Annotated in this window: 110 protein-coding genes, 1 tRNA gene and 1 riboswitch (2 of these 112 only partly in view); of the genes, 53 read left to right on the top strand and 58 right to left on the bottom strand. The window is 56.6% G+C overall.

Features of this window, described 5'->3' with window-relative positions; translation table 11 throughout:
* Positions 1 to 853, bottom strand: the 5' portion of a protein-coding gene (locus BM316_RS12115) for an N-acetylneuraminate synthase family protein (protein ID WP_207493693.1). Its footprint begins 194 nt before the window's first position; only the first 853 of its 1,047 coding nucleotides appear in the window; the start codon lies at positions 851 to 853; its stop codon lies beyond the left edge, outside the window.
* A gap of 153 nt (positions 854 to 1,006) precedes the next feature.
* On the opposite strand from BM316_RS12115, the gene BM316_RS12110 reads away from it, so the two are divergent.
* The 3 genes from BM316_RS12110 to BM316_RS12100 are packed head-to-tail and all read left to right on the top strand — an operon-like array spanning position 1,007 to position 3,396.
* On the top strand, positions 1,007 to 1,819 hold the full coding sequence (locus BM316_RS12110) for an ABC transporter substrate-binding protein (protein ID WP_090208843.1): 813 nt from the start codon (positions 1,007 to 1,009) through the stop codon (positions 1,817 to 1,819).
* A gap of 12 nt (positions 1,820 to 1,831) precedes the next feature.
* The gene (locus BM316_RS12105; RefSeq protein ID WP_090208840.1) at positions 1,832 to 2,665 is read left to right on the top strand and encodes an amino acid ABC transporter permease; all 834 of its coding nucleotides are present in this window, start codon (positions 1,832 to 1,834) and stop codon (positions 2,663 to 2,665) included.
* Positions 2,665 to 3,396: an amino acid ABC transporter ATP-binding protein gene (locus BM316_RS12100; protein WP_090208837.1), complete on the top strand. Its 732-nt coding sequence runs from the start codon at positions 2,665 to 2,667 to the stop codon at positions 3,394 to 3,396. Before BM316_RS12105 ends, BM316_RS12100 begins: the two co-directional genes overlap by 1 nt.
* A gap of 5 nt (positions 3,397 to 3,401) precedes the next feature.
* Here the strand turns inward: BM316_RS12100 and BM316_RS12095 are convergent, their stop codons facing one another.
* Together BM316_RS12095 and BM316_RS12090 are read right to left on the bottom strand one after the other, a co-directional pair.
* Positions 3,402 to 6,659: an efflux RND transporter permease subunit gene (locus tag BM316_RS12095; protein WP_090208835.1), complete on the bottom strand. Its 3,258-nt coding sequence runs from the start codon at positions 6,657 to 6,659 to the stop codon at positions 3,402 to 3,404.
* Between the two features lie 10 nt (positions 6,660 to 6,669).
* Complete coding sequence (locus BM316_RS12090; protein WP_165606585.1) at positions 6,670 to 7,875, bottom strand: efflux RND transporter periplasmic adaptor subunit; 1,206 nt, start codon at positions 7,873 to 7,875, stop codon at positions 6,670 to 6,672.
* Positions 7,876 to 8,028: 153 nt separating this feature from the next.
* On the opposite strand from BM316_RS12090, the gene BM316_RS12085 reads away from it, so the two are divergent.
* The 3 genes from BM316_RS12085 (at position 8,029) to BM316_RS12075 (ending at position 10,566) form a co-directional block, all read left to right on the top strand.
* Entirely contained in the window at positions 8,029 to 8,673 is a 645-nt protein-coding gene (locus tag BM316_RS12085) for a TetR/AcrR family transcriptional regulator (RefSeq protein ID WP_090208830.1), read from the top strand.
* A gap of 198 nt (positions 8,674 to 8,871) precedes the next feature.
* On the top strand, positions 8,872 to 9,747 hold the full coding sequence (locus tag BM316_RS12080; protein WP_090208827.1) for a LysR family transcriptional regulator: 876 nt from the start codon (positions 8,872 to 8,874) through the stop codon (positions 9,745 to 9,747).
* Positions 9,748 to 9,828: 81 nt separating this feature from the next.
* Positions 9,829 to 10,566 carry a glutamine amidotransferase gene (locus BM316_RS12075; protein WP_090208824.1) on the top strand — a complete coding sequence of 246 codons (738 nt, stop codon included), beginning with the start codon at positions 9,829 to 9,831 and terminating at the stop codon, positions 10,564 to 10,566.
* Between the two features lie 13 nt (positions 10,567 to 10,579).
* On the opposite strand, the gene BM316_RS16840 is transcribed toward BM316_RS12075, so the two are convergent.
* From BM316_RS16840 to BM316_RS12040, 8 genes are all read right to left on the bottom strand, one after another.
* Positions 10,580 to 10,705, bottom strand: a complete 126-nt coding sequence (locus BM316_RS16840) for a hypothetical protein (protein ID WP_278246877.1) — start codon at positions 10,703 to 10,705, stop codon at positions 10,580 to 10,582.
* Positions 10,706 to 10,728: 23 nt separating this feature from the next.
* On the bottom strand, positions 10,729 to 11,907 hold the full coding sequence (locus tag BM316_RS12070; RefSeq protein WP_375342243.1) for a formate dehydrogenase subunit gamma: 1,179 nt from the start codon (positions 11,905 to 11,907) through the stop codon (positions 10,729 to 10,731).
* A 99-nt stretch (positions 11,908 to 12,006) separates the two neighbouring features.
* The gene (fdh3B, locus tag BM316_RS12065) at positions 12,007 to 12,600 is read right to left on the bottom strand and encodes a formate dehydrogenase FDH3 subunit beta (RefSeq protein WP_090208819.1); all 594 of its coding nucleotides are present in this window, start codon (positions 12,598 to 12,600) and stop codon (positions 12,007 to 12,009) included.
* A gap of 12 nt (positions 12,601 to 12,612) precedes the next feature.
* Entirely contained in the window at positions 12,613 to 15,513 is a 2,901-nt protein-coding gene (locus tag BM316_RS12060; protein WP_090208816.1) for a formate dehydrogenase subunit alpha, read from the bottom strand.
* Positions 15,514 to 15,634: 121 nt separating this feature from the next.
* Complete coding sequence (locus BM316_RS12055; protein WP_090208813.1) at positions 15,635 to 15,832, bottom strand: twin-arginine translocation signal domain-containing protein; 198 nt, start codon at positions 15,830 to 15,832, stop codon at positions 15,635 to 15,637.
* 82 nt (positions 15,833 to 15,914) lie between these two features.
* Entirely contained in the window at positions 15,915 to 16,523 is a 609-nt protein-coding gene (locus tag BM316_RS12050; RefSeq protein ID WP_090208811.1) for a TorD/DmsD family molecular chaperone, read from the bottom strand.
* The gene (locus tag BM316_RS12045; RefSeq protein WP_090208809.1) at positions 16,520 to 17,131 is read right to left on the bottom strand and encodes a DUF3306 domain-containing protein; all 612 of its coding nucleotides are present in this window, start codon (positions 17,129 to 17,131) and stop codon (positions 16,520 to 16,522) included. The genes BM316_RS12050 and BM316_RS12045 overlap by 4 nt, the downstream gene beginning before the upstream one ends.
* Positions 17,128 to 17,694, bottom strand: coding sequence for a DUF3305 domain-containing protein (locus BM316_RS12040; protein ID WP_278246876.1), 567 nt, complete (start codon positions 17,692 to 17,694; stop codon positions 17,128 to 17,130). The genes BM316_RS12045 and BM316_RS12040 overlap by 4 nt, the downstream gene beginning before the upstream one ends.
* A gap of 391 nt (positions 17,695 to 18,085) precedes the next feature.
* Here BM316_RS12040 and BM316_RS12035 point away from each other — a divergent pair, with 391 nt between their 5' ends.
* The 5 genes from BM316_RS12035 to BM316_RS12015 are packed head-to-tail and all read left to right on the top strand — an operon-like array spanning position 18,086 to position 22,391.
* Positions 18,086 to 19,915, top strand: a complete 1,830-nt coding sequence (locus tag BM316_RS12035) for a 4Fe-4S binding protein (RefSeq protein ID WP_242649889.1) — start codon at positions 18,086 to 18,088, stop codon at positions 19,913 to 19,915.
* A gap of 34 nt (positions 19,916 to 19,949) precedes the next feature.
* The gene (locus tag BM316_RS12030) at positions 19,950 to 20,150 is read left to right on the top strand and encodes a DUF6494 family protein (RefSeq protein ID WP_090209465.1); all 201 of its coding nucleotides are present in this window, start codon (positions 19,950 to 19,952) and stop codon (positions 20,148 to 20,150) included.
* Positions 20,147 to 21,205, top strand: coding sequence for an Mrp/NBP35 family ATP-binding protein (locus tag BM316_RS12025; RefSeq protein ID WP_090208803.1), 1,059 nt, complete (start codon positions 20,147 to 20,149; stop codon positions 21,203 to 21,205). The genes BM316_RS12030 and BM316_RS12025 overlap by 4 nt, the downstream gene beginning before the upstream one ends.
* The gene (locus BM316_RS12020; protein ID WP_090208801.1) at positions 21,205 to 21,906 is read left to right on the top strand and encodes a biotin/lipoate--protein ligase family protein; all 702 of its coding nucleotides are present in this window, start codon (positions 21,205 to 21,207) and stop codon (positions 21,904 to 21,906) included. Before BM316_RS12025 ends, BM316_RS12020 begins: the two co-directional genes overlap by 1 nt.
* The gene (locus BM316_RS12015) at positions 21,903 to 22,391 is read left to right on the top strand and encodes a DUF6505 family protein (protein ID WP_090208799.1); all 489 of its coding nucleotides are present in this window, start codon (positions 21,903 to 21,905) and stop codon (positions 22,389 to 22,391) included. The genes BM316_RS12020 and BM316_RS12015 overlap by 4 nt, the downstream gene beginning before the upstream one ends.
* 8 nt (positions 22,392 to 22,399) lie before the next feature.
* Here the strand turns inward: BM316_RS12015 and BM316_RS12010 are convergent, their stop codons facing one another.
* The 7 genes from BM316_RS12010 to BM316_RS11980 all read right to left on the bottom strand — a co-directional run bounded on the left by BM316_RS12010 (position 22,400) and on the right by BM316_RS11980 (position 29,858).
* Entirely contained in the window at positions 22,400 to 23,206 is an 807-nt protein-coding gene (locus tag BM316_RS12010) for an ABC transporter substrate-binding protein (protein ID WP_090208796.1), read from the bottom strand.
* Positions 23,203 to 23,907 carry an ATP-binding cassette domain-containing protein gene (locus BM316_RS12005; protein WP_090208793.1) on the bottom strand — a complete coding sequence of 235 codons (705 nt, stop codon included), beginning with the start codon at positions 23,905 to 23,907 and terminating at the stop codon, positions 23,203 to 23,205. Before BM316_RS12005 ends, BM316_RS12010 begins: the two co-directional genes overlap by 4 nt.
* Positions 23,908 to 23,912: 5 nt before the next feature.
* Entirely contained in the window at positions 23,913 to 24,617 is a 705-nt protein-coding gene (locus tag BM316_RS12000) for an ABC transporter permease (protein ID WP_090208790.1), read from the bottom strand.
* A gap of 147 nt (positions 24,618 to 24,764) precedes the next feature.
* Positions 24,765 to 26,087 (bottom strand): UDP-glucose dehydrogenase family protein, encoded by a 1,323-nt coding sequence (locus BM316_RS11995; protein ID WP_090209462.1) that lies wholly within the window; start codon positions 26,085 to 26,087, stop codon positions 24,765 to 24,767.
* Between the two features lie 66 nt (positions 26,088 to 26,153).
* Positions 26,154 to 27,167 carry an NAD-dependent epimerase/dehydratase family protein gene (locus tag BM316_RS11990; protein WP_090208787.1) on the bottom strand — a complete coding sequence of 338 codons (1,014 nt, stop codon included), beginning with the start codon at positions 27,165 to 27,167 and terminating at the stop codon, positions 26,154 to 26,156.
* A gap of 74 nt (positions 27,168 to 27,241) precedes the next feature.
* Positions 27,242 to 28,123 carry a bile acid:sodium symporter family protein gene (locus BM316_RS11985; RefSeq protein ID WP_090208786.1) on the bottom strand — a complete coding sequence of 294 codons (882 nt, stop codon included), beginning with the start codon at positions 28,121 to 28,123 and terminating at the stop codon, positions 27,242 to 27,244.
* Between the two features lies 1 nt (position 28,124).
* Positions 28,125 to 29,858 carry an AMP-binding protein gene (locus tag BM316_RS11980; RefSeq protein ID WP_090208783.1) on the bottom strand — a complete coding sequence of 578 codons (1,734 nt, stop codon included), beginning with the start codon at positions 29,856 to 29,858 and terminating at the stop codon, positions 28,125 to 28,127.
* Between the two features lie 297 nt (positions 29,859 to 30,155).
* Between BM316_RS11980 and BM316_RS11975 the strand changes: the two genes are divergently transcribed.
* From BM316_RS11975 to BM316_RS11955, 5 genes are all read left to right on the top strand, one after another.
* Complete coding sequence (locus BM316_RS11975; RefSeq protein ID WP_090208780.1) at positions 30,156 to 32,522, top strand: thiamine pyrophosphate-binding protein; 2,367 nt, start codon at positions 30,156 to 30,158, stop codon at positions 32,520 to 32,522.
* A gap of 105 nt (positions 32,523 to 32,627) precedes the next feature.
* A complete protein-coding gene (gene ltnD, locus BM316_RS11970) occupies positions 32,628 to 33,524 on the top strand; it encodes an L-threonate dehydrogenase (protein WP_090208777.1) in 897 nt (298 codons plus the stop codon).
* Between the two features lies 1 nt (position 33,525).
* Positions 33,526 to 34,797 (top strand): 3-oxo-tetronate kinase, encoded by a 1,272-nt coding sequence (gene otnK, locus BM316_RS11965; RefSeq protein ID WP_090208774.1) that lies wholly within the window; start codon positions 33,526 to 33,528, stop codon positions 34,795 to 34,797.
* Positions 34,794 to 35,444, top strand: coding sequence for a 3-oxo-tetronate 4-phosphate decarboxylase (gene otnC / locus BM316_RS11960; RefSeq protein ID WP_090208771.1), 651 nt, complete (start codon positions 34,794 to 34,796; stop codon positions 35,442 to 35,444). The genes otnK and otnC overlap by 4 nt, the downstream gene beginning before the upstream one ends.
* Entirely contained in the window at positions 35,444 to 36,214 is a 771-nt protein-coding gene (locus BM316_RS11955) for a hydroxypyruvate isomerase family protein (RefSeq protein ID WP_090209459.1), read from the top strand. The genes otnC and BM316_RS11955 overlap by 1 nt, the downstream gene beginning before the upstream one ends.
* Before the next feature lie 58 nt (positions 36,215 to 36,272).
* On the opposite strand, the gene BM316_RS11950 is transcribed toward BM316_RS11955, so the two are convergent.
* Positions 36,273 to 36,348: transfer RNA gene (locus tag BM316_RS11950), tRNA-Lys, on the bottom strand.
* Positions 36,349 to 36,444: 96 nt separating this feature from the next.
* Between BM316_RS11950 and dapF the strand changes: the two genes are divergently transcribed.
* From dapF to BM316_RS11930, 4 genes are read left to right on the top strand one after another with little or no spacing between them, the layout of a single operon-like run.
* Complete coding sequence (dapF, locus tag BM316_RS11945; protein WP_375342240.1) at positions 36,445 to 37,260, top strand: diaminopimelate epimerase; 816 nt, start codon at positions 36,445 to 36,447, stop codon at positions 37,258 to 37,260.
* Entirely contained in the window at positions 37,260 to 38,522 is a 1,263-nt protein-coding gene (mtaB, locus tag BM316_RS11940) for a tRNA (N(6)-L-threonylcarbamoyladenosine(37)-C(2))-methylthiotransferase MtaB (protein ID WP_090209456.1), read from the top strand. The genes dapF and mtaB overlap by 1 nt, the downstream gene beginning before the upstream one ends.
* Positions 38,522 to 39,160: a glutathione S-transferase gene (locus BM316_RS11935; protein ID WP_090208765.1), complete on the top strand. Its 639-nt coding sequence runs from the start codon at positions 38,522 to 38,524 to the stop codon at positions 39,158 to 39,160. The genes mtaB and BM316_RS11935 overlap by 1 nt, the downstream gene beginning before the upstream one ends.
* Before the next feature lie 13 nt (positions 39,161 to 39,173).
* Complete coding sequence (locus BM316_RS11930; protein WP_090208763.1) at positions 39,174 to 39,776, top strand: glutathione S-transferase; 603 nt, start codon at positions 39,174 to 39,176, stop codon at positions 39,774 to 39,776.
* Here BM316_RS11930 and BM316_RS11925 read toward each other — a convergent pair.
* A complete protein-coding gene (locus BM316_RS11925; protein WP_090208760.1) occupies positions 39,773 to 40,420 on the bottom strand; it encodes an outer membrane protein in 648 nt (215 codons plus the stop codon). The two genes, BM316_RS11930 and BM316_RS11925, sit on opposite strands and share 4 nt — an antisense overlap.
* Positions 40,421 to 40,835: 415 nt before the next feature.
* Between BM316_RS11925 and petA the strand changes: the two genes are divergently transcribed.
* From petA to BM316_RS11910, 3 genes are read left to right on the top strand one after another with little or no spacing between them, the layout of a single operon-like run.
* Positions 40,836 to 41,393, top strand: coding sequence for a ubiquinol-cytochrome c reductase iron-sulfur subunit (petA, locus tag BM316_RS11920; protein ID WP_090209453.1), 558 nt, complete (start codon positions 40,836 to 40,838; stop codon positions 41,391 to 41,393).
* Between the two features lie 12 nt (positions 41,394 to 41,405).
* A complete protein-coding gene (locus tag BM316_RS11915; protein ID WP_090208758.1) occupies positions 41,406 to 42,755 on the top strand; it encodes a cytochrome b in 1,350 nt (449 codons plus the stop codon).
* A 16-nt stretch (positions 42,756 to 42,771) separates the two neighbouring features.
* Positions 42,772 to 43,629 (top strand): cytochrome c1, encoded by an 858-nt coding sequence (locus BM316_RS11910; RefSeq protein ID WP_090209451.1) that lies wholly within the window; start codon positions 42,772 to 42,774, stop codon positions 43,627 to 43,629.
* A gap of 32 nt (positions 43,630 to 43,661) precedes the next feature.
* On the opposite strand, the gene BM316_RS11905 is transcribed toward BM316_RS11910, so the two are convergent.
* From BM316_RS11905 to thiB, 3 genes are read right to left on the bottom strand one after another with little or no spacing between them, the layout of a single operon-like run.
* Complete coding sequence (locus tag BM316_RS11905) at positions 43,662 to 44,384, bottom strand: thiamine ABC transporter ATP-binding protein (RefSeq protein ID WP_090208755.1); 723 nt, start codon at positions 44,382 to 44,384, stop codon at positions 43,662 to 43,664.
* Complete coding sequence (locus BM316_RS11900) at positions 44,371 to 45,900, bottom strand: ABC transporter permease family protein (protein WP_090208752.1); 1,530 nt, start codon at positions 45,898 to 45,900, stop codon at positions 44,371 to 44,373. Before BM316_RS11900 ends, BM316_RS11905 begins: the two co-directional genes overlap by 14 nt.
* Positions 45,876 to 46,871 (bottom strand): thiamine ABC transporter substrate binding subunit, encoded by a 996-nt coding sequence (thiB, locus tag BM316_RS11895; RefSeq protein WP_090208751.1) that lies wholly within the window; start codon positions 46,869 to 46,871, stop codon positions 45,876 to 45,878. Before thiB ends, BM316_RS11900 begins: the two co-directional genes overlap by 25 nt.
* A 36-nt stretch (positions 46,872 to 46,907) precedes the next feature.
* Positions 46,908 to 47,009: riboswitch (TPP riboswitch) on the bottom strand.
* A 92-nt stretch (positions 47,010 to 47,101) separates the two neighbouring features.
* Between thiB and aroC the strand changes: the two genes are divergently transcribed.
* Entirely contained in the window at positions 47,102 to 48,208 is a 1,107-nt protein-coding gene (gene aroC / locus BM316_RS11890) for a chorismate synthase (RefSeq protein ID WP_090208748.1), read from the top strand.
* On the opposite strand, the gene BM316_RS11885 is transcribed toward aroC, so the two are convergent.
* The 8 genes from BM316_RS11885 to BM316_RS11850 form a co-directional block, all read right to left on the bottom strand.
* Positions 48,205 to 49,068: a DMT family transporter gene (locus tag BM316_RS11885; protein ID WP_090208745.1), complete on the bottom strand. Its 864-nt coding sequence runs from the start codon at positions 49,066 to 49,068 to the stop codon at positions 48,205 to 48,207. The two genes, aroC and BM316_RS11885, sit on opposite strands and share 4 nt — an antisense overlap.
* Positions 49,068 to 50,027, bottom strand: coding sequence for a DUF808 domain-containing protein (locus BM316_RS11880; RefSeq protein ID WP_090208742.1), 960 nt, complete (start codon positions 50,025 to 50,027; stop codon positions 49,068 to 49,070). The genes BM316_RS11885 and BM316_RS11880 overlap by 1 nt, the downstream gene beginning before the upstream one ends.
* A gap of 133 nt (positions 50,028 to 50,160) precedes the next feature.
* On the bottom strand, positions 50,161 to 50,451 hold the full coding sequence (locus tag BM316_RS11875) for an HU family DNA-binding protein (protein WP_090208739.1): 291 nt from the start codon (positions 50,449 to 50,451) through the stop codon (positions 50,161 to 50,163).
* A gap of 132 nt (positions 50,452 to 50,583) precedes the next feature.
* Positions 50,584 to 52,059, bottom strand: a complete 1,476-nt coding sequence (locus BM316_RS11870; protein ID WP_375342242.1) for an AMP nucleosidase — start codon at positions 52,057 to 52,059, stop codon at positions 50,584 to 50,586.
* 2 nt (positions 52,060 to 52,061) lie between these two features.
* Complete coding sequence (ade, locus tag BM316_RS11865) at positions 52,062 to 53,861, bottom strand: adenine deaminase (RefSeq protein ID WP_090208734.1); 1,800 nt, start codon at positions 53,859 to 53,861, stop codon at positions 52,062 to 52,064.
* Positions 53,862 to 53,901: 40 nt separating this feature from the next.
* Entirely contained in the window at positions 53,902 to 54,381 is a 480-nt protein-coding gene (gene tspO / locus BM316_RS11860; protein WP_090208731.1) for a tryptophan-rich sensory protein TspO, read from the bottom strand.
* Between the two features lie 31 nt (positions 54,382 to 54,412).
* Entirely contained in the window at positions 54,413 to 55,435 is a 1,023-nt protein-coding gene (gene crtB / locus BM316_RS11855; RefSeq protein ID WP_090208728.1) for a 15-cis-phytoene synthase, read from the bottom strand.
* Entirely contained in the window at positions 55,432 to 56,970 is a 1,539-nt protein-coding gene (locus tag BM316_RS11850) for a phytoene desaturase (RefSeq protein ID WP_090208725.1), read from the bottom strand. The genes crtB and BM316_RS11850 overlap by 4 nt, the downstream gene beginning before the upstream one ends.
* A 105-nt stretch (positions 56,971 to 57,075) precedes the next feature.
* Here BM316_RS11850 and crtA point away from each other — a divergent pair, with 105 nt between their 5' ends.
* The 4 genes from crtA to bchO are packed head-to-tail and all read left to right on the top strand — an operon-like array spanning position 57,076 to position 61,248.
* Entirely contained in the window at positions 57,076 to 57,777 is a 702-nt protein-coding gene (gene crtA, locus BM316_RS11845) for a spheroidene monooxygenase (protein WP_090208722.1), read from the top strand.
* A complete protein-coding gene (bchI, locus tag BM316_RS11840; protein ID WP_090208721.1) occupies positions 57,774 to 58,778 on the top strand; it encodes a magnesium chelatase ATPase subunit I in 1,005 nt (334 codons plus the stop codon). The genes crtA and bchI overlap by 4 nt, the downstream gene beginning before the upstream one ends.
* The gene (locus BM316_RS11835) at positions 58,771 to 60,402 is read left to right on the top strand and encodes a magnesium chelatase subunit D (RefSeq protein WP_242649888.1); all 1,632 of its coding nucleotides are present in this window, start codon (positions 58,771 to 58,773) and stop codon (positions 60,400 to 60,402) included. Before bchI ends, BM316_RS11835 begins: the two co-directional genes overlap by 8 nt.
* Positions 60,403 to 60,405: 3 nt before the next feature.
* Positions 60,406 to 61,248, top strand: coding sequence for an alpha/beta fold hydrolase BchO (bchO, locus tag BM316_RS11830; RefSeq protein WP_090208716.1), 843 nt, complete (start codon positions 60,406 to 60,408; stop codon positions 61,246 to 61,248).
* Positions 61,249 to 61,297: 49 nt separating this feature from the next.
* Here bchO and BM316_RS11825 read toward each other — a convergent pair whose 3' ends face one another.
* The 15 genes from BM316_RS11825 to bchF all read right to left on the bottom strand — a co-directional run bounded on the left by BM316_RS11825 (position 61,298) and on the right by bchF (position 77,361).
* A complete protein-coding gene (locus BM316_RS11825) occupies positions 61,298 to 61,786 on the bottom strand; it encodes a c-type cytochrome (RefSeq protein ID WP_090208714.1) in 489 nt (162 codons plus the stop codon).
* Between the two features lie 111 nt (positions 61,787 to 61,897).
* On the bottom strand, positions 61,898 to 63,112 hold the full coding sequence (gene hemA, locus BM316_RS11820) for a 5-aminolevulinate synthase (RefSeq protein WP_090208712.1): 1,215 nt from the start codon (positions 63,110 to 63,112) through the stop codon (positions 61,898 to 61,900).
* Positions 63,113 to 63,116: 4 nt separating this feature from the next.
* Positions 63,117 to 63,902, bottom strand: a complete 786-nt coding sequence (puhE, locus tag BM316_RS11815; protein ID WP_090208710.1) for a putative photosynthetic complex assembly protein PuhE — start codon at positions 63,900 to 63,902, stop codon at positions 63,117 to 63,119.
* A 34-nt stretch (positions 63,903 to 63,936) separates the two neighbouring features.
* Positions 63,937 to 65,067, bottom strand: a complete 1,131-nt coding sequence (gene acsF, locus BM316_RS11810; protein WP_090208706.1) for a magnesium-protoporphyrin IX monomethyl ester (oxidative) cyclase — start codon at positions 65,065 to 65,067, stop codon at positions 63,937 to 63,939.
* A complete protein-coding gene (locus BM316_RS11805; protein ID WP_207493691.1) occupies positions 65,064 to 65,360 on the bottom strand; it encodes an O2-dependent cyclase accessory protein in 297 nt (98 codons plus the stop codon). Before BM316_RS11805 ends, acsF begins: the two co-directional genes overlap by 4 nt.
* A gap of 49 nt (positions 65,361 to 65,409) precedes the next feature.
* The gene (gene puhC / locus BM316_RS11800; RefSeq protein ID WP_090208701.1) at positions 65,410 to 65,868 is read right to left on the bottom strand and encodes a photosynthetic complex assembly protein PuhC; all 459 of its coding nucleotides are present in this window, start codon (positions 65,866 to 65,868) and stop codon (positions 65,410 to 65,412) included.
* Positions 65,869 to 65,872: 4 nt separating this feature from the next.
* Entirely contained in the window at positions 65,873 to 66,511 is a 639-nt protein-coding gene (gene puhB / locus BM316_RS11795) for a photosynthetic complex putative assembly protein PuhB (protein ID WP_090208698.1), read from the bottom strand.
* Positions 66,512 to 66,585: 74 nt separating this feature from the next.
* The gene (puhA, locus tag BM316_RS11790) at positions 66,586 to 67,344 is read right to left on the bottom strand and encodes a photosynthetic reaction center subunit H (RefSeq protein ID WP_090208695.1); all 759 of its coding nucleotides are present in this window, start codon (positions 67,342 to 67,344) and stop codon (positions 66,586 to 66,588) included.
* Positions 67,345 to 67,363: 19 nt separating this feature from the next.
* Positions 67,364 to 68,794 carry a PucC family protein gene (locus tag BM316_RS11785; protein WP_090208690.1) on the bottom strand — a complete coding sequence of 477 codons (1,431 nt, stop codon included), beginning with the start codon at positions 68,792 to 68,794 and terminating at the stop codon, positions 67,364 to 67,366.
* Complete coding sequence (bchM, locus tag BM316_RS11780) at positions 68,794 to 69,483, bottom strand: magnesium protoporphyrin IX methyltransferase (protein ID WP_090208687.1); 690 nt, start codon at positions 69,481 to 69,483, stop codon at positions 68,794 to 68,796. Before bchM ends, BM316_RS11785 begins: the two co-directional genes overlap by 1 nt.
* Positions 69,484 to 70,380: a ferredoxin:protochlorophyllide reductase (ATP-dependent) iron-sulfur ATP-binding protein gene (gene bchL / locus BM316_RS11775; RefSeq protein WP_090208684.1), complete on the bottom strand. Its 897-nt coding sequence runs from the start codon at positions 70,378 to 70,380 to the stop codon at positions 69,484 to 69,486.
* Positions 70,381 to 70,486: 106 nt separating this feature from the next.
* Positions 70,487 to 74,032, bottom strand: a complete 3,546-nt coding sequence (locus BM316_RS11770; RefSeq protein ID WP_090208681.1) for a magnesium chelatase subunit H — start codon at positions 74,030 to 74,032, stop codon at positions 70,487 to 70,489.
* Entirely contained in the window at positions 74,022 to 75,584 is a 1,563-nt protein-coding gene (bchB, locus tag BM316_RS11765; RefSeq protein ID WP_090208678.1) for a ferredoxin:protochlorophyllide reductase (ATP-dependent) subunit B, read from the bottom strand. The genes BM316_RS11770 and bchB overlap by 11 nt, the downstream gene beginning before the upstream one ends.
* A complete protein-coding gene (locus tag BM316_RS11760) occupies positions 75,581 to 76,864 on the bottom strand; it encodes a ferredoxin:protochlorophyllide reductase (ATP-dependent) subunit N (RefSeq protein ID WP_090208675.1) in 1,284 nt (427 codons plus the stop codon). The genes bchB and BM316_RS11760 overlap by 4 nt, the downstream gene beginning before the upstream one ends.
* Complete coding sequence (bchF, locus tag BM316_RS11755) at positions 76,861 to 77,361, bottom strand: 2-vinyl bacteriochlorophyllide hydratase (RefSeq protein WP_090208673.1); 501 nt, start codon at positions 77,359 to 77,361, stop codon at positions 76,861 to 76,863. The genes BM316_RS11760 and bchF overlap by 4 nt, the downstream gene beginning before the upstream one ends.
* Before the next feature lie 275 nt (positions 77,362 to 77,636).
* Here bchF and BM316_RS11750 point away from each other — a divergent pair, with 275 nt between their 5' ends.
* Complete coding sequence (locus BM316_RS11750; protein ID WP_090208671.1) at positions 77,637 to 78,434, top strand: cobalamin B12-binding domain-containing protein; 798 nt, start codon at positions 77,637 to 77,639, stop codon at positions 78,432 to 78,434.
* A gap of 35 nt (positions 78,435 to 78,469) precedes the next feature.
* Positions 78,470 to 79,894 (top strand): transcriptional regulator PpsR, encoded by a 1,425-nt coding sequence (ppsR, locus tag BM316_RS11745; protein ID WP_090209446.1) that lies wholly within the window; start codon positions 78,470 to 78,472, stop codon positions 79,892 to 79,894.
* On the opposite strand, the gene BM316_RS11740 is transcribed toward ppsR, so the two are convergent.
* Positions 79,895 to 80,446, bottom strand: coding sequence for an ActR/PrrA/RegA family redox response regulator transcription factor (locus tag BM316_RS11740; protein ID WP_090208668.1), 552 nt, complete (start codon positions 80,444 to 80,446; stop codon positions 79,895 to 79,897). It abuts the gene before it with no gap.
* A 189-nt stretch (positions 80,447 to 80,635) separates the two neighbouring features.
* On the opposite strand from BM316_RS11740, the gene regB reads away from it, so the two are divergent.
* The 8 genes from regB (at position 80,636) to trxA (ending at position 92,375) form a co-directional block, all read left to right on the top strand.
* Entirely contained in the window at positions 80,636 to 82,036 is a 1,401-nt protein-coding gene (regB, locus tag BM316_RS11735) for a sensor histidine kinase RegB (RefSeq protein ID WP_090208664.1), read from the top strand.
* A 138-nt stretch (positions 82,037 to 82,174) separates the two neighbouring features.
* Positions 82,175 to 83,602, top strand: coding sequence for a PAS-domain containing protein (locus tag BM316_RS11730; RefSeq protein ID WP_207493689.1), 1,428 nt, complete (start codon positions 82,175 to 82,177; stop codon positions 83,600 to 83,602).
* A 40-nt stretch (positions 83,603 to 83,642) separates the two neighbouring features.
* A complete protein-coding gene (tsaE, locus tag BM316_RS11725) occupies positions 83,643 to 84,113 on the top strand; it encodes a tRNA (adenosine(37)-N6)-threonylcarbamoyltransferase complex ATPase subunit type 1 TsaE (RefSeq protein WP_090208658.1) in 471 nt (156 codons plus the stop codon).
* Entirely contained in the window at positions 84,100 to 85,074 is a 975-nt protein-coding gene (locus tag BM316_RS11720) for an aminoglycoside phosphotransferase family protein (protein ID WP_090208655.1), read from the top strand. The genes tsaE and BM316_RS11720 overlap by 14 nt, the downstream gene beginning before the upstream one ends.
* Complete coding sequence (locus BM316_RS11715; RefSeq protein ID WP_090208653.1) at positions 85,071 to 85,742, top strand: nucleotidyltransferase family protein; 672 nt, start codon at positions 85,071 to 85,073, stop codon at positions 85,740 to 85,742. Before BM316_RS11720 ends, BM316_RS11715 begins: the two co-directional genes overlap by 4 nt.
* Positions 85,735 to 88,662: a double-strand break repair protein AddB gene (gene addB / locus BM316_RS11710; RefSeq protein ID WP_090208649.1), complete on the top strand. Its 2,928-nt coding sequence runs from the start codon at positions 85,735 to 85,737 to the stop codon at positions 88,660 to 88,662. The genes BM316_RS11715 and addB overlap by 8 nt, the downstream gene beginning before the upstream one ends.
* Positions 88,659 to 91,994 (top strand): double-strand break repair helicase AddA, encoded by a 3,336-nt coding sequence (gene addA / locus BM316_RS11705; RefSeq protein WP_090208646.1) that lies wholly within the window; start codon positions 88,659 to 88,661, stop codon positions 91,992 to 91,994. Before addB ends, addA begins: the two co-directional genes overlap by 4 nt.
* A gap of 60 nt (positions 91,995 to 92,054) precedes the next feature.
* Positions 92,055 to 92,375 carry a thioredoxin gene (gene trxA, locus BM316_RS11700; RefSeq protein ID WP_090208643.1) on the top strand — a complete coding sequence of 107 codons (321 nt, stop codon included), beginning with the start codon at positions 92,055 to 92,057 and terminating at the stop codon, positions 92,373 to 92,375.
* 50 nt (positions 92,376 to 92,425) lie between these two features.
* Here trxA and BM316_RS11695 read toward each other — a convergent pair whose 3' ends face one another.
* Entirely contained in the window at positions 92,426 to 93,343 is a 918-nt protein-coding gene (locus BM316_RS11695) for a capsular polysaccharide export protein, LipB/KpsS family (protein ID WP_090208640.1), read from the bottom strand.
* Between the two features lie 101 nt (positions 93,344 to 93,444).
* Here BM316_RS11695 and hslV point away from each other — a divergent pair, with 101 nt between their 5' ends.
* From hslV to BM316_RS11670, 5 genes are read left to right on the top strand one after another with little or no spacing between them, the layout of a single operon-like run.
* Positions 93,445 to 94,002, top strand: coding sequence for an ATP-dependent protease subunit HslV (hslV, locus tag BM316_RS11690; RefSeq protein WP_090208637.1), 558 nt, complete (start codon positions 93,445 to 93,447; stop codon positions 94,000 to 94,002).
* Positions 93,999 to 95,066 (top strand): hypothetical protein, encoded by a 1,068-nt coding sequence (locus tag BM316_RS11685; RefSeq protein ID WP_090208634.1) that lies wholly within the window; start codon positions 93,999 to 94,001, stop codon positions 95,064 to 95,066. The genes hslV and BM316_RS11685 overlap by 4 nt, the downstream gene beginning before the upstream one ends.
* A gap of 6 nt (positions 95,067 to 95,072) precedes the next feature.
* Positions 95,073 to 96,380: an ATP-dependent protease ATPase subunit HslU gene (gene hslU, locus BM316_RS11680; RefSeq protein ID WP_090208631.1), complete on the top strand. Its 1,308-nt coding sequence runs from the start codon at positions 95,073 to 95,075 to the stop codon at positions 96,378 to 96,380.
* Positions 96,381 to 96,383: 3 nt separating this feature from the next.
* Positions 96,384 to 96,659, top strand: coding sequence for a hypothetical protein (locus BM316_RS11675; protein WP_090208629.1), 276 nt, complete (start codon positions 96,384 to 96,386; stop codon positions 96,657 to 96,659).
* A gap of 44 nt (positions 96,660 to 96,703) precedes the next feature.
* Positions 96,704 to 97,942: an MFS transporter gene (locus BM316_RS11670; RefSeq protein WP_090208626.1), complete on the top strand. Its 1,239-nt coding sequence runs from the start codon at positions 96,704 to 96,706 to the stop codon at positions 97,940 to 97,942.
* 60 nt (positions 97,943 to 98,002) lie between these two features.
* On the opposite strand, the gene BM316_RS11665 is transcribed toward BM316_RS11670, so the two are convergent.
* From BM316_RS11665 to BM316_RS11655, 3 genes are read right to left on the bottom strand one after another with little or no spacing between them, the layout of a single operon-like run.
* Positions 98,003 to 98,599 carry a Smr/MutS family protein gene (locus BM316_RS11665; RefSeq protein WP_090208623.1) on the bottom strand — a complete coding sequence of 199 codons (597 nt, stop codon included), beginning with the start codon at positions 98,597 to 98,599 and terminating at the stop codon, positions 98,003 to 98,005.
* A gap of 1 nt (position 98,600) precedes the next feature.
* Positions 98,601 to 99,551, bottom strand: a complete 951-nt coding sequence (mltA, locus tag BM316_RS11660; RefSeq protein WP_090208620.1) for a murein transglycosylase A — start codon at positions 99,549 to 99,551, stop codon at positions 98,601 to 98,603.
* Between the two features lie 18 nt (positions 99,552 to 99,569).
* The gene (locus BM316_RS11655; RefSeq protein WP_090208617.1) at positions 99,570 to 100,232 is read right to left on the bottom strand and encodes a Tim44/TimA family putative adaptor protein; all 663 of its coding nucleotides are present in this window, start codon (positions 100,230 to 100,232) and stop codon (positions 99,570 to 99,572) included.
* 112 nt (positions 100,233 to 100,344) lie between these two features.
* Between BM316_RS11655 and BM316_RS11650 the strand changes: the two genes are divergently transcribed.
* Both BM316_RS11650 and secB read left to right on the top strand, forming a co-directional pair.
* Complete coding sequence (locus BM316_RS11650) at positions 100,345 to 100,833, top strand: FxsA family protein (RefSeq protein ID WP_090208615.1); 489 nt, start codon at positions 100,345 to 100,347, stop codon at positions 100,831 to 100,833.
* Positions 100,834 to 100,890: 57 nt separating this feature from the next.
* Entirely contained in the window at positions 100,891 to 101,397 is a 507-nt protein-coding gene (secB, locus tag BM316_RS11645; RefSeq protein WP_090208612.1) for a protein-export chaperone SecB, read from the top strand.
* Here the strand turns inward: secB and dnaQ are convergent.
* The 4 genes from dnaQ to BM316_RS11625 are packed head-to-tail and all read right to left on the bottom strand — an operon-like array spanning position 101,394 to position 104,128.
* Positions 101,394 to 102,125, bottom strand: a complete 732-nt coding sequence (gene dnaQ / locus BM316_RS11640; RefSeq protein ID WP_090208608.1) for a DNA polymerase III subunit epsilon — start codon at positions 102,123 to 102,125, stop codon at positions 101,394 to 101,396. The two genes, secB and dnaQ, sit on opposite strands and share 4 nt — an antisense overlap.
* The gene (gene coaE / locus BM316_RS11635) at positions 102,106 to 102,708 is read right to left on the bottom strand and encodes a dephospho-CoA kinase (protein WP_090208605.1); all 603 of its coding nucleotides are present in this window, start codon (positions 102,706 to 102,708) and stop codon (positions 102,106 to 102,108) included. The genes dnaQ and coaE overlap by 20 nt, the downstream gene beginning before the upstream one ends.
* A complete protein-coding gene (locus tag BM316_RS11630; protein ID WP_090208603.1) occupies positions 102,705 to 103,532 on the bottom strand; it encodes a shikimate dehydrogenase in 828 nt (275 codons plus the stop codon). Before BM316_RS11630 ends, coaE begins: the two co-directional genes overlap by 4 nt.
* Positions 103,529 to 104,128 (bottom strand): Maf family nucleotide pyrophosphatase, encoded by a 600-nt coding sequence (locus BM316_RS11625; protein WP_090208600.1) that lies wholly within the window; start codon positions 104,126 to 104,128, stop codon positions 103,529 to 103,531. Before BM316_RS11625 ends, BM316_RS11630 begins: the two co-directional genes overlap by 4 nt.
* Before the next feature lie 404 nt (positions 104,129 to 104,532).
* On the opposite strand from BM316_RS11625, the gene hemJ reads away from it, so the two are divergent.
* The 7 genes from hemJ (at position 104,533) to BM316_RS11590 (ending at position 111,869) form a co-directional block, all read left to right on the top strand.
* Positions 104,533 to 104,982: a protoporphyrinogen oxidase HemJ gene (gene hemJ / locus BM316_RS11620; RefSeq protein WP_090208597.1), complete on the top strand. Its 450-nt coding sequence runs from the start codon at positions 104,533 to 104,535 to the stop codon at positions 104,980 to 104,982.
* A 120-nt stretch (positions 104,983 to 105,102) separates the two neighbouring features.
* Complete coding sequence (rho, locus tag BM316_RS11615; protein ID WP_090209442.1) at positions 105,103 to 106,374, top strand: transcription termination factor Rho; 1,272 nt, start codon at positions 105,103 to 105,105, stop codon at positions 106,372 to 106,374.
* A gap of 28 nt (positions 106,375 to 106,402) precedes the next feature.
* The gene (gene mnmE, locus BM316_RS11610; RefSeq protein WP_090208594.1) at positions 106,403 to 107,683 is read left to right on the top strand and encodes a tRNA uridine-5-carboxymethylaminomethyl(34) synthesis GTPase MnmE; all 1,281 of its coding nucleotides are present in this window, start codon (positions 106,403 to 106,405) and stop codon (positions 107,681 to 107,683) included.
* 12 nt (positions 107,684 to 107,695) lie between these two features.
* On the top strand, positions 107,696 to 109,567 hold the full coding sequence (gene mnmG / locus BM316_RS11605) for a tRNA uridine-5-carboxymethylaminomethyl(34) synthesis enzyme MnmG (protein ID WP_090209439.1): 1,872 nt from the start codon (positions 107,696 to 107,698) through the stop codon (positions 109,565 to 109,567).
* A gap of 2 nt (positions 109,568 to 109,569) precedes the next feature.
* Positions 109,570 to 110,187 carry a 16S rRNA (guanine(527)-N(7))-methyltransferase RsmG gene (rsmG, locus tag BM316_RS11600; RefSeq protein ID WP_090208592.1) on the top strand — a complete coding sequence of 206 codons (618 nt, stop codon included), beginning with the start codon at positions 109,570 to 109,572 and terminating at the stop codon, positions 110,185 to 110,187.
* Entirely contained in the window at positions 110,177 to 110,986 is an 810-nt protein-coding gene (locus tag BM316_RS11595; RefSeq protein WP_090208589.1) for a ParA family protein, read from the top strand. Before rsmG ends, BM316_RS11595 begins: the two co-directional genes overlap by 11 nt.
* 1 nt (position 110,987) lies before the next feature.
* Positions 110,988 to 111,869 carry a ParB/RepB/Spo0J family partition protein gene (locus BM316_RS11590; RefSeq protein ID WP_090208587.1) on the top strand — a complete coding sequence of 294 codons (882 nt, stop codon included), beginning with the start codon at positions 110,988 to 110,990 and terminating at the stop codon, positions 111,867 to 111,869.
* On the opposite strand, the gene hemW is transcribed toward BM316_RS11590, so the two are convergent.
* Genes hemW through rph form a run of 3 tightly spaced genes read right to left on the bottom strand, consistent with a single transcriptional unit; the run spans position 111,866 to position 114,331 of the window.
* The gene (gene hemW / locus BM316_RS11585; RefSeq protein ID WP_090208584.1) at positions 111,866 to 113,023 is read right to left on the bottom strand and encodes a radical SAM family heme chaperone HemW; all 1,158 of its coding nucleotides are present in this window, start codon (positions 113,021 to 113,023) and stop codon (positions 111,866 to 111,868) included. The genes BM316_RS11590 and hemW overlap by 4 nt on opposite strands.
* Complete coding sequence (rdgB, locus tag BM316_RS11580; protein WP_090208581.1) at positions 113,016 to 113,624, bottom strand: RdgB/HAM1 family non-canonical purine NTP pyrophosphatase; 609 nt, start codon at positions 113,622 to 113,624, stop codon at positions 113,016 to 113,018. Before rdgB ends, hemW begins: the two co-directional genes overlap by 8 nt.
* Positions 113,624 to 114,331 carry a ribonuclease PH gene (rph, locus tag BM316_RS11575; RefSeq protein ID WP_090208577.1) on the bottom strand — a complete coding sequence of 236 codons (708 nt, stop codon included), beginning with the start codon at positions 114,329 to 114,331 and terminating at the stop codon, positions 113,624 to 113,626. Before rph ends, rdgB begins: the two co-directional genes overlap by 1 nt.
* Positions 114,332 to 114,448: 117 nt before the next feature.
* On the opposite strand from rph, the gene hrcA reads away from it, so the two are divergent.
* Positions 114,449 to 115,343 carry the 5' portion of a heat-inducible transcriptional repressor HrcA gene (hrcA, locus tag BM316_RS11570; protein WP_090208573.1) on the top strand. Its footprint extends 170 nt past the window's final position, so 895 of the gene's 1,065 nt are visible here — the first part of the coding sequence; its start codon is at positions 114,449 to 114,451; its stop codon lies off the right edge, out of view.

The raw sequence follows: 115,343 nt of genomic DNA, 5'->3' as shown, positions 1-115,343 counted from the left end.
AGCGGTAGACATCTTCCTCTGCCGACGAACGCGCCTTGGGATTACGCGCAGCAATCCAGATTTCTTTTGACCGTTCGATTATGTGGCGCAGCTCGCTAGGGTCCATGGAGCATGATACATCCGGACCCTTGCGGTAGCGCGTATCGGTAAAGTGACGCTCCAGGATCGACGCCCCCAAAGCCACAGATGCAAGCGCCATTTCCGGACCGATGGAGTGATCAGAAAACCCGACAACGGCATTCGGAAAGGCCGATTGCAGTTCCGTCACTCCGCGCAGTGAGACGATTTCGGGTGGTGATGGATAGAGGTTCGTGCACTCTAGCAGAGCGTAAGGCACCCCTGAATCTTCAAGAATTGCCACAGAGGCTGCGAGACTTTCGATAGACTGCATACCCGTCGACATGATCACTGGCTTACCCTGTTTGGAGATGTGCCGGATCAACGGCAGATTGTCGGCTTCGCCTGAGCCGATCTTGAACGCAGGCACATCCCAGCCGACCAACCGATCAGCGGCCGCCCGTGAAAATGGCGTAGAGATCCAGATCAGGCCTAAAGACTCGGCGTAATCCTTCATTGCCTTTTCATCATCGGCAGACAGCGCGCACTGCTCCATCACCTCCCAGATAGATACATCTGCGTTGGGCGGAAAAATCTTCTTCGCTTCATCCGTCATCTCATCTTCGATCACATGCGTCTGGTGTTTGACCATCTCGCATCCTGACAAGGCGGCGGCTTTGACCATCGCTTTGGCAACGTCCAGGTCACCATTATGATTGATCCCTATTTCGGCGATCACCAGTGGCGGATGACTGGGACCAATCCGGCGCCCGGCGATTGTGATTTCGTTTTCCATATTCCCTGCCTCTGAATTGCGCAGTTTCCGCCGTGATCTCACACAGCGGTAAATTCCCGGGTCGAACTTGCAATGTCCCAATTACATCTTGCTGGACTCTTTTTCAGCCCCCGCCATATCCTTCTTTAGTGTTCCAACGGGAAGGTAAAAACAATGTCCAAGATTATTTCACTGACGGCGGTGCTGGCATTCGCCTCGACCGCAGCCATGGCTGGCGGCCACTGTGCGGCAGACAAGACACTTGTTGATGGCAAGCTGACAATCGCGACAGGTAATCCGGCCTACTATCCATGGGTGATGAATGACGCGCCAGAAAGTGGTGAAGGTTTCGAGGCCGCAGTTGCTTATGCACTGGCCGCCGAAATGGGCTTTGCCGCAGAAGACGTCGTCTGGGTGCGGTCTTCCTTCGATGAGGCGATCCAGCCGGGTGCAAAAAACTTTGACTTCAACATGCAGCAATACTCGATCACAGCCGAGCGTGATCAGGTCGTCGACTTCTCTGCCCCCTACTACACTGCGCCGATGGCAGTTCTCGTTAGCCCAGGCGCTGTCGACACCGAGCCAACACTAGAGGCATTGCGTGGCCTGAAGTGGGGTGCTGTAGGTTCGACAACTGCGGTGCCAAAACTGGCATCGGTTATCCAGCCCGAAGATGATCCGCTTCTCTACGGCGACAATGCTGACGTCAATGCCGCGATGACAGCCAACCAGATTGATGCGGCGCTCTTCGACCTGCCGACCGCGCTGTTTCTCTCAGCGGTGATGATCCCCGGTTCAGCAGTGATCGGGCAGTTTGCGCCTGACGCCAGCGATAACCCTGATCAGTTCGGCTTGCTGATGGAAGAAGGCAACCCGATCAAGGCCTGCGTTGACGAGGCACTTGCAGCCATGACCGAGAGCGGCGAACTGGCCGCCATCGAAGCGCAATGGCTTCAGGACACGACCGGCGTTCCCGTGATCGAATAGGCACGACACCTTATGACAACACCGAAAGCGGCGGGTTTGACCCGCCGCCAACAATATGAGGCGGCCCAGCGCAGGCGATCCACGCTGATCGCTGCAACCAGCACGGCCCTCGTCGTCGCGGCAATCATCATTTTGGTTCCGATGACACCCGGCTGGGAAAAGGTACAACGCAGTTTCTTTAACGGGCAGACGTTTGTCGACACGTTTCCCAAGCTGCTGGATGCCTTCAAGATCAACGTGATGATCTTTCTTTGGTCCGCGCCAGCCATTGCCATTCTCGGGCTGTTGATCGCGCTCGCACGTGACACGAAATCGCCGGCTCTGTTCCCGTTGCGCATCTTTGGTGCAGCTTTCACGGATATTTTTCGCGGAATTCCCGTGATCCTGACCGTCTACCTGATCGGCTTCGGCATTCCCGGCCTTGGCCTGCCGCGCCCCTGGAATTCGCCCTACATCTGGGGCTCTTTGGCGCTCATACTGACCTATGCCGCTTACGTGGCCGAGATTTTTCGCTCAGGCATTGATTCCGTCCATCACAGTCAAAGATCGGCCGCCCTGTCGCTGGGCCTTTCGGAGCGGCAGGTCACGCGCTACGTTGTTCTGCCCCAAGCGATCCGGAATGTTGTTCCGGCACAAATGAATATGTTGATTGCCCTGCAAAAAGATGTTTCGCTGCTCAGCTTCATCGGCCCGGTGGAGATCTTCAGGCAAGCAGGCGTGTTCAAATCTTTGCTTGCGAATTTCACGCCTTATGTCGGGGCCGCCATCATCTTTCTGATCGTGACAATTCCAGCAACGCGTTATGCCGATTACCTCATGGCCAAACAACGGAAGGAACGCCGCTGATGGCAAAGCTAGCGCTGCGCGGCGTTGTGAAACGGTTTGGCGATGCGACGGTCTGTGATGGGATCGATCTGGATGTGGAAGAGGGGCAGATGGTTTGCTTGATCGGCGCATCCGGAGGCGGCAAATCAACACTGTTGCGGTGCATCAACTTGCTCGAAGTCATCGAAGACGGTGAGATCCGACTGGATGGTGAAGATATCACCGTTCCCGGACTTGATCCGCAGACAGTCCGGTCCCGCATTGGCATGGTCTTCCAAAGCTACAATCTTTTTCCCCACATGACCGCGCTAGAAAACGCTTTGCTCGCTCCACGATTGGTGAAGGGACAGAACAGCGAAAGTGACAGGCAGGAAATCGAGGGCCTCTTCGTCCGGTTCGGGTTGGCTGACCGGATGGGCAATTATCCAGATCAGCTTTCAGGCGGTCAGCAGCAGCGGGTCGCAATTGTTCGCGCATTGGCGATGCGGCCTGACGTGATGCTGTTTGATGAGATCACCTCGGCGCTTGACCCGCAATTGGTGGGAGAGGTTCTCGACGTGCTCTTGCAGCTCAAAGCCGAAGGGATGACCATGATCCTTGCTACACATGAGATGGAGTTTGCCAGACAAGCCGCGGATAAGGTCTGCTTTCTGAAGGACGGCAAGATCATCGAAGAGGGCCCTCCCTCTACCTTGTTTACCGCTCCGCGCGAGGCTGACACACAGGCTTTCCTCGCGCGGGCGATCAAGTAGCTTCGCTACTCCGCAGCTTTGAGCGGTGTATGGATCGGGCGCATTTGGGGTGCCGCTTCAGGTTCAGGCTCGTCGCTTACCGTTTGCCCGTCGTCTGCCTCCTGCCCACCCAGTGCACGTGCAACAGCTTTCACACCAGCGGTAATGTTGTGTACCAGCATGAAGACAGCCGGGATGGCAAAAACGATCACCACGGTCCCGATCAGAACACCATACCCGATCGACACAGCCAGCGGGATCAGGAACTGCGCCTGTAGCGATGTCTCCATGATCAACGGATACACCCCGAGGAAGGTCGTAACCGATGTCAGCAGGATCGGGCGGAACCGGTCCTTTGTACCTTCGACAACAGCGTCTTTAACCGCATACCCTTTGGCCAGATACTCGTTGTAAAGATCGATCATGACGAGGCTGTTGTTGATCACAACTCCAGCCAGACCGATAATGCCGAAGAAGCTCAAAAGACCAAGCGGAATGCCGAGGATCAAGTGACCGGTCACCGCACCAATCAGGCCGAGCGGAATTGCCAGCATAACAACAAGTGGTTGCACGAAACTGCGGAAGATCAGCGCCAAAAGCGCGAAGATCACGAAAAGAGCGATGCCAAGTGCCTGACCCAGTGCTGCTTGCGCGTCTCCTTGGGTTTCCTGTTCACCGCCGAAGCTTGCATTCAAGCCCGGGTTTGCCGCAATCAATGGCGGCAGCAACTCTTCACGGATGATACGGTTGGCTTCACCGTTAGTGATGATGCTTTCGTCAACATCGGCGGTGACAGTCGTCACCTGACGCCCGTTGCGTCTGAGGATCTCCGAAGGTGCCAAACCCTCAGCCAGTGTTGCAACAGTAGAAAGCGGTATCAGATCACCGCTTGGCGTCGAAATGCGGGTGTCGAGAAGATCGGCCAAACTGTCGCGATCTTCAGACGGATAACGGACCATGACCGCTACATTATCTTGGCCACGCTGAACGGTCGTCGCCTCAATCCCGAAGAAGCCATTTCGCGTCTGAAGCGCCAGATCCTGCAGCGTCACGCCGTAAAGGCGCGCTTCGGGCTTCAGCGCGAGTGTATATTCCAGTTTACCCGACGAGTTGTCGTCGAGGATTTGGAACACCCCTGGAATATTCTCTAGACCAGCGCGCAACTCTTCGACGACGGGTGTGATGTCTGCATCGCCCGGCAATGAAAGCTCAACCGAAATCGCATCGCCCGCATCCACAAGTGATGAGGAAATTGTCAGCGTATTGACCCCTGCAATCTGCCCAACCTCTTCACGCCACAGCCGTTCAAAGGCTGCAGTTTCCCAGTCACGGGCAGAAGCTTCGGTCACCTCGACGACAACTTGTGCAATCGTCGGGGAGACAGGCGGTGCGCCACCAACGGGTCCGCCACCACCCGCGCCGATACCGACAACCGTATATTGGCCAACAACCACAGTTGGTGCATCACTTGGCAAGGTGTCCTGTAACCTGTCGCCGCCGCGCAGCGCGGCTTGTCGCAAACCTTCAGCGACATCTTCGGTCCGCTCAAATGTGGTGCCATCATTCATCTCGACGGCCGCCGTGACAAACTCACCCTGGATTTCGGGGAAGAAGCTAAAGCGGACGTAACCGTACGAGATCAGACCGATTGTCAGCATCATCAGCGCGATGACGCCCGCAATCGGGATAAAAATCCGGTTTACACAAAACCGCAGCATCGCATCGAGGGGGTATTTGATGAACCATTTCAGCCCGCGGTCAATCACAGACCGGATCCCGCCGATGAAGCGGAACACGAGGTTGGGCCGATAATTCGGGCCGATATCGAGGTTTGACAAATTGCGCGGCAAGATCAGCAAGGCCTGCAGCATCGACAGTGTGAGAACGATCATCACAACCGTGGGAATATCACCCAGAAACGATCCCAACGGTGCGGGCATCTGCAGCAACGGCCAGAAAGCGACCAGCGTTGTCAGCGTGGAAAAGATAACAGGAACTGCGATCCGCTGCGTGCCTTTAACCGCGGCCTCCATCGGGGCCAGACCACGTTCGCCGTTCTTGTAGATATTTTCTGACACCACGATGGCATTATCGACGACGATCCCGATGGCGAGGATGAAACCAAAGAGCGAGATCATATTGATCGACATACCCAGGGCGCCCATGACAATGAAGGTGGCCGCAAAGCTGATCCCGATCCCCATCGCAGACCAGAATGCCAGCCGGACGTCGAGGAATAGCGCAAGGCAGAGAATGACCAAAGCCAGACCGACAAAAGCATTCTTTGTAAGCAGGTCAATGCGAGACTGAAGCTGCGTGCCTTCGTTCTGCCAGACGGTTGCTTCGATCCCTTCCTCCAGCGATGGACGGAATTCTGTGCGCAGATGTTCTTGTGCTAATTCGACAATGCGCAGGATCTGCTCATCGCCAACGCGGTAGACATTTACCGAAACCGAAGGGTCCCCGTTGAAACGTGAAGACAGGTCACTGTCCTCAAATCCATCGCTGACCGTTGCAATATCGCGCAGGTAGACCTGTGCCCCATTTTCATTTGCACGGATCACGATGTTTTCGAAATCCGCGCGCGTGTAGTTGCGCCCCAGCGTCCGGATCGGGATCGAAAGGCTTTCTGTCTCAATCGAACCGCCAGGCAACTCAAGCGAGTTTACCCCGATGATCCGCGCGACCTCATCGAGTGACATGCCATAGGCACGCAGTGTGTTGCGGTCGATCTCGATGCTGACTTCGTAGTCGCGGACGTTCGTGACTTCGGCAAATGAGATGCCGTCAAGTGAGGTCAGCTCATCTTTGAGCCGTCTTGCTTCTTCTTTGAGAACACGTTCAGTGGCGCTTCCGTGAAGCGCGATCTCAAGAACCCGTGTCGAATTGTCGGCTCGTACGACGACGGGATCATCAGCATCTTCTGGAAAGACGTTGATGCCATCGATCTCGGTTTTGATCTCATCGAGTTTGGTTTCGATGTCTTCACCGTCAAGAAAGGTTACGGTAACACCGCCCCGCCCTTCGGAGATATTGGCGGTGATATCGTCGATACCGTCAACACCGCTCAATTCGTCCTCGATTGGCTGCACGATGCTGGCTTGAATCTCTGATGGTGACGCCCCGGGATAGCTTACCGAGATCGAAACCGCATCAAGGGCGAATTCAGGAAATGTCTTCTGCGGCAGGTTGGTGGCCGTAATCGCCCCCATGCCTACGAGCAGGATCATCGAAAGCCACGCCGCGACCGGGTGCTCTGTCATCCATCGGATTGCTGCGTTCACGATCAGTCTCCTAGGCGTCGTTTTGCGAGGTGCGCGATTCGTCAGCGATATCACGCAGTGCTTTGCCAGGCTGCGGTGCAGCAAGCGAGGTGAGAATCAAGCGGTCATCAGGATCGAGATTCTCGACGCGAACAAACGATGTTTCGCCATCGACATGGACAAGAGTGGCAGGATGGATCACCAGCGCATCATCTCGCAGCAACCAAATCTGGCCACCATTGCGCAGCGCGGTTGACGGGATGGCATAGGTCTCTTTCGGCTGGATGCCATCAATCACAACTTCTGCAAATGCGTTGATCAGCGCTGGCGGCGCACCTGACGGCAGCGCGTTGGCGCTTTCGTTACGGTCACCCAAGGCAACAGTCGCCGTCAACGTGCGGGTTTGCGGATCAAGCGAAGGATCAATCCGAACGACTTCGGCACTCCAGGCTTCGGTGACACCGGCAAAGCGAATTTCGACGGTCGCGGGTGCAGGCTGGCCCTCGAACAGTCCCGGAATAAGTGCGGCATCGCTTTCACGGATCGCGACACTGACTTCCATCTGATCATCGGTATAGATGCGCGCAATCGGGCTGCCACCAGCGACAACATTGCCGATTTCTGCTTCTTTTGTCTGAACAGTCCCGTCAAATGGTGCGCGAACGATCTTGTTCTCCAAAGCGATTTCAGCGGAGACAAGCTGCGCTCTCTGTCCTTCAAGGTTGGCTCTCACCTCTTCTTGCTGGCCCAGAAGGTCGTCGACAGCGGCTTGGGAAATTGCATTGCGCTCCAGCAGGTTATTGGCGCGGTCCAGCTGCGTCTCTATCAGGTCCAACCGCGCTTCCGTCGCTGCGATTGATGCTTTTGCTTGTTCAATCTGCGCCCGCTCTGTGTTGGCTTCGATTTCAACAAGCACGTCACCTTCAGAAAACTTGCCGCGACTTGTGATCGCGGGGTGCAAAGCGACGATACGGCCCCCCGTCGGCGCTGACAGCGCTACGGTGCGAAATGGTTCTACAAACCCCTCACCACGAATAGGCAGAGGTCCCGAAACGGCCTCGAAGCCAGCAGTTTCGACCAGAGTAATTGGACGCGCCGCTGGTTCAGCCTCAACAATCTCACGGTTGTCACCAAGATACTGGAAGCCAAAATAGCCACCAGCCAGGATTGCGACCGCTGCTGTGATCCAGAACAACTCCCTGATTGCCGTCCCGATGAACTTGAAAACCTTGCGCATCGCACAATCCTTCCTTAATGACTCACGAGTCATTTAATACTGACTTGCCGGTCAGTAAATGGTAAACTTGTAATTTCTACGCGGCGGTGCAGAAATTGGATGAATTTTCACAGCTGATCGACGCAGATCAAAGGGAAGAGCAGGAAAGAGCCGATGCCAAACGCAGGACGACCACGTGCTCAACGTCGTAAAGATGCACGCCCGAGTGAGATCATTGATGCGGGTATCGACGAATTTGCCGAACATGGGTTTGAACGCGCCCGCCTTGACCGCATTGCCAAGGCTGCCGGGATCGCAAAGGGGACGATCTACCTTTATTACGAAAGCAAAGAGGCGTTATTTCTTGCCGCCGCGGAAAAGCACGTCATTGAGGTTTTGGCTGAAAACGAAACCACCCTTGCTGGGTTTCAAGGCACGACCGCAGAACTGCTGACCCATCTTTTGACGGCGATCTACGACCAATTCGTGGACGGGCGCGCACAAACTCTTCTCAAGATCATGGTTGCTGAAGGAGATCGCATTCCCAAGGTCGTGGAACGTTATCATGCAATGGCAATCCAGCGCGGAACGTCGCTCCTCCGCACAATTTTGGAGCGAGGAGTCGCGCGCGGCGAAGTTGATCCGTCACCGATCGTTAATAATCCGCAGGTCGTGATTGCGCCGGCGATTTTCTATGCAATCCACAGCATGGTCTTTCAGATGCACGGTCCAATCGACCGCGACAGTTTCATCGCTGCGCATACTGAGATGATGTTGCATGGGGTGCTCAAACGGCAAAGCCAGCAAAGCCGCCCTTGATCCTGGCGCGGGCGCTTCAGGCAGGTCGTGGCCTTGCTGGCAAGTTGCCGTGAGTGACTTAGGGAGAATTAACGCAACACCAGTGGCACACACACATCCAAAAATCAGCCACCCCCTCTCAAAAATCAAACACTCCGACCTGACCTTTTGGTCAGGGGCCTAGTGGCCACTAAAGCGCAAGAATGAAAAACTTCGCGCATGAGACGCTTTCGATCCTGGGGTCAGTTACAGACATTTCTCTCGGTCGCCGAGGCGGGTTCTTACCGTGCGGCTGCGCGAAAGCAGGGGATCACGAGCAGCACAGTTGCCCGCCACATCGAAGCCATCAACGAAGAAATCGGCCAGCCAGTGCTGATGCCTGTCGGCAACAAGTGGGAACTGACAGACGCCGGGCAGGACCTGTTAAGGATTGCAGAAACCGCTCAGGCAAACCTTGGCTTCATGCTCAAGAACCTCGAAGACGGAAGCGAATTTCGCGGCACCGTGACGATCAACACTTCATCCTTCATCATCAGCGACCACCTCGCGCCGGCAATCGGGCAGTGGTATGCCGACAACCCGCAATCGGCAGTCAATCTTGAGGCAAGCGACAGGACAACTGCCGTTGAACGCGGCGAGGCTGATGTGGCTTTGCGGCTATCGCGACCAGAGACACCCGGCATTGCGCGTGCGAAACTTGCGAACTGTAATGTCGGCATCTATCGCCCACATGGCGGCAGCGACTCTGATTGGATAGGGCTTCCTCCGGCGTATCGGGGACTGGCCGAAGTCACACTTGCCGAAACCCACTTTGGTCGCGATCCACGCTTCCGACTGGATACCTTCCGTGCGATTGCCAAAGCGGCAGAAGCGACGGGTCTGTCATGCATCGTCCCAACCTGCATCGCCAGAGATTTCCCTGCGCTGGAACCAGTCGAGAAAGATAACCAGCATTTGCTGGTGCGACGCGGGCTGTGGTTTGTGTTTTACGAAACGCGGAAGAACGATCCGGTGATCGCGGCGACGAGGGCATGGCTGAAAACTGTTTTTCCGTCGCCAAACCGCTGCCTTTGCGGCAAATGCGAAATAGTCTGACATTCGGGTCGCGCGGCTGGAATCGGCATGGGACTTTGACTAGGTTTCAATCGAACTTGTCAGAAGAGATGCCGACCACCGATGAAGCCGTTCTTGATCCTCCAACTCCGTCCAGAAAAAGATGCATCTGACGACGAATATGCGGCAATTCTGAACAAGTGCGGCCTGACGGCCGATGAGACGGTGCGTGTGTGTCTGGATCGCGAAGAACTTCCCGAAGACATCGACGTTCGCGACTACTCCGGTGTGATCGTCGGCGGTGGGCCCGGATGTATCAGCGATGCGCCTGATGAGAAGTCAGAGATGGACGCAAGGATTGAGCGGCAAATTCTCGGTCTGATGCCTCAGATCACGAAAGAAGATCACCCGTTTATGGGGTGTTGCTACGGGCTTGGCATCCTTGCACATCATCTTGGCGGCAATGTGAGCAAAGAAAATTATGCCGAGGCGGTAGGTCCGACGCTCTGCACAGTGATCGAAGGCGCTGAAGCAGACCCTTTGCTGGACGGGCTGGAAAACAGTTTTTCCGCCTTTGTCGGCCACAAAGAGGCTGTTCAGAGCTTGCCCAACGGAACCGTGCACCTGCTTGGATCAGAGAGTTGTCCGATCCAGATGCTACGCTTCGGTCAGAATGTTTATGCCACGCAGTTCCATCCAGAAGCGGACTCAGACGACTTTGCAAAACGGATCAGGGTCTACCGCAATCATGGCTATTTCCCGCCGGAAGATGCCGACCGGCTGATCGAAGTCTGCAAAGCCGCCGACGTTACCGTTCCGGGCGAAATCCTGCGCCGTTTCACTGAACGCTACAGAACGTGACGTCGATCGCGCGCTAGTCTAGTCGGACGTTCTCGCTCGATTGCCGTTCGGCGCTTGACCAGCCCAATTCGGGCAGGATGAATGCGCTTCCCAAGCCGATCAGGATGATTGCTGCAAATCCGGTAAAAATCGGTTTCATCGTTGATCCCTCAGTCCCGCCGCTTATTCAGCGGGTGCTTCGTTTTGTTGCTTGGCTTTGACTTCATCCAGCCAAATCGAGTGGTGCTGATGTGCCCATGCTTCGTCCACTTCGCCATGGGTCATGGCACCAGACGCACCCTCCATGCCGACAGATCCGATGTAGATATGCGCGATGATGATGGCCATCAGAACAAAGGCAACAATCGCATGCCACGCTTGCGCCAGTTGCATCTCGGTTTGTGGTGCAAGGACTTCAGGCAGCGGTCCGTAGCCGACAAGTTCCGGCAGTCCGGTGGCATTGAGGAGCGCAAAGGTCTTGGCAAAGAGATTCACCTCGAACGGAAACAGCAATGCAACGCCAGATGCCGCGATCGAGCTGCCGAGCAGGATGCAGGACCAGAAGATGATTTTCTGACCTGCGTTGAATTTCTTGGCTGGGGGGTGGTTCTTACCAATGATCCCGCCAGCCTGCACAAACCAGATCAGATCGAGACGGTTCGGTATGTTGTGCCAAACCCAGAGCAGAAAAATCATGACCAATGCCAGAATGAACGCCCACGCGACATTGTTGTGCACATACATTGCCCATTTGAGCAGCATGGCGTTTGCCTCTGGACCGAATGTCGGGGCAATTACCTTGCGACCAAAGAGGATCGCAAGACCGGTCAGTCCAAGCAGAATGAACGATCCAGCCAAAAGCCAATGCGAAAACCGTTCGATGAACTGAAAGCGCACCACAAAGCGGCCCGTCATCCCGCCATCGACGAGGATCCTGCCCCGCGCGACATAGAAAAGAATGAGCGCCCCGATCGTCCCTAGCAGAAGCCAACCGCCATAGGTCGCCAAGGGCCCTTCACGGAAGGCGAACCAGGTCATACCTGTAGACTGGACAAGCGTTTCAGCAACAGGACCACCGGCAGATACCGTGATATCGGCACTATCATAGCGGACACCACGCCAAAGCTCCGGATCAGAGACCCCACCCAATACACCGAATTGCTCGGCAATGCCGGCGGCACTGTCTGGATCACCCACATTGGCTCGCCTCTCGGCATCATTGACCGCAAGCCCCGCTTGGCGTGCCATAATATCTTCGAGGGTCTGCGCCCCGCCGGTTGCGCTGCGGTCAGGGGCAGTGTCCTGCGCCAGTGCAGGGCCCATCAGCAAAAAGGTCATCACCAAAGCCAGAAGCCGGGTCATCATTGCGGTATGCCTCCAGAAAACATGCCGGAAATATAGAAAATCTTTCTCGAAAGGGCGCACACTCGGCGCGCCCTTTCAGTCTTGAGATCACATGGATCAGGTGTCACGACCATCATACGCCGTGCCCCAGCCCCAAGCGCCGGACCCGAAACCACGGGCGACGACGCGCTCGCGGTAAATGGCCGACACCGTGTCGCCGTCACCAGCGAGGAGGGCTTTCGTGGAACACATCTCGGCACAGACAGGCAGCTTGCCTTCCGCGATACGGTTGCGCCCGTATTTGGCGAATTCCGCAGCCGAGTGGTTCTCTTCAGGACCACCGGCACAGAAGGTACATTTGTCCATCTTGCCACGGCTGCCAAAGTTGGCTGCCGCTGGGAACTGAGGTGCACCGAACGGACATGCGTAGAAGCAGTATCCGCAACCGATACACAGATCCTTGGAGTGCAGCACCACACCATCAGCAGTCTGGTAGAAGCAATCTACCGGACAGACGGCCATGCAGGGCGCATCTGAACAATGCATACACGCCACCGAGATCGACTTTTCGCTGGGCGTGCCATCATTGATGGTCACAACACGGCGACGGTTGATCCCCCAAGGCACCTCATGTTCGTTCTTACAAGCGGTGACACAGGCGTTGCATTCGATGCAGCGTTCGGCGTCACACAGGAACTTTGCTCTTGCCATTTGACGGTCTCCTTACGCTGGCATGATCTTGCAGAGGGTGGCTTTCGTCTCCTGCATCTGCGTCACGGAGTCATAGCCATAGGTCTGCGCGGTATTGGTGCTTTCACCGAGCACGTAAGGATCGGAGCCTGCAGGATACATGTCCCTTCTGTCCTCACCCTGGAAGTGCCCGCCGAAGTGGAACGGCATGAAGGCAACGCCTTCGCCGACCCGTTCAGTCACCATCGCCATCACCTTGACGCGACCGCCTTCTGGTCCTTCGACCCAGACTTGCGCGCCGTCACGGACACCAAGATTATTGGCGTCGCGCGGATGGATTTCCACGAACATGTCCTGCTGAAGCTCGGCCAACCATGGGTTGGACCGGGTCTCGTCCCCGCCGCCTTCGTATTCGACAAGGCGACCAGAGGTCAGGATGATCGGGTAATCGCGTGAGAAATCCTGCTTCTGGATCGAGGCATACATGGTCGGCAAGCGATAGAACTTGCGGTCCTCATATGTCGGATAATCCGCAACAAGATCACGACGGTTGGTGTAAAGCGGCTCACGGTGCAGCGGGATCGGATCCGGGAAGGTCCAGACCACGGCCCGCGCCTTGGCGTTGCCGAACGGTGCACATTCGTGCTTGATCGCAACCCGCTGGATACCGCCCGAAAGGTCGGTCTTCCAGTTGGTGTTCGGACCGGCCACAGCGTCAATCGCCGCGCGCTCGTCATCCGTCAGATCACCATCCCAGCCAAGGTCCATCAGCATCTGCATGGTGAACTCAGGGTAGCCGTCCTGGATTTCGGAGTTCTTGGAATAGACCCCCTCAGCCAACAGGTTCTCACCGTCACGTTCCACACCAAAGCGCGCACGGAAGGTCAGACCACCCTCGGAGACAGGCTTGGACATGTCATAGAGATTCGGTGTGCCAGGGTGGCTCATCTCTGCAGTGCCCCAGCAAGGCCATGGCAGACCGTAGTAATCGCCATCGGCTGGTCCACCAATCGCCTGCAACGTCGTGCGGTCGAAGGTGTGCTGGTTTTCCATGTGCAGCTTGATGCGTTCCGGGCTTTGACCGGTGTACCCGATTGTCCACATACCGCGGTTGATTTCGCGGAGTGTGTCCTCCGGGTTTGGTGTCAGCCCGTCTTCTTCCAAGGCAATGTTGCGGAAGAGACGGTCATGGAAGCCGAACTTCTGTGCGAAAAGCGCGATGATCTCGTGATCTGGCTTGCTCTCGAACAGCGGATCAATGACCTGCTCACGCCACTGGAAAGACCGGTTCGAAGCTGTGGCGGAACCACGGCACTCGAACTGAGTCGTCGCAGGGATGAGGTAGGTGTTATCGGTCCGGTCGCTCAAAACAGATGCCACTGTCGGGAATGGATCGATCACGACAAGCATGTCGAGCTTTTCCATCGCGGCTTTCATCTCGACCTGACGGGTCTGAGAGTTCGGCGCGTGGCCCCAAAGCACCATGGCCCGCACGTTGTCGTTCTGGTCCATGTTGTCCTTGTCTTCAAGAACACCGTCAATCCAGCGCGAAACCGGAATACCGGTCAGGTTCTGCAATGACTTCTCTGAACCATCTGCGGCGGTGATTTTAGCAAAGCGGCCATTCAGCCACTCTGGATCCTCACCCCAGACACGCGCCCAATGCGCCCATGCACCTCCTGAAAGGCCATAGTAGCCCGGCAGTGTGTGTGACAGAACGCCAAGGTCCGTGGCACCTTGCACGTTGTCATGGCCACGGAAGATGTTGGTACCGCCACCCGATGTGCCCATGTTGCCAAGGGCCAGCTGCAGAATGCAGTAAGCGCGGGTGTTGTTGTTCCCGTTGGTGTGCTGCGTACCACCCATGCACCAAATGACGGTGCCCGGACGGTTGTTGGCAAGGGTACGGGCCACGCGCTCAAGCTGGCTTCCGGGTGTACCGGTTACGCGCTCGACTTCTTCCGGGTTCCACTTGGCGACTTCTTCGCGGATCTGGTCCATGCCCCATACGCGGGTGCGGATGAATTCATCATCCTGCCAGTCATTCTCAAAGATGTGCCACAGAATACCCCAGACAAGCGCCACGTCCGAACCGGGACGGAAGCGGACATATTCGTCCGCATGGGCCGCTGTGCGCGTAAAGCGCGGGTCGCAAACAATCACAGGCGCGTTGTTACGTTCCTTGGCGCGCAAGATATGCTGCATCGAAACAGGGTGCGCTTCTGCCGCGTTCGAGCCGATCATGAAGATCGCCTGCGAATTGTGGATGTCATTGTAGCTGTTGGTCATGGCGCCGTAGCCCCATGTATTCGCAACACCCGCAACGGTCGTTGAGTGACAGATACGCGCCTGGTGATCCACGTTGTTCGTGCCCCAGTAGGCAGCAAACTTGCGGAATAGATAGGCTTGTTCGTTGCTGTGCTTGGCCGATCCCAGCCAGTAAACGCTGTCGGGGCCGCTTTCTTCGCGAATGTTCAGCATCTTGTCGCCGACTTCGTCGATCATCTGTTCCCATGAGATACGGATCCATTCGCCGTTCTCTTTCTTCATGGGATACTTCAGACGGCGCTCACCATGGGCGTGTTCCCGCACTGCAGCCCCTTTGGCGCAATGCGCACCAAGGTTGAACGGGCTATCGTAGGCCGGCTCTTGTCCGATCCAGACACCGTCAGAGACTTCGGCCACAACCGTGCACCCGACAGAACAGTGTGTGCAGACTGTCTTTTTGAGATCAATGTTGCCCATCGTGGCCGCACCAGCGGCCTGTGCTTTCTGGACAGTGCCGCCAGTGGCAGCAATCGCAGCCAAGCCACCGATGGCAAGGCCGGAACCGCGCAGAAACCCGCGGCGGTCAACTGATGTGTTGGCCACATCAGACAGGATCGAGGTCCGTTGGGAGCGTCGCGCAATCCCGTTGGTCTTTTTCCTAAGCATATTTAGGTCCTCCCATGCTGCTTCGAAGTGCCCTTCGAAGTGCGGAGATCGTCGAAATCCTTTTGGCAGTCGGGCGTCACGCAACCATTCGCTTCAAGGCATGAAGGTGTCACCGTCCGGCTTAGAACCGGGCGCTGTCGTAGTAGGCGCGTGTCTGCGCTGTGTCTTGCAGTGTGTCGCTGGACAGATCAGCTGGCGCTGCCTCTGCCGTGTCTGCGCTGCCTGCCAGCGCAACAGCGGCGGCTGGCGCGGCTGTGACCGAGAGTTTGAGGAAATCGCGACGGTTGCCCGAGCGCTTTTCTTCGGTTTTGGGGGCCATATGTACCCTCCTTTCAATGTGGGGCAGTGCACTACCCCGTCGTGAACCGCTCCCCTGCTCTCAACAGGGAAGGCGGCGTAATTCATGCCTCTCCGGCAAGCCGGAAGGCTTCTGCTTCAATCTCGATGAAAATCCGGCCCACGGTCCCGACAGGGGCGTAAAAGACCGAGGCTTTCGCGGCTTCGAGATCGGAGAAGAAAAGACGTGCCCATGGCGCGATATGACGGTTGAAAAAGGCGCGTTGCGCATCAAGCGGGATCGGTTGATCAAAACGACCAGCAATCATCGCGCCCATCATTTCCATCAGGCTGGCGATATTATCTTCGGGCTCGAACACTTTTTCAGACCGCGCCAGTCCATGCTTTGCCATGTCCTGACGCAATAGCGCGAGCGGCTTTTCATTCAAAAAGCCCGTCATGTAGTAGCTCGCATAGGGAAGCAATTCGCCGCGGCTCATACCGATAAACAGGGCATTGAACTCGCGTGCTGCCATTTTCGGCTTAGTGACCCTCGCGAGTTTCGCCAGTGTAGTGATTGCTTCGCCCAACGGCGTTTGATCGCCGGAAAGGCCCTTGACCTGTTCGAGCAAAAGCTCGTCCGGTGGCGACGCCAAAAGGACACCCAGAAAATTGTAAAGGTCCGCACGCTGGCGGTCTTCGGGTGCAAGCGCGATATCAGCGGTCACGGTCATGCGGCTCCTCGGTCTGTCTCGGGCTCAAAGCTGAACCGCATGAAGCGGCGTGGCGGTGTTTCAAATGCGGTCGCTTCCTCTTGCGCAGCAAAGGCTGGGTCTATCGGGACAGTGTCGGAAACCGTGGGAGGTGAATCGGTGTCCGACGACGAGGAAGCGACCGCGTCGAGTGTTTCTTCATCGGGTGTGTCTGTTGGCTGGACGTCTGTCTCGGGCGTATCTTCGAGAAGATCGCGCAACATACCTTTGCCAACCTGGTAGGCTGTCTGCAGGTTCTCGACCACTGTGGCGCTATCAGTGAAGTCCTCACCGTAGTCCACAAGACCGTCGAGGTTAGCCAAAGCGGGATTGAGACGCCAAAGTTTTCGTAAAGCGCGCACCTTGAGACGTTGGGGGAGGGTGTGGCTCAAGAACGCGCGAACCTGTTCAGCAGTCTCAATCCCTTCCGGTTCCGGCAGACCAAGCTCTGCGAGAATGTCTGCGTCGGACCGGTGTTCGAATTCATTTTCGCAAGCGCGAGCGTCGGCTTCTTTGCGCTGCTGCATTTCGGCTGTCTGTTCAGCTGCAATACCGCGCTTGCGTTGTTCCCAGAAACTCAATTCGGTCATTGCAGACGTCCCTTGAGTCGTTGCGGCGATGCATAGACATCGGCGGTCTGCGCCAACCGCGCATCACCGATGCCGTCTTGCACAAGATCGATCCGCTTCTTGTCACGCTGTCGCTTTTTGAATGTCTCTTCGCGATGATGCGCCGAAATAAAATCCTCAACCCATTCCCTCACCACAGGCGGCATTGGAACCTTTTCGATCATCTCTTCGCCACTGTCTGCGTAGTCCTGAGCTTCGTAGGGCGACACGGTGACAAGGATGACATCAAGAGGCACTCCTGCCTCCACAGGCCTGAGAATCACGTAAACTGAGGGATCACGGGCATGTAGGCCGTGAAGGTAAGCTTCGGTATCAGTGGAAAAGAGCTCGATCGAACGCGTGGCGGCATGATATTCCACGCAATCGCCGTCGCGGCGCATTTCAACCCAATCAGCAGGCGCAGCACCCGGAATCACAGCGCGCGCCGACCATGTCCACTTGGCCCAACGCGTTACTCCTGGCTTCTTCTGCATCACAATTCCGACCGGAAGTGTGCAGGTCTTATGCTCGGCTAAAGCATTCATCCAATCGTTCCCTTCACAATCTACAATAGTATGTGAATGCTCTTGACGCATTTTGATTTTATCCTACGCGACAATTTGCGCACCATTGCATACAACCGGCTGATAACGATGGAAAAAACTGTAAGCTGATCAAAATACTATATTTTTTCTGATCACATTTTCATCGCCCAAGTGGGCGGTTCCGCCGCACCCCAGCCGAATTGTTGCCATTCCAAAGCTGTGCTTATGCTGTCGCCCGAAAGAGATGTTTCATAAGCCGCTGCAACTGTGGCGTGGGAGGGCACCGATGACCGTGGAATTCATGATCTGTCCATGCACAGGTTTGTCCGCTGATCAGGCCAGAACGCTATCAACCATGACACCGCATCAAGTGCGGTTCGCGTCTCATTTTATGTGCGATGCCACCAAGCTTTCGCCAGAAGACGTGGCGCAGGTTATCTGCTGCCATAAAAGCATCGAACATTTCGAAGCCCGCGCCTACGATAGTGATGTCCCTGCACCGGCTGTCGTTGACCTGCGAGCGGTCTCAGGATGGTCGGGCCAGCACCCCGCACCACTGGCAAAGCTCGCCGCCCTGCTCAATGACGCGGCAACGCCCGCAGCGCCGGCCAAAACGCTTGACGTCATTTCTGAAGGCAGATGCCTTGTCGTAGGCGATCAAGCCGTTGCGACAGAGGCTGCCAGACAGTTGGCACCGTATCTCAGCGTGACGCTTTTGCTTAAAGGCAGTGACAACCAGCCTGATATTGATGGCGTTGAAGTCATCGTCGGAAAATTGCGAAGCGCCACAGGTGCGTTGGGCCAGTTCGACGTCACGCTTGATGCGCTGCAATTGCCTCATCCGGGCTCAAGTGAAGTGCCAACCCTATCCGAGCCACGTGACGGCGGACGGTCAACCTGTGACGTGATCCTCGATTTACGCGGTGACACACCGCTATTCCCGGCCCACGAAAAACGAGAAGGCTACCTGCGTGCTGATCCTGCACACCCTGCGGCCGTTTCCGCAGCGGTGCTTGCCGCATCACATCTCACAGGCACCTTTGAAAAACCGCTATATGTGCAGACCGAAGCATTGCTTTGTGCCCATTCAAGGGCCGGACAGACCGGTTGCTCTCGGTGTCTTGATCTGTGCCCGACGGGGGCAATCTCTCCGAATGGGGACCATGTTTCGATTGATCCGATGGTTTGCGCGGGATGTGGCGCTTGTGCTGCCGCATGCCCGTCTGAGGCAATCCGCTATGATGCTCCGCCGACTTCAGTGACGATCAGACGTGTCCAATCCCTTGCACAAACAATCATAGCAAATGGTGTAGAGGCTCCAAAGCTGCTGATCCATGATGGGCATGGCGCTGAAATGATCCGCCTCGTGCGCCGTCACTACGATGGCTTGGATGCTGACGTCATCCCGCTCCACGTGACGGCTGTCGGCACTTTCGGTCACGCAGAGATATTGGCAGCGGCAGCTGCCGGATTCGTCGAGATTGCTATTCTCCCCGGACCGCTGGCAGATCGGGATGCAATCGCATCTCAAGTTGCGCTTGCGACCGCCTTGGCTGGAAAGACACGGATACTCATCGCAGATATCGCCGACCCTGAAACCTTGGCTGATGTATTCGAAGCCGGGACAATGCCTCCTCAACACCAGTCGGTCAGACCGCTTGGCAGCCGTCGCCAAATTGCGCGCACAGCAGCGAAGGCACTCAATCCCGAACAGGATATCGTTGCCCTTCCAACGGGCGCACCTTATGGCGCAATCGCTGTTGATACAGATAGCTGCACGCTGTGCCTCTCATGTGTTTCGCTATGCCCCTCTGGCGCATTGGGTGATAACTCGGACAAACCTCAGTTGCGCTTTCAGGAAGACGCCTGCTTGCAATGCGGAATCTGCGCCACGATCTGTCCCGAGAAGGCAATCAGCCTGACCCCACAATTCGATCTGACAGACGCAGCCCTTGAGCAACGCATTCTCAATGAGGAAGAGCCATTTGCCTGCATTTCGTGCAACACGCTGTTCGGCTCAAAGAAGACGATCGACCGGATCACAGAAAAGCTGGCGGGCCACAGTATGTTTGCAGGCTCTGATAGACTGGCGATGATCCAGATGTGTGATGACTGCCGCGTCGCTCACCAGATGCACAGCGAGGACCAACCGCTCAGCGGCGGCGAACGTCCTCGCCCGCGAACAACCGATGATTATTTGTCGGCACGGCGCGATCACTGATAGAATGACGTAAGCGAACAGGGAGGGCTCGATGATGAGTAATGACGATTTCAACATGTCGATGCGCAAGTTTCTCAAACAGGTTGGTGTGACCTCACAGCAGGCAATTGAAGAAGCAATGCGAAACGGTGGACAATCCGATCAGGTCTATGCCGTAAAAGCCGTCATTACGATTGACGGGTTGGACATGGTCCATGAGGTCAGCGGCAATATTACGGGGCGCGACGCCACTTGAGTATCACACGCGAGGCAGTGCTTGACTGCCTGAAAAACATATCGGACCCCGCTGGCGGCGATATCGTTTCAAGTGGCGTTATGCGGGCCTTGAATGTGGATGCGGGAAAAGTCCGCTTTGTGCTTGAAATCCCCGGCAATCAGGCTGCGGCCTATGAACCTGTTAAATCCCAGGCAGAGACAACGCTGAAGGCACTTGATGGTGTCGATGCCGTCTCCATTGTGATGACGGGCCATACACAAACCGCCGCGCCGCCCGATCTACAGCCACAGCGACCAAAACAAACCGGACCGGAGCGCATTCCCGGCGTTGATCGCATCATAGCGGTCGCGTCAGGCAAGGGTGGTGTCGGCAAATCTACGGTCACCAGCAACCTCGCTTGTGCGCTTGCCCAGATGGGGCTGCGGGTCGGGGTGCTGGATGCCGATGTCTATGGGCCTTCACAACCAAGAATGTTGGGGGTCTCTGGGCGGCCTGCATCACCTGACGGCAAAACGATCCTGCCTTTGCGCAATCATGGCGTGACGCTCATGTCGATTGGCCTGATGACGAACGATGATCAAGCGGTCGTCTGGCGCGGGCCGATGTTGATGGGTGCGTTGCAGCAGATGATGATGCAAGTGCAGTGGGGTGCCCTTGATGTGCTGCTGGTGGATCTACCGCCGGGCACTGGAGACGTGCAAATGACATTGGCACAAAAGGCACGTGTCGACGGCGCGGTCATTGTCTCTACTCCACAGGACGTGGCGTTGCTCGATGCGCGCAAGGGGATCGATATGTTCAAGCAACTGAACGTGCCGATCCTTGGGATGATCGAAAACATGAGCACGCATATCTGCTCTAACTGCGGACATGAAGAACACGTCTTCGGCCACGGTGGTGTCGCCGCTGAGGCCGCCAAACTGGATGTGCCGCTTTTGGCCGAGGTGCCACTTGATCTTGCAGTCAGGTTGGCCGCCGATGGCGGCGCGCCGGTCACTGTGAGCAACCCTGACGGGCCGCAAGCAGCCGCGTTTTACCAGATCGCCCGTACACTCGCCGCAGGATTTAAGTGATGGCGCTGACGTTTCCGCCAATGATGCAAGGTCAGCCGGTTGATGAAGACGCCTTCACCGAAGCCCAGCGCCAGGCAACGCTCGGGTGTGACGCAGGCCTTATAACCTACGGCACACGCGCAGATGTGATCGAAGCGGCATTGATCCTCTCACCGGAAGTTCCTCTGTCAAAGGCTATGGCGATGCTGCCGCTGTGTGCTGTCGGTTTTCAGAATGCACTCGGCGCTCTCGCCCCGCCGGAGGTTTCCGTCCACTTGGAATGGGACGGAAAACTGCGTGTGAATGGCGCATCCTGCGGTGCGTTTGATGTTGCAGCTTCGACAGATGATCCCAATGCGGAACCGGACTGGATCGTGGTGGGGTTCAGGGTGCCTTTCCTGCCGGAAAGCGATGAAATGGGCCACACACCAGACCGGACCGCTTTGGCTGCGGAAGGCTGCGCTGATGTCGCTCCGGACCAACTTATCGAAAGCTGGGCGCGCCACACGTTGCACTGGATCAATCGCTGGGAAACAGATGGCCCGCGTGGTGTGCATACCGAATGGCGCGGACTGTCACACGGAATTGGCGAAGACGTCACCCAGTCGGGCCTCAAGGGAACGTTCATGGGGATTGATGAAGACTTCGGGATGCTTTTGAAAGATGAAAATGGACAGACACATCTTTTGCCACTGACAACACTCTTGAAAGGTCAGGCATGAAACTTGCAGTCGCAACCCATCTTGACGAAAGCGATCAGCGTGTCTTCGCAAATCCTGCACGGACCGGTGAGTACTGCATTTCGGGTGGTTTTGAATTCTCCAACTGGTCAGACAATGATCTGGTTGGCAAAGCACGACAGGCCTTCGCAAACGGTTGGTTCGGGCTTGAGACAGGTGGACGGGCAACATTCGTTTCAGTGACAGATGTCTCACCTGCAAAGGTCGCCAGCCTGACAAGCACGCTCGCACAGCATTTCGTGACCTACTACAACGCCCCTTCCATTGAGGCCGCAATGCCCGTCGCCGAAGCCGAAATCGCGCATATGGCCGATCTATGCGAAGATCATGAGCAAGGCACCATGCTTACTGTGTCGCGCGAACTGACGCCGGCCGGCGTGAAAGAGGCATACCGTGTCATTGAAGCGCAGCCAGCCGATCTGGCTCAATTTGCCGTGCACGGATCACTCGACGACGAAGGCCACTGAGCAATCCGCTAATCTTCTGACGTGGCATTGAAGACGAAGAGTGTTTCACCGTCGATAGTGTAGCTGTTGATCAACTCAGCAGCGCGTGGGCCTGTCAACCAAGCTTCCAATGCGGCAACGGCCTCTGCGTTCACATGCGGATGCAGCTCGGCGTTTACCGGAAGGAAGCTGTATTGATTGAACAGCACCGGATCGCCAGCGAACAGCAGCGCGAGGTCCGCTTTGTTGCCGAAGTTCAACCAACTGGCACGATCTGAAAGAATGTAGGCGTTCATGTCGGCCGCAGTATTGAGTGCCGCCCCCATTCCTGCACCGACGGCGCGATAGTGCGGTCCGAATGCCTCGACATCAAGATCAGCGCTGGACCAGAGGCTGAGTTCCTTGCGGTGAGTGCCGCTATCATCACCGCGGCTGACGAAAATTGCTTCGGCTTCCGCAACGCGTTGCAGCGCCTCTGTGACTGTTTCGACACCCGCCACACTCGCCGGATCGGCAGCAGGGCCGATGATCACAAAGTCATTATACATCACCTCACGGCGATGCGTGCCGTATCCTTCAGCCACGAAAGCCTCTTCTGCTGCACGGGAATGCACAAGAATTGCGTCGACGTCGCCAGCTTGTCCCAGTTTGATTGCCTGTCCGGTTCCGACGATCAAAAGCTGCACCTCTAGCCCCAGATCGTTTTGAATTTCAGGAAGCAGGACGTCCGCCAATCCGGAATTATGGAACGACGTTGTAACTGCCATCCGCATGGTGTTTTCGGCCAAGGACACAGACGGCCAAAGTACAAGAAGGATGGTAGCTAGCAGTCTCATTCAACAATATCTCCGTTCAAAAATGCCTGCGCCTGCAGGGTCGCTGGTTGCGCAAAGAACTCTGCCGCACTTGTTTTCTCTGCCACATGTCCGTTGCAAAGAAAGACTACATCGTCCGCAAGGCGCTTTGCTTGACCCATATCATGCGTCGACATGATTATTCGTGTCCCTGCGGCCTTCTGTTCCAGAAGCAGATTTTCAATGTCGCGCGTTGCGCGTCCGTCAAGCGAAGCCGAAGGTTCGTCCAGAAAAAGCACAACAGGTTCGGTGATCAATGCGCGCGCCAGCGCGAGCTTTTGCTGCTCACCCCCTGACAGGCTGGTCGCAGAACGGTCCTTCATTGCAGAAAGCCCAATCCGTTCAGCCCAGGATGCGGCAGCCTCTCTTGCGGTGCGTGCGCTTTGCCCCCGGATAACGAGTGGATAGGCCAGATTGTCGATCACCGATCGGCGGAGCATCACGGGCCTTTGGAAAACGAAAGATTGCATCCGGCGCGCATCCTCGGTGTTGACCTGCCATTGGACATGGCCCCGCGCGAGGCGAACAGTACCGTGCAACAAGTTCAACAAGGTTGTTTTGCCTGATCCGTTCGGACCAACAACAACCGTCGCCCCCTTACCTTCAAGTTGAAGGTCAATTGGTCCGATCAGGCGATTGCCGCGCCGTCGCGCCTCAGCTCCGCTGACGATAAGAGGGAACATACTGCTCACCAGCGGCCCTCCCTTTCGGTCTGGCCCAGCCAATGGATCAACAAATTCACTGCAATCGTGAGTCCGATCAGAATAAACCCAAGAGCCAATGCCAATGCGAACTCGCCTTTGCCGGTCTCAAGTGCGATCGCGGTGGTCAGGACGCGCGTAACATTGTCGATGTTCCCACCAACAATCATGATTGCGCCCACCTCACCGATGCCACGCCCGAAACCGGCCAAGGCCGCCGTCAGAAGCGCGCGCCGCGCATCCCACAAAAGCGTCCGAAGCTTTTGCCCCTGCGTGACGTTCATCGAGATCAGAAGGTCATGATATTCCTGCCAAAGATCACGCAGTGATTGGTGCGCAATACTGGCGATCAGAGGGACCATGATCAGCACTTGCGCGATGATCATGGCGGTTGGTGTGAACAAAAGGCCCAAAACACCGAATGGTCCCGAACGTGACAGTAGCAAATAGACGATCAGCCCGACCACAACAGGCGGAAGCCCCATAAGGGCGTTGAGGATGGCTATAATCGTCCGACGTGCCCGAAAACGGCGCACGGCGAGATACGCCGCAAGCGGAAACGCCAAAGCGCACGCAACGACCAACGCCGTCAGCGTCACGTAAAGTGATCGCGCCGCAATGTCTGCGAGCTCTGCATCAAGGGACGCCATCAGCCAAACTGCTTGCACAAGGCCGTCCCAAAGATCGACCATCAGTTCAGCCTCCTTCGCGTCTCTGCCTTATCTGCCAAGATTAGCGATGCGGCGCCAGAACTCAGCGGGCTTTTGCGCGTCATGGGGCAGTTTGTCTCAGTCGTTTGCGAATGCCGTTGCCCGGCCTGTCGCAAACGCCGCCTTCACCTAGTTCGGCAAATGCCCGCGCCGTCCCATCGCGACGTAGGCCTCAAAGCCTGCATCAATCGCGAGGTCGCACGAATACATATTTCGCAGATCCGCCATGCGCGGTGCCGCCATGCGGCTTGCCATTTCCTTGAGATCAAGCGCCCGGAACTCGTTCCACTCAGTCAGCATGATCACTGCATGTGCGCCGTCGACCGCTGCATATGGGTCGTCGCACCACGTGACGTTTGGCAAAAGCTCTTCTGCTTCGCGAAATGCCTGAGGATCAACAACGCGGACGTCTGCACCGTGACCGACCAGTGTTGGCACCACCGTCAGCGAAGGCGCGTCGCGCATATCATCTGTGTCGGGTTTGAATGTGAGACCCAAAACCGCGATTGTCTTGCCGCGCAATTTTTCCTCACACAGGTCGATGATCTTTTCGACCATGAGACGCTTCACTTCCTCATTGACCTTGATGACGGTCTCGACGATCTGGAGGGGGGCAGCATGATCTTGACCGATGCGAGCTAGCGCCTTGGTATCTTTCGGGAAGCATGAACCACCATATCCGGGGCCAGCCTGCAGAAATTTCGGGCCGATCCGGCTGTCAAAGCCCATGCCCATCGCGACCTCTTTGACGTCTGCGCCGGTCTTTTCGCAGAGCATAGCGATTTCGTTGATGAAGGTGACCTTGGTCGCAAGAAACGCATTGGCCGCGTATTTGATCATCTCCGCCGTTTCCAGATCAGTCGTCAGTACCGGATAATCGCGGAGGGACAGCGGGCGGTAGATCTCCTGCAAGACATTTGCGCCGCGCTCAGTGTTTGCGCCGATGACCACACGATCGGGATGCATGAAGTCGTCGATTGCCGCGCCTTCCCGCAAAAACTCGGGGTTCGAAACGACGTCGCAATCAAGATCAGGCCGCTGTTCTTTCAGGAGCTTTGCAACCTGCTGATTGGTTCCGACAGGCACAGTCGATTTGGTCACGACAACAGTTGGTCGCTTGAGCGACTTGGCGACATCCTTCACAGCGTTGAAGACGAACGTCAGGTCGGCATGCCCGTCTCCGCGTCGGCTTGGCGTTCCAACGGCGATAAAGACGGCATCAGCGCCATCAGTTGCCTCATCCAGATTGTCCGTAAACGAGAGCCGCCCGGCGCTTGTGTTCTTTGCCATCAAAACGTCGAGGCCCGGCTCAAAGATCGGTGTTTTGCCGTCGCGAAGAAGGGCGAGCTTATCCGGATTGTTGTCAACACAAACGACCTCGTGCCCAAAATCTGACAGGCAGACACCCGAAACCAGACCGACATAGCCTGTACCAATCATTGCAATCTTCATTCTGCTCTCTTTTCTCGAGATTTCTGCGAGACCCATCGCACGAAACCGACGTGATGGCCCCGATGTCTAGACGCCGTAGTAGTCCCGATACCACGAGACAAACTGTTGAACACCCTCTGCGACGTCTGTTTGTGGCCGATACCCCGTCAAGTCCTGCAGGAGCCCATTATCAGCCCATGTTTCGTGAACATCACCCATCTGCATCTCCATGAAGTTCTTCTTCAACTCCATGCCCAGCGCGGTTTCGATGGCCGCAATGAACGTCATCAGCGGCACCTTGGTTCCGTTACCGATGTTGACGACACGGTAAGGCGCGACCGGCGATAGACTGTCGCCAGACGGAATTTCTTCAGGTGTCTGGGGTTGCTCTGGTGGTGCATCCACCAACAAACGGATGCCGCGCACCAAGTCTGTGACATATGTAAAATCTCGCGCCTGCTGCCCGTGACCGTAAACATTGATCGGCTCACCGCTCAATCCGGCTTTCACGAATTTGAAAAGCGCCATGTCGGGCCGACCGTAAGGGCCATAGACCGTGAAGAAGCGGAACATCGTGGTCGGGATCTTCCACAGATGGGCATAGCAATGCCCCATGTGTTCGTTTGCGCGTTTGGTGGCGGCATAAAGCGTGAGTGGCGTGTCTGCGCGCTGCACTTCGGTGAAGGGCATCTCCGTGATGGCTCCATACACCGATGACGTTGACGCCATAAGAAGGTGATCGACTTTGTGACGCCGCGCACATTCAATGACATTGAACGTCCCCATGACGTTCGACTCCATGTATGAGCGCGGGTTCTCTAGCGAATAGCGGACCCCGGCCTGCCCGGCGAGATGGACAATGATGTCTGGTTGTGCGGCATCGCAGACCTCGGACAGCAGGGCATTATCCTCAAGCATACCTTCGGTGCAGCTAAAGTTCTGGTTCTGCAGAAGGATCTGATGTCGCCGGCGTTTTAGTTCGATATCGTAGTAGTCAGTCATGCCATCATAACCGATCACCTTGAATCCTTCATCCAGCATCAATTGCGCAAGATGGAATCCGATGAATCCGGCGGTACCCGTGATCAAAACTCTGCGCATCTTACCTCTGGACATGCAAAAACGGCGGACGTGCCGCCGTTTTCGATGAACTAAGAAGCAACGTCAATGCGCCGCTAAAGCAGCCCGTTCGGCAATGGTTGCTCGTTTGCCGTATTGATCCGGCGGAACCACATGGTCACCATCGTCGATGTGATGACGATGAAGAGTGAATAGAGCACCGGCACAGCCATAACCGATTGTGCCTCGGCGCCGCTCCACGTGAAGGCGATAATCGCAATCGCGAGCGGCCCGTTCTGGATACCGGTTTCAAGCGCCACGGTACGCGCGTTGCGGGGATGCAAACGCAACAAGGCGGAAAAGCCGTAACCCAGCAGGAAGCCGAACAACCCCAGCGTGATCGCACCGAAATACGTGCCCCACGTGGTGCCCAACAGGAACTCCCAGTTCCGCGGGATCCACGACACAATCAGAAATACGATGAAGAACACAGCCAGAAGTGATCCCATGAATTCGGTCACTGCACCAATGTTGGCATTCAGTTTGCGCAGTATCATTCCGATTGCCACCGGCACCAAGAGAAGCACAAGCGTTGCAATGATGTTTTCGCGCGGAATTTCCAAATCGAGAGCACCCGCATAGAGCACGAGCACAATCGGGATCAGGATTACCCCAAACACTGTCGATGTTACGGTCATCAGCACGGACAGCGCGAGGTTGCCCTTTGAAAAGTAGGTGAAGATGTTCGAAGTCGTACCACCTGGCATACAGGCCATAATCAGGATGCCGATCTTGATCGTGTCGTTGACCGGCAGTGTTGTCGCCAGAATGAAGCCGATGAGCGGCATGAAGCCGTATTGCGAAACAACACCGATAAACAGGCCGTATGGCCGCTTGAGCGCGAGCGTAAAGTCACGCGGTGTCAGGGATGCCCCCATCCCGAGCATGATTACAAAGATCATCAGTGCGAGGATTGCCTGTTCGAGAGGTCCGACCATGCTACACCTTCCCTTCAGTATTGCTGACTTTGGCCAATTCCTCAGCCCTCAGGTCTTTGCGCAGGATTTTCCCGACATTTGACTTTGGCAGTTCATCGCGGAATTCCACAAGTTTCGGCACCTTGTAGTTGGTTAGGTGCTCTTTGCAGTATGCCCTGACCGCATCTTTTGTCAGGTTTTCATCCCGCCTGACGACAAACGCCTTTACCGCTTCACCGCTGGCATTGTCAGGCACACCGATGACGGCCACCTCTTCGATGCCCTCGTGTGCGGCCATCACGTCCTCGACTTCGTTCGGGTAAACGTTAAAGCCTGAAACGAGGATCATGTCCTTCTTGCGGTCAACGATGCGGAAGTAACCGTCTGCATCCATGACCCCGATGTCACCGGTCAGAAGCCACCCGTTCATGATCGTCTTCTCGGTTTCTTCGGGTTTGTTCCAATAGCCCTTCATGATCTGCGGACCGCGGGCGATGATTTCGCCGCGCTCACCTTGCGGGACGTCCTTGCCGTCTTCATCAACACATTTCACTTCGGTCGACGGGACAGGCACACCGATCGAATTCAATCGCGTCTGCCCGAAGGGATTGAAGGTCAGCACCGGCGATGACTCCGTCAAACCGTACCCTTCGAGAACCGGCTTGCCTGTGACCTCCTCCCAACGCTGGGCGACAGCACCTTGCAGCGCCATACCGCCGGCAGAGGCAAACTTCAGATGCTTGGGTGGCGTGTCCTGAAACCAAACCTCGCCGTTCAACCCATTAAAGAGCGTGTTTACACCGCTCATCCATGTGATCTTGTAGTTCTCAAAAGCACGTTTGAGATTGCTCAATGGGCGAGGGTTCGGGATCAGGATATTGCGCGCACCAATAGAATAAAATCCGAGGAAGTTCACGGTGAACGCAAAGATATGATAAAGCGGCAACGCAGTGAGCGCGACTTCTTTACCTTCTTCAAGGTTCTCGATGAGTTCCATCACCTGCGCCATATTCATAAGAATATTGCCGTGCGTCAGGATTGCGCCTTTGGCGACACCTGTGGTGCCCCCGGTATATTGCAAGCAAGCGACATCATCGGGGCTCAGGTTGGCGCGATAGTCCTCTATCACCTGATGCATGTGGTCGTGTTTTGCTCGCCCCTGCTTGATCGCATCCGGCAGGCGAACGTGATCGAAATTGATCGGCTTGATCGTTTTATCCCAGTACTTTTGCACCAGACCGACAATACCCCGTGGCATTGCAGGCAAGAATTCAGCAATCCGTGTCACGATCACAGATTTGAAGCTGTAATCGCGCATCGCATCTTCCAGCTTGTCGCTGAACATATCGATGATGACGATGGCAGCAGGTTCGGCATCCTTGAACTGTTTGACCATCTCTTCCGCTGTGTAGAGCGGGTTCACGTTGACCAAGACGCATCCCGCCTTGAACACAGCCATTGCGGCAATTGGATAACCCAAACAATTGGGCACCTGGATCGCCACGCGATCACCGGCAGCAAGTCCAGCAATGTCGCGAAGATAGACCGCCAGCGCATCGGACATTTCGTCAGCCTGCTTGTAGCTGAGTGTGCCATTCATACCGTTAGGCAAACACGTCGTGAAAGCAGGCAACTTTCCGAACTGATCAGCCTTTGCGCTGATAAAATCACCGATAGAATTGTATTCGAGGGTATCAATCGTCTTTCGAACAGACGGGCCATAGAAGGCCGTCCATGGACGGTCATGTACTGACAAGGTGCTTCCTCCCAAAAGCGTTTGAAAGAAACTAAAACAGTTTGCCGCTTTGTGAAGGCACTATGTCATATGCAAATGGCGAATGACCCAACGTCGTGTCCACAATCGGCGCTGTGAGCACGGCTGATTGCAAATTGGCGCCGTCTTGGCATGGATCTGTCTAGTGCCTTTACCCGCATCTAGCAGCCTCGCAGCGGTAAGAGTTCTTGATTGCGCACGCAATTTGCGGGACTCATTCGACAGGTTGGGTTCGAAAACCTTCCGCCGAATACCCTACTGCCTGAGGAACGCGCAGTCATGACCGCAGATACACGCCATCTCAAGACCATTGAACAGCGCCTTTTGTGGCTGTCGCATTGGATGATCCATCATGCCAACCATGTTCGGCCTAAGGTGGACGGGATCAAGATCGGCGGGCACCAAGCCTCTTCCGCTTCAATGGTCTCGATCATGACTGCACTCTACTTTTCAGCACTCAAGCCGGAGGATCGGGTCGCGGTCAAACCGCATGCATCACCCATTTTTCACGCCATCCAATATTTGATGGGCCAGCAAACGCGCGAAAAGATGGAAAACTTCAGGGGCTATGGTGGCGTTCAAAGCTACCCAAGCCGCACCAAAGATATCGACGATGTGGATTTTTCGACCGGTTCGGTAGGCCTGGGCGTGGCGATCACCTCGTTTGCGTCGATCATTCAGGACTACATCACGGCAAAGGCGTGGGGGGCGGATGCCCCGATGGGCCGTATGGTGGCACTGGTCGGTGATGCTGAACTTGACGAAGGCAACATCTACGAAGCGCTTCAGGAGGGGTGGAAAAACGACCTGCGCAATACGTGGTGGGTCATTGACTACAACCGCCAGTCACTTGACGGGATTGTCAGAGAAGGTCTGTTCGGGCGCATTGAGGAGATTTTCGATGTCTTTGGCTGGGATGTCGTGCGCATCAAGCACGGCGCGTTGCAGCGGGCAGCTTTTGCCGAGCCGGGCGGTGATAAGCTCAGGACTTGGATCGATAATTGCCCGAACCAGGATTACTCTGCCTTGACCTTCATGGGGGGTGCGGTCTGGCGCAAACGCTTAATGGACGATCTTGGTGATCAGGGCGATGTGACTGCGCTGCTGGATCGGCGCAGTGACGAAGAGCTTGCCGCGCTGATGGAAAATCTCGGTGGTAACTGCGTCGAGACGATGGCCGAGACCTTCGCGGCGATTGATCACGACCGGCCGACTTGCTTTCTGGCCTATACGATCAAGGGTTGGGGAACGCCTATCGCAGGCCACAAGGACAATCATGGCGGCTTGATGAACAAAACGCAGTTCGCCGCTTGGCAGCGCCACATGGGCGTTGAACAAGGCGAGGAATGGGAACCATTTGCAACCGTTCCCGACCCTTCAGCGTTGCGCGCGTTCCTTAAAGACGTGCCATTTTTCGCCAACGGCCCACGCCGATACACCGACGACAAGTTGGATGTGCCGAAGATAGAGATTGATACGGCGCGCGAGATGTCGACGCAGATGGCCTTCGGCAAAATTTTGGATGATCTTTCCAAAGGCGACAGCGCGCTTGCGGAAAGGATCGTCACGACCTCTCCTGATGTGACAGGGACAACCAACCTGGGGCCTTGGGTCAACCGACGTAAGCTTTTCGCCCGTACCGAGCAGGCGGACGCATTCATCGAAAACCGCATCCCCTCCACTGCCAAGTGGGAGTTCACGCCGGATGGGCAGCATATCGAGCTTGGCATCGCAGAGATGAACCTGATGCTGCTGTTGGCCGCTGCGGGTTTGTCGCATTCCCTGTTTGGCAAGCGGCTTATTCCAATCGGCACGGTCTACGATCCGTTTGTCGCCCGCGGCCTCGATGCGCTCAATTACGCCTGTTATCAGGATGCGCGCTTTATTCTTGTTGGCACGCCCTCAGGCGTCACACTTGCGCCTGAAGGTGGTGCGCACCAGTCCATCGGTTCGCCTTTGATCGGTATGTCGCAAGACGGGCTTGCGAGTTTTGAACCCGCCTTTGCGGACGAACTGTCAGTGATCATGGCATGGGCCTTTAACTACATCCAACGGGATGGCGAGGGTGACCCTGATGAACGGACTTGGCTGCGCGATGAGACAGGTGGGTCAGTCTATCTCAGACTGACAACAAATCCGATTGAGCAACCGGGAAAGCGGCATGACGAAGCCTTTCTTCAAGGTGCGATAGACGGCGCGTATTGGCTGCGCAAGCCCGGACCCAATTGCGAGGTCATCATTGCCTATCAGGGCGCTGTCGCACCGGAAGCCATCAAGGCCGCAGGCATCATCGGCGAGGGACGTCGCGACATCGGTGTGCTGGCGGTCACATCGGCAGACCGCCTCAACGCCGGATGGACGGCTGCACAGCGCGCACGTTCGCGCGGCAACCGCGCGGCGCGCTCGCATATTGAGACGCTGATGGGGGGCCTTCCGCCAAATTGCAAAATCATCACCGTGATTGACGGTCATCCTGCTACCCTGTCGTGGTTGGGAAGCGTCAAAGGACACGAAACCCTCCCATTGGGTGTCGAACACTTCGGCCAGACAGGCACCATCGGTGATCTCTACCGGCATCACGGAATTGATGCTGCTGCAATCGTGGAGAAGGTGAACGGGCTGACCGATGGACGCCAGCTTGAATAACAATAATCTCTTTCCGTCTCTGCGTTCAGGAAATGCCGTGCTATCTGCTCTAGATCAGGGGATTTGGCACCTCAAACAATGCGCTAGAAACAGGGAGGTCGCCAAATGAGCAAGATCGCCGTTATCGGCTTGGGTGCGATGGGATATGGCATTGCCAGCTCAATCCTTCGTGCCGGGCATAAAACCTACGGATTTGATGTTGTGACCACCCAGACAGAGAAATTTCGGGCGGAAGGCGGTGCCGAGGGCAGCCTTGACGCGATTTGTGGCGATCTTGATGCCGTTGCCGTCGTCGTACTGAACGCCGCGCAGACAGAAGCGGTCCTCTTCGGTGAGGGCGGCCTCGCTGCGCGGATGAAGACTGGCGCAGTGGTCATCGCTTGCGCAACCGTTCCACCAGACTTTGCCCGCGAAATGGAGGCGCGCTGCGCCAAGCATGGTGTATTGTATCTGGACGCGCCGATCTCTGGCGGTGCCGCCAAGGCCGCCGCGGGAAGGCTGTCGATTATGGCATCTGGGAGCAAAGAGGCCTTCGCCGCGGCACAACCGGTTCTGGACGCAACGGCTGAGACGGTTTTCACGCTTGGCGATGCGGCCGGTGCAGGTTCCGCAATGAAGGCTGTGAACCAACTGCTGGCTGGCGTCCACATCGCGACGATGGCCGAGGCACTGACGTTCGGGATGACGCAAGGCGTCTCACCCGAAAAGTTTGTAGAAGTCATCAGCAAATGCGCCGGAACAAGCTGGATGCTGGAAAACCGCGCACCCCATATTGTCTCGGGCGACTATACACCCATGAGCGCAGTCAATATCTGGCCTAAGGATCTGGGCATCGTTCTTGATATCGCAAAGAACGCACAGTTCAGCGCACCAATCACAGCAGCTGCTCTCCAGCAATTCATTGCTGCTGCCGGCATGGGTCATGGCGGCGAAGACGACGCCGCTGTCGCAAAGGTCTATGCGCGAAATGCGGGTCTGACTTTACCCGGTGAGGGCACGTGACATGACAACGGTCCTTGGCTGCATCGCGGACGATTTTACCGGCGCAACCGATCTTGCGGGGCTGCTGGCCCGTAGCGGAATGCGGGTGTCCCTCCGGATCGGTGTTCCGGATACTGCGCCGGAAGACACAGCACCGTTTGAAGTCATTGCCCTGAAAAGCCGCACCGCGCCAAAGGCCATGGCGATTGCCGACGCGCTCGCTGCGTGCCGCTGGCTCAAGGATGCAGGAGCTCAGCGGTTTTTCTGGAAGTATTGCTCTACCTTCGATAGCACTGCCGAAGGCAACATCGGTCCAGTCGCAGAGGCGCTGATGGATGTAATCGGAGCCGATCAGACAATTTATTGCCCTGCTTTTCCCGAGAACGGGCGCGCCATCTTTATGGGCAACCTTTTTGTCGGCGAGCAGCCGTTGGCCGAAAGTTCAATGAAGGATCACCCCCTGACACCGATGCGCGACAGCAATCTGATGCGATTGCTGGCACCTCAGGTGTCAAGACAAGTAGGCCTCGTGAACCGGCTAACCGTCGCCAAAGGGCCTGACGCGGTGCGAGACGCTTTGATGGCGTTGCGCAAGGCAGGGACGGCTCATGTCGTCTTCGATGCAGTGGAAAATGCCGACCTTCAGATCATTGCTCAGGGCACACGCCATCTCACGCTTTTGACTGGCGGCTCAGCAATCGCGATGCCGCTCCCGCAAATATATGCGGATGAAGGCCTCTTGGGCGCAAACTCTCAGACAGCGCACCACACTGCGCCAGTCGCCCGGTCTATCGTACTATCAGGAAGCTGCTCGGCGATGACCAACGCGCAAGTGGCAACATACCTCAAGAACGGAGCACCGGCATATCAGGTTGATCCACTGATGCTGGCCAAAGAAGGGAATGGACCCGTCCTGAGTTGGCTTGCGCAACAAGACCTCAGCCGTGCTCCACTTATCTATGCGACGGCAGCGCCCGAAAGCGTCGCGGCCGCACAAGAGAAACTCGGACGTCAGAAGGCGGGCCAGATCGTTGAAGACCTGCTTGCAGAATGCGCCGTCACTGCGCGAGATGCAGGTGCGCGGCGGTTTATTGTGGCAGGCGGTGAGACCTCCGGCGCGGTGACGCAGGCGCTGAAAGCCACGCAGCTGGAAATCGGGCCGGAAATTGCGCCCGGCGTGCCTTGGACATTTACCGAAAGCGCAGGCCAGCGCCTCGCTATCACGCTCAAATCGGGGAACTTCGGCTCAGAAGACTTCTTCACAAAGGCTCAACAGGTGATTGACGCGTTATGACAAATGAAGCCCGCCTTCGCGAACAAATCTGCGAACTTGCAAGATCGATGTTCGAGCGTGGTCTGACCGGCGGCAGCACCGGCAATATCTCTGCGCGCACAGATGATGGCGGGCTACTGGTCAGTCCGACGGGGACCAGTTTCGGACGGCTTGACCCCGGACGGCTCTCTCGGTTCGATAAGACCGGGAAACTGATTGACGGCGACAAGCCCACCAAGGAAATGCCGCTTCATGCCGCATTTTACGAAACCCGCAGCACAGCAGGCGCTGTTGTGCATCTTCATTCATGCCACGCCGTCGCCTTGTCGATGATGCCAGACGTCAACGAGGAGGACTTCCTCCCGCCACTTACACCCTATGGAATCATGAAGCTCGGCCGCGTCAAGCTGCTCCCGTTTTATCTGCCGGGTGATCCGGCCATGGGTGAGGCCATCCGCGGCCTTGCAGGCAAACGCGCGGCGGTCATGTTGGCCAATCATGGCCCGGTGGTGGCCGGCAAGGATGTCGAGGCGGCATGTAATGCCATTGAGGAGTTGGAAGATACGGCCCGTCTGGCCATGCTGACACGCGGCCACCATCCAAGAGCGCTAACGGACGACCAGATACAAGCACTTGTCACCAAATTCGATGTGGAGTGGGACGCGTGATCCGATTTTCTGCCAACCTCGGTTTTCTCTGGACCGACCGCAGCCTGCCCGACGCCATACGTGCAGCAAAGGCCGCCGGTTTCGATGCTGTCGAATGCCACTGGCCATATGCCGAAGATCCCGCTGAAGTGAAGACGGCACTGGACGCAACAGGCTTGCCGATGTTGGGGCTGAACACTGTTCGGGGTGATGTGGCGGGTGGTGAAAACGGCCTTGCCGCCTTACCTGGGCGCGAACCCGACGCCCGCGCTGCAATCGATGAAGCAATTTCCTACGCGCGCGCCGTCGGTGCGCGTGCGGTTCACGTGATGGCCGGTTTCGCGTCGGGGCCTGATGCGGAACGCGTTTTCGTTGATAACGTTAGCTATGCCTGCCAGCAGGCGGAAGGCTTGACGATCCTGATTGAGCCGCTCAATCGGCACGACGCTCCGAGCTATTTCCTGCAAACGACAGATCAGGCGCGCGCCCTCATTGAGAAGGTCGTGAAACCCAATCTGAAACTGATGTTTGATTGCTATCACGTGGGACGGATGGAAGGTGATCTCGTAACCCGTTTTGCAGCGTTGCAATCTCACATCGGTCACGTGCAATTCGCATCAGTGCCGGATCGCGGCGCGCCGGACCACGGCGAGATCGACTACAAGTATGTCTTTGACGCATTCACGCAACTCGGCTGGAACGCGCCTTTTGGTGCGGAATATAAACCAGTCGGCAAAACTGATGATTCATTGAAGTGGATGACACACTTTCGCGGCGACGCGCACAGATAGGGAAATTCCACGCCAAGAAGCAGCATGAGCACTCGTTGCGCCAACGTCGTGAGGAAAGTGGTGAGCCGTGATGGGTTCGAACCATCGACCTACTGATTAAAAGTCAGTTGCTCTACCAACTGAGCTAACGGCCCACTAGGGGCGCTATCTAGAAACCTGCGCTTGCGCGGTCAACCCCCAAATGCTGCGCGGTGCTGGATTAGTTCATCCGCTTTCACTATATGGCCGCCATGACCGCAAACGACTCGAGATATCTGCCGTTTATGAAGATGCACGGCCTTGGCAACGACTTCGTTGTTGTCGACGAACGGGGAATCACCCCGCGCGTTGACGCGGCAATCGCCGTGGCTATTGCGGACCGGCATCGCGGGGTGGGATTCGATCAATTGGCCGTCCTTTCAGATACTGATCAGGCAGATGTGCATCTGACCTTCTACAATCAGGACGGGTCACTCTCGGCGGCCTGCGGGAATGCAACGCGCTGCATCGCGCGGCACCTGATGGACGAGACAGGCCGCGACGCACTGACCATCACGACCGATCGTGGCACGCTTTTCGCGCGGGAGGGTGGCGAGGGCCTGACATCCGTCAATATGGGGCACCCGCAACTTCAGTGGGACGAAATCCCGCTGGCCCGGGAGATGGATACATTGGAGTTGCCCATTGAGGGCGCCCCAACCGCCACCGGAATGGGCAACCCGCACTGCACGTTCTTCGTCGACGACGCCGAAGCCGTCGATCTTGAGGCGCGCGGCGCCGAGATTGAGCATCACCCGCTCTATCCGCAGCGCACCAATGTTCAGTTCGCTAGCCTCGTCGGCCCCGACCATCTGCGGATGCGGGTCTGGGAGCGCGGCGTGGGTGTGACCTTGGCCTCGGGTTCGTCGTCCTGCGCGACGGCTGTTTCCGCTGCACGGCGAGGGCTGACGGGCAGGGATGTGACCATCGACCTCGATGGCGGCACACTTCAAATCAACTGGCGCGACGATGGCGTTTGGATGACTGGACCAACGGCTCATGTCTTTGACGGGCAATGGCGTCTTTGATGACAAACAAAGCACCCATATTCTCGAACCACGGCTGTCGCCTCAACGCCTATGAAACGGAGGCGATGAAGGAACTCGCGACCGCCGCAGGCGTGGACAATGCGGTGATCGTGAACACCTGTGCAGTCACGGCTGAAGCTGTCCGCAAAGCACGGCAGGATATCCGCAAACTCCGCCGCGACCACCCTGACGCCAAGCTGATCGTCACAGGCTGTGCTGCCCAGACCGAACCGCAGACTTTTGCAGCGATGAATGAGGTGGATGTCGTCCTCGGCAATACCGAAAAGATGGAGCCCGCGACGTGGGCGGGCATGGCCCCCGATCTTATCGGCACGACTGAACCCGTGCAGGTCGACGACATCATGTCTGTGACCGAAACCGCAGGCCACCTGATTGACGGTTTCGGGACCCGCAGCCGCGCCTATGTGCAGGTCCAGAACGGTTGCGACCACCGCTGCACATTCTGCATTATCCCCTACGGTCGCGGAAACTCGCGGTCTGTCCCGGCAGGCGTTGTCGTGGACCAGATCAAGCGACTGGTGGATCGTGGGTATAATGAGGTCGTTCTGACAGGCGTTGACCTCACCAGTTGGGGGGCCGATCTGCCCAGCCAGCCGAAACTCGGCGATCTGGTCATGCGCATATTGAAGCTGGTGCCGGGCCTGCCGCGCCTGCGGATCAGTTCGATTGACAGTATCGAGGTGGACGAGAACCTGCTGTGCGCCATCGCAACCGAGCCGCGCCTGATGCCGCATCTGCATCTGTCGCTGCAACATGGCGATGACCTGATCCTGAAACGCATGAAACGCCGCCACCTTCGCGATGATGCCATCCGCTTCTGTGAAGAAGCGCGCAAGTTGCGCCCCGACATGACCTATGGGGCGGATATCATCGCTGGCTTCCCGACCGAGACCGAAGCGATGTTCGCCAATTCGCTGAAACTGGTTGAGGAGTGTGACCTGACCTGGCTGCACGTGTTCCCTTACTCAGCCCGCGAAGGCACACCTGCCGCACGGATGCCAGCGGTCAATGGCAAGGCAATCAAGGATCGCGCAGCACGTCTGCGCGCGGCAGGTGAAGCGCAGGTCGCCAAGCACTTGGCTGCCCAAACCGGCAAGACCCATCACATCCTTATGGAAAGCCAGCGCATGGGACGCACGGCACAATTTACAGAAGTTGTCTTTGACAGCGACCAACCCGAAAGCCAGATCGTCCGTGCGACCATCACGGGCGTCGCCGGCACGCATCTGACAGCTGCCTGATGGCTGATCTACCGATCCTTTGGTCCTTCAGGCGCTGTCCTTACGCGATGCGCGCACGCCTTGCGATCCAGTCGAGCGGCCAGCACGTTGCGCTGCAGGAAATCCTGCTCAAAGGCAAACCCGCACCATTCCTGGCAGCCTCTCCCAAAGGCACCGTCCCGGTGCTGCAAGACGGAGACCGCGTAGTCGAGGAAAGTCGTGACGTGATGCTGTGGGCGCTGGAACGGGCCGATCCTGAGGGCTGGCTGGACATGCCAGACGAGGGCTATGTGTTGATCGACGAGTGCGACGGCCCCTTTAAGGCGGCATTGGACCACACCAAGTATGCGGTTCGTTATCCTGACTTGGATGAGGCCGAGGAGCGCGAGAAAGCAATGCGCTTTCTGCGGAAACTTGAAACACGACTGCAACACACGCCGTTCCTGATGGGCCACAACCGCACGCTGGCCGACATGGCGATCCTGCCTTTTGTGCGCCAGTTCGCCAATACTGATCGCGAGTGGTTTGATGCCCAGGACCTGCCGGCTGTGACCAAATGGCTCGACGAATTTCTGACCACTGAGCGGTTTCGTGGCATCATGGTGAAATATCCACCTTGGCAGGAGGGGCAGGATCAGGTCATCTTTCCGCAAAGCTGAAAGGACGTATCTGATGAAACTGTTGATGTCGCCCCCATCGCCCTATGCGCGCATGATCCGCATCTTGATCCGCGAATTGGACCTCATGGACACCGTCGAGGAAGGGCAGATCACAACAACAGCGTTCAACTCCGCGCCCGAGATCATTGCAGCCAACCCGCTTGGGAAAATCCCGGCATTGGTACGCGATGATGGTCCGACGCTTTATGACAGTCGCGTCATCGCGCAATTCCTTAACGCTCATGCCGGGTCAGGCCTTTATCCGGAAAGCCGCAAATGGGAGGTGATGACGCTTGAGGCGACGGCAATCGGCATCATGGATTCCGCTGTCTCAATGTCTTACGAGACCCGCCTGCGGCCCGAAAGCCAACAGTCGCCCGACTGGATCGAAGCGCAGTGGGAAAAAGCTGCACGTGGCGTTAAGGCAGTGAACGATGTCTGGATGAGCCATCTGACCGGGCCAATCAACATCGGACACATCGCTATGGGATCGGCGCTTGCCTATCTGGATTTGCGCCACGATGCGCGGGGATGGCGGGAAGGCAATGATGCTCTTGCTGCCTGGCACGATGAATTTGCCCAGCGCCCTAGTATGACCGAGACAGTCCCCGCTTAGAAATTGAAGCTGACGCCCAAATTCACAGCGTTGGTAATAATGTCGGTTTCCAGTGTCCCCCCACCGGCGAGATCCGCGGTGTTGGACGAAAAGGTACCTTTATATTCACCAAACACCGACATGCTGTCTGAAATCGGAAGGCTCGCACCCGCGATCCACGTCGCTGCAGGTCCGGTCAGCTGATATCCGAAGGTCTCAGAGCCATTGGCCGTGACTTCGACATGGGGCATCGAAATACCGACGCCGCCTCCCACATAGGGCGTGACGTTTCCAACAACATCGTTCCACCGCCGATAGGCGTTGACCGTCAGCGTATTCAGACCGTCGGTGAACTCCAAAACCTCGTAGACGTCCGGCAGTGAATCTGCGACCGGATACACCTTGTTATGTGCGAAATCCACACCAATCCCGAATGTCGGTGACCGCCATTGGGTTGCGCGCAGTCCGTAGTAGGGGGGGGCATCGAATGAGCGGCCTTCCCAATCAAGCGAGAAGGCATCGTTCGAGATCGCACTATCACCACGAATCGAAATGTCGGACGCTGGCGCAGACTGGACGCCGCCATAAAAGCTGAGCTCAACCTGAGCGGCCGCCAAAGTCGGCGCCACCAGCAAGGCGATCCAAAGGGCAATAGCAGCTTTCATCACAATTCTTTCTGCGCGAGCGAGACCATCTAGGGGTATGACGCTGCACTGCAGCTTACAATCACCGTCCTTAAATAGCTTAACTGCTCTGATCAAAATGTGGCTGCCCTGACACAACTCCACGTGATATCAGTGAAAATCCGCCGAAAAATGCGTGCTGTTGGTGTCATTTCGCAGACCACAAAGCGCACAAGAACGGCGTCGATATCCTGTTAGCGATAACCGATTCTTCGCGCCTCGGGTCAGACCGTGGCTGGTTACGCCTTATTTATCAGATGTGTGGAGCCTGCGCCCGATTGTCCGCTGGACCTTGCGGTCTTTGCTAGCTAAACAGCGCGCAAATTGACCGTTGGTAACAGCGGTCTATTTATCGTGCGGGCATTTTGGCCCATCAAAAGAATCGGAGATGCATCCCGTGTCACATGCAGATGATCATCAGGGCACTCGCCGCGACTTTCTCTACTATGCAACGGCTGGTGCCGGCGCGGTAGTGACAGGCGCTGCAGTTTGGCCCTTGGTAAACCAGATGAACCCTTCGGCCGACGTTCTGGCGTTGGCATCGATCCGTGTCGATATCAGTGCTGTCGCGCCTGGCACACAGATCACAGTCCTCTGGCAGGGTAAGCCAGTCTTTATCCGGTCACGTACCGAAGAAGAGATTGCAGAGGCCCGCGCCGTTGACGTCAGCGACCTGCCAGATGCAGATGCAAACAACGAAAACATCGGCCCTGCGCCTGCAACCGACGAAAACCGCGCACTGACTGAAGATGGTCAGTGGCTGGTCCAGATGGGTGTCTGCACACACCTTGGTTGCGTGCCATTGGGTGATGCCGGTGATTTCCATGGTTGGTTCTGCCCTTGCCACGGCTCGCACTATGACACTTCGGGGCGTATCCGTCGTGGCCCAGCGCCGCGCAACCTGCCAATTCCTGTCGCGTCCTTCGTGGACGAAACAACAATTCAACTCGGTTAAGGAGAGCGATCCATGGCTGGTATCCCCCACGACCATTACGAACCGAAAACCGGTGGCGAGAAGTGGCTTCACAAGCGCCTTCCCATCGTAGGTTTGATGTATGACACATTGATGATCCCCACACCCAAGAACCTGAACTGGATGTGGATCTGGGGTATCGTTCTTGTTTTCACGCTTGTTTTGCAGATCGTCACAGGCATCGTGCTTGTGATGCACTACGTGCCGCATGTCGATATGGCCTTCCAGTCGGTTGAGCACATCATGCGGAACGTCAACGGCGGTCATATGATCCGCTACTTCCACATGAATGGCGCGTCGCTGTTCTTCGTGGCTGTTTATGCGCATATCTTCCGCTCGCTCTACTACGGTTCATACAAGTCGCCGCGCGAAGTGACATGGATCATCGGTATCCTGATGTACGTCCTGATGATGGGCACGGCCTTCATGGGCTATGTGTTGCCATGGGGTCAGATGTCCTTCCACGGCACTGCGGTTATCACCGGTCTGTTCGGCGCGATCCCATTTGTCGGTGAATCCATCCAGATCTGGCTGCTTGGCACGCCAAACGGCTCGATTGCACAGCCAGCGTTGAACCGCTTCTTCTCGCTGCACTATCTGCTGCCGTTTATCCTTCTGGGTCTGACAATCGTCCACGTGTGGGCCTTCCACTCGACGGGCAACAACAACCCAACCGGTGTTGAAGTGCGTCGCACATCGAAAGAAGACGCAGCAAAAGACACGCTGCCATTCTGGCCATACTTCGTGATCAAAGACCTGTTCGCACTGGCCGTGATCCTGGCTGTTTTCGTGGCAATCGTCGGCTTTATGCCAAACTACCTGGGCCACCCAGACAACTACATTCCGGCCAATCCGCTGGTGACACCATCGCACATCGTGCCTGAGTGGTACTTCCTGCCATTCTACGCCATCCTGCGTGCGTTTGACGGTGAAGTCTGGCTCGTGATTGCGGTCGAATGGCTGACATTCGGTATCGTGGACGCGAAGTTCTTCGGTGTTGTCGCCATGTTCGGTGCGATCGTCGTGATGGCGCTGGCACCATGGCTGGATACATCCTCGGTGCGCTCCGGTCGCTACCGCCCGATGTTCAAGTGGTGGTTCTGGCTCTTTGCGGCAAACTTCATGCTGCTGATGTGGGTTGGCGCCCGTCCGGCGGAAGGCATCTATCCGTATATCGCCCTGATCGGCGCGACATACTGGTTTGCCTACTTCCTGGTGATCCTGCCACTGCTTGGTGTGATCGAGAAGCCAGACGCACAGCCTGAAACCATCGAAGAAGACTTCAACGCCCACTACGGGCCGAAGGGCGATGGTTCCAAGCCAGCCGCCACTCCGGCCGAGTGAGAAAGGACAAAAACTGATGTTCCGTAAATTCACTCTTACTGCCGCAACTGCGCTTGCCCTGATGACAGGGCAGGCCATGGCAGCCGAAGTCGAAACAGAGATCACCGACTACGCATTCCCGTTTGAAGGGCCGTTCGGCAGCTTCGACCAGATGCAGCTTCAGCGCGGTCTTCAGGTTTACACTGAAATCTGCGCAGCCTGTCACGGGCTTGAGCTTGTTGCATTCCGTAACCTTTCTGACGATGGCGGACCTGGCCTGCCGGACGAACAGATGCGTGCCTATGCAGAGTTCTATGAAGTGTTCGATCAGTCGCTGTTTGACGGCGAAGGTGACTTCCGCCCTGCTACTCCGGCGGACCACTTTCCAGGCTCCAGCCTTTCGTCCGCACCGGACCTCAGCCTGATGGCCAAGGCACGCGCGGGCTTCCATGGCCCTTACGGCACTGGTCTGAACCAGCTCTTCAAGGGTATGGGTGGCGCTGAATATATCGCGTCCCTGCTGACCGGTTATCATGAGGAGCCAGAGTGCGCGCTCGAAGGTGAGCCGATGGACGGGTTCTACAACGTTGCTTTTGCGGCCGGTGGCTTCCCTGCAAGCTGCATCGACGACAAAGGCAAGCACATGGTGCCGGGTTCGTGGATTTCGATGTCTCAACCACTTTGGGGTGACGATGTCGATTATGCAGACGGTGCGCCAACAGACATTGAAGCCGTTTCGAAGGACGTTGCTGCATTCCTGATGTGGACAGCCGAACCGAAACTGGTTGCCCGTAAGCAAGCCGGTCTAACAGGTGTTCTGTTCCTGACGGTTTTGTCTGTGCTGCTATACCTGACGAACAAGCGTCTGTGGGCACCCCACAAGAACAAAGAATAGCGTAATTTACGCGATTAATTGAAAAGGCCCGCTCAGTTGAGCGGGCCTTTTTTGTCTTTCTTTCCGCCCAAATAGGCCGCTAGAGCCTCTGGCGGATTATCCAGAAGTGGTCCTGTCTCCACTGGCGGATGAACGATGCCATCTGAAACGACGATGGTTTGCGACGCGATACGCCGTGCATCAGCAGGATCATGGGTAACCATGATGACCGTCCGGCCTTTGGCTGACAATTTGTCTGCGACCAAATCAAGCATCTCATCCTTGAGCGCGGGGCCAAGAGCGGCGAAGGGCTCATCAAGCAAAACAATGTCACTTTGCGAAACAAGAACACGGGCTATTGCGACACGGCTTTGTTGACCACCCGACAGAGCACTCGGTTTGCGGTTTTCAAGTCCGGCCAAACCGACCTGACCCAGCGCGTCAGAAACACGTTCACGGTCATCTTGCGTCAATTTCAGGTCCGGTCTCAGGCCGAGCCCTACGTTCTGTGCAGCTGACAGATGCGGAAAGAGATTGTTGTCCTGAAACAGCATCGCAACGGACCTTTGACCGGGCGCCTTTCCGGTCATGTCCTTCCCAGCCCAAAGGATACGTCCTTGGGCTGGCGCGATAAAGCCAGCAATCGCGGCGAGAAGCGTCGATTTTCCGGACCCTGAAGGCCCGATCAACGCACTAAGACTGCCGGCCGCAACAGACAAATGCGCCTTGAGCCGAAAATCCCCTTGGCGCAGTTCCACCCGATCAAATGTCAGCATCGCTGCGCCCCCATTTGTCACACAGCCAGAACAGGGCAAAGCTCAGGACAAGCAACAAAAGAGCCGCACTCGCAGCAGCCTCCATTCGATAAGCCCCCATGAGCCGATACATCGCCAAGGGAAGTGTCTCCTCAGATTGGCCTGCAAAAAGTGTAATCACACCGAGATCCCCCATGGACAGTGCCGCAGCCAATCCGGCAGCAAAACCTAAAGGTCGCCGCGCACGGGGAAAAACCACCAACCGAACCCATGACCAGCCGCCCATTCCCAAACTTGTTCCCAACCTACCAAAGTCTTGCTGGATCGCCGCGATCGCTGGCGCGATCGCGCGCAAGGCAAAAGGCAAAGCCAAAGTTGCATTCACCAGCATGGTCACGAGCAGCGCCACATCTGAGGGGCGGGCGAACGGGAAGACAATAAGGAACGCACCGGTTCCGACGACCAGCCCTGAAGCGGCCAGTGGCAAGACGCCAACAACCGAAACAGCTATCCCTCCCTTGAGCGCCAAAGCGAAGGCCATCGCCGTACAAAGCAGCGAAGAACCGACCGCGACAAGGACGGACCGCATAGCCGCTGCCAGAATGCTTTCGGGCATGTCAAACATTCCTGGCAAACCGCGAAGGATAATCATCGCCAAGGGTATCAGAAGAAAAAGGGCGGCCGCTGCAATCCAGAGGAAATCGATCCATGGTTTCGGTGTGTCCCATCTTTGGACGACCCGATCCAATCCCGCACCGCTCAGGTTTTCTCCGGTGAGCCGCCATGCAAGCAATGCAGCGCCCACACAAAGGCCGAATTGGATCACTGCCAAAAGAGCGGCGCGTCCAAGATCAAAATCGAAGCGCAATGCCTGATAGATCGCAAGCTCGACCGTCGTGGCGCGCGGGCCACCACCCATAGTCAGCGCAACAGCAAAGCTGGTGAGACAGATCAGAAAGATAACAAGAAAAGTGCTCGGAACCACTGTTCGCAACATCGGCCATTCTAGCAGGCGACCAATCGGGGCGTTCAGGGTTGCGGCCAGCCTGAACCTTTCTGAAGGGATCGCCAACCACCCCTGCAGGATAAAGCGGATCGCTAGTGGCAGATTGAAAAAGACATGCGCCAGTACAACGCCCTGCAGCCCGAAGATCGAAACGGTCGGCAGGCCAATCGCCTCTAACCCGCTATTGAGGATGCCTCCGCGCCCAAACACCGCCAGAAGGCCAAGGACCGCGACGATCACAGGCAAAAGAAACGGCGCGCCAAGCAAGGTGATCAGAAATTGACGGCCCCGGAACTGACGGCGCGCCAGTGCGCGGGCGATAGGGATTGCCAGAACAACGCTGATTGCCGCCGACAGAAGCGCTTGCCAGACAGTGAACCGGATGGCAGCCCAGTCAGCGGGCGACAGACCGCCCTGCCACTCAGCGCGCCAAAGCACAGCCCCCAACGTGCCAAGTGTCAGCAAAAGAACCAGCCCCGCCGCAGCGATAGCTGGCACCCTTGAAGTTATTGGGACAGCGCGTTGCGCCATTCGTCCAACGCCGCATCACGGACGCTCGCCGCTTCCTCCGGCGATAGAAGTAGCGAAGCCTCAGGCGTCACCAAAGTTTCAAATCCAGCGGGCAGACCCTCTACAGGCACCACAGCCGGATACATCCAGTTGGTCGTCGGAATGACACTCTGGAATGCATCCGTCACCATGAAGGCGAGGAACTGGTCGGCCAGTTCCGGCTGGTCGGTGGTGGCAACTTTGCCCGCAACTTCGACCTGCATGTAATGGCCTTCGTCAAAGGCCCAAGCGACCTTGCTCGCGTCTTCTTCCGCGATCAGGTGATAGGCAGGCGATGTGGTGTAGGACAGCACCGCGTCGGCCTCGCCCTCAAGGAACATGCCATAGGCTTCGGACCAACCGGGAGTGACGGTCACGATGTTATCGGCGAGATCCGCCCAGACCTGTGCGGCGTCGTCACCGTAGGCAGCTTTCACCCACATCAGCAGACCCAGACCGGGCGTGGACGAGCGGGGGTCCTGAATGACGATGGAGGTGTCGCTTGCGGCCAGCTCGGTCAGCGAGGCGGGCGCCGCCGCATCGGCATTGGCGACAAAGGCGAAATAGCCCCAGTCAAAGGGCAGGAAGTCAGGGTCGGTCCATGCGATTGGCAGGTCCAGATCAGCCTCGACCCCATGCGGGGCAAAAAGGCCGGTTTCACGGGCCGCCGCTGTCAGGTTGGTGTCCAGCCCCAGCACGATATCGGCATCAGTGCGCGGGCCTTCCAACTGCAGACGGGCAAGCAGGGCCGCACCGTCGCCCGCGCCCACGAATTGCAGATCACAGGCACAGGTTTCCTCGAATGCTGCCTCGATCGCGGGGCCGGGACCCCAGTCGCTGGTAAAGCTGTCGTAGGTGTAGACTTGCAGCACAGGTGCATGACCGTCCGCCACGGCACCCGTGGCAATCAGGGCAAATCCCGCAACAGCTGGCAGATAGGTGGTGTTCTTCATCGTATCCTCCAAATGCGACGGGCGGATTTGGGGATAGCGGAATTGCTAAACCTTCCCTCCGCCGGTCTTAACCGGTTCAGGTTCAACGGGTCCGCGCGATACGCATCTCAGCCAGGATTGGCCCCCCGAGGTAGGGCTTAGGTAGAACGGATGCTGCGCCAAGACAAGGGAAACCTCTTGAGCCTTTTTGCCACCCCCGCTAGACCCGAACGGCAATTTGGAGAGATCTCATGTCGATCAACAGCTTCGGACATCTCTATCGCTTCACCACCTGGGGCGAGAGCCACGGGCCCGCTTTGGGTGCCACGGTAGACGGCTGCCCGCCCGGTGTGCCGCTGCAAGAAGCCATGATCCAGCAGTGGATGGACAAGCGCCGTCCGGGTCTGAACAAGAACACCACCCAGCGGAATGAACCTGACGCGGTGAAAATCCTGTCCGGCGTGTTCGAGGGCAAGACAACCGGCACGCCGATCCAGTTGATGATCGAGAACACCGACCAACGGTCGAAGGACTATGGCGATATCGCCAATACCTTCCGCCCCGGTCACGCGGACATCACCTATCACCAGAAATATGGGATCAGGGATTATCGCGGCGGCGGGCGGTCCTCTGCCCGTGAAACAGCCGCCCGTGTCGCCGCCGGTGGTGTCGCGCGCGAGGCGATCAAGGCAATCGCGCCTAATGTGCAAATCAAGGGCTACATGACCCAGATGGGTGCCAAGCAGATCGACCGCTCGCGCATGGATTGGGACCAGATCGACCAAAACGACTTTTTCTGCCCTGATGCAGAGGCCGCGAAAGAGTGGAACGACTACCTCGCGTGGCTGCGCAAGGATGATCACAACTCGGTCGGCGCGATCATCGAGGTTGTTGCACGCGGTGTCCCTGCCGGAATCGGTGCGCCGGTCTATGGAAAGCTCGATACCGACCTTGCTGCCGCGATGATGTCGATCAATGCCGTCAAAGGCGTCGAGATCGGCGAAGGCATGGCCGCCGCCGCCCTCACAGGCCGTGAGAATGCAGACGAGATTTTCATGGGGAACGACGGCCAGCCAGCGTATTCTTCGAACCACGCAGGCGGCATCCTTGGCGGCATCAGCACAGGGCAGGACATCGTCGTGCGCTTTGCGGTGAAACCGACTTCGTCGATCCTGTCCCCACGCAAGTCGATCCGCATGGACGGCACCCCGACCGAAGTGACCACTAAAGGGCGCCATGACCCCTGCGTCGGCATTCGTGCGGTGCCTGTGGGCGAGGCGATGATGGCCTGCGTGATCCTTGATCATCTGCTGCTCGATCGCGGTCAGACAGGCGGCGTGCGCGGCAAGATCGGCTAGGCCTGTTTCGACAGCTGCACGGCCAGAATGCCGCCTGCGATGATCACAACACCAATCACATCCAGTACGCCGATGGCTTCGCCCAAGAGCGCGGCCGCGATGGCGACGCCCAGAAACGGGTTAAGAAAGTGAAACGTCGAGGCCTTCACCGCCCCGATCCGCCCCACCAAGACGAACCAGACCCATGTCGCCGCCAGCCCGGGCACCAGCGTCGTGTAGATGAACGCAACGATCAGTTGCCAGTTCAGGGTCACGTCCAAAGTCTCGAAAGCGAGTGCTGGCACCCAAAGGATCGCGCTGCCGACCAGCATTTGTAGCCCTACGATCATCAGAACATTGCCGCCTGAGGACGCACCAAGAACAGCCAATGTCGCGATTGTCAGCGAGACCACACCAATCACGCAAAGGATGATCCCATAGAGGTCGGCGCCACCTTGCAAGCGCGCGCCCATGATCAGACCGACCCCGACAACCCCCGCAATCAGACCGGCAATGCCCAGAGGCCGCACACGGTTCCCGAAGACCAGCCAACCGGCAATCGCCACAAGCAGCGGCATTGTCGATGCAATGATAGCTGCCAGCGATGCCGGAACGGTCTGCATCGCAACAAAATTGAGGCCAAGATAGAGGGCATTTTGACAAAGCCCGAAGATCACGACGCCTAGCCATTGCTTGCAAGTCAGTCTGGCGGACTGGCCGAGCGCCAGCGCAATCACAACACCAAGAAGCCCTGAAATGAGAAACCGTAACGCCAGTGCAGAGAGTGGCGGCGCATATTCGACGATCACCCGCGCAGAGGTAAAGGCTGATGACCACATAAATGCGAACGCCAGCCCCATCATGATCGCTTTGACATCCATTAGTGCGGTTGCGGTGACTTCTCAGGGAACAATCGTCCCATAACCGGAACGAGACCTTTTGTTACGACCGGAATGAGCAACAGTCCGAAAACGAGGCCAAGCAATCCATCAAGCCCTGCGGTGATCGCCCATTTTACAAAGCCTGAGGTTCCACCGTAGTCCTCTGCCACATGCTTGATCGTCTCGTATGGCAAATGCCATCCCAAATCATGCAATCCATGAACAATGATGCTTCCGCCGACCCAAAGCATGGCAATGGTGCCAATAGTGGCGATTGCCACCATGACACTCGGCATCGCCTTTACGATGGCTCGGCCAAGCTGACGTGTTGTCGCCAAGCGGCCTTGCTTGGCCATAAGAAGTCCAGCATCGTCAGCTTTCACAAGAAGGGCAACTGCACCATAGACCAAGGCAGTGATACCAATCGCAACAGCGCCGAGTGCTGCAAGCTTGATCCAGAAGACATCTGAATCGATCTGCGACAGGGAAATCGTCATGATTTCAGCCGAAAGGATGAAATCTGTTTTGATCGCCCCTTTGACACGTTGCTCCTCAAGATGTGCTGCATCCAGCGTTTCGGCCTGCTGGGGGCCATGTTCCTTGTGCGGCACAATCAGATGCCAGACCTTTTCGGCCCCTTCAAAACAGAGATAGGCCCCTCCAATCATCAGTAGAGGCGTCAGAAGCCACGGCAAAAACGCATCCAGCAGCAAAGCTGCGGGCAGCAAGATGACAAGCTTGTTGAAGAATGAGGCGCGCGCAATTTTCCAGACGATGGGAAGTTCTCGTGCCGCTGGTAGCCCGGTCACGTATTTCGGGGTGACAGCCGCGTCATCAATCACAACACCTGCAGCCTTGGCACCAGCCTTGCTGGCTTGTGCTGCGATATCGTCCAACTGGGCCGCTGAGAGTTTGACGATAGCTGCAACGTCGTCAAGAAGCGCGAGTAATCCACTCATGGCAAAGTCCCCCTGTTTAGACGACTAACCGCCGGCCGATTGGAATTGTTCCGAAACTTATCCCAAATGAGCCCAAAGAAAAGGCCGCCCATAGGCGGCCCTTTGCGTCATTGCTCAGACCAAGTGGTCCAGCTTAGCCGTTTACGCTGTCTTTCAGCGCTTTGGCGATCGTCATCTTGACGACCTTGTCGGCTTCTTTCTTGATCTGCTCACCGGTGGCAGGGTTGCGCACCATACGCTCCGGACGCTCACGGCAGTAGATCTTGCCAACACCAGGGAGGGTTACTGCGCCACCGCCGGACACCTCTTTCGTGATGATATCGGTCAGTGCGTCGATCGCGCCACCTGCAGATTTCTTGTCCATGCCTGTTTCATCGGCCAGCGCAGCTACCAGCTGTGCTTTTGTCATTGGTTTTGTCGCCATTCGACTGTTCTCCCTCATTCGCCCTATAATTTGGGCCCGTTGCTTGAACATTTAACGGTATCTTGTGTGACACCACAACGATTAGCTGCACAAAATAAGGGGTTTTCGGCAGTTTTTTGGTGATTTTTGTCGCTAGAGGAAGGCGGTCTCTTCAAAACTCCGAAGTTTCCGGCTGTGAATGCGTTCCAACGGCATCTCTCGCAGGCGTTCCATCGCACGAATACCGATCATCAAATGGGCGGCGACCTGCGTTTTGTAAAACTCGGATGCCATTCCGGGCAGCTTCAGTTCACCATGCAATGGTTTGTCGCTGACGCAAAGCAATGTCCCGTACGGAACGCGGAAGCGGAAACCATTTGCGGCAATCGTGGCGCTTTCCATATCCAAGGCAATGGCCCGCGATTGCGAAAGACGCTGAACAGGTCCAGCTTGCTCTCGCAGCTCCCAGTTTCGGTTATCAATCGTAGCAACCGTTCCTGTACGCATGATGCGCTTGAGCTCATACCCTTCCAGCTCTGTCACATCCGCCACTGCCGTTTCCAGTGCGATCTGTATCTCGGCCAGCGCCGGAATCGGCACCCAGACCGGCAAGTCATCATCGAGAACATGATCTTCGCGCAGATAGGCGTGCGCTAGGACGAAATCGCCCAATCGCTGCGAATTTCGCAGACCGGCGCAATGGCCGACCATTAACCACGCATGCGGCCGCAAGACGGCGATATGGTCAGTTGCGGTTTTTGCGTTTGAGGGGCCGACGCCGATATTGACCAGCGTGATGCCCGCTCCGTTTGCGCGTTTCAGGTGATATGTCGGCATTTGCGGCAGCTTGGCCGGCACAGGCAATTGCGCGTCCGGCTCTGTGATCTCGACATTCCCTGTGCTGACAAAGCTGGTGTAGCCACTGTCTTTGTCGGCCAGCATGTGGCGGGCATAGGCCTCGAATTCTTCCACATAGAACTGGTAGTTGGTGAAAAGCACGTGATTTTGAAAGTGCTCTGGTGCCGTCGCCGTGTAATGCGCAAGTCGCGCGAGCGAGTAGTCAATGCGCTGTGCCGTGAACGGAGCAAGTGGACGCGCGCCGTCAGGATATGTGAAACCCTCACCGTTGACGATATCGTCATGGGTCGTGCTTAGATCCGGAACGTCAAAATTGTCGCGCAGGTTGAACTCCATCGAACCGTCTTGTGGAACGGTCAGGCCGGGATCGTTCGCTGCCGCAAAATGCACAGGCATTTCGGTGGTCGAGGCGCCAACAACCACGGGTACCCCATGGCTTTTCATCAAGAGCCCGATCTGTTGCTCAAGATAAGACGCGAACAGGTCCGGCCGCGTGACTGTCGTCGCATAGGTGCCGGGCTCGGCGACATGGCCGAACGAGAGGCGGTTGTCCATTTTTGCGTAGGTTGTCGTTGTCAGGCGAATTTCCGGATAGTAGGCCCGAATGCGGCTCGCAGGCTGGCCTTCGCGAAGCGCCTTGGCAAAACCGTCCGACAAGAAGTGGACAGCGGTGTGGTAGAGTTCCTGCAGACGCGCAACTGCTGCCTTGGGATCTGTGAAACTTTCAGGCCCCGGCACGTCGGGTGTGCGTATCATTGCCTGCTCTGCCATATTCATGCGTTGTCCTCGAACAATTCTGTTATTTCAAACCTGTCAACATCCACGAGACCCAGATCAGAGATCCGTAACGAGGGAATGACAACAAGTGCCAGCAGCGAATGCTGCATATAGGCGTTATTGAGCGTGCATCCACAGGCTGCCATCGCTGCAACCATGCGGTCGGCCTGTGCTGCAACTTCAGCGGCAGGGCTGTCAGACATGAGGCCTGCAATAGGAAGTTCGACAAGGCTGATCTCTTCCCCGTCTTTCCAGATTGATACGCCACCACCGACCTTACCCAACCGGTTCGCGGCTGCCGCCATCATTTCCCGATCCGTGCCGACCACAATCATGTGGTGACTGTCATGCGCGACGGTGGAGGCCATCGCCATCTTGCCGGTATAGCCGAAGCCGGACACAAAACCGTTGGTCACAGCGCCTGTGCCACGATGCCGCTCAACAAGGGCGATCTGGTATGTGTCGCCTTCCCCCTCGACGAGACCGTCAACTACCGGCAGCTCAGCGGTCAAGGCCTGCGTCGGCGCCTGATTCTCAACAACCCCAATCACCTTGGCTTTGACGCTGTTCTTGCCTTCGGGGGCTGTAATGGCAAAGTCGGTCGCTGTCAGAACTTTACCTAGGTGCACCGTGCCTCGTGCATCAGCGGGCCAGTCGTAGTGGGGGCAGTTCACGGTTAGTTTGCCGTTCCGCGCGACGGTGACACCACGCGCGATCACTTCCTCGATTGGCAAGGTCGTGAGGTCCGAAGTCAGGATCACGTCCGCCCGCCGCCCGGGCGCGATGGAACCCAACTCGCGCTCCAGCCCGAAATGTGTCGCGGTATTGATCGTCGCCATCTGCAGCGCGATCACCGGATCGCAACCGCAGGCAATCGTGTGACGCACGACGCGGTTCATGTGGCCGTCGTTGACCAAGGTCCCCGAGTGGCAATCATCCGTACAAAGAATGAAATTGCGCGGGTCGAGTCCCTTTTCCGTCACCGCAGTGATCTGGCTCTCCACGTCATACCAGGCCGAGCCCAACCTCATCATGGACCGCATCCCGTTACGGACGCGCGCGATGGCGTCGGCCTCTGCCGTGCCTTCGTGGTCGTCAGCGGCACCGCCGGCCACATAAGCCGAGAACGCGACCCCCTTGTCAGGTGACGCGTAGTGCCCGCCGACGGTCTTGCCTGCGTTCATCGTCGCCGCCATTTCGGCCAGCATCTGGGGGTCGCCATTGATCACCCCGGGAAAGTTCATCATCTCGCCCAGTCCGATGATCCCCGGCCATGCCATGGCCTCGGCCACATCTTCGGCGCTGATCTCGAACCCTGTCGTCTCCAAACCCGGCGCGGATGGCGCGCAAGACGGCATTTGCGTGTAGATGTTCACAGGCTGCATCAGTGCCTCGTCATGCATCATGCGAACGCCGCGCAGACCGAGGACATTCGCTATCTCATGAGGATCAGTGAACATCGTGGTGGTGCCATGGGGGATCACGGCAGCGGCAAACTCGGCCGGGGTCAACATCCCGCTTTCGATATGCATATGACCATCGCAAAGTCCGGGGATCAGATAGCGGCCGTCAGCCTCGATCACGCGGGTATCGGGGCCGATGCAATGCGATGCATCAGGTCCGACATAGGCAAAGCGCCCTTCGGCGACGGCCACCTGCCAATCATCAAGAATTTCGCGGGATTGCACATTCACCAGCTTGCCGCCGCGAATGACAAGATCCGCCTTATCGCGGCCTGCCGCGACAGCGACCAACCGGGGGGCGCACTCGGCCCATGATTTGATGTGATGTTCCATCCCCAATGGTTTCACCGTTTTGGGGGACGTGCAAGAGGTCTCAGAGCGTCTGGAGCTTGAGGGGTTTCTGGTCGGGATTGAGACGCACCATGGACAGGTTCAGCGCTGCCGCGACCGTGACCCAAGCCATATAGGGGACAAAGGCCAGACCAGCCCAGATATCAAGCTGCCAATGGGTGATCAGACACCCCAACACCGCAAGCCAAAGCCCTGTCATGATCGGTAAAGAGGCTTTGAGGTTCCGCAAACCGAAAAAAACCGGCGTCCAGAGCGCATTGAAAGCTATCTGCATGGCCCAGAACGCCATCGCATAGGCGCTGCCTTCCAGCACGGCCACGCGCGCACCGGCAAACGACATCAGAAGATAGATCGTCGTCCAAGCAATGGGGAATAACCAGTTTGGCGGTGTCCATGATGGCTTGTTGAGCTGCTTGTACCATTCACCCGTCGGAAACATGGCGCCAGTGGCACCGGCGGCAAAAGTTGCCGCAAGAAAGATACAGAAAAGAATCCAGTCCATCGTCGTGCCTCCGTTTGGGCCCGTGCGATACTTAGGGCGTTGTCCTGCCCGATCCAACGCGCGCTTCGCGCGCCTTCAATTCAGCCAGCATATTCAGAACCGTCATCGGGCGCCCTGCATTGCGGCGTCCATGGCTGGCCGCGTCCACAAGGAACGCCACCTCATCCAATGGTCTTGCGTAAACAACCGCTGATCTTGGCATGATGACTGATCCGACTGTGCGGGCACCCGATTGCGCAAGCCATCCAAGCTTTTGTGCGACCGATGTATGCGCCCGCATTGAGATACTGTCGTATCCTTGACGCCTGAGTTGCGTGCCGATTCCCGAATAGATCAGCCTTGCCGCCCAAATCCCAGTGCGCGCTTGCAATGGCAAGACGTTGATCCCGGCCTCCGATCGGCGGTAGAGTCGCTCAGCCTCTGCCAGAAGACGTTTGACCATCCGGCGCACCTCGCTTGTCGGGAGCGGTTCACGCACGAAATTCACCGGGTCGATGCCCGCATCATGTAACCAGTCAAGCGGCAGGTAGATTCGCCCCATGCGCGCATCCTCACCCACGTCGCGGGCGATGTTGGTCAGTTGCATCGCGACACCCAGATCACAGGCGCGGGCAAGCGCATCGGGATCGCGCACCCGCATCAGGACACACATCATTGCACCCACGGCACTTGCCACACGCGCCGAGTAGTCGCGAACGCCGCTTAGACTGTCATAGCGACGCTCCGCAGCGTCCCATGCCAGCCCTTCCAACAAAGCCTCAGGCAAGGCGCGTGGCATATCGAAATCTTCGATAATCGCTGCAAAGGCGCGATCTTCAGGTGCATCTTTGGGCCGCCCGGCGTAGGCCGCATCCAACCGTTCTTGCAAACGAAAGACTGCTCCCGCCTGATAATCACCCTCATCAACCTCGTCATCTGCCAGACGGCAGAAAGCATAAAGAGCAAGTGCAGGATCACGCACTTTGGCCGGAAGCAATTTGGAGGCGGCATGAAACGAAAGCGACCCATGGCGGATTGCCTCGCGGCAGTGCTCAAGATCGTCAGGTCGTATCATTCCGCCGCAACCTTCATTTCGACAGGGACAGGTGCGTCAGGGACCATCTTGGCCAGTACCTCAGCCGAAGAAATCACACCGGGCACGCCTGCCCCGGGATGCGTGCCCGCGCCGACCAGATAGAGACCCTTGGCTTCTTCGCTGATATTGTGCGGCCTGAACCATGCTGACTGCAGGATCCGTGGCTCGATAGAGAAGCCTGATCCGTTAGGAGACAGGTATCGGTCGCGGAAGTTCTCCGGCGTCAGAACCATTTCGGTTGAGATACGCTCAGCAAAGCCCGGCAGCGTCTTCTCGACTTCTGCTTGGACCTTGGCTTTGTAGCGTTCTGCCTCGGCTTTCCAGTCAACCGGTTTGTCAAAACCCAAATGCGGCACCGGTGAAAGAACATAGAACGTGTCATCGCCCTCTGGCGCGACGCTTGGGTCTGTTTTTCCGGGGCGATGGATATAGAGGCTCATATCATCGGCAAGTTTGCCTTTGATGAAGATATCCTTGAGCAATCCCTCATAGCGCGGCGCATTTGTAATCGTATGGTGACCAACGTCTGGCCACATCTGCGCCGTGCCTTTGGTGCCAAAATACCAAACGAAAAGCCCCATCGACCAACGGCGAGACTTGAGCTTTGCATCTGTCCAGCGTTTGCGCTGTCTGTTGCGCAGCAGATGCTGATAGGTGTGGCCCGCATCCGCGTTGCTGACAATCAGATCGGCACGGATCTGCTCGCCCGTGTTCAGGCGCACGCCTTTGGCTGCATCATCTTGGACCAGAATCTCGTCTACTTCCGCACCTTGCCGGATCACACCACCTTGCGCCCTGACAATGCGTGCCATGGCCTTTGCGATCGCCTGGACGCCGCCCATCGCGTAGTGCACCCCGAACTCTTTCTCCAGGTAGGCAACAAGCGCATACATAGACGTCACGTGACGCGGATCGCCGCCGATAAAGAGCGGATGAAACGAAAGCGCCATTTGCAATCGGGGATCTTTTACACGGGCCTTTGCAAGGCCAAGGATTGACCGGTCTGCGCGCAGAACCGCGAATTCGGGAAGAACCTTGATCGTTTCCCAGAGCCTGTGCATCGGCTTGGCAACCATACCTTCGAACCCAACGACATAGCGGCGCTGGCTGTCCTTGAGGAACTTTTTGTAGCCTTTGACGTCACGCGGGCTGAGGCGCGCGACTTCTGCTAGCATTGCATCCGTGTCCTGACGGGCCGTGAAGGTTGAACCATCTTGCCAGCGGACCTCGTAAAAAGGATCCATCGGCCGCAGATCAATGTCTTCGTGAAAATTGCGGCCACAAGCCGCCCACAGGCTCTCATAGACCTGCGGCACGGTAATGATCGTCGGCCCGAGATCGAACCGGTGCCCGTCTTGCGTCACCGATGATCCGCGCCCACCTGGTAGGTCTAATCGGTCAAGAACCGTGACCGCATATCCTTTCGCGCCAAGTCGCATTGCAGCCGCCAACCCGCCAAGGCCGGCACCGATGACAATCGCTTGAGATGAGTCGTTTTCCATGTCCTTCGGCATGCGGACAGCGTAGTAGTGTAAACACAAGTTTACAATTAATATTGTCAATCACTTCCCAAAGCTCGAGTCATGTGTCAGGATTGACTGACAAGCCAGGGGTCACTCGTGACACAAACTGTAAGCCTCTCTTTCTACCGCTTCGCCGGCGCTGCTTCGCGTGTTTGGGCGTTAACGATGATGGGAGCGGCAAGGCTACCTTTGGCCCGTACACCCGACATTGGCTTTTGGAAGCTTTGCGGCTCTGGCACTGGCGAAGGTTTCACCCCCGTTCCAAACACAGCTGTTTACGCGATCCTCGCAACATGGCCGGATGCCGCAACAGCCCGCAAGCGCACAACCGAAGGCGTCTTTGCCCGATATATTGCGAAAGCAACCGAGACCTGGACGGTCTTCTTGCAAACCCAATCCGTTCGCGGTGCCTGGTCAGGACAATCGCCCTTTGCACCGACACAGGCTTCCGGCACGGGTGCGTTAGCGGCACTGACACGCGCAACGATCAAGCCCCATATTGCCGCCCGCTTTTGGGCTCGTGTGCCGAATATTTCAGAGGTCATCGGGCAAGATCCGAACGTCGCCTTCAAGATCGGCATCGGCGAAGTGCCAATGTTGCATCAGGTCACCTTCTCGATCTGGCCTGACGAAAAAACAATGGCCGGTTTTGCACGGACGGGCCCACACGCCGAAGCGATCCGTGCCGTCCGCGACGAAGGCTGGTTTCGCGAAGAACTATATGCCCGCTTCGCAGTCCATTCCGATCGCGGCACCTGGAACGGCACCTCGCCCCTCGCAAAGTTGGAGGCTGCATAATGCAACCATTCCCATTCTCAGCCATCGTCGGCCAAGACGAGATGAAGCAGGCGATGATCCTCACAGCCATTGACGGCAGCATAGGTGGTGTCTTGGTATTCGGGGACCGCGGTACCGGGAAATCTACTGCGGTCCGCGCGCTTGCCGCGCTGCTACCACCCATCAAGGCCGTGCGCGGCTGCCCTGTGAACAGCCAGTTCGCAAAAGATGTGCCTGCTTGGGCTGGACTCAAGGCTAAAAAGACCGAGGAAGCCCCCACCCCTGTCGTTGATCTGCCACTGGGTGCCACCGAAGATCGCGTGACCGGCGCGCTCGACATCGAGAAGGCGCTGACCAAAGGTGAAAAGGCGTTTCAGCCGGGCCTGCTGGCAAAGGCCAATCGTGGGTATCTCTATATTGATGAGGTGAACCTGCTCGAGGATCATATCGTCGATCTTCTGCTTGATGTGGCGCAATCGGGCGAAAACGTTGTTGAGCGTGAGGGTCTGTCAATCAGGCATCCCGCGCGTTTTGTACTGGTCGGTTCGGGAAACCCGGAAGAGGGAGAATTGCGGCCGCAATTGCTCGACCGGTTTGGCCTTTCTGTGGAAGTCGGATCACCGAAAGAAGTTGCCACACGTGTTGAAGTGATCAAACGGCGGGATGCCTTTGAAAATGACAACACGGCATTCATGCTGCGCTGGCAGGCAGAGGACGCGGCAATCCGTGACCGCATTCTGAAGGCCCGCCGTGCGCTGGGCAAAATCAAAACGCCGGATCAGGTACTCAATGATGTCGCAGAATTGTGTCTCACGCTTGGCTCAGACGGGCTTCGCGGTGAATTGACCCTTCTGAAGGCCGCCCGCGCCTTTGCAGCGTGGCAGGGTGACAGATCTCTGTCGAGGCACCATATCAAAGAAGTCGCGCCCATGGCCCTGCGCCACCGTTTGCGCCGTGATCCACTGGATGAAGCGGGTAGCGGAACGCGGGTCACACGCACCGTGGAAGACGTCCTTGGCTAACGAGAGTTGGCACCACGCAACTCTTGCGTTGCAATTGATCGCCATTGACCCAGGTCTTGGCGGCATCTGTATCAAAGCACGCTCAGGGCCGGTGCGTGAACGCCTTTCGCAGATGTTTCCTGCCGATGCGAGACGCATCCATCCCGCCATCTCGGACGAAGCGCTCTACGGCGGCTTGGACCTCTCTGCGACGCTTGCACGTGGCGAGCTTGTCAAAGACACGGGCTTGCTTTCAACGTCGGGCCCGTTGCTGCTGACGATGGCAGAACGCGCGTCGACTGCGCTCGCGGCGCGACTTGCCGTAGCCTTGGACACTAGCAACGATCACACGTTGATTGCGCTTGATGAAGGGGCTGAGCCAGACGAGGCGCTCAACCCAAAACTTGCCGAACGACTTGCATTTTTCGTGGACCTTTCGGATTGCGCACTGCGTGATTGCGATGAAATCAGTGTGCCGCCTCTTGCGGTTCGCGGGACCGCGACAATATCGCCTGACACGATCACGCAGATCACCCGGATCGCCGAAGAACTCGGGATCGACAGTTTGCGCGCACCCTTGTTCGCCATCCGCGCCGCCAAAGCACTTGCCGCGTTTAACCAGCGAACTGAGGTCATTGCCGAAGACGTTCAATTGGCCTGCGCAATGACATTTGCCCACCGTGCAACGCGGGTTCCGGAGGAGCCGCAGCAGGAAGAACAATCGCCGCCGCAGAACCAGTCCGATGAAAGCCAAGACAACGGCGACAATAACAGCCTTAACCTTCCCGATGAATTGCTGCTTGAAGCGGTTCGGGCGCTGCTGCCAGATAACCTCTTTGACCAACTTGCAGCACAGAAAGCCCGGGCAGGGCGCGGGAATGGAACGGGTGCTGCACGGAAAGGCAACCGTCGCGGCCGGCCCTTGCCGTCGCGGGCCGGTCGTCTCAGCGATGGGGCACGCATTGATATCATCGGAACACTGCGCGCAGCCGCCCCCTGGCAGACGATCAGGCGCAGGGCCACGGGGCGGGAAGGTCTGCACATCCATTCATCAGATATCCACATCAAGCGCTATGAGGAAAAATCAGATAGGCTGCTGATCTTCACGGTGGATGCATCCGGATCATCCGCGCTCACCAGACTGGCCGAGGCCAAAGGCGCGGTCGAGTTACTTCTCACGCAAGCTTATGCGCGCCGCGATCATGTCTGCTTGATTGCCTTTCGCGGGACAGAGGCCGAGCTGTTATTGCCACCAACGCGGTCGCTGGTGCAGACAAAACGGCGACTTGCGGCCTTGCCGGGCGGCGGCGGCACGCCACTGGCCGCTGGAATGCTCACAGCATTTGAGCAGTCTGCCCAAGCCGCGCGGCGTGGTTTAACACCGACGATTGCAATTCTGACTGATGGGCGTGCCAATATCGCCTTGGACGGGAGCGTAGACCGCAAGCAGGCGGCGGTTGATGCCCAAACGGTCGCAAAATCGCTCCGTGCCGCAGGCACTGATGCCATTATCATCGATACCGGCAACAGGCCTGAACCTGCGTTGCGCAACCTTTCCCAAATTCTTGACGGAGCTTATCTGCCGCTACCACGCGCTGATGCAGAACGACTTTCAAAGTCTGTCGCAACCGTGCTGGAAAGCTAGGCGATGCGCTGGCCCGCTGACGCCCACGATTGGCCGCTGTCTGACTACTCCCGCCGAATTTTGCACCGCCCACATCGCTGGCACGTCCAGGAGCATGGAGTTGGCCCCCTCATTCTGTTGATTCATGGTGCTGGCGGGGCCACACAAAGCTTTCGGCATCTCTTTCCGATTTTGGCCAAAACTCACCGTGTCGTCGCTGTTGATTTGCCCGGTCAGGGATTTACCCAGTTGGGTGCGCAGCAACGTTGCGGCCTCGATCATATGGCCGAGGACCTTTTGTCCCTTTGCCGCAATCAAGCCTGGAAGCCAGACATGATCGTTGGACACTCTGCAGGTGCTGCGATTGCATTGCGCATCTGGGAACTCGGTGCGCGGCCCGAGCATGGTGTGACTTGCATCAATGCTGCCTTGGGAAACTTCAAGGGTGTTGCAGGCTGGCTTTTTCCCATGATGGCAAAGGCCTTGGCCGTGACACCCTTTAGCGCAAGCCTTTTTGCCAATACTGCCACCCGCCAATCTGTGAAGAACCTGATCGAAGGAACGGGGTCAACGCTCGGCGCTGAAGGGATTGACCTCTACTATCGGCTGGCGACTGACGCAGGTCATGTAGATGCCACGCTATCGATGATGGCACAGTGGCATTTGGACGGGTTGCTCAACAGGCTCCCGCAGATCGAAACCAAGGTGCATTTGATCGCGGCAGAGAATGACAAGGCCGTTCCACCGCGAGTCAGTGCAGAAGCCGCCGCGCGCCTTCCTTTTGCCCGGCAAACAACTCTTCGGGGGTTGGGGCATCTCGCGCATGAGGAAAATGCCTTGGCGATTGCGGACCTCATCACCCAATGAAAAAGCCGCCGGACATCCGGCGGCTTTCTAACAAAAGAAGATGAGCGAATTAGCTGTCGCTGTCGCTATCTTCCATCTCACCGTCTTCCATCGCCTCATCGGCGCCAAATGTGGCGAGATAGGCATAAAGGTCATACGCCTGATCTTCCTGTCGGACCTGGTAGGCCATCTTGCCGCGTGCACGACGGTTATCGAGAGTTTCGCGAAGCCAACCGGTTGGGTCCTGAACATAGCCAACGAAAGCTTCTTCAGTCCAGACAGTGCCACCTTCGCCCAATTCGATAAGACCATCACTGTAGCGGAAGTCCTCGACCGAGCCGAGCGCACGGCCGGCAATGCCATAGAGGTTCGGACCTGTCCGCGCGTTGCGGCCGGCAAGAACCTCGCCAGAGGCATCAGCAACGACGTGGCAAGCCACACACTGACGGTTAAATTGCTCTTCACCTGCTGCGGCATCGCCAATCGTTGCGGCGTGACCGTCTGCAAAAGCCGGTGCGGAAAGAACAGCAAGGGCTGCTGCGATTGTATAACGTTTCATGATCGTCTTCCTTTTCGATCTGATTCTGTGACCGTTCGCCCCAGTCGGAGCGTAATGTAACGCAAGGTTGGCGATGGTCCACCCCTGCACCCAAAAGAATGCGTGAGGCTATCAGGCCACCGCACGCGCGAGCGCGCATTGTTTCCACAAGACCCGTAACGCATTGACCAGATGATCAATATCGGCGTCTGTATGGAGTGGTGAAGGTGTGAAACGGAGGCGCTCAGTCCCCTTCGGCACCGTCGGATAATTGATTGGCTGAACGTAAATGTCCCATTCGCGCATCAGGTAGTCAGCAAGCATCCGTGTCTTGACTGGATCGCCAATCATCACAGGGACAATATGACTTTCGTTGTGCATATGCGGGATGCCTTCCAGATCTAACGCGGCGCGCAGTCGGGCAACCTGACGACGCTGTTGAGCCCGCTCGATCTTGCTTTCCTTCAGATAGGAAATTGAGGTCCGCGCTGCAGCAGCCACGGCAGGCGGTAGCGCCGTCGTAAAGATAAAGCCTGAAGCAAAGGAACGGATGAAGTCGCACAGGGCTGCTGAACCGGTGATATACCCACCAACGACGCCAAACGCCTTGCCCAAAGTGCCTTCAATCAAAGTGATGCGATCAGCGAGACCCTCACGCTCGCTGACGCCGCCCCCGCGGGGACCATACATACCGACCGCGTGCACCTCGTCCAGATACGTCATCGCACCATATTTCTCGGCCACTTCGACAATTTCGCGGATCGGAGCGATATCGCCGTCCATCGAATAGACGCTTTCGAATGCTACGATCTTGGGCACATTTGCCGGCAGGGCTGCCAGCTTTGCCTCCAGGTCAGCGACATCGTTGTGCCGCCAGATGAGCTTTGTCGCGCGCGAATGACGGATGCCTTCGATCATCGAGGCATGATTGCCTGCATCCGACAGGATCACACAGTTCTCAAGACGGCTTCCGAGGCAACTCAGCGCAGCCCAGTTTGACACATAGCCAGACGTGAAAAGCAGTGCCGCCTCTTTGCCGTGCAGATCAGCCAACTCGCGTTCCAACAGCAGGTGATCATGGTTGGTCCCACTGATATTGCGCGTGCCGCCAGCGCCAGTTCCAGTGCGCTCGACCGCTTCGCACATTGCGCCGATCACTTTCGGATGCTGACCCATGCCCAGATAGTCATTCGAACACCAGACGGTCACATCGCGGACACCTTCCTCAGCATGATTGGCCGCTTTCGGAAACTTCCCGCACTTTCGCTCCAACTCGGCAAAATAGCGGTAGTTTCCTTCCGATTTGAGCTGGTCCAGTTGTTCGGTAAAGAGCGCGTCAAAGTCCATCCGTCTATCTTTCTTCTTTGGTCATTGTTTTGGGCGCGGGCAACATCCAGCGCCAGAGTTTCGCATCAGGCAATGGCACGACCATCAGCCAGTGTTCGAGAAGAGCGAGCGCCGCAAGCGCTGTGAGCAGTGCAAAGCCGACAAGCGCAACATCGCTTTGGGCACCCCAAAGGCGTTCGGCACAAACAGCCAAAAGCGCCGTCAGAACAGTGATTGCAAACGGAAACATCAAGGAAACCGGTCCATTGCGGAAATAGGACTTCAGATGCACAAGCCGCGCCGGGACAAATTCCATGTTGATGCGTGGCACACCGAGGAAAAGGTTTAACTTTGCCAGAATGCGCGCAAGAAACAGGATCAGATAGGTCGCCAAAGCGATCCGGTTTTCGGCACCATCAGACGCAATCACAAGCGCCCAGAGACCAAGCGTCAAAGCCAGTTCATGGTAGGCCACCGTCTGAAACGCCCGAAAGAACCGGTCACGGCCTCTGGCTTGCGGGGGGCATTCGTCGCGCGAGGGTCCTGTAATCACGCCTGCAAGGAATGCCAGTTCAACCCATCCCCAAATCGCCAAGGCTCCCGCAAAGCCAAGGTAAGCACCTACCGCCGAAAGCTCATGCAGTGACCCCTGCACGGCCCAAGCGCCCAGCACCAGCATCGGCAAGGCAACAAAGACCGTCATGCCGTGACTTCCCAATCGATCCGCTCTGCGGACAACCATCAGGATCAGCCCGGTGGAAAACCACCAGGCAAATATCGCAAGGAAAGAGGCGACCCACGGCGACGTCACTTGGCAGCGCTTTCGTTATGTCGTGTAGTGAGGTTCAATAGGCTGGCTCCAAACGTGGACTGTCAGGAACGGCATTCTTTTCGACGGGAATTGTCAGAAGTGAAACGAAAGCGGCACCTGCCTTTGCAGAGCCAGCCATCCGCGCAAACCATCCACCAAGTCCACCTTGCTTGCGGCCATCAGCAATCTGCGCATTGGCGTCCTGCATCCGGCGTAGCGCCGGTATCCATCGCGGATGATTAATATCCAGCGTCATCGGGAAGACCTGTTTAGAGATCTCCGAGGTTTTGCGGAATACCTCCTGCCCATACCATTCCGGGTCAACGCCGAGTGCTGCGTGGAAAGCCGGACGCTGGTGATCACGCACCCACATGGTCGAGAAAACAGCCGTCAGGAAGAACTTGATCCATAGGCGGTTGGCATAGCTTTCCGTCAGCTTGGGATCGGTTTTCATCAAGAGGGCAAAGGCTTCGCCATGGCTGAACTCGTCGTTGCACCATTCGCAAAACCACTTGAAGATCGGGTGAAAGCGCTTGTCAGGGTTTGCCTCAAGATGACGATAGATCGTGATATAGCGCGCATAGCCGATCTTCTCTGAAAGGTAGGTCGCGTAATAGATGAACTTGGGGCGGAAGTAGGTGTATTTCTTCGCCTGCGTCAGAAAGCCGAGGTTCACCGCGATACCTGCCTCGCGCAGAGCGTCATTGATGAAGCCTGCATGACGCGCCTCATCACGGGCCATGAGTTGGAACAGTTCTGTGATGTCTTTATTCGAGCCGCGGCGCTTCATCTCTTTGTAAAGGACGCAGCCAGAGAATTCGGCAGTGCAAGACGAGATCAGAAAGTCGATAAACTCGGCTTTCAGCTTGGGCTCCATCCCGTCCCAATCGATATGGTCCCAGTCCTCGTTCTTTTTGAAGTGGCCTTTATTGGGGTCCGCCTTCATCTGTCCAATGAGCTTGTCCCATTCCTCGCGGACAGAAGAGACATCGATTGCGTCCAATTCGTCGAAATCGGTGGTGTAGAAGCGGGGTGTCAGAAGGGTATTCTGCAGCGCAACATCGGTCGCTGTTTTGCTGTCAATCACCGGATCATAGTTGCCAGCGGCCAGTGCGTCCTCAACCGTGGAGGCGTCCGCAGAATGTGTCGGGCGTTGAACGTTCATGACATCACCTCTTCGCTGAACGAGAATTCGCAAAGTTCCATAAACTCCAGATCGCCCGTCGCGCGGGTCCAGAGCTGCTCGAGCTTTGAAGCGCGGGTAATAACAGCGGTGCGCTGTTCTTCGATCAACTCACCAAATGCGGCCATGATCTCGGGACCTTGGACCTGCACGGTATCGCCTGGATGAATGACGGCACCATTGTCGAGACGGACATGTGCCGACAATTCCTCGAAGCGGTGGGAGATCGTCACCGTGCAAGGTGCGGTCTCCTTTTCACGAAAGAATAGTCCCATTTGCGTTCCCTTTCAGATTGAATGGCAGGTGGCTAATCTGCCCATTGTTTCAGTCCAGCAGCCCTGCGAAGGCTGCCACGTTGTCTTGTCCGTATCCGATCAATTCGACCCGCAGGCCGGTCGCGTCATCCAGAATGGCGATGTTGCCGTTTTCACGACGGACCACCTGAAAGGGTGGATTGCCCACCACGTTCTGCTTGAACCGCTCCCGGTCAATCACGCGCCCGATCACACCGAGAAATCCGCCTTTCTCGTCAGCGGAGGATGCGATCTGGTTTCCGTCGGTTGTGGTCACGAGGTAAACGCCGTTGCGGTCGCCTTCCATGACGATATCGAGAGTTTGCACCACAGGCGCTTCGACCAGTACACCACGGTTGGGCACGTTGAACCACTGTGCGTAGGCAACCAATGCAAGGCTCGCGAACATAAGGGCAAACATCGCTTGCACCAGAATGCGTGGAACCATCTCTTTGTCGCGGTGGCGCATTTGCTGTTCAAGTTGTGACATAATGCTACTCCGCTGCGACGGCATCGCCGTCTGGTTGCTGGATACGTTCTAGCTTTGGTTCGGAAATTCGCGTCTCAGCGGCTTCCGCAAAGATACGAGCGACGTTCTCGGCATCGGGGATGCAGCGCAGGGCGGGCTGGGTCCGCGCCATGCGCCATGGCCGTACATGTGGCCAGGACATCAGGTAAGATATCCGCGTTTCCCCGATCAGTTCGAACGCGAGGGTGCCATGACCCGATGGTTTGAGGTCCAGTTTTGCAGTGCCGATCCATGTATAGGGCAGGTTCAACGTCATGGTGAGGGCCGCGCCAATCCGCATGGCGACCCTCTTGTTGGTCAACGTGTAAACCGTGGATCGGGCCTGCACATACGCAATGCCGTAGAGGATAGCGCAAGCAACAAGGCCAGACAGAACAAAAGGAGCCCCATGAAGGATGGCGACGCTGAAAGGCACTTCTGTTGCCGATGCGCCTACACGCCAGACCGCAAGCAGCAAGAAGTAACCTGCCACCCACCTTACGCCCAGCGCCTCACGCGCCAACCGTCGCGGGTCAGGTGCCCCTTGCCAGAGGATATGCTCGCCTTCGGGCAGCTTTTCAGGGAGCCCCCGGATCGGCTCAAAGTTGAAGTCGTCGTGACTCATGGCGTGTTCCCTTTCGTCTGTCTTCCACCCCCGCTGGCGAAACGGGGGCGATGGTTGGTGTCAAAAAGACGTAATCAGGAGGCGTAAAGTGTGCCGCCGGCGTAGTAGGCCATGATCTTGTCTTCCTCGAGCAAGGTGACCTGCTCGGAGCTCTTGGTTGCAGGAACGTTGTCCCAGTTGCCGGCCTTCAATGAGCGGACTGTCACACGGTCGCTTTGGATGCGGGCCATGTTGATCGGGATCAGACGTGTCTTGCCGGACCCTTCTGGATTGAGATCGACCGTCAGGTAGCGCACAAGCGCCTCCGGCACGTCGACCCACATGTCGATCACCCGGCCAACAACCTCACCGTCACGACCGACAACGGCTTTCCCGCGCGGGTCACGTCCGGCAGAGATCTTGAAGTCAGGCAGCATCGACATCGGTTTGATTTTGACATGACCGTGCGCATCGAGCTCTGGTGCGTCGCGGCGCGGCGCCCATGCAGCCGGACCAACGCCATCGACCATTGGGTCACCTGTCGGAATCCAAGGAGAGCCTGACGCTGGCGAAGACTGCGCAAGTGCAAGACCATCGCGCAATTTTGCGTTTTCGTACTCGCGAGACGGCACTGTCAAAGTGCCTCGGCCATCACGCAAGATGAACGTTTTCTCTTTCGGCAATGGCCAAAGGCTCTCGTTCGCTGGAACCTCGTCATTGTCATCACGCAAAGGATAGCCTTCGCGCATGTTTTCCGTCTGCAGGTAGTAAACGAGCCCCGCAAAGAAGACCCAGAACAGCCAGATCGAGAGGCTCGCCAGATCAAAGTCGCCAAAGAATTCTACACCAACCATTTTCTAGTCCTTTCGGTGTTTAGGTCGGGAAGTCTGCCAAACCCAGCTTGGCAGTCCCCCCGGGTTTCATTGGCCGCAACCGCACAAGCGGCCCCAGCACAATCAGGGTTATAAAAAGAAGGCCAATTTCGGTGTGGTAGACCACCGAATAGCCGGTAGCAGGCGTGGCGAGCGCCTCTCCCAAAGTGCCGTTCCCTGCGGCATGGTTTACGAGGTCACGGATCGATCCCCCGATAAAGATGGAAAGCCCCGCGCCGGTGGCTTGTGCAGCCCCCCAGGCACCAAGGGCCAAACCGCGACCGGCCTTGCCGATCGTGGGCATTGTCATGGCAGCCGTCAGGGTGGACACCCCGAAAAGACCGCCACCGAAACCGATCAGCGTCGCTCCGGCGTAGAAGAGTGCGGGCGAATTGACGGGTGCAGCGAAAATGACCGTGGCAAAGGCGACAATTCCGGCAAGGATTCCGCGGGCGCACATCCGATAAGGATCAAGACCGGCCTTGAGCCAGCGCGCAGCCATCGCAAAGCCGACCAAAGCACCCAGCGCCCACATCGCCGTCAAAAGCGTCGTAGCCGAAACCGAAAGGCCGAGGATCTCGCCACCGTAGGGTTCCAAAAGCACGTCCTGCATGTTGAACGCCATTGTGCCGATAAAGACGACAGCCAAAAGACGGCCAGCATCGCCGCCATCCGCCAAGTCACGCCATGCATCACGGAACGTTGGCGAGGCTTCGGCCCGCTGTTCCTTGGTCATCGGGCTGACCTTTTCCTGCTTCCACAGGGCAATCAGGTTCAAAAGAAGCGTCACGACCGCAGTGCCCTGCACCACCTGCACCAGCCGCAGGGCTGAATAATCCCGCAAGAGGGCACCGATGATAATCGCCGAAAACGCCATCCCAAGCAGGTTCATGACATAAAGCAGGGCCACGACCTTGGGTCGTGTTTCCTCTGTCGCGCGATCAGCCGCGAGGGCCAATCCGGCGGTTTGTGTCATGTGCATCCCGATACCGGTCAGCAAGAATGCAAGACCGGCGCCAAGGTAACCTGCAATCGGGACATCAAGCGTACGGTCCCCTGAGAGAACCAGAAGCGCCATTGGCATGATCGCCAAGCCGCCAAACTGCCACATCGTCCCGAACCACAGGTAGGGTATGCGTTTCCAGCCAATTGCCGATTTGTAGTTGTCAGACTTGTGCCCGACCAAAGCACGGAACGGCGCGACAAGCACCGGAATGGCAATCATCGCAGCAACAAGCGATGACCCGATCCCTAACTCCACGATCATCACACGGTTCAAAGTGCCAAGCAGCATGACGGCTGCCATTCCCACTGACACCTGAAAAAGCGAAAGGCGCAGCAATTGGCGCAAAGGCAACTCGTCACTCACCGCATCAGCGAAAGGCAACAGATTGACCGAAATGCTCTTGAGAGAGGAGGCTTTGAAAATCATCAGCGATCTCCCTCGAACACGAGTGCCTTGGAGATATAGAACCCTGATTTGACCTGTTTGACTTCTGCCAGCCGGTCTTTGTTACCTACATCACGCAAGGCCTGAGCAATTGCTGCTGTCGTCTGTGGGATCATGACCGGGCTGCGATCAGCGCGCGGGAACAGTTTGCCAATCCGCCACATCGCCATAAGGGCCGGTGTCCGTGGAGCAATTGTAAAAATGAATTTGCCATTCAGTCGTGGCGCAGCTTTTGCCAACAGACCTGCGATGTCCGATGCGGAATAGTAGATCATCGAGTCCATCGCCAAGATATGGTCGAAACGACCATAGGTATCTTCAAGCATGTCACCCGCTGTCCAGGTGATCTGGCCTGACAGTTCTGGCGGCATACGCCTCTCGGCGATTCCTACCAAAGCAGGGGAAATGTCGACCGCGACCACTTCGGCCCCACGCCGGGCCAACTCGAAAGTCATGGTCCCAGTCCCGCAGCCCGCATCCAGTACCCGCGCTCCGCGCAAATCATTGGGCAGTTGCGCCAACATCAACGCACGCATCTGGTCGCGCCCTGCACGCACGGTCGCGCGCACGCCCGACACCGGCGCATCAGACGTCAACCGCTCCCAAACTTTGGTCGCAGTGCGGTCGAAGTAATGTTCGACCCTGTCACGAGTGGCGGCGTAATTGCTCAATCAATCAAATCCCAGAAGTTCAAAGATCTCACGATCCGGTAGCGGGGCAGGTGCCAAAGGCTCGGTCCCGTTCCAGAGTGTTTCGGCCAGACGGATATATTCCTTGCGGACCTGCACGATTTCCTCGTCATCCGGCATCTCGAAGAGGGTTTTCTTCTTCAAGCGGCTGCGACGGATGGCATCAAGGTCGGGCATATGCGCAATGCGGTTGAAACCGACCGTTTCGCAATAGCGATCAACTTCATCGGTTTCGCGGCTGCGGTTGGCCACACATCCGGCCAGACGTACCTTGTAATTGTTGGACTTGGCTTGCACGGCAGCAATGATCCGGTTCATCGCATAGATGCTGTCAAAGTCGTTAGCCGTCACGATCAGCGCACGGTCCGCGTGCTGCAACGGAGCGGCAAAACCCCCGCAAACCACGTCACCCAACACATCAAAGATCACCACATCGGTGTCTTCCAACAGATGGTGCTGCTTGAGCAGTTTCACTGTCTGGCCCACAACATAGCCACCGCATCCGGTGCCAGCAGGCGGGCCACCGGCCTCGACGCATTTCACCCCGTTGAAACCATCAAAGATGAAGTCCTCGGGTCGCAGTTCCTCGGCGTGGAAATCCACCTCTTTGAGGATATCGATGACCGTCGGCACCAAAGATCCGGTCAACGTAAATGTGCTGTCATGCTTGGGATCACAACCGATCTGTAGAACCCGCTTACCCAGCATCGAAAACGCGGCCGAGAGGTTCGACGATGTGGTCGATTTGCCGATCCCGCCCTTGCCGTAGACCGAAAAGACCTTTGCGCCTTCGATCTTGGCATCCTCAGGCTGATGCACCTGCACCGAGCCTTCGCCATCAAGGCCTTTCAAATTCGGGATCTCATCTCTGGGGCTCATGCGAGCCTCCTTCCTGCTTCATCATTTTGCTTAAAATACTTCGGGGGTGAGGCCGTCAGGCCGAGGGGGCTGGCCCCCTTCCAAAGCACGATCTGGAGGGTCATCGTCATTCCGCTGCCACCCCTTCCATCCGGTCTTCGAGCGCATCGGCGGCATCCTGCAACGCCGCGAGTGTGTCTTCATCAGGCGACCAATATTCCCGATCAGATGCCTCAAGCAGGCGGTTCGCCATCCGCATGGAGGCTTGCGGATTCAGGGCCGCCAAACGGTTGCGCATCTCTTCATCCAGCACAAAGGTTTCCGACAAACGCTGATATACCCAAGGCTCAACCTCGCCAGTCGTCGCCGACCAGCCTAGCGTGTTGGTTACATGCGCTTCAATCTGGCGCACACCTTCATGGCCATGGGTCAATAGGGCTTCATAGAACTTCGGGTTCAGGCTGCGACTGCGGGTTTCGAGCGCAACCTGATCCTGCAGGGTGCGCACTTTCGCAGCGCCGCGCGTCTGGTCACCGATATAGACAGGCGCTGCTTGTCCGCCCTTCGCACGTTTCACTGCACGGGAAATGCCGCCGAGCGTATCGAAGTAATGATCAACCGTCGTCACCCCTAGCTCCACGCTTTCGAGGTTCTGATAGGCCAGATCAACGTCCTTCAGCGCCTTCTGCAAAAGCGCGGGGTTCTGGGAAGCCTTGCCATTCACGCCGTAGGCAAAGCTCTTGCGGGCCTCATAGGCATCCGCCAATTCATCCTCATCGCCAAAGGCAGAGCTATCGACCAACTGGTTGACGTTCGATCCATAGGCACCTTCGGCATTCGAGAAGACGCGCAGCGCCGCATCTTCAAGGCTGCAGTTCATTTCCTCAGCATAGGCGAGCGCATGGGCGCGAATGAAATTCTGCTCCAGCGGCTCATCCGCCGTGGCGCATTTCAACGCGGCCTCGGCCAGCATCCGTGTCTGCAACGGCAGCAAATCGCGGAAGATACCCGACAAGGTCATCACGACGTCAATGCGCGGACGACCCAACGCGGCGAGCGAAATGAGGTCGGCACCGGACAAACGTCCGAAATTGTCAAAGCGCGGGACAGCGCCCATCAGAGCAAGCGCTTGTCCGATCGGGCCACCATCGGACTTGATGTTATCCGACCCCCAAAGCACCAAAGCCACCGTGCGTGGCAGGCTCTTGTGCGTTTGCAGCAGCAAATCAGCCTGCTTTTTTCCCTCGGCCACGGCAAAGGCTGTGGGCATCCGGAACGGATCGAACGCATGGATGTTGCGGCCCGTTGGTACGATCTGAGGCGAGCGGATCAGGTCTCCACCCGGTACCGGCGGAATGTAGTGACCCGACAACGCCGCCATCAGGCCCGCCAACTCGTGATCCTCACCCAGCATCGCGGCGGCGGCATCTGTTGCCTCACCCTCTGGCATCAGGGCGATCAACTCGGCCTTGGCCCTGTCGGTCAGCGGTTTGCCAACGACATGCAGACCCTCGGTGATCAACGAGCCTTCGGTTTCAAGCAGTTTCAGCCAAAGACCATTCAGATCACGCGCATCCAGATCAACCGCGGTGGCCTGATCGCGGATCAGGAGCGCCAGTTCATCACGCTGGTCATCGTCAGCGGGCATCTCGCGCCAGCGGGTCAGACTGTCTTTCAACTCGGCCAGCCCTTTGTAGAGACCGGCGGTCGTCAAAGGCGGCGTCAGATGCGTGATGGTCACCGCATTTGCGCGGCGTTTGGCCAGCGTCGCCTCGGAGGGGTTATTGGCGGCGTAAAGATAGACATTCGGCATCTCGCCAATCAGGCGATCCGGCCAGTCACGCGCACCCAGACCCGCCTGTTTACCCGGCATGAACTCAAGCGCGCCATGCATCCCGAAATGCAGGACCACATCAGCCGAAAACGTATTGCGCAGCCACAGGTAGAATGTGACGAAAGCGTGGGTTGGGGCAAAGCCCTTTTCAAAGAGCAACCGCATCGGATCACCCTCATAGCCGAAGGCAGGTTGCACACCGACAAAGACATTCCCGAAATGCTGACCCAAGACGTACACACCACGTCCGTCGGACTGGATCTTACCGGGGGCGGGGCCCCAGACCGCCTCGATTGCTTTGAGTGGTGGCGTTGTGCGGACAATCGTATCGGCGTCGACATGGGCCGCGACATTGGCCTGTTGACCGTATTGCGTGGCATTGCCCAAAAGGATCGCAGCGCGCAGGTCGTCCACGTTTTCTGGCACATCGACGGTGTATCCCTCGGCCTTCATGCGGGTGAGGGTATTGAAGAGGCTCTCAAATACACTGAGATACGCGGCCGTTCCGACGGCCCCCGCATTCGGCGGAAAGCCAAACAGAACGACGCCGACTTTCTTTTCGGCGTTTTGCTTGCGCCGCAAACTGGCAAGGCGCAGCGTCTTTTCGGCAAGTGAGGTGATGCGTTCATGGCATGGCGCCATCGCCTTGCAATCGGACTGCACCCCGCACCCGGTCGAACAGCCGTTGCAACCATCAGCACTGTGGCGACCTGCAAAGACTGTCGGGTTTGTAGCGCCGTCAATCTCAGGCAGAGCGACAAGCATGGTCGTTTCAATCGGCCCTAGACCCTGTCCGCTGTTGGCCCACTGGCCTAGCGTTTGAAACTCCAAGGGTTGTGCCGCAATATATGGGACGTTGAGGTTGCTGAGGACCTCAACAGCCGCCTCGCTATCGTTATAGGCTGGTCCTCCGATCAGCGAGAATCCGGTCAGCGACACCATCGCATCGACGCGACCCTGAAAGTAGGTCTCGACTGCTGGCCGCCCGTCAAGGCCACCGGCAAAGGCCGGAATGACACGCATGCCTTTAGCCTCGAACGCGCGGATCACCGCATCATAATGGGCAGTATCAGATGCGAGTATGTAGGATCTCAGCATCAGGACACCGACAGTCGCAACCGCAGCATCATTGCGCGGCAATTCATTTAGGTCCGTGGTGATATGATGATCAGGCAGGTCGGGGTGATAAAGCCCGAGGTCCGGATACGCGATTGGCAGGGCCGCTTTTACACCGTGCCAGTCGGGGCGATCCGAATACCGCCCGATCAGAAAACGGATCATCTGTTCGATATTGTCGTCGGACCCACCCAGCCAATACTGCATCGACAAGAACCAGGCACGCAGGTCCTGCGCCTTGCCAGGGATCAGTTTGAGGATCTTGGGAAGACGGCGCAGAGCACGCATTTGCTTGGCGCCAGACTCTGCGGAAGCCTTCGACTTGCCGCGCAGTTTCTTCATCAAAGCCATTGCACCGCTCGCTGGCTTGGACATATCGAGATCGCCCATCCGGGTGAGCTTCACGATATCGCCATCCGCGATGACACCGATCATGGCATCGCAGCTGTCACGGCGCGCTTTCAGATCCGGCAAGATCGCATTGACATGTTCTTCGAGGAAGAGAAGGTTCGCGATGATCAGATCGCCTTGCGCGACGGCAGTCTTTGCACGCGTTAGTGCCTCAGGGTTTTCGGCCCATTCAGCTGCCGCAAAGACCTGCACATCCAAACCAGGAAAATCGGGTGCCAACCGTGTAGCCACGCGCAAGGCCGGCCCCGCTGCATGGCTGTCCAGCGTGACAATGACCACGCGGTAAGGTTTATGGATCACCTCATCGCGCATAATGGGCCTTTGCTTCGTAAAGCGTATCGAGGCTGATTTCGTGCAGCCCTTTTTCCAGTGCGAAGGCTTCGGTGTTGCGGCGCGCCTTGCCACGCACAAAGAACGGGATCTTCTTCAACTCGCGCTCGGCATCCGACAGCCAGATCACATTGTCATTTATCTGCGGGTCGCCACCCGCGTGCGGTTCTTCTTTCATCTTGGAAGAAAAACTCCCGCCGGAGGCATCAACCGGTTGCGGCTTCGCCTTACCGCCGTGATGGCTCGCGCCAGCGTCATCATGGAATTCAAAATCGTCGCGGAACATGGTCAGCAAATGCTCTTCCAAGCCCATAACGAGCGGATGTATCAACGTATCGAAGATCACGTTGGCACCTTCGAAACCGACCTGAGGCGAGTAGCGAGCTGGGAAATCCTGCACGTGCACGGGGGAGGAGATCACAGCACAGGGAATTCCCAGCCGCTTGCCGATGTGACGCTCCATTTGCGTGCCGAGGATCATCTCGGGAGAGAGCGCCTCAATAGCCTGTTCGACTTCGAGGTAGTCGTCTGTGATAAGCGCATCGACGCCGTAGTCCTTCGCCAATGCTCGGATCGGCCGCGCCATTTCGCGGTTGTAGCAACCGACGCCCACAACCTCGAAACCCATTTCATCTCTGGCGATTCTTGCGTGGGCAGCAACGTGCGTGCCATCGCCAAAAATAAAGACGCGCTTGCCGGTCAGGTAGGTGCTGTCGACCGAACGCGACCACCAGGGCAAGCGGAGGCGGCTTTCGTCGATCTTGGGCGAAACACCCGTGATCGCGGCGACTTCAGCGATGAAGTCACGGGTTGCGCCGACGCCGATTGGCACGGTCTTGGTGAATGGCTGTTTGTATTCACGCTCAAGAAAGCGCGCAGCCGCTTCGCCAGCTTCAGGCACCAGCAGCACATTGAAATGGGCGGCAGGAATGCGGGCAATGTCCGAGGGCCTCGCATTCAGCGGGGCCACGACATTGACGTCAATCCCCATCTCCGACAGAAGGCCGGTCAGTTCTTCCACGTCGTCGCGTGCACGAAAGCCCAGCGCCGTCGGGCCAAGAATGTTGCATGTCACCCGATCAGTACGTTCCTGCGGCTTCGCAAGATGACGGACGATCTGATAGAAGGTCTCGTCAGCCCCGAAGTTTTCCTTGCGGCTATAGCTGGGCAACTCCAACGGGATAACCGGGATTTCCAGACCCATCGTCTCTGCCAATCCCGCGGGATCGTCCTGGATCAGTTCAGCCGTACATGATGCGCCGACAATGATCGCCTCAGGATCAAATCTGTCGACAGCATCATGGCACGACGTTTTGAAAAGCGTCGCGGTATCCGCTCCGAGGTCACGTGCCTGAAACGTGGTATAGGTGACCGGCGGGCGGTGGTTACGACGTTCAATCATCGTGAAAAGCAGGTCCGCATAGGTGTCGCCCTGCGGTGCATGCAGCACGTAGTGCAAACCCTTCATCGCCGTTGCAACGCGCATCGCACCAACATGCGGGGGGCCTTCGTATGTCCAGACGGTCAGCTTCATTCGGCAGCCTCCAACTGAAGAAGCTGCTTGCGTCGGACTGGCCGCGAGAATAGCCCGGCAAGGTCGCCCGCCTGTTCGTAGAAGTGCACCGGCGTGAACACCAGTTCGATGGCCCATTTGGTTGTTATGCCCTTCGCCTCAAGCGGATTGGCAAGTCCAAGGCCGCAAACGGTCAAATCAGGACGGGCAGCAAGTGCGCGATCAAGCTGCTTCTCAACATCTTGCCCTTCCGCGATTTGTGGACCCGCCGGCAAAAGGTCGAGATCAGGGCCATGTAAAGCGTCATGGATATAAGGGCTTCCCACCTCAACCGCTGTCATCCCGCATTCACGGGTCAAGAACCGTGCAAGGGGAATCTCCAACTGACTGTCCGGGAAAAAGAAGATGGATTTGCCGCGCAGCACTTCTGCTGCCTGCGAAATCGCCTTTCTTGCACGGGCGCGTGGAGCGGCGGTCACCTTGTCGAATGTCTCAGCACTCACGCCAAATTCGGAAGCAATTGCACGCAGCCACGCTGTCGTGCCTTCCTCACCAAACGGGAATGGTGCCGCGATGTGCCGTGCACCGCGGCGTTCAAGCGCCGCGTGGGTTTCGCCCAGAAAAGGTTGGGTCAAGGCAAAGACCGTATTTGACCCGACTGCGGTTGTCTCGTCGATACGGCGCGCCGGAAGCAGGCGGATATTTTCAATGCCCATATCGCCCAGAAGGGACAGCATCTGGTCCTCAACCACATCGGGCAGGGCACCCACCAACAAAAGCTCGCGCGCGGTGGTGTCTTTCAGCACCGGCACCATCGATGCCAGACAGGCATCCTCACCCTCGGTAAACGTAGTCTCGATCCCCGAGCCCGAATAGTTCAACACCCTCACATGCGGCGCATGCACCTTGCTCAATCGTTCTGCTGCGCGTGCAAGGTCGATCTTAATGACCTCTGACGGGCAGGACCCCACAAGAAATAGCTGGCGGATGTCAGGACGACGCTCCAAAAGGCGCGCAACCTCGCGATCAAGCTCTTCATGCGCGTCCGCCATGCCCGCGAGATCTGATTCTTCGAGAATCGCTGTACCGAATCGAGGTTCGGCAAAGATCATGACGCCAGCCGCGGATTGCAGCAGATGTGCACAAGTCCGCGACCCTACAACCAGGAAAAAAGCGTCCTGCATTTTGCGGTGCAACCAAATGATCCCCGTGAGGCCGCAAAAGACCTCTCGCTGGCCGCGCTCTTTAAGAACTGGTGCGCCACGGCAGCCGCCGTTTGTCGGGGTGAGAGGGACATTCATGCGCGGCCCTCAGCATCCAGTCTGGCAAGCCGTAACTTCCAGACAAATTGACCGGCATTAATGACGTAAGTCGCATAGGCAGCCAGCGCAATATACATTAGCTGCGTGGGTTCATACCAACCGCCGGAAAGCGCGAAAACATACAGCAAATGCAAGGCGATAACAGCAAAGCTGAAGACGTCCTCCCAGAAGAACGCATGGGCAAAAAGATACTGCCCAAACACCACTTTTTCCCAGATCGCGCCGGTCACCATGATGACCAGCAAAACGCCCGTCTTGATCACGATTGAGAGGCTTGCCAACTCGTAGCCAGCGCCAGTCCAGAGGTAGCGCAGAACCAATACCAGAGAGATCAGGAAAACCACGAACTGAAAGGGCGCCAAAAGACCCTGAACGAGCGTCCATTTGGTCGAGTCCCGACGTGCCCGCTCCTCATCTGTATAGAGGCGGTTCCGGGTCAGCGGAATCCGGCTGGCGTTCGTGCTGGCAGTCGTCATGTAAATCCTTCCTGACAGACAGTTATGTAAATAGTATTAGTCAGGAAGTCAGGGTGTCAACTTTAAGTTACACCTAGTTACTATTTGGAAGGTGCCTTTCGGCCATGGTGCGCTATCTTGAAATACACTATATTTTTCATGGGGTTATTGAATATATACCTCTTTGCTCGACTATAGATGTCAATTTCCTTTGACATTACACTGGGCAACGTAAAAAATACCAAGCATTGCGAGACGACCAAGACAAGTGAGACTAAGCAGCCAGAGGACCGCAGATGGTCGATTACCGGAACGTCGATGCGAAGAAGCGGCCCGAAGCGCAAGAAGCGTTATCACCCACTGCAGCACAAAGGGCGTCAGCCGCAATTATCGGCGACATTGTCGATCAACTTGATCCGAAGCTGCTTGCCGAATTGCACGATGCCATGCTCAGCATGCGGCCCCATGATGGCAGAGCCGCTGTGCGCCGCGCCGTTATGTCAGGTGTCCCATCTGAAGATATCGCAGATTTCTATGTGCCCTTCCTTGCGCGTGCCTATGGCGATATGTGGTGCGCGGATGAGCTGACGTTTGGCGAAGTCACGATTGCCGTCTCTCGCCTGCAAGCGGTCTTGCGCGATCTCGAAACTGACTGGCCATGCGCAGACGAGCTTCGGGTATCCCATGCCACCTTGTTGCTCGTCATCCCTCAGGACATCTTCCATACACTCGGTGCATTTGTGCTCAGTGGCCAACTGCGGCGAAAAGGCATCTCTGTAAAAATGCTTTTGGGCGGTACATCTAAAACGATTGCCGATGAATTGAGCCGTTCTGCATTCGACGCTATCTTTGTCTCAGCGTCGCAGAGCGATAGTCTTGAATCGCTGCGATTAATGATTGATGCTGTGAAGTCAGCAGTTGAGGAAACACCGCCTATTGTTGTCGGTGGAGCTATCCTTGACGCTGAAAAGACGCAGAAGGTTCTGGAGGAGACGCGTGCAGACTATGCGACAGGCAATGCAGAAGAGGCTCTAGACTTTTGCGGCCTCCTTCGAACAACGCAAGACGACGCGCTGACCAAGTTCAGGGGTTGAGCCATGAGGATGGCCAATCAAAGAGCGTGCTGTCCGTGACTTCCCGCGGAACGAAATATTGGAATAGTGGTGCTATTCCCCTGATCGCCCCCGAAATCCTCGGCGACATTATCGCGCAAGTTGCCGACGTCGGCGTGGTTATCTCCGAAGATGGAGAAGTTCTTTCCGTTCTGGTCAATCCGAGCGCGACCACGTTCAAAGGGCTTGATCTGTGGGAAGGCAACGACATCCGGAACTTCCTCACGGACGAGAGCAATCGCAAGTTTGACGTGCGCCTTGCCGAGTTCTTGGATGGCGCAGAAAACGTGCGGCCGATTGAGCTAAACCACGCTGATGGCAGCCAGCTTTGGGGATCACCGGTCCGCTACAGCTTCCACCGGATCGGCCCTGATGGCGCCATTCTGCTTTTGGGTCGCGATCTGCAGCCAATTGCGGACATGCAGCAACAGTTGGTCGAGGCACAGCTGACGCTTGAGCGTGATTATGAGGATAATCGCGGTTTTGATACGCGCTTTCGCGTTTTGATGGAAAGCGTGAGCGATGCAATCGTGTTTGTGTCTGTCCACACCGGGCAAGTCATTGATGCGAACTCGGCGGCTGCGACCCTGATTGATCGCCCCAGCGATCGCGCCATTGGTAGCAATTTCCAATCATTCTTCGATGTGAAGAAATCCGTCGATATGGTTCAGGCGCTTGCCAACCATGCGATTTCGCCATCGCAAAAACCATTTTCGGCGATGCTCGACGGCAAAGGCGGGCAGGTGGAAATTGTACCTGTCCTTTACCGCGCAGCGGGCGAGAAGATGCTGCTCTGTCGGCTCTTGCCAGCAGGCGAGTCTGTTGCAAGAACAGATGACCTCAACAGCAACGTGCTCGAACTTTATCATGCTGGACCGGAAGCTATCGTTTTCGTGTCCGATACAGGGGACATCCTGTCAGCCAACGATGCGTTTCTCGATATCCTACACGTCGGGCACGATATTAGCCTGCGCGGTCGCAGTTTTGCGGATTACCTCCAGCGGGGCACTGTAGATTTCAAGGTCATGACCGAAAATGCCCAGCGCGCTGGGCGGATGCGAAATTACGCGACAAAAATGGCCGGTGACTACGGCAGTCCGCGCGCAGTCGAGATTTCCGTGACAAAGCTTACAGCAGGCTCGAAATTGCTGTTTGCGTTTGTAATTCGCGACGCAGCAAAGATTGATCCAAGCCAGTCAAAAGCGACCAGCCCATCAGATGACAGCATGCGCTCCGTCGTCGAATTGGTCGGTAGTGCTACGCTGAAAGACATTGTTGCCGAAACGACCAACGTCGTGGAAAAGATGTGTATCGAGACTGCCGTCGAGTTGACGATGAACAACCGTGTGGCCGCGGCCGAAATGCTCGGCCTGTCGCGGCAATCTCTCTACGTCAAACTTCGGAAATTCGACCTGCTGAACCGCGATACTGACGACGAATAACTAGCGCGGACTACGCTTCGCGAGGATGCGCTGCAAAGTGCGTCTGTGCATCGACAACCGCCTTGCTGTTTCCGAGACATTGCGGTCGCAAAGCTCATAAACGCGCTGAATATGTTCCCACCGCACGCGGTCGGCACTCATCGGGTTCTCAGGTGGTGGTGGTAACTCGTCTTGCCGCGCCAAAAGCGCGTTTGTCACATCAGTCGCATCTGCGGGCTTGGCAAGATAGTCGGTTGCACCGATCTTTACGGCTGCAACGGCGGTCGCAATTGCACCGTATCCCGTCAAAACAACGATCCGGCTTTCGGGACGGCGCGCGCGAAGGGTTTCAACGACGTCCAACCCGTTTCCATCCTCAAGACGCAAGTCAACCACAGCGTAGGCTGGCGGCCTTGCGGTCGCGATAGCCTGTCCGGCGGCAACCGATCCGGCCATCTCAACATCAAATCCACGCTTCTCCATCGCCTTTGCCAGACGGCGCAAAAATGCCTCGTCATCATCGACGAGCAGAAGAGTTTTGTCTTCGCCAAGATCCAACGGTTCCATATTCATGATGCGACCTGCTGCTGCTTCTCGTTTGAAAATAGGCGCAAGGGTTCATCCGTCAACAATTCTTCAAGATCAGCAAGAAAGACCAGGTATGCTGGCCCCGTGACTTTCGATCTGCGACAATTGAAGAGAATTGAAACCGACCGGTTGCCGGTTATTGTCCTGAGGTGAAACCGGAAAGCCCGAAGAGCAATGCCAAACTCAGACATCCAGATCTTCAACGAACAAGAACGGAGCAATTGGGTGCGCTTGCGCACACTGATCGGCTTGCGTTGGTGTGCAGTCGTTGGACAGGCGACGGCGCTCTTGATTGCCGTGCAGTACTACAACCTCGAAATCCAGCTCGGCTATGCGGTGCCCGTGGTCACTGCAGCGGTTATTGTAAATCTGATTTCGGCGAACACCTATCCCGACAATAAACGACTTTCCGAGAATGAAGCGACCCTCTGGCTTGTCTTCGATCTGGTTCAACTCGGCCTGCTCTTATCTCTTACCGGCGGGCTGACTAATCCGTTTGCAATGCTGCTGCTTGCGCCGGTCACCATTGCCGCGACGGTCCTGCATGTCTGGAATACAATCATTCTTGGGCTCATTGCGATCGCCATAACGACAGCGATAAGCGTGTTCTATTTTCCGATCATCGATGCAAATGGCCTCGCACTTACGCTGCCGCCAATTTTTCAGTTCGGCTTCTGGGTGGCGCTTCTGATTGGTCTAGTGTTCTTAGCCCTTTATGCCCGCCAGGTGACGAACGAAATGCACACCATGGGTGAGGCATTGGTGGCAACACAACTGGCCCTCGCCCGCGAACAGAAACTGACCGACCTCGGTGGAGTGGTTGCCGCGGCTGCCCATGAACTTGGCACACCATTGGCGACCATCAAGCTTGTCAGCAGCGAACTGATGCAAGAGCTGAATGAGTTTCCAGACCTCTACGAGGACGCAGAACTGATCCGCGAACAGGCCGAGCGTTGCAGGGTCATTCTCCACTCAATGGGCAGGGCAGGCAAAGACGATCTGATGTTGCGTCGCGCGCCGTTTGAAACGGTCATCCGTGAAGCTGCCGAACCCCATATGAACCGTGGGAAGTCGGTTCGGTTCAACATTGCCCCGGCTGAGGGCGGACCACAAACGCAACCTTTTATCCCTCGCCGTCCTGAAATCATTCATGGCATCCGCAATCTGATCCAGAACGCGGTAGATTTCGCGCGCTCTGAAGTCACCGTCGAACTGGCTTGGACCCTGGAAACCATTGACGTGCGCATCTCTGATGATGGCCGTGGCTTTCCACAATCGGTGCTGAGCCGTATCGGTGATCCTTACGTCCGCCGCAGGCGCCTGTCCGAAGATGGCGCCAAAAGGCCCGGATACGAAGGTATGGGGCTTGGGCTGTTTATCGCCAAGACTTTACTTGAACGGTCAGGTGCGAAACTGAATTTCTCAAACAGCAGGCGACGCGGCCACGCGAGCTGGACGGGGCAGGCGACTGGCGGCGCGGTCATTGATGTATCCTGGCCGAATGAGTCCCTAGGTATCAGGGAAAATGTCAAACAGGACGCGCTAGGTGAAAACCAGCGTTTCGTTGTCGAATAGGCCGGATCGGACGAATTAAGCGTACTTTAACCTTGTCTTGAAAGAAGCGACTCCATCGCAGCCTTCCCTGTTCGGAGTCCTGATTTGATTTTCATCTACACAAGCCTCGTGATGCTCAGCCTCCTTGGCTTGTTATGGGTGTCACGCAAATGGACGACCGCCGTAGAAGAAGACCAAGCATCTGAGTTTCGGGATTTGTCCGCGTCGCTGCTCTACAAGGACGGGAAGTTAGCAGATCATACCGTCGAAGGATGGGACAGGTTGGCCGGTTCAATCGACACACTGCCAGACCTCCAAGAGTATCTCACCAGCGCTTTCGGATCGATATTGCTCGATCGTCTTGCCGATGGTGAACATCACTTCAAAAGCAACGACCAGAAAACCAATCTGATAGCAGTAAGCTACGCTGGCTGCCTTCGTCTCGACTTCAGCGGTGCGTTCGATTTCTCAAGTTCTAACGAAAGCGACACAGACCATTCCGAAGTCGATCTTGCGCTGCTGGTGCCACAGCCCATTTGGCAAATCGGCCCAGATGGAGCCTTGATCTGGTCGAACGCCGCTTATCAGGACGTGCGACAGAAAGCGGGGGGCGACGACGCAGCTTTTCTTTCAAACCTTCCGCGCACACCAAATGACAGACCAACACGCTGTAGAGTCAGTACCGATCCTGAAAGCTGGTTCGATGTGACTGCAAAGGCGCTGCAAGGCGGTCTCACCTACTTTGCAACAGATGTCACCGCGCTCGTTCATGCGGAAAAAGAAAGGCAGGGGTTTGTACAAACATTGGGAAAGACGTTTGCCGACCTCTCCATCGGACTGGCAATTTTTGACAAGCAAAGAACTTTGCAGACGTTTAATCCTGCCCTTCTCGAAATGACGAAGCTGCCCTTCGCATTTTTAAGCGAGAAACCTCGCATAGAGGCGGTCCTCGACAGGCTGCGGGAACTCCAGATGATCCCGGAACCGAAGGATTATGACGGTTGGCGAGAGAAATACTCTGCTGTCGAAGACCGCGCGCGCCGCGGCACATTTTGCGAGAACTGGGCTTTGCCGGGTGACCAGACATTCCGGGTGAGCGGACGGCCCCATCCTGATGGTGCTTTCGCACTTCTGTTTGAGGACATTACCTCAGAACTGGCGCTGACACGGCGGTTTCGGGCAGAAATCGAAACCGCGCAATGCGTCATGGATACGCTGGGCGATGCACTCGCAGTATTTTCCCAAGCTGGAACTCTCGTGCTTAACAATCGCGCCTACGATGATCTGTGGGGCGTCAAAGACGCGGTTGTCGCCTTACGCGAGTTTCCGTCCGAAATGGCGATTTGGCAGAAAAATACGGTTGCTTCACCTATCTGGATTCAACTGCGCGACTTCATTCGCGAGAGCGGGCAGCGCAAACCCTGGTTCGCCGACGCACTGCTAATCGACGGCCGCCCGCTGCGCTGCCACGCTGCGCCGCTTGAGGGTGGTATGACACTCGCCAGGTTCGAGTTCGGGGCAGCTGTGAAACCTGTTATTCGCAAACTGACCGCACCTGACCCAGCGATACTGGCGCGTCAGGGCTGAAAGCTCTTGCAGGTCGCCGCGCAGACCATAATGTCGGGGCATGTCACACCCATTTCTTCAGTTTCGAGCCCGCGATGAGGCCGAGATGGCGCAGCTTGCGGGCCTGATTGCTGAGCGTACAAAAAATGGTGACACACTTCTGCTTGAAGGTGAGATCGGAGCCGGAAAATCTGCATTCGCAAGAGGTTTCATTCGCGCAAAACTTGGCCGCCTCGAAGATGTGCCATCACCGACGTTCACAATTGTCCAGGTCTACAACAGCGACGGCGGTGAGATCTGGCATTGTGATCTGTACCGGCTGACACATCCTGATGAGGCATTGGAACTGGGGCTGGACGAGGCCTTTGAAACAGCAATTTGCCTTGTGGAGTGGCCTGACAGACTGGGTGAAGAACAGCCCGAGACGGCACTCCGCCTCTCGTTTGCCGCTAGAGAAACGCATCATGATGTCAGCATCAGTGGCGCGGATGAATGGGCCGACCGGCTAAAGGGGCTCGATGCAAAAGCGTGATGCAGTCATTGCTGCTACCTTGAAACAGACCGCATGGGCAGGATGGCAAAGCGAAGCAATCGCAGGTGACGCCTCGACGCGCCGCTATTTCAGGCTGTCAAACGGCGAGGCGTCAGTCATATTGATGGATGCTCCACCAGAAACCTGTCACGACACCGGACGTTTCGTTGAGATCGCAACGCACCTGACCGCCCATGGTTTTGCGGCCCCAGAAATCCTGCATCGTGACCTGAGCCTTGGCATTGTTGTCCTCTCTGACCTTGGCTTGAGCGATTTTGTACGCCACCTAAACGCCTCACCACACGAAGAGGCTTTGCTTTATGAGAATGCGACTGACGTTTTGGTCCGGCTGTCACAGACACCTGCGCCGCAGATGCTGTCTCGTCTGACACCAGAGGTCGGCGCCCGCATGATTCATCCGTTGGGCGAGCACTACGGCGTTGAGAACCTGCGGCAGATACAGGATTTGTTGCTCGCCGCTCTTCAGTCATATGCACCAACCGCTGACACGCTGTCCTTGAGGGATTACCATGCGGAGAATTTGATATGGAGACCGCAATTGACGGGAATAGACAGAGTAGGTCTCCTCGATTTTCAAGACGCCTTTATCGCACCAGCGGGATACGATCTCGCCTCGCTCCTGCGTGATGCACGGCGCGATGTCGATCCGCGCGTCGCTGATCGCCTGATCAGCGCGTTTGCAGAGGAAATCAGAATGGAAACCGCGCAATTCAGCGCACAGTTCGCAACGCTGGCGGTACAAAGAAATCTGCGAATTCTCGGCATTTTTGCCAAGCTGGTTGGCCAAGATCGCAAGCCCAAGTATTTGCCTCTTATGAACCGTGTCTGGCAGAGCATTCTAACCGATCTGCACCACGACGCGCTGTCGGACCTGAGGCTGGCAGTCCTGCAAAATGTTCCCGCGCCCGATCAGGATCACCTCAAGAGGTTTGCGGTATGACAATGCCAGCGCTCCTGTTTGCGGCGGGGAGAGGCACACGCATGGCCCCTCTGACTGATACACAGCCAAAATCATTGATCGAAGTCGCCGGAAAACCGCTGTTTGATCACGCCTTTGACTTTGTCGCTGAGGCAGCCTGCAGCCCCATCGTGGTCAACACGCACCACTTCGCAGAGATGATGCATGCGCATCTGCGTGGCCGAGCGATCCGGTTTTCCGACGAGACGGATTATTTGCGCGAAACAGGCGGAGGTCTGCGACATGCACGCCCTCTTCTCAGCGACGGGCCGATAGTCACAATGAACACTGACGCCGTCTGGCAAGGGCCAAATCCGGTGCAGCTTTTACTGGATCACTGGAAGCCTGATATGCAGTGTCTTCTTCTTCTGATCGCGCGTAACAACGTTCACGGCCATCTCGGCCCGGGCGACTTTGATTGCGACGAAAACGGTCGTTTGAGACGCGGGAAGGAAATGATCTATTCGGGCGCGCAAATCATTCGCGCCGACCTTGCCTCCGAAGTCCCGGATGAAGTTTTCTCAATGAACGTGATCTGGAACAGGCTGATTGCCGAGAACCAGCTTCACGGCGTCACTTATCCTGGCAATTGGTGCGATGTCGGACAACCTGAGAGTATTCCCATTGCAGAGGCGATGCTGAATGTTTGACCAGTCTTCTAAGCCGCGCATCTTTGGTATGCCCCCTGGCATCGATTTTGCAGAGTCGCTTGTCAGAGGACTTGAAAACAGGTGCGGCGACTACAACCCAGCGGATTGGGCGCGGGTAGAGATCTTCGTCAATACCGCAAGGATGCAACGGCGCATCCGCGCGGTATTCGACGCAGGTCCAGCACGGCTTTTACCCCGCATACGACTGATCACTGATTTGGCTGATGATCCGCTGTCTTTGGGTGTCCCACCAGCGGTGTCTCCGCTCAGACGCCGGTTGGAGCTGTCACAATTCGTGGCGAAGCTTCTTGAAAGCCAACCGGACCTCGCACCGCGCGCAGCGCTTTACGATCTCTCGGATAGCCTTGCAAAGTTGATGGATGAAATGCAGGGCGAAGGTGTAGATCCTGATGTTCTGGTCAACCTCGACGTCACAGACCAATCCGGACACTGGGAACGCGCATTGGCATTCCTCAGGATCATTACACCGTTCTTCAATCGCGCCGACCAGGCACCAGATAAAGAAGCGCGGCAACGGCTCGTGGTCGAAAACCTCTCCAAGGTCTGGTCAGATACTCCACCCGAACACCCCGTCATTATCGCGGGCTCGACCGGTTCGCGCGGAACGACAGCGCTTTTGATGCAGGCCGTTTCCAAGCTGCCGCAGGGCGCGATCATCCTGCCCGGCTTTGACTTTGATCTGCCTCCAAAGGTGTGGGACGGTATGACGGACGATCTGAAATTCGAAGATCACCCGCAATTCAGATTTCGGCGCTTGATGGAATTGATCGGCTTTGCGCCGCAAGATGTCGCAGAGTGGGAGCAAACGCGTCCCGCCAATCCAAAGCGGAACGCCTTGGTCTCACTTTCACTGCGGCCCGCGCCGGTTACTGATCAATGGCTTACAGATGGGCCGACTTTAGGCAACCTACTGGAGGCGACAAGGGACGTGACTTTGGTTGAGGCGCCGTCCCCGCGTGCCGAAGCCGAAACCATTGCGCTGCGTTTGCGGCAAGCCGTTGATGATGGGATCACCGCGGCGCTTATATCACCAGATAGAACGCTGACACGTCAGGTCGCAGCAGCACTCGATCGCTGGGACATCACACCTGATGATAGTGCAGGTATTCCACTTGCCCTGTCACCGCCCGGGCGCTTTTTGCGCCATGTTGCTGATCTGTTCGGAAAACCGCTGACGGGTGAGGCACTGCTCACCCTGCTCAAACACCCGCTTTGCCATTCTGAGCACCCTGATCGCGGCGCACATCTGCGTCACACCCGCGAACTGGAGCTTCATCTGCGCCGAAACGGGCCCGCCTTTCCGGATGCGCAGGCTTTGCTTGCATGGGCGAACAGCGCGGAGGGCCGCAGTGTTTGGGCCGATTGGCTGGTCGCGCATATGACAGACCTTGAGGTAGATACGGACCGCCCGCTTTCAGAAAGACTTGAACGTCACATCGCACTGGCCGAAGCCCTGGCAGCCGGACCGAACGGGATCGACGCCGGGGGGCTTTGGGCGAAGAATGCAGGGCATGAGGCCCAACGCATATGTGGCCAACTCCAAGATGCGGCTGACGCTGGTGGCGTCATGAACGCGCGGGAATACGCGTCTCTGTTCGCTGGTGTCATGAATGACGGTGTGGTGCGCGACCGGGATGCAGGCCATCCGAACATCCTGATCTGGGGGACCCTCGAAGCGCGTGTTCAAGGCGCAGACCTTACGATCCTCGCCGGAATGAACGATGGGGTCTGGCCTGAGGCGCCAGCACCCGATCCCTGGCTCAATCGGGTGATGCGGGCGAAGGCAGGACTGCTATTACCAGAACGGCGCATCGGATTGTCCGCCCATGACTATCAGCAAGCCATGGGCGGCGCAGACATCTGGATCACGCGATCCAAACGTTCTGCAGATGCGGAAACCGTGCCATCCCGCTGGGTCAACCGGCTTGTGAATCTGATGAAAGGGCTGCCTGCACAAAATGGGGAAGCAGCGTTGCATGCGATGCGCGCACGCGGAGACCATTGGATTGAAATAGCCAATGCACTGAGTTCACCGAAAGATCGCACACCACCTGCCCCGCGACCGTCACCTTGTCCTCCCCCCTCTGCGCGGCCAGACCAACTTTCAGTTACACAGATCAAGACATTGGTCCGTGACCCATTTGCAATCTATGCGCGGAAGGTCCTTCACCTTGACCCACTGGACCCGCTGACGCCTCAGGCAGATGCACCGCTGAAGGGGATCATCATCCACAAGATTCTTGAACTCTTCATCCGAAATGGCCACGGGCCAAACGACCGCGATGCGCTGCTTGCAATAGCCGAAGAGGAGTTCACCGCAAACTGCCCGTGGCCCACAGTGCGGGCACAATGGATGTCACGGTTTCGCCAGATCGCAGACGCGTTTCTTGCCGATGAAGCTGACAGGCAAGCAAAAGCACGCACGATCAAAACCGAACTTTGGGGAGAAACCAAAGTTGGAGCAAGCGGTGTCAAACTGACCTGCAAAGCGGATCGGATTGATCTGACAGAAACTGATGAGGCGCTGATCTACGACTACAAGACCGGAGCAGTGCCAACCAAGCCACAGCAAGAAAGCTTTGACAAACAACTGCTTCTCGAAGCTGCGATGGTTACGCGAGGCGCATTCACGGCGATTGGCCCAAAACAGGTTCAGGCGGCCGCGTTTCTTGGCGTGAACGCCGCAATGAAGACTTCAGCCGCTCCGCTGGACACTCATCCGCCCGAAAAGGTGTGGGCCGAACTTCAGCAACTTTTCGAGGCATGGGGTCAACACAAACGCGGCTACACAGCGCGCTTGGCATTGTTTTCGAAAACCGAAGTTAGTCCCTACGACCACCTCTCACGTTATGGCGAATGGGATACGAGTCAGGATCCTGAAAGTGAGAAGCTCACATGATACGGGACGAGGCAACGCAGCGGCAGGTTGATGCTGCCAATCCAAAGTTTTCTACCTGGCTTTCTGCGAACGCAGGCTCAGGCAAGACCCGTGTGCTGACCGACCGCGTCGCGCGCCTGCTGCTTGAGGATGTCTCCCCTCAAAACATCCTTTGCCTGACCTACACAAAGGCCGCAGCAACCGAGATGCAGAACCGCTTGTTTCTGCGTCTGGGTCAGTGGGCGATGATGGCAGATGAAGACTTGCGCGGTACGCTTAACGAACTTGGCGTTGAGCGGCAGGTTGGCCCTGACCAACTCACAAAAGCACGCACGCTTTTTGCACGTGCTATTGAGACACCGGGCGGACTTAAAATCCAGACCATCCATTCGTTCTGCGCAGGTGTTCTGCGGCGATTTCCACTTGAAGCACAGGTCAGCCCGCAATTTCGCGAAATGGAAGATCGTGATGCTGAACTCTTGCGGGCTGAAGTGGTGGACACGCTTCTTACCGGCCCCGATGCCGGAGCCGTCAATGACATGCTCAGACACTTCACAGGCGACGACCTATCAAAATTGACGGCTGAGATTACCCGAAACCGCGACGCGTTCCTTCAGCCCTTCAAAGCAGATGAACTGAGACAGTTTCTGAACGTCCCCGATGGCGCATCAGCCAATGCATTTGTCAATGAGGTCTATGATGAGGTGCTGTTGCGGGATCTTTCAGATGCCTGTGCTAGCGGCAGCAAATCTGACATCACGCTTTCTCAAAACCTGAAAGCGCTGCTCGCGGCCAAGCTTGATCCACACCGTCGCCTTGCCGCTCTCGAAGGCATGTTTCTGACCGGAAAGTCTGCGAAAGAACCCTATACAGCCAAGATTGGTAAACTTCCCACGAAAGCGACACGGTTAGCACAACCCGACCTGATGAGCCGCGTCGAAGATCTGATGACGCGCATTGAGGAAATCAGGCCTCAGCGGCTTGCCTTGCGCAGCTTTGAACGCACCGAGGCCCTCTATAATTTTGCGACAAGATTTGTTCCCGCTTACGAGCGGCGCAAACTCATGATGGGAGCGCTAGACTTTGATGACCTGATCCGCAAGGCAAGGGCCCTCCTGACGGACCGCGATGTCGCGCAATGGGTTCTATTCAGGCTCGACGGCGGCATTGATCATATCTTGGTTGATGAGGCGCAAGATACCAGCCCGACACAATGGTCAGTGATCGAGAATCTCGCTCAGGAATTCGCGGCAGGTGATGGCGCCAATACCGGACGTGAACGGACCGTTTTTGTCGTCGGGGACAAGAAACAGTCGATTTATTCCTTCCAAGGTGCCGATCCTGATGCGTTTGATGCAATGCGGGAGCACTTCGCCAAGGCGCAGACGGATATCGGCAAGACCTTGTTTGATACATCGCTAAAGCACTCTTTCCGCTCCGCGCAGGCTATTCTGTCTGTCGTTGATGCCTGCTTCACTGGTGAACGCGCCAAAGGCATGGATGACAGCATCTCGCACCTTGCTTTTAAGGAAAACATGCCGGGACGGGTCGACCTTTGGCCGGTGGTCGAGAAGCCGCAGATTGAAGATACACGCGAGTGGTACAAACCCGTCGATGAGCCCAGCGCAACCGATCACACCGTAGTATTGGCAGAGCGGATCGCTGCGCAAATCGGGTATCTGATCAAAAATGAATCCATCCCCGAAGAAATCGGGAACACCGGAACCTACAATCGCCGCAAAATTACCGAAGGCGATTTTCTGATCCTCGTTCAACGGCGCTCTGACCTTTTCGCCGAGATCATCCGTGCTTGCAAAGCGGCAAACCTGAAAATTGCTGGTGCAGACCGATTGCGGGTTGGCGCAGAACTCGCCGTCAAGGATCTCGCCGCGCTTCTGAGTTTCCTGGCCCTGCCAGAAGATGATCTGTCGCTCGCTGCGGCCTTGCGCTCTCCGCTTTTCGGTTGGTCAGAACAGGACCTGTTCACGCTTGCCCATCACCGTCCGCCCAAATCCTTCCTTTGGGCAGCACTCCGCAATTCGGACCACAATGCAACGCGCGCTATCCTCGATGATTTGCGCAGCCAAGCTGATTTCTTGCGTCCCTACGATTTGCTTGAACGCATTCTCATTCGGCATGATGGCCGCCGCAAATTACTTGCGCGCCTCGGGCCGGAGGCCGAAGACGGGATCGATGCTTTGCTTGCGCAAGCGTTAGCATATGAATCCGGCAATGTTCCAAACCTCACCGGCTTCCTGAGTTGGATGCAGACAGATGACATTGAGGTCAAACGCCAGATGGAAAGTCAGGGCGACCGGATTCGGGTGATGACTGTCCATGGTGCGAAAGGGCTTGAGGCGCCAATCGTCATTTTGCCGGACACCGCGAAACGAGATGTGCCGTTGAGGCCAGAGCTTCTGCCGGTGGGTGATCAGGTTGTCTGGAAACCATTGGCCGACGACATACCAGATACGCTGAAGCCCATTCGCGAAAGCATCCTTGAAAAAGAGCGCCGCGAAAGAATGCGCTTGCTCTACGTCGCCATGACCCGTGCCGAAAAATGGCTCATCGTCGGAGCAGCAGGCGATGTGGGCGATGGCGACGCAAGTTGGTACAACATCATTCAGGATGGCATGAGCGAACGTGGCGCATATGAAGCAACCTCGGGTGAACTGCCGATCACAAGAGTTTCGACGCTAGATTGGGACGTTGGAGAGGTGACGACGCCCGAACAGAAACCGAAAACGCAAATAGTCTTGCCAGAATTTGGCCATGTCTCTGCGCCCGTAACAGAACAGACACTTTCACCATCCGACCTCGGGGGTGCGAAAGTCTTGGCGGGCGAACACGACACCAGTGAATCTGATGCAGCAAAAGCGCGTGGAACGATGATACATCGATTGCTGGAACACCTGCCGGAGACGCCACCCGACCGACGCCTCACAGTTGGACTGCAACTCGCCGAAGGACAACACGAACTTGTTGAAGCGATTTCAGCCCTCATTGAGAATAATAAGCTTTCTTGGTTGTGGTGTTCGGATGCACTGACAGAGGTCGATATCACCGCTGATATTCAGGGCCTTGGCCGAATTCATGGTGCCATCGACAGACTGATCGTCACCGAAACGACCGTGACCGCCATCGACTATAAATCCAATCGACTTGTGCCACGCGAAGCATCCGAGACACCCGCTGGGCTGTTGCGGCAAATGGCCGTTTACCATGCAGCACTTCGCCAGATCTTTCCTGACCGACAGGTCGAAGTGGCAATCCTCTGGACTGAAACCGGAGAACTCATGCCCATTCCAGAGGCGGTTCTGGGAAACGCTCTCGGTCTTGTTACAGCATCTTGACCAAGTGACCGAGGCTACATAGGTTCTGCGCTCAACTTTCCCCGCCAAGGAGTGACCCTGATGGCAACCGTAGCAGTGACAGACGCCACCTTTGACGCTGAAGTGCGTCAGTCCGATATTCCCGTCGTCGTCGATTTTTGGGCCGAATGGTGCGGCCCTTGCAAGCAGATCGGCCCGGCACTTGAAGAGCTTTCCGATGAAATGGCTGGTAAGGTCAAAATCGTTAAAGTGAATGTGGATGAGAATCCAAACTCACCTGCCCAGATGGGTGTCCGTGGCATTCCCGCGCTGTTCGTTTTCAAGAACGGCGAAGTTGTCTCTAACAAAGCCGGCGCAGCGCCGAAAGCCGCGATCCAGGGCTGGATCGAAGACTCAATCTGATTGCCGATCTGATAGATCGAAAGGGCGCCCGCTGTGGCGCCCTTTTTTCGTTATACGGGCCAACCGTGGCCGCGCAGTACCTTTTTGATTTTTTCCTTGGCCTCAGGTCTGCCAGCGTTGATAGCCTGTTCCTGCAAAAACCAGTAAAGATATGAAGGGCAATCCGGCGCATGGGACGGCGCGCGGCTGATTGCTTCTTCTGCGCCGAACTCAGCCACGTTGAGCGCGATATGGTGAAAGTCCGTTTTGGCAAATAGCACCAGTGGCTTGCCGTAAAACAAACCTATGAACCCGACGCTTGAGTTCTGGGTCACCACGTAGTCACAGTTCTGCAAGTATCGGGCAGACCCACCGGGCTGCAAAAAGAACCTGTCATGCGTTTCGAATAATGATCGCAACGCCTCTTCTTCAGCTGCTGAATAGGTCTCATTGGGATGAAGTGTCGCGACAACCTGCCTCTTTGTCTCATGCGACAAAACCGCTTGGAGCATGTCGATGGGGCTGCATTGCTGGAACGACCGCCGCTCAAGCAACTTTCCCTGCAGGGGGACAAAAACGAACCCATCACGCCGCGCGTCACGCGCGGCATCATCAAACAACCGATTGCGCCAGAAACGATAGAAATTCGAGGCTTTGCGGGGGTCTATTTCGTTTGGATCAAAGGCAGACTTAGCGACAGGCCATTCCCATCGGGCGGCCTCTTTCTCGATATGCCAAAAGGGATAGAGATACGTTTTGCGAAAAACCAACCCGCGGCTGTTCACGGGGTCCTGCATCAAATAGAGACCGCGCCCCGGTCGCGCCATCGCACGGAGCCTCGCAGCGGCATCATCTCCATCGAAAGCTATGGACATGCCGGCTGCCCCGAGAACTTCTGCAATCTTCGAAATGAAGTTGTGATTGCCGTTTTCAGCCTGACGCCGCAGCTTGGGATGAAGATAAAATGTGACGGTATCACTGGCGCGCATTGCGCAAAGGTATCGGCACGGTTGCCATGGAACAAGACGGTCGGGGTTGTTTGCTGCCCAGTGGCCCGCCATATAGTTTCCAAGACGAAAAGGACCTACGAATGGCACAAGACGAATTCCCCGGTTGGCACGGCACGACGATCATCGGTGTGCGCAAAGGCGGCAAAGTTGTCATCGCTGGTGATGGCCAAGTCAGCCTTGGCCAGACAGTGATCAAGGGTACTGCCAGAAAGGTGCGCCGTCTCAGCCCTGGTGGTCAGGATGTGATCTGCGGTTTTGCAGGATCAACCGCCGACGCTTTCACGTTGCTGGAACGGCTTGAAAAAAAGCTTGAGGCGACCCCGGGTCAGCTTGCCAGAGCATCCGTCGAACTTGCCAAGGATTGGCGGACCGACAAATACCTGCAAAAACTTGAAGCGATGCTGATCGTGAGCGACGGTAACGACCTTTTCGTGATCACTGGTGCTGGCGATGTCTTGGAACCAGAGCATGATATCGCCGCGATTGGATCAGGCGGTAATTTTGCCTTGGCGGCAGGACGCGCAATGATGGACAGTGACAAAGATGCCGAAGCCATCGCCCGCGCTGCGATGGCAATCGCTGCAGATATCTGTGTTTACACCAACGGCAACCTGACGGTTGAAACAATCAGCGGATGATTGAGCGCGACGACCTCAAAGCGGCTGTCAGCAGCGGTCTGCTGAGCGAGAAACAGGCGGCTGGTCTGATCAGCCTGTCTGACAGCCGCCGTGGCGCGCGCGAAAACCTTGCGGCGGGGGATGAACCATTCGAACTTTTCAAAGGGTTCAACGAGATTTTCATTGTGATCGGCCTGATCATTCTCTCCGTCGGTTGGTGGAGCTTTGCAGGCGTGATGATTGCCGACAATATGGGCAGTCTTCAGTCAACGACGGCTGCCGTTGGCGCCTTGTCGGGTGCCGTGATCTGGTTGCTGTCTGAGTATTTTATCCGCAAGCGTCGTATGGTGGCTCCGGCGATTATGCTTTCGCTCATGTTCGCTGGCACTGCCGCAGGCGTCATGAATCTGATCATGACCGAACCGTTCATGGTCGCGCAAAACGACTATTCCAGCGTTCCACTTCCGCTGTTTATCGCCACGCTTTTGCTACTGGTCTACTGGTGGCGGTTCCGTGTGCCGTTCGCGATGGCGATGATTGCTGTCGGCCTCTTTGCAGTGGCAATTGTCTTTGCGGCCAGCCAGGGCGGCCGGGTGGAAGATATTAATGATTTCTTCCTGTTATCCGCAGATGGCCCCTTCGCGTGGATCACCCTTGCCTTGGGTTTTGCGGTTTTTGCCGTGGCGATGGCCTTTGATATGAGCGATCCGCATCGCGTCACGCGCAGATCGGCGAATGGCTTCTGGCTGCATGTCGTTGCCGCGCCAGCTTTGGTAAACACTGTGGCGCTGTCACTGATTTCGCAGGACACGGCATTTTCAAACCTGATCCTGCTCGGCGTGCTTTCCCTTTTTGCGATTGTCGCAATCGTCATTGACAGGCGCTCATTTCTGATCGCAGCCATCGGCTACATTGTGGCACTCGCCGCCACGCTCTTTGACGGCGAAGGAACGGCACTGACCGTTCTGATGCTCGGCATCGTACTTCTTCTTTTGGGTGCTTTCTGGGAACGTATCCGCGCAAGGGCCCTGCGCCTGATGCCGGGGTTTATCCCGCTGCACCGCCTCCCTCCATCCCATGTGTGAGTGATTATGACTGACTTGACCCCTCGCGAAATCGTCTCGGAGCTTGACCGCTTCATCATTGGCCAAAAGGACGCGAAACGCGCCGTGGCTGTGGCCTTGCGGAACCGCTGGCGGCGCAAACAATTGGGCGACGATCTGCGTGATGAGGTCTATCCCAAGAACATTCTGATGATTGGCCCGACAGGCGTCGGCAAAACCGAAATTAGCCGCCGCTTGGCCAAATTGGCGCGCGCGCCATTCCTCAAAGTTGAGGCAACGAAGTTCACGGAGGTAGGATATGTTGGCCGTGATGTCGAACAAATCATCCGCGATCTGGTCGACACTGCGATCATCGACACACGCGAGCACATGCGCGAAGACGTCAAGGCGAAAGCCTATCAGGCTGCCGAAGACCGTGTGATCACTGCTGTTGCTGGCACTGACGCACGCGACGGCACGCGCGAAATGTTTCGAAAGAAGCTAAAGTCGGGCGAACTTGACGACACGGTCATCGAGCTTGAGTTGACGGATACATCCAATCCCCTGGGTGGTTTCGAAATCCCCGGTCAACCCGGTGGCATGGGCGGTATGATGAACCTTGGCGATCTGTTCGGCAAAGCCATGGGCGGACGCACCGTCAAGAAGCGGATGACCGTTGCAGAGAGCTATGAAGCCTTGATCGCTGACGAAGCCGACAAACTGCTGGATGATGAGACGGTGACGAAAGCAGCGCTCGAAGCGGTCGAACAGAATGGCATCGTCTTTCTTGATGAAATCGACAAGGTTTGTGCCAATGCAGACAGACGCGGCGCTGATGTCAGCCGCGAAGGCGTTCAACGCGATTTGCTCCCCTTGATCGAAGGAACCACTGTCAGCACCAAGCATGGCCCGATCAAGACAGACCATATTCTGTTTATCGCCTCAGGCGCATTTCATGTCGCAAAGCCCTCAGACCTTTTGCCTGAATTGCAGGGTCGCCTGCCAATCCGCGTTGAGTTGCGTGCTCTGACCGAAGATGATTTTGTCCGCATCCTGACCGAAACAGACAATGCGCTCACACGGCAGTATTCAGCTTTGATGAAGACCGAGGATGTCACAGTGACGTTCACCGATGACGGCATCAAGGAATTGGCCAAGATCGCAGCCGAGGTCAACGAAAGCGTCGAAAACATCGGTGCGCGGCGTCTCTATACGGTGATCGAGCGTGTGTTTGAGGATTTGTCGTTCAACGCGCCGGATCGCGCAGGAGAGGACATTGCCGTCGATGCCGCTTTCGTTGAAAAACACCTGGGCGAATTGGCGCGTTCAATGGATGTCAGCCGCTACGTGCTGTAATCCATGCTTCGGTTGAACCGTTATCCTGTGGTTCTTGTCCTCATGATTGCGGGACTGTTTGCGATTGTGTTTGCCTACGCCACGGTAAACCTTTTTCAGATGTCGATGGCCAACACGCGGTTCTTGCGCGAGTATGGTTGGGAGGCCGTCCAGGAGGGTGCGATCTTGCAGCTTTTGCAAATCATAGCATCAGGCACCGTCGCAATGGTCTCTTACATCGGGTTCAAAATCTGCGAGAGTGAGCTGGTGCGCCGCTACAATAATTGGCAAGCGCGGTAAGATAACGCTTCCAATACTAGCAGGAACCGGCGCAAGAATGCGCGATGGGCCAGTCCACCGGATATTTTCGTTTCATTCGTCAGAACCTGCCATTTCTCGGGACGGGCTTTTTGTTGTCCTTTCTGTCGAGCTTCGGGCAGACCTTTTTTATCGCGATCTTTGGTGGCGAAATCCGTGAAGCTTACGGGATGACAAACGGCGGCTGGGGCCTGATCTACATGGTCGGCACGGGGGCTTCTGCCGCCGTCATGGTTTTCGCTGGTGGCTTGGCCGACAGGTTCCGCGTGCGAACTTTCGGAATTCTCGTTGTCTGGCTTTTGGCCGCTGCGTGCCTCTTCATGGCATTCAACACAACCACCGTGCTCTTACCTCTGGTCGTCTTTGCACTGCGCTTCACAGGGCAGGGCATGACAACCCATGTGGCGACTGTCGCCATGGCACGCTGGTTCATCGCTGCACGGGGCCGCGCCCTCGCTGTCGCCGCGTTCGGGTTCTTTCTTGGCGAGGCAACTTTGCCACTTGGGATGGTCTGGCTGAAAACATTCTTCGACTGGCGGACACTCTGGATCGGATGCGCGCTTTTTGCGCTCTTGATGAGCGGTGTTCTCTACAACCTACTCAAACTTGAACGCACTCCGAAAGCGATGGCAGAAGAGTCTCACGCACTCGGCATGGGAAGGCGGCATTGGACCCGCGCGCAAGCACTGCGCCATCCACTTTTCTGGGCGATGGTGCCGGCAGTCATGTCATTTTCGGGATTTGGTACGGCCTTCTGGTTTCATCAGGTGCATTTCGCAGAAATCAAAGGCTGGTCGCATCTTTCGCTCGTCGCTGTCTTTCCTTTGGGAACATTCGCCCTGATGGTTTCGACGATCGGATACGGCTGGGCCGTTGACCGGTTTGGTGCTACGCGCCTTCTGCCGATCTATCTGATCCCGTTGATCGTTGCCTTTATCCTGCACTGGTATGCCCCTTCGCTTTGGTGGACGGCAGCCGCCGTGATCCTGATGGGCATTGCGGGCGGTGGTCAGGCGACATTGCTCAACGCCTGCTGGGCAGAATTCTACGGCACACGACACATCGGCGCGATCAAGGCTGCTGCCGCGGCCCTGATGGTCCTTGGGTCAGCGATTGGACCGGGTCTGAGCGGTTGGCTCATCGACGCAGGTGTCGGTTTTGAGGTGCAGCAACTGGGATATGCTGCCATCTTTGCGTTTGCCGCAATCATCCTGATTGTGCCCACCCGCACCGCGCGCGCCGCTATGGCGTCGCCCGTACCTTAGGATTTCCTTCATCTTGGCCAACAAACTCCCGCCGGAGGCTCCCTCGGGCCGCAATACCTGCTAACGGTTGCGTCTGAGGTAGACGTAGTAAGCCCCGTGGCCCCCGTGACGAAGATGCGCGGGCGTCACCTGCAGGATTGCCTGCGCCAAAGGCGGCAAGGCCAACCACTGAGGCACCTGATGACGCAGCACCCCCTGACGTGTCGGGATCGGGCCGCCATCGTCTCTTTCTTTGCCCTTGCCGGTGATCACCAGCACAAGGCGCCGCCCCAACGCCTGAGAGCCGAGGATAAATGCTGTGAGCTCAGGATGCGCTTCTGACATGGTCATGCCGTGAAGATCGATCCGCGCCTCTGGTTTCAACTTGCCGCGCTTCATCTTGCCAAAAGACTTCGCATCCATGTTAACAGGCGCTTTGGAAAGCCTGTCTGAGATCGGCTTCAACAGGTCATGGTCGCGCGCATGTCTGACTTTTTGGCCAACCCGAAAATCCGGCATCGGGCCAGACGGGTCATCGCCGCGCCGCGCCTTGGCTCTCTGCGGCGGCGCTGTAGGCTCACTTTTTTCCGAAGAACCTTCCCGCAACGGAGTGGTCCTTGCAGCGACGCGATCCCACAAGTCGCGTTCTTCCTTGGATAGATGACGAGGTTTGCGCATATCAATGTTCCTCGCAGAGCGCATTCGCCATCTGATGCGGCATCAGAACCACCATGCGGCCACGATCCTTGATCTGACCTGCTGGCCGCCCCGCGTCTTCACCCGTCCCGCAAAAGATATCTGCGCGTTGCGCGCCTTTGATCGCAGAGCCGATATCTTGTGCGACAGTCAAACGATTGATTGGAGCGTCACCAGACTTTTCAATCCAGACAGGTGCACCAAGTGGGCACGCCTCCGGGTCCACCGCTATTGTCCGACCGGCCGTCACAGGTTGGCCCATCGCACCGAGTGGACCCTCATCCGGTCGAACGCCATCGCGCTTTTGAAAGAACACGTAGCTTTCGTTTTCCCAAAGCAGTGCTTGGCCCTCTTCAGGATTTTCGGCAAACCAGCGCCGGATCGTTTCTGGAGAAACCTCTTTCGGGTCCAAGTAGCCGCGCGCGATCATGACCTTGCCCAGCGATGTGTACGGGCGACCATTCTTCGCGGCAAAGCCAAGTCGGATCACCTCGCCCCCTAGTATCTTGATACGTCCGGATCCCTGTACCTGCAGAAAGTAAAGGTCCAGCGGATCGTCAAACCAAGCCAGTTCAAGACCGCGCCCTTGCAGCCGGCCTGCGTCTATTTCCTGTCTTGTCAGATACGGGGCAGACGGGTCGAGGTCTTCAGGCGGAGCATATGCGGGATATTTATGAGTCTCGCTTGGTGACAATACGGCGTCGTACTCTGGCTCGAAATACCCGGTGAACAGCATCTCGGTGTCATCGGTGATCTGGACCGGCGTGAACGCAGTCTCGAAAAAGCGTCTGGCCCCAACCTCTGATGGCCTTGGCCAGTGCGGCTCCAGCGCGTCCACAGTCAGGCGATAAGCAGAAAGGGCGGCCTGATGATTATCATCAGCCCACCCTTGCAAATCCGCAAATGCCAATCTGGTGTAGCGCAGCGTGGCCATTGTCCGGCCCGAGCGGTTCTATTCGCCAGTGGCGACCAAACGCCAGTTTGGATCGTCAGAGTCCATCTTGCGTGCGAAGGTCCAGGTGTCCTTCATGCGCTTGATTTCTTTTTCGCTGCCTTCGACCACTTCACCTTCGGCGTTGCGAACAACCGATGTCATCTCGGCCTTGAACCTGACGGATACTTCGCCTTCTTTCGTCACTTCATCGAATTCAGCGCCGACCAACGACATGTCGCTGATCCCAATGAAGTTAGCATCCACAGAGAGGCCCTGACGCTGGCGTTCATCCACGACCGAGGCAAATGCCTCGTAAACATCTTCGGAAATGAAAGGGACGATGCTATCGAGATCGCCATTTTCAAACGCCATAAGGATCATTTCGTAAGCGCCACGGGCACCGCCCAAAAACTCACTGACATTAAATGTCGGATCCGCACGTTTCATGGCGGCAAGCGCCTTGGCGCTTTCAGAGCCATCCTCAACGTGATCGGTGATATCCAGATCAGGCCCACCTTCGATAACATCAAATTCCGGCTTTCCAAGACGGCTCGCTGGTTCTGGCCGTGTCACCGCTGGTTTTTCGAAACCTTCACGTGTGCCAAGCACGCCGCGCAAACGCAGGATGAGGAAAACCGCGATGCCCGCAAGCACCAGGAGTTGAATAATCGGAGAATTCATTTCGACCTCGTTTCGGGAGAGGGCATAGTAACGCGCCCTTTGAATTCTTATGTAGGTCGTGTGTAGGGCCGAGTCCACCTTGCCCCCGAACATGTTATGAAAGGCTGATCATATGTGGCTACTTCTTGCTTTTATTGCTGTTCCGATGATCGAGATCGCACTGTTTATTCAGGTCGGCGGTCTGATTGGGGTGTGGTGGACTCTCCTGATCGTTCTCGTCACCGCAATTGCAGGATCATATATGGTGCGCAATCAAGGGTTGCGAGAAATAAGCAATTTGCAACGCTCTTTCTCTGAGCTTAACGACCCGACGGAGCCACTTGCCAATGGCGCAATGATCCTGTTCGCAGGTGCTCTACTGCTGACGCCGGGTTTCTTCACTGATGCGGTCGGCTTGTCCCTGCTTGTGCCACGAGTCAGGCGCGCGGCATTTCTTTGGGCAAAATCACGCATCAAGGTGCAGAGCTTCACCATGGGCGAGCCACCACAGCGGCCCCATCATCCTCAGCAACCGCAAGACCGCGTGATCGACGTTGACTTTGAAGACGTCACACAAGGCAATCCACGCCGTGATGAGCCATCGGAGTGGACCCGGCATTGAGCCTTCACGAATTGGCTGATAGGAACACCCGAACGTCTTTTAACCGGAGCAGGTCTTATGTCTGACACACCCGAAAACGGCGCAGCAACACAAGAAGCCGCTGCCGCCGCACCACAAGTTTCCAGCCGCGTCCTTGCGCAATACATCCGCGACATGTCATTCGAGAACATCCTCGCGCAAAAGGGTGTCACAGGTGATGCGCAACCTGAAATTCAGGTTCAGGTGAACCTTGATGCGCGCAAGCGCAAGCAGGACAACCAGTTCGAAGTCATCACAAAGCTCAACGTGACCAGCAAAACGAAAGAAAGCGGCGATCCGCTGTTTCTGTTGGAAGTCGAATACGCCGGCATCTTTGAAATCAAAGGTGTGCCTGACGAACAAATGCACCCCTATCTGTTGATCGAATGCCCGCGCATCACCTTCCCGTTCCTGCGTCGGGTTGTCAGCGATGTGACGCGTGACGGTGGTTTCCCACCGCTCAACCTCGAGACAATTGATTTCCTCGCACTTTATCGCTCAGAACTGGCACGTCGCGCCGAAGCTGAAAAAGCGAAAGCCAACTAAGCGAGATTTTTCCACAAAGCGCCGTCGCCCAAGCTGTCCACAAATTCAGCATGGGCGGCGGCTTCCTCTTTTGTGATCCGTGGTGACAAAGGCTCTGGCCGCTGTGTTGGACGCCATTCCTCAGAAGTTGCGCCAGGCGTTTGCGCAGATACGTTTGCAGAAAGCCCGAAGTCTGGCTGTCGTCCACCAATAAGCTCAAGATAGACATCAGCGAGGATCTCGCTATCTAGCAGCGCGCCGTGCAATGTCCGAGAGCTGTTATCGATCCCAAACCGACGGCAAAGTGCGTCAAGCGAGGCCGGCGATCCTGGAAATTTCCGGCGCGCAATCGCAAGCGTATCTATCGCCTGATCCATTGGGAGTTGGCGCAAACCCATGCGATGAAGCTCGAAATTCAGGAACTTCATGTCAAAAGCCGCATTGTGAATGACCAATTTGGCGTCACCCACAAAATCGAGAAAACTTTGCCCGATCTTTTCAAAGACGGGTTTGTCGCGAAGGGTTTCCTGACCGGGTTTCGGCTCTTGTGGCGGCTCCAGCAAGTCTGGCCCGATCCCGTGCACGTCAAAGGCCTCGGCAGGCATGGAGCGTTGTGGGTTGATATACTGATGATACGTCCGACCGGTCGGAACATGGCCCATCAGTTCGACGGCACCGATCTCGACAATTCTGTCCCCGTCAGCAGGCTCGAACCCTGTCGTCTCAGTATCAAGTACGATCTCGCGCATCGGTCTTTCCTGTCAGTTCCCGTATGAGATTCTGCACCGCAAGGCGTGTGTCGTCCAGTGTCAGCGTCTCAATGATATGATCGGCGCGGCTGCGTTTTTCTTGATCAGGCATCTGGCGCGAAAGTATCTGTTCGAACATCGCGCTATCCATTTGCCCGCGCGCCAACACCCTCTCCCTTTGAACCTCCGGCGGAGCCGTCACAACCAGAACGCTGCTCAGCCAGGCGTCAGCACCTGTTTCGAACAACAATGGGATATCAAAAACGACGAGCGGCCCATCATTCTTCGCCAGAAAGGCGGCCCGATCAGCGGCGACGAGGGGATGCACGATTTTTTCCAACCGACCGATCACTTCAGGATCATTGGCGATAAGCGATTTGAGAGCACTGCGATCAACCGCATCGTTCTGAACGGCGGAAGGAAAGGCAGCAGCGATTGAGGCCACGGCCGCGCCGCCCTTGCCGTAAAGCCTATGAACCGTTGCATCAGCATCCCAAACAGGGATGCCCTCTTCCCGAAACATTTCGGCAGTCGTGGACTTCCCCATGCCGATCGAGCCCGTCAGCCCAAGAAGATGGGTCAAGAGAGAACCGCCTGACGTGTTTCTTCATCCACTTCGGGACGATGACCAAACCAACGCTCAAATCCGGGAACGCCCTGGTGCAAGAGCATCCCCAATCCATCAACGGTGGTGCACCCACGTTTCTCGGCAGCTTCGAGGAATGGCGTTTTCAACGGATTGTAGACGATGTCCGTCACGACGGTTTCTTTACGCAGACCATCAAGCGACACCTTGAAATCAGACGCACCTTTCATGCCGAGCGACGTTGTATTGACCACTGTCATGGCATCTTCAACCATCGTGTCGGCTTGAACCCAATCAACCACCCGAATCCGCGCGCCGAAATCATCTCTGAGCGCCTCAGCCTTGGGCCGTGTCCGGTTTGAGATCACGATCTCCGGGACACCGGCGTCGATCAATGCGACCACAACCGCGCGGGCGGCCCCTCCTGCACCGAAAATCGCGGCTGGTCCTGCCTTTGGGTCCCAGGACGGAGCCCCTTGGCGCAAATTAGAGATAAATCCGTAACCATCGGTATTGTCCGCAAAGATACGCCCGTCCGCCTTGAAAATCAGCGTGTTCGCAGCACCGATCAGAGTCGCACGGTCCGTGACTTGATCCGCGAATTGCAGAACCGACACCTTATGTGGGATCGTGACGTTTGCTCCGACAAATCCTTTTGCGGGCAGACTATGGAGCGTAGCCTCAAGCGCATCCTCTGCGACTTGCAAGGCTTCATAGGATCCCTCAAGGCCATACCGCTTGAGCCAATAGCCGTGAAGCTTTGGCGACAGACTGTGGCTGATTGGGTTTCCGATGACGGCAGCGCGTGGGATTTGGGTCATGCGCGCAATGTTCCGCGTAAGGTCAGGTATGACAAGAGTTCCAGTAGCGGCATGCCGAGAACATGGAAATAATCTCCGTCGATGCGTGTAAAAAGTCGCACTCCTTCTTCTTCCAATTTGTAAGCGCCGACCGAGTGCTGGATGCTGTCCCAGTTCCGCGCGACATAATCTTCAAGATATCCATCGCTGGCGTCACGCATTGTCAGCCTGACAACACCGACATGACGCCAAAGCGGTTTGCCTTCTCCATAGATCACCGCAGCAGAAAGAAGCTGGTGCTTTTGTCCGCGCAGCGCCTTCAAATGTGCCAACGCATCTTCGGGGGAAGTAGGCTTGCTGAAGATGTCGCGACCAAAGGCAAGAACCTGATCGCATCCAATGACCATTGCATCGGGGTGTTTTCCGGCGACCCGCTGCGCCTTGAGCTCAGCCAGAGTATCAGCCACATCACGCGGGCTTGCTTGCTCGGCAAGCAAGGCATCGCGCACGGCATCTTCGTCAACACGTGCTGGAATGGTTTCAATCTGCAAACCTGCATTTCGCAACAGCTGTGCGCGAATTTCAGAGCCTGAGGCCAGAATAAGTCGATCGGTCATGTGGATAACCTTTGGGAGAAACTCTGTGTCGCTTTGCGGGTCATTTTGGGGACATTTAGCATATCACATGAAGATGGGTAGAAGTGACATGTCCCAGTCCGATTCACTGCACGTTTTCCACGGTGGATGAGAACAACTTGAGCCTGTGGAAGAATCTGGCTGCACCCAAGAAAAAATTGCGGTCTCCAAAATAGCAAGGGTCGCTGTAATGGCATAAAATACTGTTTTACATGGATAAAATCATAAATTCCAAACCAGAAACAGTCTGATTAAGGGAATGGCTCCTTGGGATAACTCTGCGGATGAAAAAACAACCCACAGAAAACGGAGACACTATCAACAACATCATCTTTTCTTTCTTTCTTTATTTATGAAAGAAGAAGGCAAAGAAGGGTTGGACAATCATGCCAGACGTTTTGTTTTCAATTTATCCCTGGATCAAAGCTTTACACATCATGGCTGTGATCGCGTGGATGGCGGGCTTGTTCTATCTTCCAAGGCTTTTTGTCTATCACGCTGAGCGTGCAGAAGTTGGCTCTGAACTTGATGAAACATTTCAGGTCATGGAAGAGAAGCTGCTGCGGGTGATCATGCGTCCTGCGATGATCGTGGCATGGCTGGCTGGTCTTGTGATGCTGGGCATGGGCGCTTTTGATTGGGGTGCGATGTGGTCTTGGGTCAAGCTTGGCGCAGTTCTTGCGATGACCTGGGCGCACATCTGGATGGCTGCACGGCGCAAGGAATTTGCGAACGGGACAAACACCAGAACAGGGCGGCAATACCGGATTTTCAATGAGGTCCCGACGATCCTGATGTTCCTGATCGTGATTGCTGTGGTTGTGAGACCCTTTTGATGGTGTGATTGACTCACACCCAACCACCGCTTATCTGTGAAACCGCTTCCCGTCCGGGAAAGTGTATTTCCGATTTTGATCTTAGAGATGGCCGCGAAACGTGGCCCTATGGAATATGTCATGTCACAGCACCGCCTGAACCTTGCCGATCTGAAAGCGCAAAGCCCCAAAGACCTTTTGTCCCTGGCCGAGGAGCTTGAGATCGAAAACGCCTCGACCATGCGTAAGGGCGACATGATGTTCGCCATTCTCAAGGAACGCGCAGACGAGGAATGGGTCATCGGCGGTGACGGGGTTCTTGAGGTACTTCAGGACGGGTTTGGGTTCCTCAGATCGCCTGAAGCCAACTACCTTCCGGGTCCGGACGATATTTATGTCTCACCAGACATGATCCGCCAGCATTCCTTGCGAACAGGCGACACCGTCGAAGGTGTGATGAAAGAGCCGAACGACAATGAACGCTATTTTGCGCTGACCTCTGTCGAGCGGATCAACTTCGAGGAACCGGAGCGGGCCAAGCACAAGGTGGCCTTTGACAACCTGACACCGCTGTATCCTGATGAGCGGCTCAAGATGGAAGTCGAGGATCCGACAGTCAAAGACCGCTCCGCGCGGATCATCGACCTGGTGGCACCGATCGGGAAAGGGCAGCGCTCTTTGATTGTGGCACCACCGCGGACCGGTAAGACTGTCCTGTTGCAGAACATCGCCAACTCGATCGAGAAAAACCACCCAGAGTGCTACCTGATTGTTCTGTTGATTGACGAACGACCAGAGGAAGTCACCGACATGCAGCGTTCTGTCAAAGGCGAGGTTGTTTCCTCGACGTTCGACGAACCCGCGTCGCGCCACGTCGCTGTGTCTGAAATGGTCATCGAAAAGGCCAAACGACTGGTCGAGCACAAGCGTGATGTTGTGATCCTGCTGGATTCGATCACGCGACTGGGCCGGGCCTTTAACACGACGGTGCCGTCATCAGGTAAGGTCCTCACTGGTGGTGTGGATGCAAACGCCTTGCAACGCCCAAAGCGTTTCTTTGGTGCAGCGCGGAATATCGAAGAAGGTGGATCGCTGACAATCATCGCGACGGCCCTGATCGATACCGGCAGCCGGATGGACGAAGTCATCTTCGAGGAATTTAAGGGCACAGGTAACAGCGAGATCGTGCTTGATCGTAAAGTCGCAGACAAGCGCGTCTTCCCTGCAATGGATATCCTCAAGTCCGGCACCCGCAAGGAAGAGCTGCTGGTGGATAAAGCCGATCTTGCCAAAACCTACGTGTTGCGCCGCATCCTGAACCCGATGGGGACCACAGATGCGATCGAGTTCCTGATCGGGAAGCTTAAGCAAACCAAGACAAATTCCGACTTCTTCGACTCGATGAACACGTAACTTATTGTTTAATAACAATGGGTTAAAAATGGATACAATCTTTGCTCTCGCAACCGCGCAGGGACGCGCCGGTGTTGCTGTTGTCCGGATTTCAGGTCCGGCTGCAGCTGACAGCGTTGCACGCCTCTGTACCAACGTGCCCGAACGCAGAGGGGTGCGAAAGCTCAGGGATGCCGAAGGCGCGCTTCTCGATGAAGCTTTGGTGCTAACGTTCGCGGCTGGTCACAGCTTTACTGGAGAAACGGTCATTGAGCTGCACTTGCATGGTAGCCCGGCTGTGGTTCAGGCGGTCCTGCGGGAGTTGGGAAATATGCCTGATCTGCGGCAGGCGGAGGCGGGGGAATTTACCCGCCGTGCCCTTGAGAACGGCAGACTCGATCTTGCAGAGGTCGAAGGCCTCGCAGATTTGATTGACGCTGAAACCGAAAGTCAGCGCAGGCAGGCAATTCGCGTTTTCTCTGGTGCACTCGGTGCGCTCGCAGGTGAGTGGCGCGAGAAACTGATCAGAGCTGCCGCCCTACTGGAAGCGACAATCGACTTCGCGGATGAAGAGGTGCCGGTTGATGTATTCCCTGAAGTGACTGCGTTGTTGACCAACGTTTCTGCAGCGATGAAGCGCGAAGCCGAAGGCGTTCAGATCGCTGAGCGTGTGCGAGACGGGTTTGAAGTCGCGATCATCGGCGCACCAAACGCGGGGAAATCAACATTACTGAACCGGCTCGCCGGTCGTGATGTTGCGATCACATCAGAAATCGCTGGAACGACACGCGATGTGATTGAAGTCCGTATGGATCTGGGTGGGCTGCCGGTGACGATGCTTGACACGGCGGGACTTCGGGAAACAGAGGATGTTGTTGAAGGTCTTGGCGTTGCGCGCGCCAGAGAGCGGGCCGAACAGGCCGACCTGAGAGTTTACCTTTTGTCTCCGGGTGAGACCCGACCTGCAGCCAGCGGTGAGGATGACATTGTGGTTTGGGGCAAGGCTGATCTGGGCGCATCTGAAACACCGCGTGTTTCAGGACAAACTGGCGAAGGTGTCGATGAACTCATTGAAAATATTCGGAAACGCCTTGAGACAAAGGTTGGCATGATCGGCGTCGCGATGCGTGAGAGGCATCGGACAGCCATGCTGCGTGCTATTGGTCACATGGATGATGCACAGAGTATGATGGTGGCGGAGGCTGGATTGGCCGACATCATTGCTGAAGAACTTCGCTCCGCAATCAGGGCTGTCGATAGCATTGTTGGTCGGGTTGATGTAGAACAGGTGCTTGGAGAGATTTTTTCAAGCTTTTGCATTGGAAAGTAGGGAGTGTTTCACGTGAAACATCGCGACTTTGATGTGGTTGTTATCGGCGGTGGTCATGCCGGGTCGGAAGCTGCGCATGCTGCTGCCCGGATGGGAGTGCAGGTTGCCTTGGTCACGCTGACCAAGGCCTCAATTGGTGTAATGTCCTGTAACCCGGCCATCGGCGGACTTGGGAAAGGCCACCTTGTCAGAGAAATTGATGCGCTGGATGGCGTCATGGCGCTGGTCGCTGACAAGGCTGGAATCCAGTTTCGGCTTTTGAACAGAAAGAAAGGTCCGGCTGTCCAGGGCCCACGGGCGCAGTCTGACCGCAAGATTTACCGCAACGAGATGCAAGGGGTACTTGCCGAAGCGGAAAACCTGACAATCATTGAGGGCGAGGCGACCGACCTGATCGTCGAAAGCGGGCGTGTCTGCGGCCTTCACCTTCGGGACGGCAGTGAAATCCGTGCTGCAAATGTGATCCTCACGACAGGCACATTCTTGCGAGGCATGATCCATATCGGTGATGTTTCCCGCCCAGGTGGACGGATGGGCGATGATCCGTCCGTCAAAATGGCCGAGCGTCTGGACAGTTTCGGTTTGCCAATGGGACGTCTGAAGACAGGAACACCGCCGCGTCTGGACGGGAAGACAATCAATTGGGATCTGCTTGAAAAGCAGCCAAGCGACCCGGATCCGGTGCTGTTTTCCTTTCTATCGAAGCAACCGTATGTCCGACAGATCGATTGCGGGATTACACATACCAATGAAAGAACGCACGAGATCATCCGTGCCAACCTTGCGCGTTCAGCGATGTATGGAGGTCATATCGACGGCGTCGGTCCACGCTATTGCCCGTCCATTGAAGACAAGATCGTCCGCTTCGCAGATAAGCCATCACATCAGATATTTCTGGAACCGGAAGGCTTGAGTGACGATACGGTCTACCCCAACGGGATCTCCACTTCGTTACCTGAAGATGTGCAGGAAGATTACGTTCATTCGATCTATGGCCTTGAAAACGCAAAGATTTTGCAGCCGGGCTATGCCATCGAATATGACTACATTGACCCCCGCGCTTTGCGACCAACACTCGAACTTCGCGATGTTCCAGGGCTGTTCTTGGCAGGTCAAATCAATGGCACCACAGGTTATGAGGAGGCAGCCGCACAAGGTCTTGTCGCTGGGCTGAATGCAGCGGCACAGGCGCAAGGGCGGGGCGAGGTGGTGTTCAGCCGGCGTGATTCCTACATCGGCGTCATGATCGACGACCTGACAACCCGCGGTGTTTCCGAACCTTATCGCATGTTTACATCAAGGGCCGAATTCAGGTTGTCACTGCGCGCTGACAACGCCGATCAGCGGTTAACGGAAATGGGCCGTGACCTTGGGTGTGTCGGTGATCTCCGCTGGGCCGCGTTCTCTGATAAGATGACGCACCTGACCGAGGCAAAGGCTGCACTTGCCGAAATCGAACTGACCTCCCGCGATATTGCAGGTACAGGAGCCAAACTGAACCCCGACGGGCCGCGACGGAGTGCCATCGACGCGCTGGCTTTGTCCGACTTTGGATTTAATGAACTCCAGACGCTGGGTTTTCCACTGACCGAGACGCCCACAGCAATCAAGGATCAGGTCAAGAAGGACGCGCTTTATGCGCATTATATCGCGCGGCAAGAGCGTGATATCGCTGCGATGGAGCGGGATGAGAAGCAGATTATCCCGGATGATCTTGATTTTGCCCGGATTACAGGGCTTTCGAACGAGATTGTCAGCAAACTCAAGGCGACTCGGCCAACGTCGATTGCTCAGGCCGGCCGTATAGAAGGCATGACACCAGCAGCGTTGATGCTGCTTATCTCTGCACTCAAGCGCAACCAGACAGAAGCGACCGGTACATAACCATGGAACATGTCGCTGGTGTTCCTGTTTCACGTGAAACATTGGCGCGATTGGAGGCATTCGCGGCAATCACGCTCAAATGGACACCAAAAATCAACCTGATCGCAAAGGGCACGACGACAGAGATCTGGGACCGGCACATCGTCGATTCGGCGCAATTATATGCTTTGGCGCCATCAGAGTTCGAACATTGGGTCGATATCGGCAGTGGTGGGGGCTTTCCTGGCATTGTAATGGCTATCCTCGGCCACCAACATCACCCTGACGCGCGCTTCACGCTGATCGAAAGCGACCAACGCAAATGCACCTTCCTGCGGACGGCTGCGCGAGAATTGTCACTTTCTGTCAACGTCATCGCTAACCGGATTGAAGCTGCAGCACCGCAAGAAGCCGATGTCGTCTCCGCAAGGGCGCTTGCTGCCTTGCCGGCGCTTCTTCCGCTTGTTCACCGCCACCTTGCAAAAGATGGCGTCTGCCTGATCCATAAGGGTCGTAACGCGGCAAGCGAGATTGCGCAGGCACAAGAGACTTGGTCGTTTGCCCTTGAAGATCAGCCCAGTATCACTGATCCTGAGGCACGACTGTTATCCATACGAAGGATTCTGCAAGGTGGCACCTAAATCTGCCTCTTTTCCCACAATTATTGCGATCGCGAACCAGAAGGGTGGCGTTGGGAAAACGACCACAACGATTAACCTTGGCGCCGCTCTTGCAGAGCTTGGAAAGCGCGTGCTGCTTGTCGATCTTGACCCGCAGGGCAACGCTTCCACCGGCTTGGGGATCGAGTATGATATGCGCGATGCCACGACATATGATTTGCTGTCAGGCGAGATTTCACTCGCAGATGCGGCCCTGACAACAAGTGTCGACCGGCTAGAGATTGTTCCGGCGACAACTGACCTTAGCTCAGCCGATATCGAACTCGGCGATAACGCCAACCGCAGTTTTCTTCTTCGCGAAGTCCTACGTAAATCTGGTGGTGGGGCAGAAGATTACCACTATATATTGATAGATTGCCCGCCGTCGCTCAACATTCTGACGGTCAACGCGATGGTGGCTGCAGACTCGATCATTGTACCCCTCCAAAGCGAATTCTTTGCGCTTGAAGGGCTTTCACAGCTCATTTTGACGGTGCGCGACGTCCGTCAGTCGGCCAATCCGGATCTCAGGATCGAAGGGATCGCCCTGACAATGTATGACGCACGCAACAACCTGTCTTTGCAGGTTGAGGATGATGCGCGCGAAAACATGGGTGACATGGTGTTCAAGACCGTTATTCCGCGCAATGTGCGATTGAGTGAGGCGCCGTCGTTTGCGGTACCGGTTTTGAACTACGACACCAATTCCAAAGGCAGCGCCGCATATCGTGCGCTTGCCAAAGAGGTGATTGGACGCACGAAGAAAAGAAAGGCCGCTTGATATGGCACGCAATGTAAAGAAATCGCGTGGTTTGGGGCGTGGGCTGTCTGCCTTGATGTCGGATGTGGCAACCGAGGCCGGACCGCAGGCTGCCCCCAAGCGTCCTGACCTTGTTGTTCCGATCGAACAGGTGCGCCCGAACCCTGATCAGCCGCGCCGCTATTTCGCAGAAGATGCGCTACAAGAACTGGCAGCATCCGTTGCAGAAAAAGGGATCATCCAGCCGCTCATCGTCAGAACTGTCGATGATGGCTATGAAATCGTTGCTGGCGAGCGGCGCTGGCGTGCCGCGCAGATGTCGAAGCTGCACGAAGTGCCGGTTATCGTGCGCGAATATGATGACACCGAAGTTCTTGAAATCGCAATCATCGAGAACATCCAGCGCGCCGACCTCAACCCGATTGATGAGGCTGCCGGCTACAAGCAGTTGATGGACCGCTTCGGACACACTCAGGACAAGCTTGCACAGGCTCTTGGCAAAAGCCGAAGCCACATCGCGAATGCAATGCGTCTGCTGAACCTGCCCGAAGAGGTGCAGGACTATCTGACCAACGGCCTTTTGACGGCGGGTCATGCACGCGCGTTGATCGGACACGATGACGCCCGGCTGTTGGCGCGCAAAATCATCAATGAAAAGCTGTCAGTCCGCCAAGCGGAGGCACTCGTGAAAAAAGGCCTTCAGGACGAGACCCGCCGCAAGACCAGCGGTTCCCACAGTACCAAAGATGCTGACACCGTTCAGATCGAGAAAGAACTTGGCGCGACGCTGAAAATGAAGGTGTCCATTGATCACGCTGCCGGAACCGAAGGTGGCAAGATGACGATCAGCTATCGCTCTCTTGAGCAGTTGGACGATCTATTGCGGGTGCTTTCTGGAAACTAGCCTTCAAGAAGCTGTCGCAAGACAGCATTGAGAACGGGGCGGCCGGTCGGTGTGACAGCAAGGTGATTTTCATCCATCTTCAGCATGTCTAGTTGTTCTAAATTATTGATATTATTCAATAATTCATCAGACCACTGATCTTGAAAGCGCCGCCGGTCAACGCCCTCGCGCAGTCTCAGGCCCATCAACAGAAACTCAGTAAACTGGTCTTCAACGGACAACGGCTCACGCGGGCTCTCTCCGCTACCGGTCCGTCGGACCTGTGCCAACCACCCCGCCGGAGACAGCGGTGTCTCGGTTGCATATCGTTGTCCGCCTAATGTCAGACGCCCGTGTGCGCCAGGACCGATCCCTGCATAGTCGCCATAGCGCCAGTAGATCCGGTTGTGCACGCTTTCGGCCCCGTCACGGGCATGGTTTGACACCTCATACCCCGCAAACCCCGCGTCCTCGCAAAGGTCTTGCGTCAACAGGTACATATCCGCGGCCGTATCATCATCCGGCAAGCCACGAAGCTTGCCCGCGTTGTAGCGGTCTCCAAACGCAGTCCCGTCCTCGATCGTCAGTTGGTAAAGGGACAGGTGATCGACTGCCATCGAAAGCGCCTGACGAAGCTCTGCTTCCCAATCAGCCGCGCTCTGGCCTTGTCGCGCGTATATGAGGTCAAAGCTCACGCGATCAAACACGCCTCTGGCGATGTCAAAGGCTTTCATGGCTTCGGATGCAGAGTGCAGTCGCCCCAAAGCCTTTAGATCAGCATCATTCAGCGCCTGAATGCCCATCGAGACACGATTGACACCCGCATCACGGTATCCGGCAAAACGCCCTGCCTCGACCGAAGTGGGATTGGCCTCTAGCGTGACCTCGACAGCGTTAGCCACAGGCCAGGTGCTGCGAATTTTGGTCATGACCGCATCCACGACCTCTGGGTCCATCAGGCTTGGTGTTCCGCCGCCGAAAAAGACGGACCGCAGCACGCGACCCTCTGTCTCGGCCCCGATACGGTCTATCTCACTGACATATGCAGCTTCCCAAGCCTTCTGGTCGATCTGCGCGACAACGTGTGAGTTGAAATCGCAATAGGGGCATTTGGCCTGGCAAAACGGCCAATGAATATAGAGGCCGAAGCCTCCGTTTTCCCAATCCTCAGCCAAAGCAGCCCGCGATCAGCTTCTTGAACGCATCGGCGCGATGGCTGATCTTGTTCTTTTCCCAGCGGTCCATTTCACCAAATGTGATGTCATATCCGTGGGGTTGAAAGATCGGGTCATAGCCGTGGCCCTGATCGCCACGCATTGGCCAGACGATCTCACCAGGCATGATACCGGGAAACACTTCGTCGTGACCGTCAGGCCAAGCCAGTACCAAAGTGCAGCAAAAACGGGCCAATCGCGGGTAGGGCGCGTTCAGTTGTTCAAGTTCGCGCCACGCCCGTTCCATGGCCATTTTGAAATCACGACCGTCAGGCGTTTCAGCCCAATCCGCAGTATAGACACCCGGCGCACCGTTCAGCCCGTCAATCTCGATCCCGCTGTCATCGGCGAGGGCCGGCAGGCCAGTCGCCTTGGCTGCTGCATGGGCCTTGATGCGGGCATTGCCAACGAAAGTCGTCTCGGTTTCGTCAGGTTCGGGCAATCCGTGATCGGCATTGGAGGTCAGTGTCACACCGAAAGGGGAAAGAAGATCCGCGATCTCCTCCAGCTTACCGCGATTGTGTGTCGCGATGACCAACTCCTTGCCGTCAAACTTGCGCATCAGCCGACCGCCGCCAGCTGTGCTTCGGTCAATTCAGAAATGCCTTTTTCCGCAAGGTCGAGAAGACCGTCCATTTGTGTCCGTGTAAACGTTGCGCCTTCAGCCGACATCTGGACTTCGATCAGCTTGCCGCCGGTCATGACAAAATTACCATCGACACCGGCCTCTGAGTCTTCAGGATAATCAAGATCCAACACATTTTGCCCTGCGTAGATTCCACAGGAAACGGCCGCCACCGGATCGACCAAAGGATCGGTGATCACATCGCCAGATTTCATCAACTTCTGCACGGCCAGTTTCAGCGCAACCCAACCGCCCGTAATTGACGCGCAACGTGTGCCGCCGTCCGCTTGAATGACGTCACAGTCAACGACGATCTGACGTTCACCCAAGGCCACACGGTCAACACCCGCGCGCAGCGATCGTCCGATCAAGCGCTGGATTTCCTGCGTGCGACCGGATTGCCCGTTCTTTGCCTCGCGGCGCATCCGTTTGTTTGTCGCACGCGGAAGCATCCCGTATTCAGCAGTCACCCATCCAAGGCCAGAGTTCTTCAGAAAGGGAGGGACGCGTTCATCAATCGTTGCGGTGCACAGGACATGCGTGTTCCCGCATTTGATCAGGCAAGAGCCCTCGGCGTGCATGGTCACACCGGTCTCGATGGAGACAGCACGCATTTCGTTGGTCTGACGGCCTGATGGACGCATGGGATCACTCCTGTTTGATTGCATCCCGTCGATACGCTGCCCACATTTGGAATCCAACCCCGATTGACCGCGCCCGCGACTTCGTTTTAATTGGCCCGCCTTCAAAAGAGGAACGTAATGGCAGAGCAACCGCCAAACATTGAGGAAATGAATGCCCGCTCGCGCGAGGTGTTCCGCCGTGTCGTTGAAGGCTACCTCGAAAGCGGTGCCCCTGTCGGATCGCGGACGCTGACTCGCGACTTTTCAGAAAAGGTCAGCGCGGCGACGATCCGCAATGTCATGCAGGACCTCGAATACCTTGGTCTGCTCGGCAGCCCACACGTCAGTGCCGGACGCATCCCGACCGAATTGGGTTTGCGGATGTTTGTCGATGGCCTGCTTGAGGTTGGCGATCTGGACGGCAAGGACCGAGAGACAATCGACCGCACGCTGACATCCAATGATCACGACGTCACATCTGTTCTTGATCAGGTGGGGCGTGCTCTTTCCGGTGTGACGCATGGGGCCAGCCTTGTGCTTACGCCCAAACACGAAGCTCCGATCAAACACATCGACTTTGTGTCTTTGTCGCGGGAAAGGGCGCTTGTCGTTCTGGTCTTTGCAGATGGCCATGTCGAAAACCGCGTGTTTACGCCACCCGTCGGACAAACCCCATCTTCGATGCGGGAAGCCGCGAATTTTCTCAACTCCATCGCAGAGGGTCACACCCTGTCCGAGCTGGGATCGGTCATCGCGCGTGAGATCGAAACCCGCCGTCAGCAGATTGATGCTCTGGCCCGTGATCTTGTCGAAAACGGTCTGGCACTTTGGGAAAACAAAGGTGAGGCAACCGAGCGTCTGATTGTCAGGGGTCGTGGCAATCTGCTTGGCGATGGTGAATCAGAGACAGACCTCGCGCGCATTCGCACGCTGTTTGATGATCTGGAACGCAAACGCGATATCGCACAATTCCTCGACCTTGCAGAAGAAGGCGACGGCGTGCGCATTTTTATCGGCTCGGAGAATAAATTGT

The organism is Yoonia litorea, from assembly GCF_900114675.1.
In the GTDB taxonomy this organism is placed as follows: domain Bacteria; phylum Pseudomonadota; class Alphaproteobacteria; order Rhodobacterales; family Rhodobacteraceae; genus Yoonia; species Yoonia litorea.
This window is presented reverse-complemented; position numbering and strand designations above follow the sequence as displayed.

Coding starts and splice junctions, on each gene's coding strand:
- BM316_RS12110 (WP_090208843.1), top strand. CDS start 1,007: ATGTCCAAGATTATTTCACTGACGGCGGTGCTGGCATTCGCCTCGACC.
- BM316_RS12105 (WP_090208840.1), top strand. CDS start 1,832: ATGACAACACCGAAAGCGGCGGGTTTGACCCGCCGCCAACAATATGAG.
- BM316_RS12100 (WP_090208837.1), top strand. CDS start 2,665: ATGGCAAAGCTAGCGCTGCGCGGCGTTGTGAAACGGTTTGGCGATGCG.
- BM316_RS12090 (WP_165606585.1), bottom strand. CDS start 7,875: ATGCGCAAGGTTTTCAAGTTCATCGGGACGGCAATCAGGGAGTTGTTC.
- BM316_RS12085 (WP_090208830.1), top strand. CDS start 8,029: ATGCCAAACGCAGGACGACCACGTGCTCAACGTCGTAAAGATGCACGC.
- BM316_RS12080 (WP_090208827.1), top strand. CDS start 8,872: ATGAGACGCTTTCGATCCTGGGGTCAGTTACAGACATTTCTCTCGGTC.
- BM316_RS12075 (WP_090208824.1), top strand. CDS start 9,829: ATGAAGCCGTTCTTGATCCTCCAACTCCGTCCAGAAAAAGATGCATCT.
- BM316_RS16840 (WP_278246877.1), bottom strand. CDS start 10,705: ATGAAACCGATTTTTACCGGATTTGCAGCAATCATCCTGATCGGCTTG.
- BM316_RS12070 (WP_375342243.1), bottom strand. CDS start 11,907: ATGACCCGGCTTCTGGCTTTGGTGATGACCTTTTTGCTGATGGGCCCT.
- fdh3B (WP_090208819.1), bottom strand. CDS start 12,600: ATGGCAAGAGCAAAGTTCCTGTGTGACGCCGAACGCTGCATCGAATGC.
- BM316_RS12060 (WP_090208816.1), bottom strand. CDS start 15,513: ATGCTTAGGAAAAAGACCAACGGGATTGCGCGACGCTCCCAACGGACC.
- BM316_RS12055 (WP_090208813.1), bottom strand. CDS start 15,832: ATGGCCCCCAAAACCGAAGAAAAGCGCTCGGGCAACCGTCGCGATTTC.
- BM316_RS12050 (WP_090208811.1), bottom strand. CDS start 16,523: ATGACCGTGACCGCTGATATCGCGCTTGCACCCGAAGACCGCCAGCGT.
- BM316_RS12045 (WP_090208809.1), bottom strand. CDS start 17,131: ATGACCGAATTGAGTTTCTGGGAACAACGCAAGCGCGGTATTGCAGCT.
- BM316_RS12040 (WP_278246876.1), bottom strand. CDS start 17,694: ATGAATGCTTTAGCCGAGCATAAGACCTGCACACTTCCGGTCGGAATT.
- BM316_RS12035 (WP_242649889.1), top strand. CDS start 18,086: ATGTGCGATGCCACCAAGCTTTCGCCAGAAGACGTGGCGCAGGTTATC.
- BM316_RS12030 (WP_090209465.1), top strand. CDS start 19,950: ATGAGTAATGACGATTTCAACATGTCGATGCGCAAGTTTCTCAAACAG.
- BM316_RS12020 (WP_090208801.1), top strand. CDS start 21,205: ATGGCGCTGACGTTTCCGCCAATGATGCAAGGTCAGCCGGTTGATGAA.
- BM316_RS12015 (WP_090208799.1), top strand. CDS start 21,903: ATGAAACTTGCAGTCGCAACCCATCTTGACGAAAGCGATCAGCGTGTC.
- BM316_RS12010 (WP_090208796.1), bottom strand. CDS start 23,206: ATGAGACTGCTAGCTACCATCCTTCTTGTACTTTGGCCGTCTGTGTCC.
- BM316_RS12005 (WP_090208793.1), bottom strand. CDS start 23,907: ATGTTCCCTCTTATCGTCAGCGGAGCTGAGGCGCGACGGCGCGGCAAT.
- BM316_RS12000 (WP_090208790.1), bottom strand. CDS start 24,617: ATGGTCGATCTTTGGGACGGCCTTGTGCAAGCAGTTTGGCTGATGGCG.
- BM316_RS11995 (WP_090209462.1), bottom strand. CDS start 26,087: ATGAAGATTGCAATGATTGGTACAGGCTATGTCGGTCTGGTTTCGGGT.
- BM316_RS11990 (WP_090208787.1), bottom strand. CDS start 27,167: ATGCGCAGAGTTTTGATCACGGGTACCGCCGGATTCATCGGATTCCAT.
- BM316_RS11985 (WP_090208786.1), bottom strand. CDS start 28,123: ATGGTCGGACCTCTCGAACAGGCAATCCTCGCACTGATGATCTTTGTA.
- BM316_RS11975 (WP_090208780.1), top strand. CDS start 30,156: ATGACCGCAGATACACGCCATCTCAAGACCATTGAACAGCGCCTTTTG.
- ltnD (WP_090208777.1), top strand. CDS start 32,628: ATGAGCAAGATCGCCGTTATCGGCTTGGGTGCGATGGGATATGGCATT.
- otnK (WP_090208774.1), top strand. CDS start 33,526: ATGACAACGGTCCTTGGCTGCATCGCGGACGATTTTACCGGCGCAACC.
- otnC (WP_090208771.1), top strand. CDS start 34,794: ATGACAAATGAAGCCCGCCTTCGCGAACAAATCTGCGAACTTGCAAGA.
- dapF (WP_375342240.1), top strand. CDS start 36,445: ATGACCGCAAACGACTCGAGATATCTGCCGTTTATGAAGATGCACGGC.
- mtaB (WP_090209456.1), top strand. CDS start 37,260: ATGACAAACAAAGCACCCATATTCTCGAACCACGGCTGTCGCCTCAAC.
- BM316_RS11935 (WP_090208765.1), top strand. CDS start 38,522: ATGGCTGATCTACCGATCCTTTGGTCCTTCAGGCGCTGTCCTTACGCG.
- BM316_RS11930 (WP_090208763.1), top strand. CDS start 39,174: ATGAAACTGTTGATGTCGCCCCCATCGCCCTATGCGCGCATGATCCGC.
- BM316_RS11925 (WP_090208760.1), bottom strand. CDS start 40,420: ATGAAAGCTGCTATTGCCCTTTGGATCGCCTTGCTGGTGGCGCCGACT.
- BM316_RS11915 (WP_090208758.1), top strand. CDS start 41,406: ATGGCTGGTATCCCCCACGACCATTACGAACCGAAAACCGGTGGCGAG.
- BM316_RS11910 (WP_090209451.1), top strand. CDS start 42,772: ATGTTCCGTAAATTCACTCTTACTGCCGCAACTGCGCTTGCCCTGATG.
- BM316_RS11905 (WP_090208755.1), bottom strand. CDS start 44,384: ATGCTGACATTTGATCGGGTGGAACTGCGCCAAGGGGATTTTCGGCTC.
- BM316_RS11900 (WP_090208752.1), bottom strand. CDS start 45,900: ATGGCGCAACGCGCTGTCCCAATAACTTCAAGGGTGCCAGCTATCGCT.
- thiB (WP_090208751.1), bottom strand. CDS start 46,871: ATGAAGAACACCACCTATCTGCCAGCTGTTGCGGGATTTGCCCTGATT.
- aroC (WP_090208748.1), top strand. CDS start 47,102: ATGTCGATCAACAGCTTCGGACATCTCTATCGCTTCACCACCTGGGGC.
- BM316_RS11885 (WP_090208745.1), bottom strand. CDS start 49,068: ATGGATGTCAAAGCGATCATGATGGGGCTGGCGTTCGCATTTATGTGG.
- BM316_RS11880 (WP_090208742.1), bottom strand. CDS start 50,027: ATGAGTGGATTACTCGCGCTTCTTGACGACGTTGCAGCTATCGTCAAA.
- BM316_RS11875 (WP_090208739.1), bottom strand. CDS start 50,451: ATGGCGACAAAACCAATGACAAAAGCACAGCTGGTAGCTGCGCTGGCC.
- BM316_RS11870 (WP_375342242.1), bottom strand. CDS start 52,059: ATGGCAGAGCAGGCAATGATACGCACACCCGACGTGCCGGGGCCTGAA.
- ade (WP_090208734.1), bottom strand. CDS start 53,861: ATGGAACATCACATCAAATCATGGGCCGAGTGCGCCCCCCGGTTGGTC.
- tspO (WP_090208731.1), bottom strand. CDS start 54,381: ATGGACTGGATTCTTTTCTGTATCTTTCTTGCGGCAACTTTTGCCGCC.
- crtB (WP_090208728.1), bottom strand. CDS start 55,435: ATGATACGACCTGACGATCTTGAGCACTGCCGCGAGGCAATCCGCCAT.
- BM316_RS11850 (WP_090208725.1), bottom strand. CDS start 56,970: ATGCCGAAGGACATGGAAAACGACTCATCTCAAGCGATTGTCATCGGT.
- bchO (WP_090208716.1), top strand. CDS start 60,406: ATGCGCTGGCCCGCTGACGCCCACGATTGGCCGCTGTCTGACTACTCC.
- BM316_RS11825 (WP_090208714.1), bottom strand. CDS start 61,786: ATGAAACGTTATACAATCGCAGCAGCCCTTGCTGTTCTTTCCGCACCG.
- hemA (WP_090208712.1), bottom strand. CDS start 63,112: ATGGACTTTGACGCGCTCTTTACCGAACAACTGGACCAGCTCAAATCG.
- acsF (WP_090208706.1), bottom strand. CDS start 65,067: ATGAACGTTCAACGCCCGACACATTCTGCGGACGCCTCCACGGTTGAG.
- BM316_RS11805 (WP_207493691.1), bottom strand. CDS start 65,360: ATGGGACTATTCTTTCGTGAAAAGGAGACCGCACCTTGCACGGTGACG.
- puhC (WP_090208701.1), bottom strand. CDS start 65,868: ATGTCACAACTTGAACAGCAAATGCGCCACCGCGACAAAGAGATGGTT.
- puhB (WP_090208698.1), bottom strand. CDS start 66,511: ATGAGTCACGACGACTTCAACTTTGAGCCGATCCGGGGGCTCCCTGAA.
- puhA (WP_090208695.1), bottom strand. CDS start 67,344: ATGGTTGGTGTAGAATTCTTTGGCGACTTTGATCTGGCGAGCCTCTCG.
- BM316_RS11785 (WP_090208690.1), bottom strand. CDS start 68,794: ATGATTTTCAAAGCCTCCTCTCTCAAGAGCATTTCGGTCAATCTGTTG.
- bchL (WP_090208684.1), bottom strand. CDS start 70,380: ATGAGCCCCAGAGATGAGATCCCGAATTTGAAAGGCCTTGATGGCGAA.
- BM316_RS11770 (WP_090208681.1), bottom strand. CDS start 74,032: ATGCGCGATGAGGTGATCCATAAACCTTACCGCGTGGTCATTGTCACG.
- bchB (WP_090208678.1), bottom strand. CDS start 75,584: ATGAAGCTGACCGTCTGGACATACGAAGGCCCCCCGCATGTTGGTGCG.
- BM316_RS11760 (WP_090208675.1), bottom strand. CDS start 76,864: ATGAATGTCCCTCTCACCCCGACAAACGGCGGCTGCCGTGGCGCACCA.
- bchF (WP_090208673.1), bottom strand. CDS start 77,361: ATGACGACTGCCAGCACGAACGCCAGCCGGATTCCGCTGACCCGGAAC.
- BM316_RS11750 (WP_090208671.1), top strand. CDS start 77,637: ATGGTCGATTACCGGAACGTCGATGCGAAGAAGCGGCCCGAAGCGCAA.
- BM316_RS11740 (WP_090208668.1), bottom strand. CDS start 80,446: ATGAATATGGAACCGTTGGATCTTGGCGAAGACAAAACTCTTCTGCTC.
- regB (WP_090208664.1), top strand. CDS start 80,636: ATGCCAAACTCAGACATCCAGATCTTCAACGAACAAGAACGGAGCAAT.
- tsaE (WP_090208658.1), top strand. CDS start 83,643: ATGTCACACCCATTTCTTCAGTTTCGAGCCCGCGATGAGGCCGAGATG.
- BM316_RS11720 (WP_090208655.1), top strand. CDS start 84,100: ATGCAAAAGCGTGATGCAGTCATTGCTGCTACCTTGAAACAGACCGCA.
- BM316_RS11715 (WP_090208653.1), top strand. CDS start 85,071: ATGACAATGCCAGCGCTCCTGTTTGCGGCGGGGAGAGGCACACGCATG.
- addB (WP_090208649.1), top strand. CDS start 85,735: ATGTTTGACCAGTCTTCTAAGCCGCGCATCTTTGGTATGCCCCCTGGC.
- addA (WP_090208646.1), top strand. CDS start 88,659: ATGATACGGGACGAGGCAACGCAGCGGCAGGTTGATGCTGCCAATCCA.
- trxA (WP_090208643.1), top strand. CDS start 92,055: ATGGCAACCGTAGCAGTGACAGACGCCACCTTTGACGCTGAAGTGCGT.
- BM316_RS11695 (WP_090208640.1), bottom strand. CDS start 93,343: ATGCGCGCCAGTGATACCGTCACATTTTATCTTCATCCCAAGCTGCGG.
- hslV (WP_090208637.1), top strand. CDS start 93,445: ATGGCACAAGACGAATTCCCCGGTTGGCACGGCACGACGATCATCGGT.
- BM316_RS11685 (WP_090208634.1), top strand. CDS start 93,999: ATGATTGAGCGCGACGACCTCAAAGCGGCTGTCAGCAGCGGTCTGCTG.
- hslU (WP_090208631.1), top strand. CDS start 95,073: ATGACTGACTTGACCCCTCGCGAAATCGTCTCGGAGCTTGACCGCTTC.
- BM316_RS11675 (WP_090208629.1), top strand. CDS start 96,384: ATGCTTCGGTTGAACCGTTATCCTGTGGTTCTTGTCCTCATGATTGCG.
- BM316_RS11670 (WP_090208626.1), top strand. CDS start 96,704: ATGGGCCAGTCCACCGGATATTTTCGTTTCATTCGTCAGAACCTGCCA.
- BM316_RS11665 (WP_090208623.1), bottom strand. CDS start 98,599: ATGCGCAAACCTCGTCATCTATCCAAGGAAGAACGCGACTTGTGGGAT.
- mltA (WP_090208620.1), bottom strand. CDS start 99,551: ATGGCCACGCTGCGCTACACCAGATTGGCATTTGCGGATTTGCAAGGG.
- BM316_RS11655 (WP_090208617.1), bottom strand. CDS start 100,232: ATGAATTCTCCGATTATTCAACTCCTGGTGCTTGCGGGCATCGCGGTT.
- BM316_RS11650 (WP_090208615.1), top strand. CDS start 100,345: ATGTGGCTACTTCTTGCTTTTATTGCTGTTCCGATGATCGAGATCGCA.
- secB (WP_090208612.1), top strand. CDS start 100,891: ATGTCTGACACACCCGAAAACGGCGCAGCAACACAAGAAGCCGCTGCC.
- dnaQ (WP_090208608.1), bottom strand. CDS start 102,125: ATGCGCGAGATCGTACTTGATACTGAGACGACAGGGTTCGAGCCTGCT.
- BM316_RS11630 (WP_090208603.1), bottom strand. CDS start 103,532: ATGACCCAAATCCCACGCGCTGCCGTCATCGGAAACCCAATCAGCCAC.
- BM316_RS11625 (WP_090208600.1), bottom strand. CDS start 104,128: ATGACCGATCGACTTATTCTGGCCTCAGGCTCTGAAATTCGCGCACAG.
- hemJ (WP_090208597.1), top strand. CDS start 104,533: ATGCCAGACGTTTTGTTTTCAATTTATCCCTGGATCAAAGCTTTACAC.
- rho (WP_090209442.1), top strand. CDS start 105,103: ATGTCACAGCACCGCCTGAACCTTGCCGATCTGAAAGCGCAAAGCCCC.
- mnmE (WP_090208594.1), top strand. CDS start 106,403: ATGGATACAATCTTTGCTCTCGCAACCGCGCAGGGACGCGCCGGTGTT.
- rsmG (WP_090208592.1), top strand. CDS start 109,570: ATGGAACATGTCGCTGGTGTTCCTGTTTCACGTGAAACATTGGCGCGA.
- BM316_RS11590 (WP_090208587.1), top strand. CDS start 110,988: ATGGCACGCAATGTAAAGAAATCGCGTGGTTTGGGGCGTGGGCTGTCT.
- rdgB (WP_090208581.1), bottom strand. CDS start 113,624: ATGCGCAAGTTTGACGGCAAGGAGTTGGTCATCGCGACACACAATCGC.
- rph (WP_090208577.1), bottom strand. CDS start 114,331: ATGCGTCCATCAGGCCGTCAGACCAACGAAATGCGTGCTGTCTCCATC.